Origin of the sequence: Rhodococcus sp. USK13, from assembly GCF_018343855.1 — a bacterium.
In the GTDB taxonomy this organism is placed as follows: domain Bacteria; phylum Actinomycetota; class Actinomycetes; order Mycobacteriales; family Mycobacteriaceae; genus Rhodococcus_F; species Rhodococcus_F oxybenzonivorans.
Genome location: NZ_CP069242.1, coordinates 115,344 through 225,095, shown reverse-complemented (window position 1 = coordinate 225,095; position 109,752 = coordinate 115,344). Strand labels below are relative to the sequence as shown.

The window sequence follows — 109,752 nt, the reverse complement described above, 5'->3', positions numbered from 1 at the left end:
CTTCGGTCCCGTAGGCGTTCAGGTAGTGCGGGACTATTCCCGAATGCACGCCCAGCTGAAGCGAATGGTCACCGGCCATGACCTGTTCATGGAACAGAACAGCGTCATGCGCGAAAGTGCCGCCGCCACCCCCGTATTCGGCGGGAATCGACATGCCTGACAGGCCCAGGTCACCAAGAGTGCGGTAGACCTCCCGGTCGGGAAAGCCTTGTTGTGCGAAGCGGGATTGGTGCGGAGTCACCTCCTTCGCGAAGAAGTTGCGTGCGAGTTCGGCTACGGCGCCGAGGTCGTCGTCGATCCAGGCGGAGTTCGTCAGTGTGGAAGCAGGAGAGATGGTCATCGTCTTCTTTCGACATCGGTGGAGAGTTGTGCCCTCAGCCTGCGACTGCGGGCTCGGCGTCCGCCCGGTGCAGCGCGGCTGTCTGGACGCCCTCAGGCACGGGCTGGGCATAGAGTTTTTCGATCTCGGGCGCGTATTTTGCGGCGATGGGCGTGCGTCGCAGCTTCATGGTGAGGGTCAATTCGTCACTGCCGGGCTCCCAGAACGAGGGCAGGACAATGAACTTCTTGATCTGCTCTACGCGTGAGAGGCGGCTGTTTCCTGCCGCGACCGCGTCGGCAACCACGGCAATGACGGCGGGGTGTGCTGCCAGAGTCGCGGCATCCGCCTCCACGTGAAGCTGTGCCGCGTATCCGGCTGCGCCGTCGGGGTCCAACGTGATCAGTGCGGTATTGTACGGCCGCGCGTCACCGATGGTGGACACGTTTCCGATGAGCGAGGATTGGGCCTTGATTGCATTCTCGATCCCGGCCGGTGACATGTTCTTGCCCGAAGAGTTGATGATCAACTCCTTCTTCCGGTCGATGATCGTGAGATACCCGTCGTCGTCGACGGTCACCACATCTCCCGTTGACAGCCAGCCGTCCGCGTCGACTGCCTCCGCTGTTTTCCCCGGCTCACCCCGGTAGCCCTTCATGACCAGCGGGCCTCGGACGAGGAGTTCGCCGTCGTCGGCGATCCGCATCTCCATGCCGGGGATGATTCTGCCGACCGTCCCCAGTCTGGTGGGGTCCGCCGCGGCGGCGCTCGCGATGCACGTCAGTTCCGACATGCCCCAGATTTCCGAGATGTTCAGACCGAGCGAGCCGAAGAATGCCAGGGTGTCAGCGGGGATGGGGGCCGCGCCCGATACGGCCCACCGGAGGGCGTCGAATCCGAGTTTCGCCCGCAGAGGCGCCAGCACTCGCGATTCTGCAGAAACGAATTCGGCCTCGAGTTCCTCGGGTACGGGTTGGCCGGCCCGCAGCATCGCAAACCGGCGGGCGCCCACCTCGAGGCCCCATTGCAATCCCTGGCGCCGGGTTTCGTCCGGCTCGCCGGCTACCGCCCGCTCCACTGCGACCTGGAGCTTTTCCCAGACGCGTGGGACTGCACCCCAGATGGTCGGCCGGCAATCGGGGAGGGCGGCGGCGATCTGTGAGATGTCCTCGACAACGGTGATTTCGGTGCCGAAGACCATCTGGAAGTAGAGACAGGTCATCCGGTCGGCGATGTGCGCGGATGGCATGAACGAGGTGATCCGGTCGCCGAATTCGATCGGCAGGATCTCGCGCACTGCGCTGGCCTCGAACAGTAATGCGGCGTGGGTCGATTCGACGCCCTTGGGATTTCCGGTCGTCCCCGAGGTGTAGATGAGCGTGGCAACGTCGTCCGGTTGCACGGCTCGCCAGGCGGAGTCGAAGTCGAAGTCTGCGGGATGAAGAGTTTTCATCTCGTCCAGCGAGAGGGTTCCGGCGGGTGCGCTCCCCGAGTCGACATCGACGACGACGATCCGCGAGGGCTGCACGCCGGATTCTCTGATCCGTTCGACGTACTGCGCTTCGCACACGACCACCTTCGCTCCCGCATTGCGGAGGACATGGGCGATGGCGTCCGGCGGTGAGGTGTTGTAGATCGAGAACGAGGTGGCACCGACGTGTTGGGCACCCACGTCCACCGGGTAGAAGTCGAGGCGGTTTCCCATCATGAGTGCCACGGTGTCCCCGCGCCCGACGCCGAGCCCGGCGAACCCGGCCGCGACGTCCCGTACTTGCTGGGCATAGTCCCGCCAGGTGAGTACTTCGTTGCCGCCCACGGTCCGGAGTGCGACCGAGTCGGGGGCGATTGCTGCGACGCGTTGGAAGGCCTCGCACAGGGTGATCGGAGCTCGAGTCGGGGTCATGGCATCTTCCTGCTGGCGGTGGGTGATCCGGGAGTGGTGGAGGTGGCGGGTCGGGCGTCGAGTTCACGGATGAGTTCGTGGCAGTCGCGGTCGGCGACGAGGTAACCGTCGGCGAGGACATTCACGAGTCCGCGTCCGAGCGCCCACGGTTGCCAGGCCGCGGGTGCCAGGGTGCGTCCGGCACGTCGGGCGATGGCGTCGGCGATGACGGTCGCGGCGTCCTCGGCGCTGATGCGGCGGCGCAACGGCCGCGGCAGGCGGGCGTCGAGTTTTCGGCCGAGCTCGTCGTCGTCCAGGGTTGCGCGTGCCAGTTGGGTGTCGACCATGCCGAAGTAGGCGACACCGGCGGAGGCACCGTAACCTGCGAGTTCGAGGCGCAGAGCCCGGCCGAGTTGCTCGACGGCAGCCTTGCTGATCATGTACGACGCACCGCCGAGGCCGGGCGCGAACGCGGCCGCGGACGACACCACGACGATGTGACCACGTCGTTCGATCACTTCGTCGACGGCCGGACGAATGGTGTTGAACACTCCGGTGAGGTTGATGTCGATGACCCGGTCGAAAGCGGCGGGGTCGATTCGGCGGAGAGTGCCCGGTGGCGGTGTCACCCCGGCGTTCGCGACGACGACGTCGAGCCGCCCGGTCTGTTCGATCACGTCCTGCACGGCTGCGTTCATGCCTGCCCGGTCGCGGACGTCGGCCATGAGAGTCAGGACCCGTTCCTGTCCCAGTGCGCAGTCGGCGGCGGTGTGGGCCGCCGGATTGTTATCGATCACTGCGACGGTTGCGCCGCGGGCGTGCAGCGCGCGCGCCGAGGCCAGTCCGATGCCGTCGCCCCCGCCGGTGATCAGGACGACCTTGCCGGCGACGTCGTACTCAGCCCCTTTTCCGGGTAACGGCAGGCCCAGGTCGCGCAACGTGCGAGCGTATGCCCTTCGTTTCTCGAAGATCGCCATCGTCAGTTCCTTCCGTGGAGCACGGTGATGAGGACGCGGACGAGAGAGTCCACCAGGCGTGTCCGCCGAAATGTCGTGAGCGGCAGTACGGACGGGAATCGCTGTCTGGTCATCGCCCGTGGGAAAGTGAATTCCCTCAGGCCGTCTGCGCCGTGGACCCGACCGAATCCGGAATCATCGACACCGCCCAGGGGCAGACTGGGAACGGCCGCGTAGAGAACGTAGGAATTGACGGAGACGGCGCCGGTGCGAATTCGCCGTGCGATGTCTTCGCCGTGCTTCCGGGAGAAAACGCTGACACCCAAGCCGTATCGGCTTGCGTTGGCCCGTTCCACAGCCTCGTCCATGTTTCGAACCCTCGACACGATCAAGGTGGGGCCGAAGGTTTCCTCGGTGACCGCGATGCTGTTTTCCGGCACGTCCACGAGAACGGTGGGTTGCACGAACCGCCCCTCGACGGCGTCGGGTCCGCCGAGAACCGCCCGCCCGCCCTTGTCGAGCGCATCGTCGATGTGGCGGCGGATCACGTCGACCTGCGAGGGCATCGTAATCGGGCCGATGTGCGCATCCGTGTCGGAACCGGCACGAATGGGGGAGGCGAGGGTGACGACCCGATCGATGAACTCGTCGAATACCCTGTCGTGCACGTATACCCGCTCGACCCCGAGGCAGGTTTGCCCGGCATTGGACAGCCCGCCCCACACAGCGGCGTCAGCGGCGGAATCGAGGTCTGCGTCGGCGTTGACGATCAGGGCGTCCTTGCCGCCGCATTCCATCAGGACGGGGGTGAGGGATTCGGCGCACGCGGCCATCACTTTCTTGCCGGTCGCAGTGGATCCGGTGAATCCGATCTTGTTCACCCCGGACCGGCACAGCGCGGCGCCGGTCGAGCCGTCTCCGGTAACGACCTGCAGCACTGGATGTTCCGGTACCGCTTCGGTGAAAGCCTCGATCAGCCACACGCCTACGCCCGGGGTGTACTCGCTGGGCTTGTACACCACCGTGTTTCCGGCTGCGAGGGCGAACGACAACGATCCCAGTGGAGTGAAGACGGGGTAGTTCCACGGCCCGATCACACCGACCACCCCGAGGGGAAGGTATTCGACGCTGGCCGATTGGTTGACGGTGAGCGCGCTGGTGCGTACCGAGCGACGCCCCAGTACCTTGCCGGAATTCTTCGCCGCCCACGCGAGGTGTTCCAGCGCCATCGCGATCTCGAGCATCGCGTCTGCGGGTGGCTTCCCCATCTCCCGGTGGACGAGGTCTGCGAGTTCTGTTGCCCGCCGGGCGATGATGCCACGCCAGGCATCGAGCCTGCGGGCCCGTTCAGCGAATCCCAGTGATGCCCACCAGTCGGCGGCGCCACGCGCACGGGCTACGGCGTCCTCGACGTCGCGGGTCGAGCCGAGGGGGTGAACGCCTACCACCTGTCCCGTGGCGGGACTGGTCACCTCGAATGTGGCAGGTGCGGGCGTGGTAGTGGTCATCGGGTCGCGCCCTTCGGGTGGTCGAGTGCCTTGTGGGCGAGGCCGCGCGCCCATCCGCGCGTCACTCGGCGCAGCAGTGGCAGGGACAGCGCGAGGAAGGGCGTGAGCCCGGGTGCGGCGTCCATCGCGAACGTCCAAGTGAGCCGGGTGCCGTCGGGGTGCGCGTCGAGGCTGATGTCTTCGGCGAACCGCCGGAATCCGGGCCTGGACGCGCTTTCGGCGGTGAACGTGATGCGTTTGCCCTCCTCCCAGCGGTAGAAGCGTTCTTTCAAGGCGGCGGCCCCGTGTCCGAGCGTCACGGTTCTGGTGGTGCCGATACCGAAGGGCCGATGCGAGGTCCAGTCGCTCGCCGTGATCAGCGGCGACCAGGACACCAGTGCGTCGTGGGCAGTGAGGACACTCCACACGTGCGCAGGGTCCGTCGACAGGTAGACGACGTGCACGATGCGGAATCTGGCGGTCTGCAGGAACTCGTCGTCGGCGGCGGCGAGTGGGTACCAGCGCGTCACAGGTCGATCACCAGAGGTCCACCGGCCGAGCGTGACAGGCAGATCAGCATCGAGTCCTGTCGCTCGGCGTCCGTCAGCGTGCGGTCGCGGTGCTCGACATCTCCGGCCAGAACCCGCACTCGACAGGTACCGCAGAAGCCCTGCTGACACGAGTAGGCGACACCCGGTACTTCCCGGCGGATCGCGGCCAGCGCGGTTTCGTCGGCGCCCACGGACACAGTCGTTCCCCGCTGGGCGAGGTGCACGTCGAACTTCTGCCCACCGACCACTGGCAGGGCCGAAAACCGTTCGGTGTGAAGGGAACCGGTGGGATTGAGTTGCCGCATCACGCGGCGTGCGGTGCTCGTCAGCGGCGGTGGTCCACACAGGTAGACGGCTGCGCCAGGGGCTGCGGTGGTGAGAATCTCGGTGATATCGGGTGGACCGTTCTCGTCGTCAGGCCGGACCTCCACACAACCGGCATACCGCGCGAGTTCGTCGAGAAAGGGCATGGTGTCGCGCGAGCGGCCCAGATATACAAGCCGCCACGGGCGTCCGCGCGCGTGGCACTTCTTCACCATCGGCAGGATGGGCGTGATGCCGATTCCGCCCGCGACGAACAGGTACGAGTCCGCAGCGACCAACGGAAAGGCGTTGCGCGGGCCGCGTACGGTGACGACATCCCCGGCCTCGAGCGAATCGTGGACCTCCGCCGAACCGCCCAGTCCGCCGTCGATGCGGCGGACGGCGATGCGGTACGACGACAGATCGTCGGGGTCACCGCACAAGGAGTACTGACGCTGCCGGCCAGACGGTAGGAAGAGGTCGAGGTGCGCGCCCGGAATCCAGGACGGCAACGCATGTCCTTCCGGCGACACCAAGGTCACGCCGACGACACCCTCCGCTTCGGCTCTCACCTGATCGATCACGAGACTCATGTCGAACCCTGTGTTGCGCACCGGCTTCGGACGCGACAGCCACGAGGCGGCGCGACTGGCCGCGAACACGGTCCGGTAGGCGACGGTTGCCCGAGCCGCCAACCGAAGTGCGCGGGTGGGCTCGAACTCGCGTGCGGGGGAGTCCGGCCCCGATACCCGTTCCGAGGTGGTCATCATGGTGAGTGGTCTTTCTCGCTAGGAGCGGTTGGCAGCAGGGGACTGCGCGAGGTAGCGCATCGCGACGTCCATGTCGCCGATCTGCGACGGGTGGAAGCTGGGGCGCAGGTACGGCGGTATCTCCGTCACCAGGAAGGTGAGGTTGGGTACCAATCCGCGTCTGATCGCGCTGATCAGCTGTAACGGCCAGAAACGGCCCTTGTCCGTCGACGGGTCGGCGCGGAACAGATAGTTCATCGAGGTCAGGAAGAGCAGGATCAGGGTGAAACTGGCAATCAGGGCGGTGCGCACCCGCCGGGCGTAACTGCCGTCCACGTACATGAAGGCGTCGAAGGCGACATTGCGATGCTCGACCTCTTCTGCTCCGTGCCACCGGACCATGTCCAGCATCACCGGGTGCATCCCGGCCCTCTCGAGCGCGGGGTCGGTCAGCAACCACTCACCGACGACGGCGGTGTAGTGCTCCATCGCGGCGAACAGGCCCAGTCGCTCGCACAACCATGCCCGCTTCGCTCGGCCGGACAAACCGCGGTCACCCAGGATTCGATCGACGAGCCAGTCCATTTTGCGCGCCATCGGTCCGATGTCCATGCCGAGTTCCGCGAGATGCTCGCGCGCGCCCTTGTGCGAGGTGGCGTGGGTAGCCTCCTGGCCGATGAAACCCACCACTTCCTCGTGGAGTCGTTCGTCCTTGATCAGCGGCAGTGCCTCGGCAAGGGTCGCGGACATCGCCCGCTCACCTTCGGGAAGGACCAGGTGCATGAAGTTGATGACGTGCGTGGCCATCGGCTCGCCGGGAACGTAGTGCAGAGGCACTCCCTCCCAGGTGAACTCGACGTCCCGGGCGGTGATCGCGTGAGACTCGTCCGTGTAGCGGCGCGCGCCCGCGGGGTCGACCACCGGTTTCCGCCCGATTCGGGGAAAAGTCATCATCCTGCTGTCCTCACGGTCGTGTGTGATGGGGTTCCTGCTCTTCGGGTGACGTACTGGGCGAGGTCGGCCCGCCGGGTGCGCGCCCGGAAGCTGTGGTTGAAGCCCGGATAGAAGGTGAAGTTGCGGCCCGCACCGCTCAGGTAGTAGCTGGTACAGCCGCCGACGTTCCACACCGACTTCTGCAAACGCCTGTCCACGTCGTCGACGAACGCCTGCTGCACCTCGGGGCGGATGTCGATGCTCGTCACGCCCTGCGAGTCCATCTGCCGGAGAGCGCTCAGGATGTACTCCACCTGGGCCTCGATCGTCACTACCTGCGAGGTGTATGTGACGGAATTGGGGCCGAGGAGCATGAAGAAGTTGGGGAAGCCGCTGATCGTCGTGCCGAGATATGCCCGGGCATTGCCGTTCCAGGCCTCGGCCAACGTGCGGCCGTCCCGCCCGCGGACCACGTCGAAGGCCGGGTTGTCGGTCAGCCTGAAGCCGGTGCCCATCACGATCGTGTCGAGTTCGTGCAGCGTGCCGTCGGCGGTCACGATTCCGCCCGGTCGCACTTCCCGTATTCCCGCGGTGACCACGTCGACGTTCGATTGTGCCAGTGCCGGGTAGTAGGCGTTGGAGAACGTCGGGCGTTTGCACCCGAAGGCATACGTAGGAGTGAGTGCGCGTCGCAGTTCCGGGTCTTGGACCTGACGATTCAAGTGCGCGCGACCGAGCGCAGCCAGACCTTTCAGCAGTGCGGGCCGGTACACGAACCCCGGAACCATCGCCTCCTGCACCAGATCGAGTCCAGTTCGTGCCAGTCGCTGGGAGAGCGGTATACGTTCGAAAAGTCTTCGCGGCCAACCGGTCATCGGCTGGTCGGGATGCGGGAGTATCCAGGTCGGAGTCCGCTGGAACACCGTCATCGACCGGGCGATCGGCTGAATACGGGGGACGATCTGCACTGCCGACGCGCCCGTTCCGACGACGGCAACTCTCTCGCCGGCCAGATCGTGCTCGTGATCCCAGGCTGCCGAGTGGAACACGGCGCCGTCGAAGCTGTCGAGTCCAGGCAGGTCCGGGACCGCCGGTTCACTGAAGGGTCCCATGGCCCCCACCAGAATGCGGGCCTCCCAGCGGCCGTGATTCGTCGTCACGTGCCAGACCTGTGCAGCATCGTCCCAGGTCGCCTCACGTACCTCGTGGTTCAGGCGCAGGTGCGGCACTATTCCGAAGTCCTCGGCGCAGGCACGCAGGTAGTCGTGGATCTCGGGCTGCAACGGGTAGAGCCTCGTCCAGTTCGGATTCGGCGCGAACGAGAACGAGTACAGGATCGACGGGATGTCGCACTGTGCGCCCGGGTAGGTGTTGACCTGCCAAGTTCCACCGATCTCGCTCGCTCGCTCGAGCACGACGAAATCGTCGATACCGGCTTGTTTCAGCTTCATCGCCGTTCCCAGGCCACCGAAGCCTGCGCCGATGACGAGTACGTGCACCTTCGCGCGAGCGTCGTCGTCGACCGGGCTGGAAATCGATTGTGCAGAGCTGACCATGTGGGGCGTCCTCCTCGTCGATGCCGCCGTGTGACTTGACAGTAGAAGTGACATCAACCAATGTCAACAGCAGCTGATGTCAACATTCTGTTCGAGCGATCCCGCCGGAAGGTCCCGGGTGCGCGGTAATGAGACGATGGAGGCATGACCGAGACCGAGACCGCTCGCGGCGCGCCCCGGAAATGGCGGGGCCGTGAGCCCGAGGATCGCCGAGCCGCACGTCACGAGCAGCTGATCGAGGCAGGTCTGGACATCATGGGCACGGAGGGTGCTGCCGCGACGACGATGCGCGCCACCTGCCGCCGCGCAGGTCTCACCGAGAGGTACTTCTACGAGAGCTTCAAGAACAGAGACGAACTGCTGGTCGCAGTCCTGGATCGGGTAGTCCTCGGTGCCCGGGACACCTTGATCGCCGCATTACACACGTCCCCGTCGGAACCCCGGGATCTCATCAGGCACGTCGTGCGGTCGTTCACCGATTACGTGGCCACCGATCGGCGTCGGGGACGGATCATGTTCGTCGAGTCCCAGAGCGTTCCGGAGCTCGCGCAGCGCGGCGAGCAACTGGTGAAGGAGTTCACCGCGCCGATCGCGGCGTCACTGGAAACGTTGTCCGGGGGCACCGAACACGACTCCACCACGATCGCCCTCAACTCGATCGCCATCTTCGGTGCTCTCGCATTTCTGTATCAGCACTGGCTCACCGGAAGTTCGCGTATTTCCAAGCGGCGCATAGTCGAGCACGTCTCGCTGGTGATCGAGGCGCAGGTCGGCGTCGACAGCACACCGGCAGGACGCCCGTAATTCAGGACTCGAGGTAGGCAACTATCGCGTCCGCGCCGGAAACGTCAGGAAAGCGCCTGAACGGTATGGCATCCTCACGGGGTGCGGCGGTGCAGAGGTGAGAGTGGGGCAGCCGGTACGCCGGCTGCGACCACGTCAGGGGTAACCCCTGGCTCGGCATTGTTCACCGGAGGCACCGTCCGACGCACGAACGCACGCTCCGCGTGCTTCGGCGCGCCGCAGACGACAGGTATCGGTCGCCTCTCACCGTCGCACGCATGACAGGGCGTCGCGCCCTGTCCCCGGCTGTGGCGCGTCGCCTCGCAGCGGTGGCGACGTCGGGTTCCTGGACGCGAGCCGCGATCGCCCAGCGGTTCGAGGAGATCGGCACCCCGGACGCCGACCGGATCGCAACACGATTGTTCGACCTGCTGCCCACTCCTCCGGTGGAGGGGGTCGACAGCGTGTACCGGTTGCTGTCGGAACTGCCGCACATCGACGAGCCGGCTCCGGTGGTAGAGCAACCTGACCACGAGTGGAGGTTCGACGTTCCGAAGTGGACCCACACGGTCGCGGTGGCGCAGGCGGTCGGTCTCACCCCGGCGGAATTGGACTGGTTCGCCGATCCGGGTGAGTGGCTGCGGCACAAGGCGCCTACCCTGCAGCACTACCGCTACCGAATCCGGTCGGATCACCGATTACTGGAAGCACCCAAGGAACGGCTCCGCGAGGTGCAGCGCCGAATCCTGCGGGGCCTGCTCGATCGAGTACCTCCGCATGTCGCCGCGCACGGCTTCGTGCCCGGGCGCAGCGTTCACACCTTCGCGGCCCCGCATGCGGGTCGAGATGTGGTGGTGCGGATCGATCTGCGCGCGTTCTTTCCGTCGATTTCCCAGGCTCGGGTGCGGGCGGTTTTCGACTCGCTCGGATATCCGCCACGGGTGTCGCGTGTGCTGACGGGACTCTGCACAACCTCCACTCCACCGGACGTTCTCGCGAGGCTGCCGTTCGACACGGCGAGCCGATTACGGGGGTCACACCTGCCGCAGGGGGCGCCGACGTCACCGGCCCTCGCGAATCTCGTCGCGTATCGGTTCGATCGACGGCTGACCGGACTGGCGCGGTCCTCGCGAGCCGAATACACGCGGTACGCCGACGATCTCGCGTTCTCCGGCGCCGACCTCGCGGCGGACCGCCTGATCTCCGCCGTCGGCCGGATCGCGGCGGACGAAGGATTCTCGGTACATCCGCGCAAGACGCGGATCATGCGAGCGCACCGACGGCAGCACCTGGCGGGACTCGTGATCAACTCACACGCGCAGGCCGCCCGCACGGAGTACGACCAACTGCGTGCGCTGCTCTTCAACTCCCTGCGCACCGGCCCGGATCTGCAGAACCGGGCCGGACGCCCGCACTTTCGTGAGTACGTCTACGGGCGCATCGCCTGGATCGGGGAATCGAACCCCAACCGCAAGCGTGCGCTGCTCGCCCTCGCCGACCGGATCGAGTGGACGGGGTGATCCCACCCTTGCGGCGACAACGCGGCGGTTGTTCGATGGAGGGAGGCGCACCATGTGTTCGGGCGTGCCGGCGAGGAGAACGCTGATGCTGTACGTCGCGCTGTTCGGATTCATCCTCTGGGTCCTCTGTTTCGCCGATGCGATCACCACCGACGAAAACGAGGTCCGGAATCTGTCGAAAGACGGCTGGCTGGTGGTGGTGTTGCTCTTGCCGATCGTCGGCTCGGTCCTCTGGCTGGTGGCGGGGCGGCCCGAGAAGTACCCCGGTGAGCGCCTGCCCGAAGACCCGGAGGAGGCGGAGTTCGTCCGCCGATGCCGTGAACGTGCCGAGGAGCAACGCCGAGAGAGCCGGCGGCGTCCGCAGGAGTAACCTCGCCACCCACCGGAACTCCGGCTACAGCGGCCGGGGCAACCCGGGTGCGACGGTGCGGGCGAGGATCCCCAAAGTGGCGCGCAGAGCAGTCTCGGAAATCACCGGGAAGATTCCGGCGTCCCGCCAGACGGGGTCGATGGACGACCAGTCGTAGAACGAGGTGACCATCGTGCCCTCCTCGATCGGCTCGAGACGGTAGCCGTATACGTGGCCGATCTGCGGGCGAATCCGGCCGAGGACCTTCCACGAAATCTCGCGGTCGGGAACGAAGGTCTCGATCGTCACGGTCACGTCGTACAGACCGAGATCCACGTCGTTCAGCGCATCACGGTCCATGTGGACGACGAAGCTGTCACCTGCCGCGGTCACGGGTTCGCCCTCGGCGGACATCAACATGCCGGAACTGTCGATGGCCACGTGCCCGTTCGGGTCGCACAGCACGCTGAAGATGTCCGCCGGCTTCGCCGCGATCGCCCGCTGAACTTCCAGTCGTTCGCGTACCGGGGCGGTCTCGTTCGTGTCGCTGGTCATCCAGGCATCTTCTCACCCCTGGTCGGTGCCGCGCTGCGCACGGTTGCCGTTCTGGCCCCTATCTCGGGAGGGTAAACCAGTGCCGATCCGGCTGCGGACCCGCCCTCAGGAGCTCACATAGACCGGCAAGACCCCGGCCTCGGCTGCCTGCGTCAGCGTCGGCGCGGCCGAGTCCTTGCCGGACAGCTGGAAGTTCAGCGGCGAGCCGTCACGTCCTAAGGCGGGCCAGTCGATGGCGAGTTCGGGGTCGAAGGGATGAACGTCGTGGTCGAGTTCGGGGGTGTACTCGAGGGAGCACAAGTACATCACCGTGGATGCGTCCTCGAGCGACAGAATTGCGTGGCCCAGACCCGCGGGGAGATACACGGCGCGACGGTCCACATCGTCGATCACCACGGAATCCCACTGCCCGAAGGTGGGGGAGCCCACGCGCACGTCGACGATGACGTCGAGGAATGCACCTGTGACGCAGGTAACGTATTTCGCCTGACCCGGTGGGGTGTCGGTGAAGTGGATGCCGCGCAGCACGCCGGCGGCGGACACCGAGCAGTTGGCCTGCGCGAGGTCGAGTCGGTGCCCGACAGCCGCCTCGAACTCGGAGCCCTTGAACCACTCCAGGAACACGCCGCGGTCGTCACCGAACTGTCGTGGCGTGATCTCCCACGCCCCGGGGATCGTCAGCTCCCGATATTCCACGTCACCAGTCCTTGCCGCGTTCGAGGATTTCGAGGAGGTAGTCGCCGTAGCCCGACTTGCCGAGAGTAGCTGCGCGCTCGGCCAATTCGGTGTCGGTGATGAATCCGCGCCGCCAGGCGACCTCCTCGGGAACGCCGATTTTCAGTCCTTGCCGGTGCTCGAGCGTGCGGACGAAGTTCGATGCCTCGAGGAGGGAGTCGACGGTGCCGGTGTCGAGCCAGGCGGTTCCGCGGGGCAGTACCTCCACCTGTAGCCGCCCGGCCTGCAGGTACGCCTGGTTGACGTCGGTGATCTCGTACTCGCCGCGATCCGACGGGGTGAGGCCTCGCGCGATGGCGACGACGTCGTTGTCGTAGAAGTACAGCCCGGGAATCGAGTAGTTCGACTTCGGTGTGGCCGGTTTCTCCTCGATGGAAGTTGCACTGCCGCGCTCGTCGAACTCCACCACACCGTACGAACTGGGGTCGGAGACCCAATAGGCGAACACTGCCCCGCCGTCGATGTTCTCGAACCGGTTCAAACGGGAACCGAGACCGGGTCCATAGAAGATATTGTCCCCGAGAATCAGGGAGACCGGTTGGTCACCGATGTGATCGGCACCGAGGACGAAGGCTTGGGCGAGGCCGTTCGGCTCCTTCTGAACAAGGTATGAGAGGTTGACGCCGAACTGGGAGCCGTCGCCCAGAAGCCTGCGGAACTGCTCTTCGTCGTGAGGGGTGGTGATGATCAGGATGTCCCGGATGTTGGCCAGCATCAGGGTGGAGAGCGGGTAGTAGATCATCGGCTTGTCGTAGACAGGTACCAGCTGCTTACTCACCCCGAGAGTGATGGGATGCAGCCGCGACCCCGTGCCACCGGCCAGAATGATTCCGCGCATGTGCGCAGTGTTCCAGTGTTCGCCGCGGATGAAAACTCGGCGCCGCCGCTACCCTTGGTGCCCATGAGGCTTCTCGTGACCGGCGGCGCGGGGTTCATCGGCGCCAATTTCGTACACCGGACGGTGGCCGAGCGGCCCGACGTGCAGGTGACCGTGCTCGACGCCCTGACGTACGCCGGCAACCGACGCTCACTCGACCCGGTCGCCGATCGGATCGAATTCGTCCACGGTGACATCGCCGACGGTGCGCTGGTGAACAGCCTGGTCGCGGCGTCGGACGCGGTGGTCCATTTCGCGGCCGAATCACACAACGACAACTCGCTGGCCGACCCCACGCCGTTCCTGCACACCAACGTGATGGGGACGTTTACCCTGCTCGAGGCGGTGCGTGCCCACGACGTCCGCTATCACCACATATCCACGGACGAGGTGTACGGCGACCTCGAGCTCGACGACCCACAGCGGTTCACCGAATCGACGGCCTACAACCCGTCGAGCCCGTACTCGGCCACCAAGGCGTCGAGCGACATGCTGGTGCGGGCCTGGACGCGGTCGTTCGGCGTGCGGGCCACGCTCTCGAACTGCTCGAACAATTACGGCCCGTACCAGCACGTCGAGAAGTTCATTCCGCGGCAGATCACCAACCTCATCGACGGGGTCCGGCCGCGTCTGTACGGCAGCGGCCGCAACGTGCGCGACTGGATTCACGTCGACGACCACAACTCGGCTGTGTGGACGATCCTCGAAAAGGGCAGCATCGGCCAGACGTACCTGATCGGTGCGGACGGTGAGGTAGACAACCGGACCGTCGTCGAAACGCTGCTCGAGCTGTTCGGCCGCGATATCGACGACCTCGACTTCGTCACCGACCGCCCCGGGCACGACCTCCGCTACGCAATCGACTCGACGCGGCTCCGCACCGAATTGGGGTGGACGCCTCAGTACGCGGATTTCCGCGGCGGACTCGAAGCCACCGTGCGCTGGTACCGCGACAACGAACCGTGGTGGCGGGCGCAGAAGGAATCTGCCGAAAAGGTCTATTCTGCAAAGGAATCCGTCATCGGCTGAGTGCGCGTGCCCCGGTGACCGAGCCTCGTATCCTGTTGCTCTTCGGCGAAACCGCAGGTAGTACCCGCGGTAGCAGTAAAGATCGCGTGCACATCGTGGTTGAGCGTCCATCAGGTGGGGTAGACCGGAAGGGCGCACCCCGATCGAGCGGTTCTGCAGGACGAGTCGAAGCCGACCACGAGGTGCCCGCGAATATTCGGACAAAGGGGTTCGACAATGAAGGCTAAAGGTCAGGTGGCGTTAGCTGTCGGCGCGGGATACATGCTCGGCCGCACCCACCGGATGAAGATGGCACTGATGCTCGCAGCCGCGGGCGCTACCGGACGCTTTCCGGGCGGACCGCGGGTGCTGCTCGAACGCGGCACCAAGATGCTCGCCAGCTCCCCGGAAGTCGCCAAAATCGGGGAATCGGTCCGAGGAGAACTGCTCAACGCCGCGAGGGCTGCGGCGGTCACCGCGGCCAGCCAGCGGATCGAATCGCTCAACAGCCGGCTCCAGTCCGGCGGTGAGGGCCTCACCGACACCGTGGGCGGCGTCGCGGACGTTGCCGGTGTGGGAGATGTCGTTCGCAAGAAGGGGCGGCGTTCGCGCAAGGACGACGTCGATGCAGCGACCGTCGATGCGGAGCCCGAGGACGAATACGCCGACGAGGAAGCTGAGATCGAGGACGAGCAGGACGAGGACGAGCCCGAGCCCGAGCCGGCCGTCCGCCGTCCGACAGCACGTCGCCGGGCGACAAGTGGAGCCGGCTCTCGAAACGGCGAGTCTCGTTCCGAGTCGGCCGCCGATGAGGGCGATGAGCCTGCGCCGCGCGTTCGTAAGACGAGGGCCCAGGCCCCCACCGATGCAGCGCCGGTGCGCCGCGGGCGGAGGTAAAGCGATGACTACGAATCTGACTGACAAGGTGAAGGACACGGCGTCGTCCGGCGGGAAGAAAGGCGCCTCTGCGTCGTCCCCACTGCAGGATGCGGTACAGAAGCTGGTCGGCACCGTCGCGGAACGGGCGCTGACGTCCGTGTCGAGCAAGGTTCTGTCCACCTCCGGGCGGCTCAATGAGTACGCCGAAGGCGGCGGTGGCGGGCTCCTCGCTGCGGTCACCGGCTCCGAGAAACTGGCCGAAGGCGAATCCCCGGTCAAGTCCGCTGCTGCGGGCGCCACACAGTTCGTCAAGGACAAGGCGTCCGACCTGAAGGAAGCGATCACGGGTGGTGGCGGTGGCGGCGGCAAAGGCAAGAAGCTCAAACTCACCAACATCATCGAAGAAATCGATGTGGGTGTTCCGGTGCAACTCGCCTACGACCAGTGGACTCAGTTCACCGACTTCCCGCAGTTCATGAAGAAGCTCGAACAAGTGGAGCAGGTATCGGACGAGAAGCTCGAGTGGAAGGCGAAAGTCTTCTGGTCGCGGCGGACGTGGGAATCGACGATCATCGAACAAGTCCCCGCTGAGCGCATCATCTGGCGCTCGAAGGGTGACAAGGGCTACATCGACGGTGCGGTGACTTTCCACGAGCTGACGCCGGACCTCACCCGCATCCTCGTTGTTCTCGAATACCACCCCAAGGGCCTGTTCGAGAAGACCGGGAACATCTGGCGTGCGCAGGGTCGGCGAGTGCGATTGGAACTCAAGCACTTCCGGCGTCACGTCATGACCCAGACGGTGCTGCACCCGGACGAAATCGAGGGCTGGCCCGGAGAGATCCGCGACAGCCAGGTGGTCGAGCCGGGGGAGTCCGAGGAAGAGGAACCGGACGACACCGGGCGAGACGAAGCGGAAGCCGACGAGTTCGACGAGGACGAGCTCGAAGCGGAGGAGCCGGACGCGGAGGAGCCGGAAGCGGAAGAGTCGGACGCGGACGACACCGAGCAGGACGAAGTCGAAGAAGAACCCGAACCGGAGCCCGAGGAAGAGGAGGCGCCGCCGCCCAAGCGGCGCGCCCGCAGGCGCTCGGCGGCCCCGGCCGGTAAGAAGCAAGGAGCGACCCGATGACCACGGCAGTGCAACCGGCCGGTGGTGGCGGCGGAGTGGGTGGTGGACCCAGTTCCAGCAGCCTCGCCGACGTCGTGGACACCATCCTGGACAAGGGTCTCGTGATCGACGCCTACGTCCGTGTGTCATTGGTCGGCATCGAGTTGCTGACCATCGACGCACGCGTCGTGGTCGCAAGCGTCGACACATATCTGCGGTTCGCCGAGGCGGTCAATCGGCTCGAGATCGGGGACAACGAGCCGAAAGGACTACCGGACCTCGTCCAGGACGTCACGGAGGGAGGCGCCAAGTCGAAGACCCGCGGCGCCCTCGAGGCCGCCGGCGAGAAACTCGGTGATCTCCTCGGAGGTGAACAGGAACAACCGGAAAGAGTTACACGAAAATCGAGCCGGGGAGACCGGTGATGTCTACTTCTGACCAAACTACCGATGCGCCGGAACGGGAAGGCACGAAAGGTTTCTACGTGTACGGGATCGTCCCGGCGGACGTGGAGCCGGAAGCCGATGCCGTCGGTATGTGCGACTCCAAGGTCGACGTCGTGAAGCAGGGGGATATCGCGGCGCTCGTCAGCGAGGTGTCGGTGGATCGGCCACTTGGCAAACCGGAAGATCTGCGGGTGCACGCACATATCCTCGACGGCACTTCCCGCGTGGCGCCGGTACTTCCGTTGAGGTTCGGCGCGGTCCTGACGGACGCCGACGCAGTGAAGGAGGAACTGCTCGGCGAGCACGCGGACGAGTTCGCGGCGGCGCTGCAGGAGCTCGAGGGCAAGGCGCAGTACGTGGTGAAGGGGCGTTACGTCGAGAAGGCGATCCTGCGTGAGGTTATCAGCGAGAACCAGCAGGCGAGCGACCTCCGCGACACCATCCGTGATCAGCCGGAGGACGCCACCCGCGACGCCCGGATGGCCCTCGGTGAAATCGTCAACAACTCCATCGCGGCCAAACGGGAGCAGGACACCCGCACGGTGGTGGATGCACTCACGCCGCTGGCCGACTCGGTCAACGTCCGGGAACCGACGCACGAGGAAGATGCCGCGCAAGTGGCGGTGCTCGTCGAAGTCGAGAGGCAGGGGGAATTGGAAGAGGCAGTCGGAGAACTCGCCAAACAGTGGGAAGGCCGGGTCGAGATGCGAGTGCTCGGCCCGCTCGCCCCCTACGACTTCGTGGTGACGCAGACACCGGAGGGCTGAGCGATGGGCCTGCTGTCGTTCGTGTTCACTCTGCCACTGGCGCCGGTGCGGGGAGTGATCTCGCTGGCCGAGGTGATTCAACGTCAGGTCGAACAGGAGGTGCACAACCCGGCGACGGCCCGCCGCGAACTCGAAGAGCTGGAGGAAGCCCGGGAACGCGGCGACATCACGGCCGAGGAAGAAGAACAGGCGCAACAGGCCATCCTCGATCGGATGACCTCCGGGGCCGCGACCAGCCCGCATAACCGGCAGAAGGAGTGACCGATCATGGCAGAGGATCAGCCACCACCGTTGCCGGCGCCCGAGATCGCCCAGGTCGCTCTGCGGGACATCACAAAGCTGACCGGGAAGCAGCCTCTCGGTGCCACCTCCGTCATGCCCAGCGACGACGGGTGGACCGTCGAGGTCGAGGTGGTCGAGGACCGGCGCATTCCGTCGTCTGCGGACATGCTTGCGCTGTACGAGGTGGTGTTGGATTTGGACGGACAACTGTTGTCCTACCGCCGGACTCGGCGCTACATGCGCGGCAGCACCGATAACGGGGGCGCAGCCTCATGACCGTCGCGGGGGGCGGTTCGGGGCCCATGTCGCAGGGCGGCGGCCTCGGCGGCGGTCATCAATCGACGAATCTGGGCGACATCCTCGAGCGAGTCCTCGACAAGGGTTTGGTGATCGCCGGCGACATCCAGGTGAATCTCCTCGATATCGAACTGCTGACCATCAAGGTGCGGTTGGTGATCGCCTCACTGGAAACAGCGAAGGAGGTGGGCATCGACTGGTGGGAACACGATCCCTGGCTGACGGGCTCGAAGAGCAGCATCGAGATCGAGAACGCCCGGCTGCGCGAACGAATCGCCGAACTCGAGTCCGACCGCTCCGTGTCGCCCGCATTGGGAGGTGCCGAGTCGATCGAAGTGGAGGGGCAACGTCAGGACACCGACGATGACACGCAGTGAAGGGGTTTGGCTCTACGGCATCACTTTCGACGGCGTCGGCGATGCCCAACTGGAGGGCGTTACCGGCGTGGCCGGTGAACCGGTGCGGGCGGTCGCCTCGGAGGGCCTGGTCGCGGTGGTGGGCTCGGTCAGTCTCAGCGAGTTCGGGGAGGACTCCTTGCAACGGAATCTCGAGGACCTCGATTGGCTGGCGGCCACGGCCAGGGCACACGACCGAGTGGTGGGCGCAGTACTGCGTTGCGGTCCCACCGTTCCGCTGCGACTCGCCACCCTGTATCTCGACGACGACCGGGTTCGTGGCCTGCTCGCTGATCGGCGGGAGGAATTCACTGCCGCACTCGAGCGAGTTACCGGTCGCAGCGAGTGGGGCGTCAAGGCGTACGGGGACGCCGCCGCGCTGGCTCAGGCGGCGACCGATGAGCGCGTTGCGCAGGGCGGTCCCGGCAAGGGAACGGCGTATCTGCTGCGCCGGCGTGCGGAACTGGCCGCGCGGCAGAACGTCGAACGGCAGGCGGCCGAGCATGCCGCGAAAATTCACGCCGCGCTCGTCGAAAACGCGGTCGACGGACGGCGACAGCGGGTCACCGATCCGGCGCTGACCGGGAAGCGCGCGTGGATGATCTTCAACGGCACCTACCTCGTCGACGACGAGCGGGCGCAGGACTTCGGTGCCCTCGTCACCCAACTCGACGCCGAACATCCCGGTATCACCCTGGAACTCACCGGTCCGTGGCCTCCGTACTCCTTCGCGACCATCGAGCAGGTGAACCCATGAGCGAAATGGTTCCTGCCGACGACACGCGGCAGATCGCCCTCGTCGACCTCCTCGATCGAGTGCTCGGTGGTGGGGTGGTGATTACCGGCGAGATCACGCTGTCGCTCGCCGACGTCGACATGGTCCGCATCTCGCTGCGCACGCTGATCGCCTCGGTGAGTGCCCTGGTGCCGGAAGTGCAGGAAGCCGGCGATGAGTGACACCCCACCCGGAAGCGACACCCCGCCGGCTGCCGAGCTCGACGCGCTGACGGGCCAGGGGCGTCGGGTCTTGCCGCAGCGTATCGACGCCGACCCGGAGTCGGTCGAACGCGGCCTCGTCACCCTCGTGCTCACTCTCGTGGAACTGCTCCGTCAGCTGATGGAACGCCAGGCACTGCGCCGGGTGGACAACGGTGACCTGAGCGACGAGCAGATCGAGCGGATCGGCACGACACTGATGCTCCTCGAGGAGCGGATGGCCGAACTGCGCGAGCACTTCGGCTTGACGCCCGAAGACCTGAATATCGATCTCGGACCACTGGGACCTTTGCTGTCCCACGAGTGACGGGTACGCCCGTCCGGCTACCGCCCGGCTCTCGCTGCGACGGCGAGGCGGGTGTCCTCCGCGATCAGATCGGCATTGAGGGCCGCCGCAGCATTGAGTCCCGCTGCAGCGGACGCGATTACCTGTCCTTTGAGGTCCGCCACGTTTCCCGCGACCCACACGCCCGGAATGGCCGTGGCGCCCATGGCATCCGAGGCGATATAGGTGCCCACCACGTGTCCGCCCATCTGCTGCTCCACGGGCACCAGCCCGAGTGTGGTCAGCACGTCGGCGCGCGCGGTGAAGACAGGCGCGACCACCACTGCGGCGCAGGCGAATTCTTCACCGGAGTGCAACCGGACACCGGTGAGGCGATCTTCGGCCACCGTCAGGCCCGACAGCTTTCCGTCGACCACGGAGATGTCCCGGGCGGCGAGCTGCTCGTACTCCTCACCGGTTGGCTCGATCGCGTCGTTGAGGAACAGCGTCACCTTGTCGGTCCATTGCCGCCACATCAGTGCCTGGTGAATCGAGAAGGGGCTGCTCGCCAGGATGCCGATCGGCTGGTCCCGGACTTCCCACCCGTGGCAGTACGGGCAGTGGAGCACATCGCGGCCCCATCGTTCGGACACGCCGGGAATGTCGGGCAGCTCGTCCAGCAATCCCGTGGTCACCAGCAGTCGCCGGGCCGAGGCCGAACGTCCGTCGGCAAGGGTGACCCGGAAGCCGTCGTCCTCGGCCGTCTTGGCGGAGATGACGGTGCCGGTCACCACCTCGCCTCCGTAGGAAGCGACCTCGCCGCGTCCGATGCCGAGCAATTCGGCCGGGGGAGTGCTCTCGCGGCCCAGGTAATTGTGGATGTGCCCCGCCGGGGCGTTGCGCGGGGCGCCGGCATCGATCACCAGCACCGACCGCCGTGCCCGGGACAGGGCCAGCGCACCACTCAGTCCTGCTGCGCCACCACCGACGATGACTACGTCGTAGTTGTCCTTCACTGCGTCCTCCTTCGTTCGGGCTTCGGAATCGAACTCTCCAGCACTTCGTGCAGCATTGACAAACTCTTTTGCCGGGATGGCAAGATGAGGGTATGAGCGACGACATTCCCGACCTCGGCGGTGTCCTCGACGCCGTGGGTCCACGCCTGAAGGCACTCCGTCAGCAGCGCGGCGCAACGCTGGCGCAACTGTCGGACGCCACCGGCATATCGGTGAGCACCCTGTCCCGCCTCGAGTCCGGTCAGCGCAAACCCACGCTCGAGCTGATGCTGCTCCTCGCCCGAGCGCACCAGCTTCCGCTCGACGAACTCGTCGACGCGCCCGCCACCGGTGACCCGAGGGTCCACCTTCGGCCGATCGAGCGTTTCGGCACGAAGATCATTCCCCTCACCCGCAGACCGGGAGGAATCCAGGCGTTCAAGCATGTCATCCCGGCGCGGGAGCCGTCGCCGAGCGAACCGCAGTTGCAAGTCCACGAGGGGTACGAATGGCTCTACGTCCTCTCCGGGCGGCTTCGCCTTCTGCTCGGAGAACACGATGTGATCCTCACCGCGGGTGAGGTGGCCGAGTTCGACACGCATGTACCGCACTGGTTCGGCAACCCTGGTCCCGAGCCGGTCGAAATACTGAGCCTTTTCGGGCCGCAGGGGGAGCGGGCCCACGTCCGGGCCCGGCCCGCCGGGGATGCAGCGCTCTGACCGGCACGACCGGGCGCACCACCCAGCCGGAAAGGCGGGCTGAGCCGCGGCGAAGGTCTCGATCGCGATACCCTGCCCGGGTGGATACAGCGAACGCCTCCGTTTCCGACGTCGAGCTGACCGAGCACCGGGCGGTGTCCGATCGACTCGTCGCGCAGCGAGGACCGTTCACGGGCACCTCACCGATCGTCAACGACGACCTGTACGCAGTGGTCAAGCGGGGCGGGTCCACCCGTACCCGCTTCGCACTACATCTGCACGCCGGCGCCACCGTCCACACCAACACCTTCTTCGGCCGGTTCCCGGCCAGCTACTGGCAGCGATGGACCACTGCGGCCGAGGTCACTGCCACAGCGCGGATCGACGCCGCAGACCACTGCCGGGCGCAGCTCCTGGCCTCCGACATCGGCGGGCACCGCCGCATCATCGCCGCCGAGGTGATCACCGGTTCCGGCACGGTCACCCTCACCGCGAAACTCGACAAGTTCGCCGACGGCGGCGCCTTGTGGCTGCAGTTCGATGCGCTCGAGGGCGGCGTCACCGTTGCCGACATCGAGTGGACGGTGGCCTCTCCCGAGACCGTCCGGCCGGTGGCCATCGCGATCTGTACGTTCAACCGGGCCGACGACTGCGCCAACACCGTCGCCGCCCTCGCGTCCGACGAGCGGGTGCTCTCTTCCCTCGACGCGGTGTACGTCGTCGACCAGGGCACCGATCCGGTGGAGACCCGCGAACTGTTCCAACAGGTCGCCCCGAAGTTCGGCGACCGGCTGCACTACCTCCGCCAGGCCAACCTCGGCGGCGCTGGCGGCTTCAGTCGTGGCCTCTACGAGGCATCCGCCGCGGGCCCGCATGCCGATGTCCTTCTGATGGACGACGACGTTTTGTGTGAGCCGGAGAGCGTGTTGCGACTGAGCGCCTTCGCGAACATGACCACCGACCCGGCCCTGATCGGCGCCCAGATGCTGTTCCTGTACAACCCCAACTACCTGTTGGCGTCCGGGGAACGCGCCGATCTGGCGACGCTGCGGCGCGGGCTACCGACCGACAAATACGGAGTCCGGAACAGCAACGTTTTGAAGAAACTGCCCGAGCGCCGCATCGATGCCGAGTACAACGGCTGGTGGTCGTGCCTCATCCCGGCCGAAGTGGTCCGGCAGATCGGGATGCCGCTGCCCGTCTTCTTCCAGTGGGACGACGTCGAATACAGCTTGCGGGCCGGCCGGGCGGGCATCCCGACGATCACCCTGCCGTCGACCGGGGTCTGGCACGCCGATTTCTATTGGAAGGATGTCGACGGCTTCGCGCATTACTTCAGCACCCGCAACGGGCTGATCACCGCTGCCCTCGACCCCGGTTTCGCGCCGACATCCCTGGCCAAGCAGCTCAGCCGGGAAATCAGTCATTCGATCGTGAGCTTGCAATACGGCCTCGCGCACACGCAGCTGCGGGCGATCGAGGGCTTCCTCGAAGGCCCGAATGCCCTCGCAGATGGTGGGCAGGCAGCTCTCGCCATGATCAACAAGGAGCGCACCCGGTTCCCGGAGACCATCGCCAGGCCGGTGTCCGAGCTGCCGGCGGGCGTCCGGTTCCGTCGAGCCGATCCGCCTCCGAAGGCGGGCTGGGACGATCTGGTGCTCGCGAAACGAGCCGCCGCCCACCTTCGCGGACGCCTCGAGCGCGGGCCCGTCGCGATCTCCTACGAGGACGCGCGGTGGTGGCATGTCGGACGGTTCGACCACGTGTATGTCACGGACGCGTCGCAAGCCGGTGTGCGCGAACGCAAATACGACAGGGAGCTCGCTGCCGAGATGGGTGGCCGCCTCGCCGGAGTGATGAAACGATTCCGGGCGGAGGCGCCAACCGTCGCGGAGGCGTTCCGTGCCGAGATGCCCACCCTCACCAGCCGTGAAAACTGGACCCGGCTCTACGAGCAGATGAACCAAGCGTCATCGTGATATCGGTTCGGTGATCCGCACGACCACCTGCTCGTGGTTGGCCGTGTAACCGAGGTACTCGAAACCGATTTCCGTGCGGTCGACGAATTCCCTCCACGCCCGGTATTCGTGTTCCTGCCAACCCGGATAGTTGAAGAATTCGTCGAAGACGATCACCGTTCCGGCGACAAGCCGGAGGCCGATCCGGTCCAGCACCGTCTTGGTCGACGAATACAGGTCGGCGTCGAGGTGCACGAAAGCCACCGGATCCGGATGTGTGTCGAGGAAATCGGCGAGCGTGTCCTCGAAGAGTCCCGGGACCAGTTGGGCGCCGCGCACCTGGGGCATCTTCTCCTGGGCGAACTCGCCCGCCGGGAAGCCGGTACGCCAGGTCTGCGGCAGTCCCGAGAACACGTCGAAGCCGAAAACCTCGTGCTGGGCATCCTTGAGCTGTTCGACGATGATCCGCAGGGTGGTACCCGACGCGACACCGAACTCGAGCGCCATTCCGGGAATCTGCACCTGGGACAATCCGTACCGCAGCGTGTCGTGGGGATTCCAGAACACGGGAGCTTTCGGCATGTGCTCGAGCACGAACGCCGCCGATTGGTTGGTGGCTCCGACATCGAGGGCCTGCGTGATGTCGCGACGAGCCTGCTGTTCGAGTTCGCCGAGCCTTTGCTGAACGTCGGATACCTCCATCCGGGCATCCGACAGTTCCGACAGGACGCGCGAGAGTTCCTTATTGGTGGCGGACAGCTCGGCCAGCGTCTGATCGTGCTGGTTCTCGTGCAACTCGCGAGAACGCCGATCCGATTCGGCCACCACCTCATACACGGCGCGCTGAAGCTTGAGTCTGGCCTTTCGCCGAAATCCCTCGAACATGTATCCATGCTGCCAGGTCGCATCCCGGCTCAGGGCCGAACCGGGATGCGAGTTGGGCAGGTGTCAGTGACCGCGCGTTCGATACATCCGGCGATGCCCGCGGGCGATGATCTTCCACTCCCGTTCCCGCTCGGCGCGTAGCCGGGCATCGGCCCGTGACGCGATCCAGCCGTTCTCGCGAATCAGCTTGCGGTAGCGACAATTCGTCGTTCGGGAAGATCGCCGCGCTCGACCGCGGCCAGCACCGCACAACCGGCTCCGTCTCGTGTGAACAATCCCGGAACCGGCACTGCGCGGCCCAGTCGTCGATCTCGGGGAACGCCTTGTCGATGCCGTCCGCCGCGTCCCACATGCCGACACCGCGCAGGCCCGGCGTATCGATCAGGGCGCCACCCTGCGGAAGCGGCAGCAGTTCTCGGTGCGAGGTCGTGTGCCTACCCTTGTGATCGCCCTCGCGAACACGGCCTGTGGCGAGCAGATCCGCGCCGAGCAACGCGTTGGCGAGCGTCGACTTGCCCGCACCGGACGGTCCGATCAGAGCGATGGTGCCGTCGATCAATGCGGTCAGAGCAGCGACGCCGTCGCCGGTCTCGGCGCTGACCGCCAGCACCACCGAACCGGGCGAGACTGCAGCTACGGCGGTGACTGCGGTGGAAACATCCTCGGCAGCATCGGCTTTGGTGAGAGCGACTACCGGCGTCGCACCGCTCTCCCAGGCCAGTGCCAGCAGTCGTTCGATGCGGCCGAGATCGAGGTCGGTGTCGAGAGCGGAGGCGATCACCACCGTGTCGACGTTCGCGGCGAGCACGTGGCCGTCGGATCTGCCGGAGGCGGCGGACCGGACTATGGCGCTGCGCCGCGGGAGCAGGTCGGCGACAACGATCGTGTCACCGCTCGTACGGACAGTGACCCAGTCGCCGGTGCAGAGCGCATGCTCGCCGTTCTCGGCACGAACGATGTCCGAAGACGTTGCGACGTCGCAACGTCCGCGGTCGACGCGGATCACGCGCCCGGGCTCGGAACCCTCGGTCGTGTAGTCGTCGAAGGGAAGGGTGTCGTTCCAGCCGTAAGCCAGGAGTTGTCCAGGGTTGAACATGATGAGTGGAATCCTCAGGTCGGTGAAGTGCCGACCGGACCACGATCAGGGTTCGGTCAGGCGAAGGAAGGGGGAGTGTGGACGCACGCGGCGTCGACCGACGAGACAATCATCGGACACTCACTCCTTCGCGACACTTTCCGGACCGTTCGAGAATCAGGATCCCACCCGACGGAACGTCGGACAACCGATTTTACGGCCGCTCGAAGCGCTCCCGGCGTCCCAGCTTCCGCAGTCGCATCCATTCACGCAATCCCTGCACGTCACGCCGTGTGACGAGGAAATACCACCCGAACCGCACCCATTCCTGGGGAAGCAGCTTCCGCATTCCCGGCTGCGACAGCAGGTATCCCCGATTGCGGTAGGTGAAGTAACGCTTGACCTCGTTGTCGGGGTACTGCGTATGCATCCGGCCGCCGAGGATCGGTTTGAACTCCTCAGCGCCGTTCGGGTGCACGTATGCCGTCTGCAGGCACGTTCCGAAGGGAAGACCGGACCGCACCAGCCGGCGATGCACCTCCACCTCGTCACCGCGCACGAACAGGCGCAGATCCGGAACCCCGACCGCGTCGATCGTGGACGCACGGAACAGTGCGCCGTTGAACAGGGAGGCGATGCCCGGCAGCAGATCGGCGGAGTCGTCACCGTCCTTGTGCAGTTCCGAACGAAGCCGCCGCCATTCCACCCCGCGTCTCAGCGGAAACGCCAGGCGGTCGGGATCGTCGATGTCGCAGACGACAGGCGACACCTCGGCCAGCCCGTGCCGGTTCGCGCAGTCGAGCAGGGTCTCGAGCACCTCGTCGCCCTCGGGACGGCCGTCGTCATCGGCCAGCCACACCCAGTCGGCGCCCAGCGACAGCGCATAGAGGATGCCGAGTGCGAAGCCTCCCGCACCACCGAGGTTGTGCCGCGACCCCAGGTAGCTGGTCGGAATACCCGCAGACTCGACGAGGGTCCGCACTTCGTCCTCGGCGGCATTGTCGACGACCACCAGATGATCGAGCGGCCGAGTCTGCGACGCCAGCACCTTCAGCGACTGCGCGAGCAGTTCCCGGCGCTTGTGCGTGACGACGACGCCGATGATCCGCTCGGCGGGAGCGCTCACGCGGACTCCGCCTCCGTGCCTGTGCCCGTACCGGTGCTCGTGCTCGTGTTCGCACTTGTCCCTGTACGAACGGGACGTTCGTTCGGTCCAGCGCCACCAGCGTCCCGTTCGTACGAACGCGAGGGAGCAGTCAAGCCGGCCTTCTCCCGTTCGAGCTCGTAGATCACGTGCCGGACGTGGTCGGCTGCGTCATCCCCCTCGTACGCCCGTACGACGTCCTCGATGCCACCCTGCTGGCGAATCCGGCCGTGATCGATCCACATCGCGGTGTCGCAGAGCTGGGCGAGGAACTCGTTGGAATGGCTGGCGAACACCAGAATCCCGGACCGTTCGACGAGCGCCTGCAACCGGACCCGGGCCTTCTTCATGAACTCCGCGTCGACGGCGCCGATGCCCTCGTCGAGGAGAAGGATTTCGGGGTCGATGCTGGTCACCACGCCCATCGCGACGCGCACGCGCATCCCGGTGGAGTAGGTGCGCAGCGGCATCGACAGATACTCGCCCAGCTCCGTGAACTCGGCGATTTCATCCATCTTCGCGAGCATCTGCTTACGGGTCTGACCGAGAAACAGTCCGCGGATGATGATGTTCTCGTAGCCGGAGATCTCGGGGTCCATGCCGACACCGAGGTCGAAGACCGGCGCCACACGGCCGCGGATGCTCGCGCTGCCGCGGGTGGGCTCGTAGATGCCCGACAGCAGTCGCAGAAGCGTCGACTTTCCGGCGCCGTTGTGGCCGACCAGCCCGATCCGGTCACCCTCCTTCAGCGACAAGGTGATGTCGCGCAGGGCCTCGACCACCACCACGTCGGAACTGTTCCGGCCGATGGAACCGCCGGCCTTGCCGAGGAAGGCCTTCTTCAGCGACCGCGACTTGGCGTCGAAAATGGGGAAGTCGACACAGGCATCCCGTGTCTCGATACTCACGTGCTCCGTCATCGCCCCTCGCTTCGCTCAACAGTTGTCATTGCCGCTCGCTTCGCTCAACCGTTGTCATTGCCCCTCGCTTCGCTCAACCGTTGTCATTGCTCGAAACCCCTAAACCCAGTAGGGCACGCGGGCCCGGTACTTGCGAAGCGCGAGGATGGCGGCGGCCCACCCGACAACGGTGATGGCCAGCACGATGTACCAGTGGTACGCCTGCTGGTCCTGTCCGATCATCGGCGCCCGGACGATGTCGAGATAGTGGAACAACGGGTTCAGCTCGGCGAGCTTGACCCGCTCGGCGGCTTGACCACCCTGCGCCTCGAGGCTCTGGGTGGTCCACATGATCGGGGTCAGCACGAACAGCAGCAGCGTCAGGCTGGAGAGGATCGGCGCGATGTCCCGGTAACGGGTGGAGAAGATGCCGAACATGATCGACACCCACGCCGCGTTGAGAACGATCAGCCCCAGGGCCGGGATCGCGGCCAGCGAAGTCCACGTCAAGTCGCGCCACACGCCGAATGCCACGAGCATGATCACGTAGATCAACAGGTTGTGGGCGAACAGCAGCAACTGTCGCCACACCAGCCGATACACGTGCACGCTCAGTGCCGACGGCAACTGCTTGATCAGGCCCTCATTGGCGATGAAGACCTCGGAGCCCTCGAGGATGCTGGCACTGATCAGGTTCCAGACGATCAGTCCCACCGTCACGTACGGAAGGAACTCCGGCAGTGGGATGTCCAGGAGCGCGGCGTACAGAATTCCGATGGCCGCAGCCTGCACGCCGGTGGCGATCGTGATCCAGAACGGGCCGATCACCGACCGGCGGTACCGCTGCTTGATGTCCTGCCAGCCGAGGCTCAGCCACAGCTCTCGCTGAGCGAAGCCGTCCCGGAGGTCCTTGAACGCACGACGGAAGGTCTGCGAGTCGGACACCGGGTGCGGAACGCCTGTGGCCTCGGATTCGATAGCGGATGCTGACACGGGCACCGAGCCTACCGGGAGTCGACTTCCACGCTGCGCCGCCCGTTGCTACAGGTACTGGCCGGTACCGCTCGATTGGTGTCCCTCGCCGTGGTTCTGCGGCGGGTGCGGGTTGCCGATGCTGATGCCCGGCGGGAGGGCGCCCTGGCGCATCATTTCCAGCTGCGAGCGTGCCGCCATCTGCTGGGCGAAGAGCGCGGTCTGGATTCCGTGGAACAAGCCTTCCAGCCAGCCGACCAGCTGCGCCTGCGCAATGCGGAGCTCCGCGTCCGACGGGACGGTGTCGTCGGTGAAGGGCAACGTGAGGCGCTCGAGCTCGTCCCGCAACTCGGGGGCGAGCCCCTGCTCGAGCTCGCTGATCGACGACTTGTGGATGTCTTTGAGCCGGGTGCGGCTGGCGTCGTCGAGAGGTGCCGCCCGCACCTCCTCGAGGAGCTGCTTGATCATCGTCCCGATCCGCATCACCTTGGCGGGCTGCTCGACCATGTCGGCCACCGACTCCGGTTTCGCGTTGTCTTCGGCGCCGGCTTCGGCGTCGGCGGATCGCTTCGCGGCCTCTTCGACGGGTACGGCCACAGGCTGACCGTCGGGGCCGATCACGAGGACGTGTTCATTCTCCGAGTTCGTCATGACTCCATCTTGTCTGTTCGCGCTCGGGCATGCGCGGGTGCGTCCGATTTCTCCACATTCAGGGTTTGTTGCACACCACAACAAGAGGCGGCTGGCTTCGACCGTATTGACTCAGGGTCCTAGAGTGTCGGGCATGGCTTACGACGTTGCCCGCGTACGGGGACTGATCCCGTCACTCGGCGACGGTTGGATCCATCTCGATCCTCAGGCCGGCATGCAGATCCCCGACGCGGTGTCGCGCACCGTTTCGACGGCGTTCCGGGCGTCCGCCTCCTCGTCGACCGGCCGTCACGTGTCCAGCCGGCGGAGCGCTGCAGTGCTCGACGCCGCCCGCGCCGCCGTCGCCGACCTGGTCGGTGGTGATCCTGCCGGGGTGGTCCTCGGACCCGACCGTGCCGTCCTGCTCGCCTGGCTGGCCGAGTCGTTGAGCACACGACTCGGACTCGGAACCGGGCTGGTTCTCTCCCGTCTCGACGAAGAAGCGAACGTAGCGCCCTGGCTCCGCGTGGCCGGCCGCTACGGCGCCCAGGTCCGCTGGGCCGAGGTCGAGATCGAGACCTGCGAACTCCCCAGCTGGCAGTTCCAGGACCTCATCACCACCACAACCCGGCTCGTCGCACTCACCGCGGCATCCCCGATCGTCGGCTCCGCGCCCGACGTCCGAGTTGCCGCAGATCGCGTCCACGAGGTGGGCGGTCTGATGGTCGTCGATGCCATCGGCGCCGCGCCCTACGCCCACGTCGACATCAACGAACTCGGAGCCGACGTCGTCGCTGTCGGAGCCACCTCCTGGGGTGGGCCGCAGGTCGGCGCCCTCGTCTTCCGCGACCCCACCCTCCTCGACCGCATCCCCGCCGTCTCGCTCAACCCCTATGCGCGGGGCGTCGAACGACTCGAGGTCGGGGGACACCAGTTCGCCCTGCTCGCCGGGCTCACCACCTCGATTGACTTTCTCGCCGGACTCGACGAATCCGCCACGGGATCACGCCGGGAAAAGCTCGAGACGTCCATCAGCTCGTTGCAGAACTATCAGGACACCCTCTTCGACCACCTCATGTCGTCGCTCAAGAGGCTCCCGCAGATCATGGTCATCGGCCGGTCACCGAGCCGGGTACCCACCCTCAGCTTCACCGTCGCCGGAGTCTCCGCCGACAAGGTGGCGTCCCATCTGGCCGACAAACGCATCGCCACAGTCAGCGGCGTCCACGGTGGATCCCGACTCCTCGACGCCCTCGGCGTCAACGACGAAGGCGGCGCGGTCACCATCGGCCTCGCCCCGTACACCACGCGGTACGAGATCGATCAGCTCGTCGGCGAACTCGCTTCACTGGGCTGACGTACGCACCGCCCCGCCGCTGACCCGATGGGGTACTCGGTCAGCGGGAGGCGGCGCGAGGGTGTCAGCGCCGCGGAATGGTGAGGATCACTTTGCCGACGGTCTCCGGGGAGTCGAGCAGCTCGTGGCCGCGCGGCGCCTCGGTGATCGGCAGTTCGGCCGACACCACGGGTTGTATCGCGCCCTCGGTGATAAGTGGCCACAGGCGGTTTCGGACGTCGGCGACGATTTCCGCCTTGCTCTCGCGTCCGTTCTCGGGACGGCCGCGTAGTCCGGTGGCAGTGATGTTGCCGCGCTTCGCGAACAGTCGGGTGAGATCGAGCTCGCCTTTGCGTCCGCCCTGGAACCCGATGATGACGAGCCGTCCGTCCGACGCCAGCGCGTCGATATTGCGGCCGAGGTACGAGCCGCCCATGTTGTCGAGAATCACATCGGCGCCGTGTCCGTCCGTCGCCTTCTTCACCTCTTCGGCGAAGTCGGCTTCGCGGTAGTTGACGAGGATGTCGGCACCCAGCTCGCGGCAGCGTTCCAGTTTTGCCTCGGATCCCGCCGTGACGGCCACCCGCGCGCCCAACGCGACACCCACCTGGATGGCATGGGTGCCGATGCCGCCGCCACCGCCGTGCACTAGCAGGACGTCACCGCGCGACAACCCGGCCCGCATCACCACGTTCGACCACACCGTGCAGGCAACCTCGGGCAGGGAAGCGGCGACGAGGAGATCGACGCCCTTCGGTACCGGTAGTAGCTGGGTCGCGGGGACGGCCACCCGTTCGGCGTAACCACCACCGGCGAGCAGGGCGCACACGTGATCGCCGACGGACCACTCCGAGACGCCGTCGCCGACCTCGGCGACGATGCCGGAACATTCGAGGCCGAGAATGTCGCTGGCACCGGGCGGCGGCGGGTAGAACCCCTGGCGTTGGGTCAGATCTGCGCGGTTGACGGCGGTAGCCGCCACATCGATGAGAACGTGGCCGGGTAGCAGTTCGGGTTCGGGCTGCTCCGCCCATCGCATGACTTCCGGACCACCCGGCTGATCGATCGTGATCGCATACATGAAGGACGACGTTAGCGAATCCAGGCGACACACGGTCCCTGCGAGCGATCCCGCTTGTCACATCGAGGGATTGGGGCCCCGACGCTACTGGAAAGTAACGTCAGGCTACTAGAATATGAACCTGTGACAGCAGAAACCTCCGACGCCGAAGTCGAGACCAATTGGTTGACCCCGGCCGAGATGCGCGCATGGCGCGGCTATATGGACGGCAACCAGCGGCTCATGGACGTCCTCAACAGGGATCTGCAAGAAAAGCACGATCTGTCGCTCGCCGATTACCGAATTCTCGTGCTGCTGTCCGAATCGCCCGACGGATCGCTACGGATGTCCGATCTCGCCGACGGGGTCCTGTCCTCGCGCAGTCGCCTCACGCATCAGATCCGGCGCATGGAGGCGCAAGGCATGGTCACCCGGGACACCTGCCTGGAGGACGGCCGGGGTGTTCTCGCCGTCATCACTGACGAAGGTCGCGCGCGACTGGCCGAGGCGGCACCCACCCACGTAGCCGGGGTCCGGCGCAACCTCGTCGATCAGCTCACCAAATCGCAGCTCAAAGTACTCGCCGAGGTGTTCGAGCGGGTAGACAAAGCCATCGGTGACCGCTGACCGGTTGCAGCCGCCGACACCGTTACCGATAGGATCGCGCACGGAAGCGTGGCAGAGCGGCCGAATGCACTCGCCTTGAAAGCGAGCGTGGCGTTAAACCCACCGGGGGTTCAAATCCCTCCGCTTCCGCCGAAGAAGCGGGCCCCCGGCCCGGCACCACACGTGCCGGGTCGGGGCCGCTTCTCATTCCTCTACCCGCGAGGGCGTGCAGACTTCCGGGCTTTGGGCGCCTTCGGCGGCAGTTCCGCTACCTCCGCGAGCGCGCGTTCGAGCCACCGCCTGGCCTGATCCGGGGTGTCGCGCCAGTGGTCCGGCAGGGCGAGGTATTCGCGCATCGGCTTTTCTCCGGGTCCGAACGGGCCGACTCCGTCCGCAGACGACAGCTCGTCGTTCGCCTGCTCGCTGAGGAGCCGGACCCCGACGCTCGGTCCGAGTAGTCCCGCGAACATGTTGCCGTTGACGAAGGCGCCGAGGTTGCCGAACATCGGCTTCACTTGGACACCGGGTCGGTCGGGAATCAGTGACCGGAAGAATTCCTTGTCCGCTTCGGTCGGCTTCGGCATCTCCATGAACAGTCCTTTCGCTGCGCTCGGATCTACTGTTCCGGGCGCTCTTCGGGGGTCATGATGCTGAAGACGGCGCCCTGGGGGTCGGCGACTCCGGCCATCCGTCCGACCGTCGGAATGTCCATGGCCTCTTCGACGATCGCGCCGCCGAGTTCGACCACTTTTGCGGCGCTGGCGTCGACGTCCTCCACTGCGAAATACACGCGCCAATGGTTCGGCGTATTCGGATGGAGCGGTGCACCGGCGCCGCCGACCTGATCGTCACCGACGTGGAACAGGGTGTAGGTGTAGTCGGGTCCCATGGACATCTGTGTGGTGGTGGTCCCGAGGATGCTGTTGTAGAAGCGGACCGCCGTGTCGACGTCGGTGGTGTTCAGTTCGTTCCAGAGGCAGGCCCCCGGGTCTCCGACGAGGCCGGCGCCGATGTGCTTGTTCGCCTGCCACAATCCGACTGCAGCCCCGGTGGGGTCGGTGACGAACGACATGCGGCCCGCTTCCCCCACGTCGAACGCCGGCATCAGAACCTGGCCGCCTGCGCCGGGGACCTTCGCGAGCGTCGCGTCGACGTCGTCGACGGCGATGTAGGTGTTCCAATTCGCCGGCGCCCCGGCCGCGGCCGCGTCGGGCTGTAGTGGCGCGATGGCGGCGACGTTCTCGCCGCGCACGGTGGCCATCGAGTAGACGGGGCCTTCGGGCATCGGCCGGTCGTCGTATTCCCAGCCGAGCAGTTCAGCATAGAACTTCTTGGCCGCGTCCTGATCACTGGTTTGGAGATCCACCCAGTTCGGGGTTCCTTGCGGGTATTTCGTTTTGATCGGCATGGCGGTTCCTTTCGGTGAGGAGATCAGGCCGTCGGGAGTGGGCGACCGGTGAAGGCGATCAAACGCTCGAAGGGGTCGGCGGTGTGTTCGGCAGGTACCGGGTCGGCGAATCCGACGGCACCCCGGGCTTCCGGCCGGATGATGGTGTGTGCCAGTCCGAGTACGTACTCGGAGAGTGCAGGATCGACGGTGACATTCCGGTCGACGGCTGCTGCGAAATCCCAGGCGTGCACCAAGAATTCGATGGACAATATTCCTACGGCGATAGGTGCCGGGACTGTGTTCCCCCCGATGATCACGGTCCCGTCAAGTCCGCGGCGCCGCCACGCTTCCAATGCCTGTTGGGCTTCGTCGGCGATCCTGGTTTCTACCGGCTTTCCCGGTTCGTCGTCGATCTTCGGACCGGCGGCGGAGCCGATGGTCGTGATCGATCCGGCGAGGTGGTCGGCGAGCTGCGCGACGGTGAACTCGGTACACACCGTCTGGGCGGACATGTCGTCGGCAGTGAGATCGCGTAGCGCCCGCTGCACGACCGCCAGAGTTGCCTCTGCGCTCGACAATTCGTCGAGAGGCTGCGGGAGCGCCGCCCATTCGTCGGGTCCGGCGTCGCCCACGACGGCGGCTGCGGCGAGGCGATCGAGATAGTGGGTCCAGCCCTCGGCGTGGCGGGCTGCCTGTTCGTCGCTCAGTCCTTCGTGAACCAGTCGCACCTCGGTTCCGCCTGCGGTAGGAGTGAGGGTCACGGTGACGGTCGAGGTGCCGGGCGGAAGGTCTTCGCTCTCTTCCCAACCCCACGTGAAGACAATTCGCCGGCCGGGGTCGACTTCCTGGAATGTTCCTGCGGCCGAGTGTCCGGGCACGACGGTCCAGCGGTATCCGCCGCCCGTTCGGAGATCGACCCGCGCCGCGACCGTCTGCCACCTGCGTAACCGTTCGGGCTCGGTGACGAGTGCGAAGGTGGCGTCCGGGTCGAGCGGAACGACAACGGTTTTGTCGAATGGCATCAGCGGTCTCCTTTGGAAGCTGCTTCCTCGGTGGCGTCCGCGACGAGCCGGTCGAGTTCGTCGATCCAGAACGAATCGAACAGCGTGCGGAGTTGGGCAAGGCCCTGTGGATCGAGCCGGTAGTACCTGAAACGTCCGTCTTTACGTGCGGTGACCAGCCCCGCGTCCATGAGCACCCGAAGATGCTGAGAAATGGCCGACCGGCTCGCGGAAAAGTGCGCCGCAAGCGTGTTGACGGTCTGTTCCCCAGATGTCAGCAGATGCATCAAGCGTCTCCGGGTTGGCTCGGCTGCAACTTCCAACTGGTCGAGCACGTCCAATACGTTAGTCGCGGCTAACGCGTTGTGCAATGGGTCACACGGTGCTGATGTCGCCACGAGTCGACCCGATCACCGGTCGGTCGCGGGCTCGTGCACCTCGATCCCGAACTCGCCGAACAGTGCGCTGGTGGCGCCGTCGGTGGCTCCCGTGATCAGTGAGTTCGTGAGCATGCCGACGTCTAATCCGTTTCGACCACCGGTCACGATCTGCAGTGCCTGGATTCCGCTGTCGACCGCGACGCTCTGTGCTGCAGCGACTGCGGCTTGTTCGAGAACCGCAATGATCAGATCCCGAATGATCATGCGGATGGTGACCTGCGTTGCGGCTTCCGCCGCCATTGCACCTGCAGCGCTCACGCCGAGCGTCGGTACCGCTGCGGCGGCCATCGCCACGAGCTCCGCCAGCAATATGGCCAGTGCCGCAATGATCGACAGTTTCGCGTATTCGACGTTGGTCGCCGTCGACTCGCACATCGCGGACAGGTTCTCGCACAGGGCCGCGAGATCGTGGAGGGCGCCAGCGTCTCCACCGTACTTCTGCCAGTGCTGCGACATGGCAGTGGCGACGTCGCCCTCGACGGCGGACAACGCGTCGCGCAGTGCGGCGTCACCGTCCGCCGCGAGGTTCTTCAGCCCCGTGGAGGCTGTGCACCAGGCGTCGGCGAGTCGGCGCAGTGACGTCTCGTCGGCCGCGGGCCAACGGGAACCGGACGCCAGCCAGGCCACCGGCTTCACGACTTCGGGGAGTTCGATGCCCATCAGAAGGCCTCGCCCAGTCGCCGGGAGAACCGCGTATCCGTTGCTTCGAAGGATTCGGCCGTCGCTCGCATCCCGTCACCGATCGCGGAGAAAAGCGCGACGAGAGACAAGGCGGCGTGGACCGCTGACTCCGCCCCGGGAACGTAGTGCCGGGCGAATGCCGTCCCACCCTCGTCGGAGCCCCACGCAGTTCCTTCGGCGTCGAGCGTGCTCGTCAACTCGGTCAGCAGGGCGTCGGCTGTGTCCGCGAGCGCATCGAAACGTGGCGCCACGGTCCGGAGATGGTGAGGGTCGACCCACAGTGCTCGACTCATCGGTCCGCTCCGCGCAGGATCGTGGCGTTCCATCCGGGTTCGTCGGCGGAAGGCGGCGGGTCACCCGGGCGCGGAGCATCCGGCATCAGTTCGGAGAGGGTAGGCAGGTCGGCGCGGGCGTCGAATACGGGTGCCAGGACCTGGGCAGTTCGCTCGCGTACGTCCGCCACGGCCAGACGTGCCGCTTCTGCCATCGAGGACGCCAGCGCCTCGGGGCTGGTGCGCTTGAACGCGTCCGGCGACAGTTCGACCGCCGTCACGTTTCCGCCGGCATCGACGCAGACCCGGACCACTCCGTTGCCCGAGGTACCCGAGCCCCTCGTGCGCTCGACCTCGGACTTGGCCCGGGCCAGGCTGTCGGCCTGCCGTCGCACAGCGTCGAGCATCGAATCGATCTGGTGGCGCAATTCTTCGTTGCGGGCACGCAGTTCGTGGCGTGCGGCCTGGTCGACCATCGAGTTCCTCCCCCATGCGGTCAGCTCGGCGTCAGTGCCTGCTCACGAGGTTGGACGCAGCGATCCCGCAATCGGTTCCCCTCACTCTCATATCGGTCTGGCCACAAGCGCACGCACCCGAATCACACAGCAATCACAAAACCTTTAAGCTCTGCTTGACCGGCCGCACTTTGTACTGTGCAATCGGGATTCACACGGTCCGGGAAGAGGGATTTCTTTATGCGTCGCCTAGCATTCGCTGCTGTCGGAGTGGCAGTGTCACTGACTCTGTCTGGGCCGGCGTTCACTGCTACGGCCGATCCGACGCCTTCTCCGGCGGCCCCCCGGGCGAGCAGTGCTGCGAGTGTCGACAAAATTGTGAAGATCACCCCTACCCGCAGTGCGATCTTCGTGAACTCGCCCGCCATGAACCGGGTGATTCAGGTGCAGGTGCTGCATCCGGCCGGTGGCGCTGCGCGCCCGTCGCTGTATCTGCTCGACGGGGTGAGCGCGGGCGCCGAGTCCGACTTCCGGGAAAGTACCTGGACGCAGAAGACGGACGTGGTCCAGTTCTTCGCCGACAAGAAGGTGAACGTGGTCCTGCCGGTGGGCGGCACCGCGAGCTACTACACCGACTGGCATCTGCCGGACCCCACCCTCGGCGTCAACAAGTGGGAAACCTTCCTCGCCGACGAACTGCCGCCGATCATCGATGCCCAGTTCAGCGGAAACGGAACCAACGCAGTTGCCGGCGTGTCCATGGGTGCCATGGGTGCGGCCAACCTCATGACCCGCCACCCGCACCTCTACCGTGGTCTCGCCGCCTACAGCGGCTGCCTCGACAACACTCAGCCCAGTTCACGTGATTCGGTCCGCGGCACGGTCGCTTTCAAGGGCGGAAATCCGGCCAACATGTGGGGACCGGACTTCGACCCGGCCTGGGCGGCCCACGACCCGACGGTCAATGCCGAAGCCCTGCGCGGCAAGCAGATTTACATCTCGACGGGCAACGGCCTTCCCGGACCGTACGAGATGGCGACAGGGGGAGACCTGGCCTCGACCATCGCGGTCGGCGGGCCCCTCGAAGCGGCGGCGAACCTCTGCACCCAGACGTTCCAGCAGCGGCTGAACGCGCTCGCCATTCCCGCCACCTTCGTCTACCGCAACTCGGGCACGCATTCGTGGCCGTACTGGCAGGACGAGCTCCGCACGTCGTGGCCCGTGCTCAGGGGCGCGCTCGGCATCTGATCAGGGGCGGCCGACCACCGCGATCCGATCGGTTCTCGGAGGTGACACGGGCGAGTCCGCGCCGAGGTAGGTGATGAAGGCGTCGAGATCGCAACCCGCGTGGACAGCCTCCGTGTGGGTGCGGAAGGCATCGAACCCGTCCCCGCCGTCGGCGAGGAACCTGTTGACCGCGACACGGTAGACACCCTCCGGCGACACCGGTTCTCCGTTCACGCGGATATCCGAGATGCGGTTGCCGACAGTCGCCGACCGGTCCATCGTGTACGTCAGCGAACTCGACGGCGACAGGATTCGCTCGGTGACGCTGCCATCTCCACGGGGCTGGAACTGTTGCTCGAGCACGCTGCGGAGGGTGGCGCCCGGAAGGGTCAGAACCTCGAGCGAGTTACCGAAGGGCTGGACGGCATACACCTGACCATAGGTGACGGCGTCTCCGACCAGGTCTGCGCGGAGACCGCCGGGATTGGTGAGTGCAACCTGAGCGCCGAACGCTGTTCCGGCGGCCAGCTGGGCATCGGCCACAGCGTTGCCCATCGCAGACTCGCCGCTGTCCGTCGTCTCCCGGGTGAGGTCGTGCTGCATCGACGCCACCCACGTTCGGCTGACCTCGCCCGCCCGTTCTCCCGCTCGGTCGACAAGCAGCCCAGTGTCGGGGTCGGGAGGTATGTCGTGCGTGACCACCTGATTGAACGAGGACGTGCGATCCCGCAGGAGGTCGCGGGTGGTGCGGTCGATCGCCACATCGACCACCGAGACGATACGGCCGTGCGAGGCGCCCTGCATCAGCACCCGCGGGTTTCCGGCCGGGTCGGGAAAGGTGCAGTTGTACTGCTGGTGCCCGTCGGCCGTGAAGATGACGTCCACCTTCGGGGAGGCGCGCAAGGCCACGTCGTGGGTGCGGCGGGATTCCACGTCGCACTCGTCCGGCCGATTGTCCTGGTCGACTTCGGTCTCTCGGTGCATGAGGAGGGCGACGGCCCGCACCCCGAAGAAGTCGAGTAAGTCTGCCGTCCGGTTCACGGCCGCGAGCTCGTCGGTGAACCGGAGCCCGTCCGCACCGCCCGACGTCACCATGTGTGCGGTATCGGCGGGCATCGTCGCGATCACCCCTATCGGGATGCCCTCGACGTAGTTCACCGCGAAAGGCAACGTCGCGGGTGCGCCGTCCTCGAACTGCAGGTTCGCAGCCAACAGCGGGAAATCGGCGCCCTCGAACGTGTCGTCGAAACGGCAACCGTCCATGGGGTGACAGCCGCCGCGCTGGAGTCGCAGGAACTCGGCGTACCCCTCGTCGAGCTCGTGATTGCCGATGGCGGAGGCGTCGACGCCCATCCGGTTGAGCAGTTGCACCGTCGGCTCGTCGTGAAAAGCAGCTGACTCGAGAGCTGACGATCCCCAGTTGTCGCCCACCGAGTACAGCAACGAGTGCGGGGATTGACCACGCAGTTGATCGACGTATGCCGCGAGATACGCGGCGCCGCCCGCGGGCACCCGTGACCCGTCCGCCTGCTTCACCTCACTACGAACGCCGAGGGGAGGTGTGAGACTGCCGTGCAGGTCGTTGAAGGCGAGGAAGCGCAACGACACCGGCGGCTCCTGCGCCTGCACGTCGGGAAGGCCGACGGTCACGGAGGTGGCGAGTGTCAACGACACCGCGGCGGCCACGACAGCGCTCCGTACCGCGACGCGATGGCGCATTGTGGGTGGCTCCCTTCGGCAAACCGCACTGAGTCTGCCAAGGGGGAATCACGGGAGCTATACCTGCAGGTAACGTTTACATCTCAGGACTTACGCGCGAACACCGACCTTCGCGATCGAGCGGGTCTCTGCGCTCGTCGCGAAGGCAAGGAATGCGTCGTTTTCCTGGGGGTCGCCGATAGTGATCCGTACCCCGTCGTCGCCGTAAGGCCGAAGCAGAACACCCGCTTCTGCGCTGGCAGCGCCGAACGGTCGGGATTCGGTTCCCAGCGGAAGATAGACGAAGTTGGCCGCAGACTCCGGCACGTCGTATCCGGCGTCGAGGAGGGCGTCGCGGACGCGGTTCCGTTCGGCGACGACGCTCTCGGTGCGGGCGAGCAATTCGTCGGCGGCGGCCAACGATGCGATGGCGGCGGCCTGGGCGACGGTGTTGACGGCGAAAGCGATGTGAACCTTGCCGAGCGCGGTGACGATCGTCGGATCGGCCACGGCGTAACCCACGCGGAGACCCGCCAGCCCGTAGGCCTTCGAGAAAGTGCGCAGCACGACGACGTTCGGCCGTCCACGAAACAGCTCGATGCCGTCCGCGTCGGACCTGTTGTACTCGAAGTAGGCCTCGTCGAGTGCCACGACGACACGATCGGGGACGGCGTCGAGGAACCGTTCGAGTTCGGCCTTCGTGAGGGCGTTACCCGTCGGGTTGTTCGGGTTGCAGACGAAGATCAGCCGCGTGCGGTCGGTGACGGCGGCCGCCATGGCGTCGAGGTCGTGACCGAAGTCGGCGGTCAGCGGAACCGTCACGGGAACGGCGCCGGCTACCTGGGTCACCACGGGGTACGCCTCGAAGGAGCGCCACGCGAAGATCACCTCGTCACCATCCTGGCAGGTGACCTGGACGAGTTCCTGGCACAGGCTGACCGAACCATTGCCTGCGGCGATGTTGTCGGTGGGGACGCCGAGGTGGCCTGCCAGCGCCTCGATCAAGGCCACGTGACCGTTGTCCGGATACCTGTTCGCGTTGCCCGCTGCTGCCGCGATGGCGTCCCGGACACTCGGCAGCGGACCGAGAGTGGTCTCGTTGCTCGCCAGCTTGATCGCACCCGGAAAGTTCTTGCCGGGTACGTAGGCCGGGATCGTGTCGAGGTCTGCCCTTGTTCGCGGAGTCACCAGGCGATTATGCGCCTCCGATCCGGTGCGTCGACGGCCAGTCCGTGCCAAGGTGGGGACATGTCGGGAATCTTCAGGGACACCGCGGTCCTGCAGGCGGTCGGCGGCGCACCGGCCGATCCGCAGGCGCGGGTTCCACTCACCGTGGCAGAGCCGGACGGCCCCGCACGTGGCGCGATTGTGGTGCTGCACGAGTCGCGTGTGTTCAGCGAGCCGCTCCTCGACTTGATGCGCTCACTGGCCGAGGAAGGGTGGGTGGCGGCGGCCCCGCACCTCTTCCACGGTCGTCCCGCGCACAGTGCAACCGAGGTCTTCGGCGAGTCGCTGTTCGCCGACTTCGACGCCACCGTGCACTGGCTGACGAGCCGCGGAGTCCTCTCCGATTGTGTCGGGGTTCTCGGTTTCGACGACGCCGGTACTGCCGCGCTGCTCGTCGCCACCAACCGCCCGATCGGAGCCGCTGTCAGTGTCTCCGCCCGCGGCATCGTCGAGCCGTTGTCTGACGATGCCCCTGCCCTCATCGACGCGGCGCCGTTGCTGCAGGCTCCGTGGCTCGGTCTGTATGGCGAGGACGATCCGTCCACCCCGCCGGAGCACGTCGAGCAGCTGCGGGACGCGACGGGAAAGGCATCGGTCGCGGCCCTCGTCGTCAGCTACGCCGGACTCGCGCACCGGGCGGACGAACCACTCCAGGTGCCTGACGGGCAGGACGACGCCCCCGGCGTCGAGAACATCGTCGACGCTCAACGCAGAATCTTCGACTGGTTCGACAGCAACCTGAGATAGCCCGTCCGCCGCTCTGACCAGCCGTTTTGTCTTGTCGTGGAAAGGTGTGTAATCTTTCGCTCCGGCGGTCCGAAGGGATCGGAACCACCCCAGGGAGGCGTGCCAGAGCGGCCGAATGGGACTCACTGCTAATGAGTTGTCCCTTTTACGAGGGACCGGAGGTTCAAATCCTCTCGCCTCCGCCACGCCGGTGCTAGTTGGCCGGTACAGCTATAACTGAAGACTTGCGCCCGTAGCTCAACGGATAGAGCACTTGACTACGGATCAAGAGGTTAGGGGTTCGAATCCCTTCGGGCGCACAACAGAAACCCCCTCACCACAGTGGTGAGGGGGTTTCTCGTGTCTGCGGTCGCACTCGAGGCGGCGTCAGGCGGTCGGCGGCACGAACTCCGGCTGGTCGAGCAGGCGAAGCCACGACCCGTCGGGCTGGCGACGCACTACTTGGGCGCGCGCCCCCGAACCATCTTTGGGTGGGGTGGCGGTGAGAGCGATGTCCTCGCTGATGAGGGTGGGTAGGGGAGTTTCCGGCTCGAAGTGCGGCGCATGGGCGAGGACGGATTCCCACAACTGCCGGATCGCCTCGCGGCCGACGGTCCGACTTCCGGGTGGATAGGCCATGACGGCGTTCTCCTCGTACAGTGCCGCGACTCCGGCTGCGTCGCCGACGTTGCTCCGCTCGACGAACAGGCGGGTCAGGTCCTCGGGTTTCATGGCCTTCTCGTACACAGCAGTCCTCTTGTTCGGATCGTTCGAAGTAATCCCAGCGTCGTTCCCGAGGGAGCGGAAGTCCAACAGATAGTTCTGCTCACTTCTAGAATCAGAGGTTATGGAACTGCGTCAGCTCGAGTACTTCGTAGCCGTGGCGGAAGAGGCCAATTTCACGCGGGCCGCGTTGCGTGTGCACATCAGTCAGTCGGGTATCAGCGCGCAGATCCGCCAACTCGAGCACGACCTCGGGACCACGCTCATCGACCGCTCGACTCGGACGGCCACGTTGACGGCGTCGGGAGAGGCCGCGCTCATCCATGCGAGGGAGGCACTGGCCGCCGCCGCTGCGGTGCGCGACGCCGTCGACGCCGTGAACCAGCTGGTTCGTGGACGCCTGGTGGTCGGCATGGTCACCGCCTGTACCGTCACCGGTCTGTTCGACGCGTTGGCGACGTTCCACGACGCGCATCCCGGCGTCGAGATCACCCTTCTCGAAGAGAGCTCCGATCAGCTTGTCGACCGAGTCCGTGGCGGCGACATCGACCTGGCACTCGTCGGCACGGCCACCGCACCGCCCGACGGGCTCGAGGCGTTCCCGATCATTTGCGAACGGTTGGTGGCGGCCGTGCCGCCGAATCACCCACTCGCGGGTCGAACCAGCGTGGCCCTGGCCGAACTCTGCGACCATGCGATCGTATGTATGGCCGCCGGAACAGGAATCCGGACCGTGTTCGACCAGGCGTGTGCCGCGTCGGATATCCGGCCCGGTATCGCATTGCAGGCCAGTGCCCCGGACACCGTCGCGGATCTCGCGCTCCGCGGACTCGGGGTCGCGATCCTCAGCGAATCGATGGCCGCCGCCTTCGATGGGCTGACGGCGCTCGTCCTCGACGACGTCGAGATCCCGGCGGTGCTGGCACTGGTGTGGAAAAGCGCTGCGAGTCCTGCAGTTCGCGAACTGGTCAGGCACACCCGACGTGCGTTCGCCGAGGCAGAAGCGCCGAAGATTCCCGTGCCGCGGTAGCGGCCGGGCTCACGAGCCCAGTAATTTCGCCTTCGCTGCGGCGAACTCTTCATCGGTGAGAACGCAGGCATCCTTCAAGCGCGCGAGTTCCTGAATACGCGACACGAGGTCGTCGCCGCTGATGAGCGCCTTAGCTTCGATGGACAATGCGGCGAGTCCGACGTTGTCGAGCTCTTCGCCCACCTCCACCTGCCGCAGCGTCCCGTCCTGCGACTTGGCGAGGAAGACGAGGTCGAGGATGGTGACGGTGCCCTGCTCGACGAGCTCTCGGAACGACTCGATCACCGCGGGGTCGGCGCGGTCACCAGGGAACGTGAGGAACAGGAACGCGACCGGTCCGACGTCAGCAGCTGTATTCGTTATGTCTTTCCCTGTGCCGGGGATGTTCTGATGTCGATGCTCGCGGCAGGCGGCAGGGTGCGCATCATCCACGACGGGTGATGTCGGCAGGCCCGGCCTCTGCGAGGCTCGTCGAGAGCGTGTCGGATGAAATGCAGGAAGAGACGGGGTGGTGCATGCCTTCACTCGGTGCCTCGCTTTTCTGGATAATTGGTTGCGCGGTGGTGGCCCCGCTGTTCGCCGGGTTGGTGCCTCGCAAGCTGGTGCCCGAGGTGGTGCTGCTGCTCGGTGCCACCGGCGTCGTACATGCGCAGACCGCGGTGGCGTCCGAACCCGGTGTCCTCGTAGCGTTCGTGGCGCTGATCGCCGGCACCGGGCTGCCCGTGATCGTGGCCGTCACCGGGGTAGCCGTCGAATCGGGTGACATGACCGCGGCGAATGCGTCGGTGCTCGTCGCTGCGGGTGCCATCACGGTTCTCCTCTTCCCACTCGGTGCCTCTCTGATTGATAGATCTGCGCCCGGGACCGGGCCGCTCGGGCCCGCCGAGGCGACCGACTGTACAACGACGAGTGAAGACAACCGAGGAGCTGACCGGTGACCAGAACCGCATCGACACGGGCCCCGGCCCGGGCAACGCTTATCCTGGCGACACTGATACTCGTTGCCGCCGTGGCGAACTTGAATCTTTCGGTGGCCAATGTCGCGTTGCCCGACATCGGTCGCGCCTTCGATGCGAGCCAAACCCAGCTGAACCTGGTCGCGGTGGCGTACTCCTTGGGTCTGGCGGCCTCGGTGCTCTATCTCGGTGCGCTCGGCGACCGATACGGGCGCAAGCAGATGCTGGTGCTCGGAATGGCGCTGTCGTTGCCGGCGTCGGCGATTGCCGGGTTCGCGGGCAGTGTCGAAATACTGTTTCTCGCACGCGTTCTCGGAGGGATCTCCGCGGGCCTCGCCTTCCCCACCACGCTGGCCATCATCACGGCCCTGTGGTCGGGTCCACCGCGCACCAAGGCCATCGCACTGTGGTCGGCTCTCGGCGGGGCGATCTCGTCGCTCGGGCCGATCGTGTCGGGCGCGCTCCTCGAGCACTTTCACTGGGGCTCGGTGTTTTTCGTGACGCTGCCTCTCGCCGGTCTCGCTCTCGTCTGCGCCGCCGTCTGGGTGCCCGCTCACGTCAACGAGACCACCGACCCGGTCGACAACCTCGGCGGTGTCATTTCGGTGGTCTTCATCGCTGCACTCATCCTCGCGATCAACTTTGCCCCGGTCGACGGTGCCGGGGCGACGGCCATCGGGCTGGGCGTGATCGCCTTGGCGGCCGGTGCGGCGTTCTTCCTGCAGCAGCGCCGCGCGGCGCACCCGTTGTTCGACCTCCATGTGGCCGCGAGGCCCACATTCTGGGTCGCCGCCGTGGGCGGGGTGATCGTGTTCGGTGCGCTGATGGGGGCCATGTTCATCGGGCAGCAGTTCCTGCAGAATGTGCTCGGGTACTCCACGCTGGCTGCGGGATCTGCGATCATTCCGGCGGCGGTCGCGATGGTGATCGTCGCGCCTCGTTCGGCGAAACTCGTCGAATCGCGTGGTGCGCGCTTCACCCTCCTGCTCGGATACCTGTTCGTGGTCCTCGGGTTACTCGTCGCGCTGCTGTTGTGGAACGAGAACGCCCATTACCTCGAGGTGGGGGTGGCGTACGCGTTCGTCGGAATCGGAGTCGGGTTCGCGGGCACACCGGCGTCGCGTTCGCTCACCGGATCGGTACCGGTGTCGCGCGCGGGGATGGCGTCCGGCACCTCCGACCTTCAGCGTGACCTCGGCGGTGCGATCATGCAGTCGATCCTCGGCGCGGTACTCACCGCCGGGTACGCCAAGTCGCTGTCGTCGGCGATCGCGGCATCGCCTGATGCGAGTCAGGTGACGCCCGAAACGCAAGCGGCGCTCACGAAATCGTATTCCAGTGCAGAAGTGCTAGCCGAACGGTATCCCCAATACGCGGACCAGATCATCGCTGCCGCGCGCAACGCCTTTCTCGACGGGGACACCAAGGCGTACCTCGCCGCAATCCTGGTGGTGGGCGCGGGCGCTGTGGTGGTGTTCTTCTTCTATCCGCACCGGGAGGAGGAGAAGCGATTGATGGCGGAGTACGCGGAACAGCGCGGCACATAGGACGCATGTACCTTTCGGCGCGGTGGAAGCGCCGAAAGGTACATTCGCCCGGTGTCAGCGGGGTAAATTCCCGACAATCGGCACATCGACGAGGGGACCAGCACGATGACAGCTCGGGTCGTGACCAAGGCGAATCGTAAGCGAGGGCTGGTCGCGGCCGCAGCGGCTGTGCTGCTGGTCGTCACGGCAGCGTGTTCGGAGGACTCCTCCACCGGATCGGCCACGTCGGTGACGCAGACGACGCAGGCGGGCACGTCGGCGGCTGGGGATGGCACGCAGATCGATTCCGCTGTCGCGCAGCGTCTCGACGAGGCCATCGAGAATACGATGGCGAGGGCCTCGATTCCCGGGGTGATGGTGGGAGTGTGGGGCGCCGACGGTAACTACGTGAAAGCGTTCGGTGTTGCCGACAAGTCATCGGGCGCCCCGATGGAAACTGACTTCTACAGCAGGATCGGCAGTGTGACAAAGACTTTCACCGTCACCGGCGTGCTGCAGTTGGTCGACGAGGGAAGGGTCGGCCTCGACGACCCCATCGGGAAATACATCGACGGTGTTCCCCTGGGTGATCAAATCACGATCCGCCAGCTGGCGCGGATGCAGAGCGGATTGGCCAACTACTCGGCCAGCGAGGACTTCCAGAAGGCCCTGATAGCCGACCCGAAAGCGAACTTCACCCCCCAGCAGCTGCTCGGCTACGCATACGCACAGCCCGCGACCTTCCCGCCGGGGCAGGGATTCGAGTACTCCAATACCAACACGACATTGCTGGGACTGGTCGTCGAAAAGGTCAGCGGAATGTCGCTTGCCGACTATGTGACGCAGAAGATCATCGACCCGCTCGAGATGGCCGACACGAGCTTCCCGAACTCGAACGCCATCCCCGAACCGCATCCGCAGGGCTACACCGAGCAAACGGCGGACGGCAAGGAAGCAACGGCCACCGACTGGAACCCGTCCTGGGGGTGGGCCGCGGGTGCCATGATCTCCACCCTCGAGGACCTGCACATCTGGGCCCCGGCGTTGGCCACGGGAACGCTGCTGCAACCGGCAACCCAGGAGCAGCGACTGCAGACGGTGACCGCGCCGGGTCTGTCGACCGATGTCGGGTACGGCCTGGGCATCTTCGACATCGCCGGCTGGATCGGGCACAACGGCAGCATCCCCGGCTACCAGACGGTCAGCGTGTATCTGCCGGAGAAGGAAATGACGCTCGTGATCATGATCAACACCGACGTTCCCTACGAGGGCAGCGAGCCGAGTACAGCGCTGGCTACTGCCATTACGGAGATCATCTCTCCCGATCACGTCTACCGGTTGCGCGCCGACGTGCAGGATCCCAGTGCCACGTCTACGCCCTCGACTACGCCGGGGACGACGCAGCCGTCGACGTCCTCCCCGGCTCCCACCAGCTGATCGCAACCACGACACCGCGATCTCCGGAACCCACGCCTGCCGGCGCGTACGGTGGTGCCGTGACGATTCTGGTGACCGGGGCTACCGGGAATATCGGCAGGATGCTCGTCGATCATCTTCTCGCGCGGGGTGCGACCGACGTCCGGGCACTCACCAACCATCCAGAGAAGGCGCACCTGCCCGCGGGAGTCGAGGTCGCGCACGGCTATCTCCGTAGGCTCGACACCCTTCCGGCCGCATTCGACGGCGTCGAGTCCGTGTATCTGGCGCCGACACCAGACACGGTCGAGGATGTGCTCGCCGTGGCGACGCGTGCCGGAGTCCGTCACGTCGTCGACTTGTCCGGTCCGCACGACGGACATTGGGGTGACGTGGCGCGGGCGGTCGAGGCGTCCGGCATACCGTGGACCCATCTGTGGCCCGGTGAATTCATGGAAAACGCAGGAATACTCGCGCCGCAGATCATGGACGCCGGGGTGGTTCGCGAGCCGTTCCCGACGGCAGGCAATGCGCCCATCGCCATGGACGACATTGCCGAGGTGGCGGCGGTGACGCTGCTCGAGGACGGACACGTCGGCAAGTCGTACGAGCTGACGGGTCCGGAGACATTACTTCGTGCGGAGCTGGTTCGCCGGCTGGGGGAGGCCCTCGGCCGCAACATCGAATACCGGCAGGTCTCGTTCGAGGAGGGAGTCGAGGTCCTCACCCCCGCGATGGGCGAGTACGCGCGGTGGTATCTCGAAGGCATGGCGACCCTCGTCGATCCCCAGCAGGCCAATTCTGTATTCGAGGACATCGTCGGCCGACCGGCCACCACCTTCACCCGGTGGGCGGCGGAGCACGTCCACGAGTTCGGCGGATAAGTATCTGGGATCCCGATCGGTGTCCCGTAACCGGATCAGCGCGAGGGGGTAAGAGTCACAACGGGTATGGGCGCGTCGTCTTCTTCTGATAGTCGCTGTCGCGGCCCGAATTGATGTCGTTCATGGTGGCCCACATGCGGTCGTAGTCGGGATCGCCGGGCCGATAGTCGTCACCGTCGCGGCCGTAGGTCAATGCAGACGTTCGGGGTGCACCCGACTTGCGACCTACCGTGTGCAACAACAGAGTCGGCACACCGAACAGCAGGCGATGGCCGAGCCATCCGCCGCTGCGCTCGTAGACGAACGGGTGCAGTCGGAGCGCATTGACGAACAGCTCGGCCATCGTTCCTCGTTCCGGGGCAAGGGAGCTACGTATCACGCCACAGTAGAGGGACGGCGGTCAGTGACTCCGGACCGCGTGCAGAACCGCATCCTTGATGGTGGCCAGGTTTCCGTCCGGGTCGGTGATCTCTCGCGCCGGGGCCGCGCACGCGAGAATCTCCCAGTTCTCGGGGTCCAGCACGGCCGCCGCCTGTTCGGCGGTGAACATGATGTCCGGCACATCGGGCCTGCCCACCGAGGCGTGCATATCGGTGGGGTGATGACCCACGATCAGCAGGTGTCCGCCTGGCCGCACGGCCGCGGCCAGGCGACGGTGCAGCTCGCCGCGGGCCGGCTCCGGCAGTTGCATGAATTGCGCGGATACCAGATCGAACTGTCCGGTTGGCGGCTCCCACGATCGAATGTCGACCTGCTGCCAAGTGGTGTGGTCCGCGATCGCAGCGCCGGCCTCTGCTGCCTGTGCGGCGGCGCGCTCGAGCGCCACCGTCGACACGTCGACTCCGGTGGCGTCCCAGCCGTTCGAGGCCAGCCAGATGACGTCCGCCCCCTCGCCGCAGCCGACGTCCAGAGCGCGGCCCGGGGTCAGCGTCGCTGTCTGTTCCACCAGGCGCTGGTTGGGGTTCCCGCTCCACACCGCGCCGGTCGAGCTGTACCGCTCGTCCCAGAACTCTTGGCTGTAGAAATCGCTGGGGTCGTGCTCATGTACGTGCGTCATGGCTCCACTGTGCGGGGCACCCGGCGCCAGATGAAAGTTCTGTTGCCGAACCGGCAATGTGCGGCGACTACGAGGCTTGGAACGTGAAGATGCGGCAACCGCTCATGTTCGCCGAAGAGGCGACCCCGTCGGCCCGCGCGTAGTCGCCCTTGGCCGACAGATTGTTGGCGAGTGCTGCCTGATCGTCACAGAAAGCCTGATCCGCCGGGTCGGTCACGGGATTGCTGATGTAGGTGTCGCCCGGTGCGGCCGCCGCGGACGGACCGACACCGAACAGAGGTACGGCAGCCGCTGCGAGCGCAATGGAGGCCGCCGCGAAGAACTGGCGGATCATGATGCTCCTCCGGGAGTAAGGCGTGGGATTTTTCCGATGACCCCATCCTGCACCGAACTTTCCCGGGCAGCCATACCCCCAAGGGTGCAAAAATTCGCATCGAGCGGTTCAGGGCAGTTCGACGGTGCCCAAAGCCTCTTGCACGCGGTCGGCGGCCTCGATGGGGTCCTCGTGCTCCCAGATGCGCACCACCGTCCAGCCGGACTCGATGAGTCGAGCGTCGGTATCTCGGTCGCGGGTGACGTTCCCCGCGAGTTTGTCGGCCCACCACTGGGCGTTGTTCTTCGGGAAAGTGGCGTGCTTCGGGCAGCTGTGCCAGAAACAGCCGTCCACGTACACCGCCACCTTGCGGCGTGGAAACACCAGATCGGCGCGTCGCCTGATGCCCTTCATCGGGGCCCGGTCCACGAAGTACCGGACCCCGCGGCGGTGCAGCTCCCGCCGCAACCCCAATTCGGGAGCGGTATCTCGCCGCCGCTGCGCCCGCATCCGGGCGCTGGTGGCGGGATCGGTGGAGGGCATCGCGATCGCTTGGTGTCCGTCAGGCCGCAGCCTGCGGAAACCCGCCCATACGGTCGAGATGACTTTCGACGTCGTCGATGAAGCCCGGAATGAAACGCAGGTTGCCCATCCGCGCCCGTTTGAGGAAACCTGCAGTCGCGCGGGCGGACAACAGCCGGGTGTCCTCGAGAAACCCGCTGAGATCCTCGTAGGGTTCTTGGACCGGCCACGTCGACATGTGCACCCGAAATGCCTGCCGGTTCATCCCCCACGCCGCAGCGGGCCACGCGTCGCCGGGATTCAGGGGAGTCTCGACGCTGCGCTCGTAGGCGTCCGGCGCCACCAGACGTCCACCCACCCACGACGCCATCCGCACGCTCACGGCGTTGCCGACGAGTTTCCACCTATGGCTGTTGCGCAGGCCCGGGACGAGCGCGGCCGGAGCGGTCCAGTCGGGATCGAATCCCTGGAGCCGTTCGGCGTCGATCAGCCCTGGAGTGACGATTTCGCCCGACGGTAACCGCACGGCCGGTGGACTGGCGATCCCGACGGAAGAGCCACCTTTGAGCGTCGGGACCGCATTGACCGCCCAGCCGAGTCCACGGGTGCCCTCGGTCCAGTAGAAGCCGCAGGGATAGTCGGCCGGATCACCCACCGGGCGCTCCCCGGCATCCTCACCGAACAGCACCGGACGAGGGTCGTCGGTACGCGAAGCGAGCATCAAGACCCGCTGACGTCGCTGCGGAAGTCCGAAGGCTCGGGCATCGACCACCCGGTACGCCCACATGTAGCCGAGGTCCTCGAGGGCGTCGGTGATATGCCTCATAGCGGCGCCCCGACCGAGCTGCAACATGAACGGCACGTTCTCGATGAGCAGCCAGCGGGGACCCTTGCGGCGTTTGACCAGTCGGAACACCTCGTCCACCAGACTCGATCGCGAGCCGGTAATCCCGGCCGTCCGCCCCGCCTGGGACAGGTCCTGGCAGGGGAAACCGGCGGCGACCAACTCGATGTCCTGGGGGAGCGACCGCAGCTTCGTGACGTCGGAATGCACCGGCACGTCCTGGAATCGGGTACGCAGAACCGCCTGGGCGCCCGGATCGATCTCACAGAGCAGTTCGGTGTTCCAGCCGTGCTCTCGGAGACCCAACTCGAGCCCGCCGATACCGGCGAACAGGCCCACCATGCTCCCGGTTGACGTCACGGCACCCTTCCTCACGAACCAGTCACCCGAGAACGTTACTCGAGATCTGCACCGACTTTGACCAACGACCCGTGAGTACTTGTTAAAAGCGGGGCGTTAACAAGCACTCACGGGTGGCTGAGCGACCTAGACTTCGGGTGGGTGGGTACGCAGGGAGGCGCGATGATTCCCGGGTTTCGCGAGAGGTCGCTGTTTTTGCGCGACGCCCAGGGCAGCGGTCTCGTCGAGGCGTTCGTCATCATCGGCATCCTCACGATCCTGCTCACCCGCGCCTACCTGCACCTGACGGGCTATCCCCAGGTCGGCGGGTCCTCTCTGCACATCGCGCATGTGCTCTGGGGCGGGCTCGGCATGATCGTGGCTCTGGTGACGGTGTTCTCGTTCCTCGGCCGGAAACCGCGCATCGTTGCCGTCGTCGTGGGCGGCATCGGGTTCGGCTTGTTCCTCGACGAGATCGGCAAGTTCGTCACCAAGACCAACGACTACTTCTACCGCCCGTCCGTCGCCATCATGTACGTGGTGATCGTGGTGTTGCTGCTGCTCAATCGGTGGCTGCACGACGTGCGCCCGCCCACCGTCACCGAGGACGTCGCCAACGCGGCCGCCATTGCCCTGGGCGGCCTCGACCGCGGGCTGGACCGGGTGCGGCGAGAGCAGGCCCTCGCTCAGCTCCGTCGCGCGGGCGAGGCGGGGGCGGATGCGTCGACCGTCGCGTGCGTTGCCGATCTGCTCGATCGCTGTCCCGATCGGCAAGGCCGGGTGGTGCCGTCGGTGCGCGAACTCGCGCGACGTGCGACACCCGAGTTCGCGAAGGGCCCTGGAATGCTGTGGACGGCTGCCGTCGGTCTGACCGTTTTCTCCACGCTCGGTCTGATCAGCGCGGTCATCACCCTCGACGACGACCTGCGCGGCGCAGGAGCGGACATCACCACCATCGGTCAGCTCGTCGGTTCGGCCATCGCATTCGTGCTGTGCTGGAGCGCGACGGTGCGGCTGCGCAACGGCAAGATGTGGCCGTTGCAGTTCCTGCGGTCCGCGGCGCTCGTCACCGTGCTGCTTACAGAGGTCTTCGATTTCGTGGCCCAGGAATTCGGCGCGCTGCTCAACGTGGCCGTCGGCCTGGGCGCCCTGATCGTGTTCTCCGCGCGCATCGCGGCGATGGATCGGGCCCGGGCAGCCGATCTCGGCAACTCTGCTGCAACGAAACTCGGCCCATTGCCACCCCGCGAGCCGTCGTCGATTACCGTAGACAGGTGAGCATCCAAGACTCCGGTGCCCCGTCCTGGCCTGCAGTACTGACGTGGCGGGCGGAAAACGCACCCCGTATGGAATCTGTGCGTGTCCAGCTCAGCGGTGACCGCATCAAGGCTGCCGGCCGCATCATCGGCGGCACATGTCCCGAGCACCCCGCGTTCAGCGCCTCCTACGACCTCGTCACCGACGAAAGCGGCGTCACCCGCCGGCTGTCGCTGCGCACCTCTGTCGCCGCAGGTGAGCGGCAGATGTCGATCAGCCGCGACGAGGAAGGTACGTGGATGGTGCAGCACGGTGCCCACCATCAGCGCTCCACATTCGACGGTGCCCTCGACGTGGACATGGTGCTCAGCCCCTTCTTCAACACTCTGCCGATCCGGCGGTACGGGATGCATCTCGGCTCCGAGGACATTCAGGTGCCCGTCGTCTACGTCAACCTCCTCGACCTCCGGGTCGAGGGCGCCATCCTCACCTACAGCAGCGGTCCGGACGGGATTCACGTCCTTTCTCCGGTGTCCAGCTCGTCGGTCACCGTCGACGCCGAAGGGTTCATCCTCAACTACCCGGGGCTGGCGGAACGGATTTAGGCGCTCCGCGCCCGTGAGCGGTTAACGAGTCTCTGCACTCGTCGAGCACTCACAGGCGGCGGAGCCGCCCACCGCGGCGGCCCGCGTCGCGCATCGCCTCGATCCAGCCGTCGTCGCCCGGCACGATGCCGGTGATGTCCCAGGTTTCCTGGTTGTCGTATCGGGTGCGGGCGGCATGTCCGGCGTCGACGAGCGTTGCCGTGGACGACTCCTCGGCGAGTTCGGTCCGAGCGCTCTGCAGCAGTTCAAGCGCCTCGTCGAGGGCGATGAGCAGCGCACTCCGGTTTCCCTCGCACATGGCCCGGACCAGACCGGGTGCGCTTCCGGCGACGCGAGTGCCGTCCCGGAACGACCCCGCCGCCAGCCCCAGCGCCAGCGGCCCACCCGCCGCACCGGTCACGGCCAGGGTTTCGGCGAGCAGGTGCGGGAGGTGCGAAATCCGGGCCACCGCCCGATCGTGTTCGGCGGATTCGGCGGGCACGACGACGGAACCGCAGTCCAAGGCGAGCTGCGCCACCTGCATCCAGATTCGGGGGTCGACGCCGTCGTCGGTGCCGACCACCCACACCGCCTCTCGGAACAGGTCGGCGCTGCCGACGCTCCACCCCGACGCCGACGTTCCGGCCATCGGGTGCCCGCCCACGTACCGGTCTGCGAGTCCTTGACGGGCCGCCGCGGCCGCGACTTCCGCTTTGACACTGACCACATCGGTGATCGGGCAGTTCGGGGCGTAGAGGGCGATCGCGGTCAGGGTGGCTGCCACGGCGGGGACCGGTACGGCGATCACGATGAGCGCCGATTCCGCCGACGCCCTCTGAAGCACCGCGACCAGATCGGTGTCCGCGTCGAATCCGTCTGCCCGCGCGGCCTCGACGGACTGCGCGGAGCGATTGTGGCCCCACGCGTCGCGGCCCGCCCGTACTGCGGCACGGAGGAGGGATCCGCCGATCAAACCGAGGCCCAGGACGCACACCGGAGGTGCGGAAGCGGTATCTGACACCTGCTCAGGTTGGCACATTCGTGTACGGACTTCATTTACCGGCACCCCGCGGGCTACCGTTGCGCTCATGGGTGCACAGCGCGCGGGAAACAACAGCGCCTCGTCGGATCGGGCTGAGGATCTGGAGGGCTTCGGTGTCGCGGTAGTACACGAGGACGGCCGATGGAAGGTCAAGGCCCTCAGCTCGGCTGCTCTGACTAGTTTGAGCGCCGCGGAGGAGGAGTTACGGTCCCTCCGCAGCGCGGGCGCGTTCTTCGGTCTGCTGGACGTGGATGACGAATTCTTCATCATTCTGCGGCCGGCGCCGTCGGGCACGCGACTGCTGCTGTCCGACGCCACCGCGGCCATCGATTACGACATCGCCGCGGATGTCCTGGATGCGCTGAACATCGAGGTGCCGGACATCGACCCGGACGACCTCGACGACGTCGAGCCGTGGGAGGAGGGTGATCTCTCGCTCCTCGCCGACCTCGGGCTCCCCGAACCGGTGCTGGCCGTGATCACCGCCGAAACAGACCTGTACCCGGACGAGCAGCTGGGCATGATCGCTCAGCGCCTCGGCTTCACCACGGAGCTGTCGGGGGTTCTCGACAAACTTCCGCGATAGTTCTCGTCCGGTGACACTCCAGGACGACGAGCGGATGATCCGCGTGGCGATCGAGGCTGCGCGCGCCGCCACCGACGCCGATGTACCAGTGGGTGCCGTGGTGTTCGACGCCGACGGGGTCGAGGTGTCGCGTGCGGTCAACTCACGCGAGGCGATGTCGGACCCGACAGCACATGCGGAGATCATGGCGCTCCGGGAGGCGGCCAGGGTCTACGGCGACGGGTGGCGCCTCGAGGGCACGACGCTGGCTGTGACCCTCGAGCCGTGCACGATGTGCGCAGGAGCGCTGGTGCTCGCGCGGGTGTCGCGTGTCGTCTTCGGCGCGTGGGAACCGAAAACGGGAGCAGTCGGCTCCCTCTGGGACGTCGTCCGCGACCGCCGACTCACCCATCGGCCGCAGGTCCGCGGGGGTGTTCTCGAAGACGAGTGTGCTGGGATCCTCGAGGATTTCTTCCGAGAACGGCGCTGACCGGTTTCAAACGTTTTCGTGGGGTACTCGACAGTGTGTAGCCGGGTCGGCACGATCCGTGCTTCTCTGGAGACAGGCACCGAACGAGGCGCCGCCGGGCCCGCACCGGGTCCGAAACGGATTCACGGAGGTATCTCATGGGAATCGCAGACAAAGCATCGAACAAGGCCGAAGACCTCAAGGGTCAGGCGAAGGAAACCACCGGCAAGGCCACCAACGACAAGGACCTTCGCGACGAGGGCAAGGCCGATCAGGCATCGTCCGCGGTCAAGGACGCCGGCGAGAAGGTCAAGGACGCCGCGTCGAACCTCAAGGACAAGCTCACGTAAAGCGGCTCCACCTGGCGATTTCAGGCTCGGGCGTCACATCCGGTAAAGTCACCGGCGGTGGCGTGTCCGAGCGGCCTAAGGAGCACGCCTCGAAAGCGTGTGACGGGTAACCCCCGTCCGAGGGTTCAAATCCCTCCGCCACCGCCAAGGGTAAAACCCCTGATCCGGTCCTCGAGACCGGGTCAGGGGTTTTCTCGCGTTTACGGGCCTGTTGTTGCGGGTGCTTCGGCGGAAGCAATGTCGCTGCCTGCGGTGTTTCTCCGCGGCACGGTGAAGGTGGCGACGACGCACAGGACCGCGACCGCGAAGCAGGCGAGTGTGTACCAGAGGTTGCCCACCGGGTCGCCGTTGTCCGTGACGCCGTCGACCGCCCCGAAGTAGTCGGGCAACGCCGTGGCCCAGAGCAGCGCCATCACGCTCAGGTACACCACGCCGTAGCGCTGGACGAAGTGGTTGGTGTACGTTGGTCCATCCTTCTCCCCGCGCAGCCGCATCCATTGGCGGACGAGAATCCAGATCGCGACGACGGTGACGACGAGAAGTTCCGCTGCGTAGAGAACGGCGCGGGCGGTGATGCTGCCCATTCCGAATACCGTCGCCGGGAGCGGCAGGATGAACGTGCCCAGCGACGCCAGGACACCGATGACGACTGTGCGCCACACCAGTTCGGGACCGGAGAAGCGCCGGCCCTCGTCGACGTGACGGCCGACGAAGAATTGTACGCAGAACGCCAGCGACATCGGCCACAGCGCAGCGAACACGACGACACTCGGCAGTGGCACGGAATCGAACAGCGGTTGATTGATCGGATTCTCGGTCGACCACTCCCACCACCGCAGTTGCGGTCCGAGATGGTCGAAGATCTCGTAGAAGGCGTGGTGGACGAAGCCCACGCAGACCGCGCCGGCGAGCACTCCGTACCGGCGGAGGACACCGAGCGTTCTGACGATCTCGAAGGCCATCGTGGCCATCAGCGGGTAGATCGCGATGATGTACAGCGGGAGTCGGCCCCAGAGGAACTCCACGGTGAACACGTTGTGCGCGAACATCGTGTCCACGTGGTCCTCGATGCCGAAGGCGGCGGGGAAGTACAGCGGCGGCTCGATGATGAACAGGTACGCGGTTGCGCCGAACCAGAGCACCAGGTTGGTGGGATCGCCCATCCGTCGCATGCGCACGATCGCGACCACGAGCGCGAGCACAGAGCCGAGAACGACGGTGAGCTCGAGGACAGGCAGTGTCCAGTTTTCCAACGCCAGTGGGTTGCGGATCTCGACGAGCCCACCGGCTTCCTGGCACGAGAAGCCGAGCGCCGACGCGAGTTGGTCGAATGTGGGTGAGCAATGATCGGCCATCAGCGCGCCTCGGAAGACGCAACTGTGTCGGCGGAATACCAGTGCGTGACATCGTAGCCGGCCTCGTAACGCTCGAACCACACGTCGGCGAGTGCGGGCAGCTTCTCGTGATCCGGGTTGTGCCGCGGCAGCTGGCTGCGGATGATGCCCACCAACGCGGTGAGTTGCTTGCCGAGCGGGAGATCGTCGAACGCGCGCATCATCGGGCCGTTGTCCTCGACGCGCAGCAGGGGCAACCGCTTGCGCAGGTTCTGCTGACGCCGGTACGAGGCGAACATCGACAGCGCATCGACCTTGCGATCCTCGAGCGGGACGTGCCGATTGAAGCCTTCGCAGGCGATCCGGATCACTTTCAGCACGTGCCGGAAGATCGACGGGGCCATCCGCATCCGGTACATGTCACTCCCGACAACGGAATCGAAGATGATGAGCGCAGAACTTCGGTGTTCTACTTCCTCGACGAAGTGCCAGATGAACAGGGACGCGACCCGGTCGTCTCCGGGCCGGAACAGAGTGGAATCGTTGTCGAGCATCAGCTTGAACACCGGAGTGAAGGTCGCTTCCAAATCGGCGGTGTACGCCAGTCGATAGTTGAGCGAGGTCTGGGCGGTGAGCCGGTCGAATTCTCCGATCACCTCGTCCAGGGTCTCCTGAAGTCCCGGGTATCGATCGATCAGTGCCTTGACGTGCTGGCGGTGAGCCGTCGAGTGCTGCCCTTCCTGCCGCATGAATGCGTCCGCCTCCTCGGCAACGGCAGGATCGGTGATCAGCGGCTTGGTTTGGAGAATCATCTTCACGATCATCTTCTCGAAGCCGATCGCCAGGAACGAGACCGCGTTGGCCATGCTCGAGAAGGCCGGATTCTCCTCGTTCCACACGAACGGCACGTCGTAATCCGCGAACGCGAAGCGCATCTTTCGGACTTGTAGATCGGTCACTGTGCGATACCTCGTCTTTCGAAACGGGCTGGGTGGCTGGTGGCCCCGCTCGATGCGTCGAAGCCTTAGTGGCGACAATCATACATACAGCCGCGTATCTGTATGATTACTTTCGAGGCTCAGGTTCGAAATGGCGGCGGGGGGCTCTGTGGTAGCGTCGCCGTTCATCTGGATGGGCGCGCTCCCGCCGTGGTTCCGCGCGCCCGACGGACAGAACTCGACCCGAGGAAGCGGCAGTGGCACGAAGGCGCGGCTGGGGCGGTAGTCCACCCGGCGACGATGACGAAGCGTCCCGCCGAATCGTTGCCGCCGCAGTCGAATTGATCGGACAAACGGGTTCGGCGATCAGCATCGCCGATGTGGCGGAGTCGCTCGGCGTCATCCGCCAGACGGTCTACCGATACTTTCCCAGCGCCGACGCACTGATGAGGGCGGCCGCCATCGCGTCCGTCGACGGATTTCTCGATCGACTGACCCGGCAGGTGAAAGGTATCGAGGATCCGGTCGACGCGATGATCGAGGCAGTGGTGTACACATTGGCCGAGGTGCGTCGGACCCCCCACCTCGGCATACTGCTGTCGAGCTCGTACTCGAACGTCGATCCCGAGGGCATCACCTCGCACGAGGCGCGCACCTTCGGGATGACGATGATCAAGCGCTTCGACGTCGACTGGGAGGGCTGCGGGTACGACGACCCCGATCTCGCGGATCTCGTCGAGTACGTCCTTCGAACCATGCAGTCGTTCTTCGTTTCCCCGGGAAACCCGCCGAGGAGCGACGATGAGATGCGTCGATATCTCCGACGCTGGATGGGGCCTGCGATCGCCCCGCAGCAGCCCGCCGCACCGACTCGACGTGCTGCCGACAGCACTGCCCGCGGCGGCTCTCAGTTCCTGCGGTAGCAGAGCTGGCTACTTCTTAGTGCGCGTTGCCGAGTTCGGCGCCGCATGATCTCACCTTCCGCCGGTGAATTCTTTGTACGCCGACATATTTCCCGAGATCCTGGATCGATGTGCCGCTGCCTGTTTCGGGTCGAGGGCGTGGGGTAACTGCAACAACACGTCCGCTTCGTACGGACCGACGCGTACACACGTTCACGCAGGAGGCAGGGCCAACACATGACTATTCCCGGTGGTAACCCCACACAAGACCAAGCGGGTGCGTGGGCCGATCCCACAACGCACACGCCCACAACGCGCACACAGGACGAGTCGGCGACGGACGTCGCGAAGCAGCAGGCGAGTGAGGTCGCGAGTGATGCGGCCGGGGCGGGCAAGCACGTCGCCGGTGTCGCAGGTGAACAAGCACAGAATGTCGCCGGCGAGGCGACGCAGCAGGCTAAAGACCTTCTGCAGCAAACACGGAGCGAATTGACTGATCAGGCAGCTACGCAACAGAAGCGAGTGGCGTCGGGCCTTCGGGCCCTCGGTGACGAGTTCGGATCGATGGCGAGAAACTCCGAGCAGCCCGGAATGGCGACCGATCTGACGAAGCAGGTCGCCGAAAAAACACACGCCATCGCCTCGTGGCTGGACGACCGCGAACCCGGGCACGTTCTCGATGAAGTGACGCGATTCGCGCGGCGCAAACCAGGCACCTTCCTCGCTCTGGCCGCCGGCGCCGGGTTGCTCGCCGGTCGACTCGGCCGCTCGTTGATGGCGGCGAACGACGACAGCGGTGCCGCCGCGCCGAACCGTGTCCGCGCAGGTCAGGGTGAACAGTGGCCGCCGGAGGTTCCGGATGCGGGAGCACTCCCTCCGGAGCCGGAGCGGCTGTACGACGCGCCGCCGCAGTACCCGCCCTCCCAATATCCACCTTCGCCACAGCCCGGCTATACCCAGCCCGGCTACACCCAGCCCGGGTACTCGCAGCAGCCCGGATACACGGAACCGGGGTACGCCCAACCCGGATACACCGGGCAGCCCGGCTACACCCAGCAGCCGGGGTACTCGCAGCAACCCGGGTACACGCAGGAATCCGGCTACCCCGAGACCGGGTACCCGCCGGCCGGCCCGGACGTGACGCGATGAGCGCACCCTACGGACCTCACACCGAAGGAAACGGCACAGAGCCGCCTTCCATCGGCGAGTTGCTGTCGAACGTCAGCGAAGATCTCACCGTCCTGATGCGTCAAGAAGTGGCGCTTGCGAAAGCCGAAGCGACGCAGACCGCCAATCGCGTCGGTAAGGGCGCGGGCATGCTGGCCGGCGCCGCGGTAGCCGCGCACTTTGCGGTGCTCTTCCTGTCCGTTGCCGCATGGTGGAGCCTCGGCAATGCGATCGGACGCGGCTGGTCCGCGCTGGTCGTCATGCTCGTGTGGGCGATCATCGCCGCCGTTCTGGCCGTACTCGGCCGGGCGGCACTGAAGAAGGCGCGTGGCCTCCCGCAGACCACCGACACCGCCAAGAAAATTCCCGACGCGCTCACCCCTCACCCCCAGGAGTCGCCATGACCACCAGCCAGGACCCCGACCGTATCCGCGCCGACATCGAACGCACCCGCCGTAATCTCAGCGCCGACGTGGACACCCTCGCTCGGGAAGCGAACCCCACCACCATTGCGAAGAGAAAGGTGGGCAGGATGACCAGCGCGGTCGGCGGCGTGCGCGACCGCGTGATGGGGTCCGCTCAGGACGCCGGCTCCAGCCTCGCCGACGCGCAGAGTTCCGCCGCCGACGCCGCTCAGTCAGCTCCGCGCGCGGTGCGCCAGCACACGCAGGGCAACCCGTTGGCGGCCGGACTGATCGCCTTCGGTGCCGGGTTGCTGGTGGCGTCGATGCTTCCCGCGAGTGAGCGCGAACAGGAGGCCGCTCTCGCGGTGAAGGAGAAGGCCGAGCCCCTCACGCAGGAACTGACCGATGTCGCGAAGGACGCGGCCCAGAACCTGAAGGAGCCCGCCCAGAACGCCACCCAGGCGGTCAAAGAGACGGTGACCGAGGCCGCGGACACCGTGAAGGCGGAGGGAACGTCCGCCGCTCAGGACGTGCAGGGCCGTGCGGCCGATGCGAAGGACACGGTCCGAGAACAGCAACGCTGACCCGGAATACCGACGCCCCGTTCGGTTCCCACCCGAGCGGGGCACACGTATGCCTCGGTGGGTTCGACGATGCACCAGCGACGACCCCATCGCGCGAACCGAGTGACAGCCATTGAAGCTGCAACTACCCTGTCTGCATGAAGAAGCTGTGGTGGGCCATCGGCGGAGTCGTTGCCGTTCTCGTGCTCGCGGTCCTGGTCGGCCCGTGGGCATACGGTCAGTTCATCGCCGAGGACGATGCCCCGGCGGCGTCGGTGTCGACCGAGGGCGCCGAGGCGGCTTCCGGGTCGGTCGACGGGCAGTGGACGGTCGTACCCGGTGAGGCGCCGAACCAGACCGCCGCGGGATACACCGTCCACGAAATCCTCAACGGCGCGAGCGTGACAGTGGTCGGTTCCACAGGTGAAGTCGCCGGTTCGGCCACCGTCGAGGGCGAGAAGCTGACCGCCGGCGAGGTGAGCGTGCAGGTCGCCGGCATCACCACCGATCAGCCGCGTCGAGACGCTCAGTTCCGCGGCAATGTGATGGACACCGACACCCATCCGACAGCCACATTCACCGTCGACGAGCCGGTCGACCTGTCCGGTCTTCCCGACGACGGTTCGGTGGGGACGGTGACCGCCCAGGGCAGCCTGACGCTCGAGGGGCAGTCGCGTCCGGTCACGGTGGACATCGAGGTTCTGCGTTCCGGCGACGACCTGATCGCCTCGGGCAGCATCCCGGTCACCTGGACCGACTTCGGAGTGCAGCCACCGTCACTGGGCTTCGTGACCGTGGACGGCCGCGGCACCGTGGACTTCCTGATCAGCCTGGCGCGCTCCTGACGGCGCCCATCCGGGTGGCCCGAACACGTAGCCGAGTTTGTCTCGCCACGACCGCGCGTCGCGCCAGTCCCGCCCGATCGCGGCGTACTCATGGGTCTGCAGCTTCCAGATGTTGTACGTCCCGACCGGTTTGGTGAGCCCATAAGTGGGGCGGTGGGTTTCGGCCCGGAAGGTCCCGAACATTCTGTCCCACACGATGAGGATTCCGGCGTAGTTGCGGTCGAGATACTGCGGAATCGCAGCCGTGGTGAACCCGGTGATGAGAGGGAGTGTTGAGCACGAATTCGATCGGCCGGGGAAGCTTGTCGACTCGCTCGGTATGCACGAAGAACTGGTAGACGAGGTTCACGGAGAAGCCGATGAAGACCATCCACGGTGGAATACCGATGAGCGGCAGTGGAATCCACATCACGATCTCGCCGCTGTTGTTCCACTTCTGCCGCAACGCGGTGGCGAAGTTGAAGTACTCACTGGAGTGATGCGCCTGATGGGTGGCCCAGATCAGCCGGATGCGATGGGCCATCCGATGGTAGGCGTAGAAGAGGAGGTCCACTCCGACCAGCAGGATCACCCAGGTGTACCAGGCGTCCGCCGGTAAATGCCACGGTGCGAGATACACCCAGATCGCGGAGTAACCGACGAGTGCCAGCAGCTTCCATGCCGCCGTCGTCGCGATGGAGACCGCGCCCATCGACACGCTTGCACGGGCGTCGCGGCGCTCGTATCCACCGGGTGCCGGACGGGACCTGCCGTCGGGCCCGATCGCCGCGTCCTCGAGGTGGCGGGCCGCCAGCCACTCGATGGCGAGGAACACCACGAACGCGGGAACGGCGAGCGTCACAGGTTCGTGAAGTGGCTCGAACAGGGCCGAACTCCACGCCGACATCACGGTGTCCCACATGCGTCCTCCGCACAATACGATCGTCCAGTTCACGGTACGTGATGGCGATCACTCACGGACCCTCGGCGCACGTTTGCTCCTTTTCATACTCAGGTGATAGGAATTTGGTGTGCACATCACCGCCAAGGTGGACTACGCCGTGCGGACGCTCATCGAATTGGCCGCTGCCGGGCCGTCACCGTCCAAAGCCGAGTTCCTCGCGCATGCGCAGACCATTCCGCACAAATTCCTCGAAGCCGTGCTCGCCGACCTCCGTCGTGGGGGACTGGTGAACAGCAGGCGCGGCCCCGACGGCGGATACTGGCTGGCCCGTCCGGCGTCGGACATCTCCATCGCCGACGTGATTCGTACCGTCGAGGGGCCGCTTGCCTCGGTGCGCGGCGAGAGGCCCGAGGACGTGGAGTACGGCGGGCCGGCGGCCAAGCTGCAAGACGTGTGGATCGCCGTGCGAGTGAACCTGCGTGCGGTACTCGAGAACGTGAGTGTGGCCGACATCGCGGAGCAGCGGCTCCCAGACTTCCTCACCGCACTCACCGCGGATCCCGGTGCGTGGGAGCGCCGCCCCCGTGCGGCTGCACCGGCGGCCGAGGACGCACAGCGCGGCTGATCGTGCGGGCCGCCGCTCAGGGCTTGCGCGCGAGGTATCCGAACATCGTCACGGACATGTGAAAGTCGCCGGTGTGGGCGCCGGACTCCAGCTGCTCGAGAAGGGCTCTCCGCTCGGCGGGGGAGATCGCGCCTTCGGCCACCGCCGCATCCATCATCATTGTGACCAGCGGACCCGTGGCGTCGCCGGGTTCCTGCATCAGTGCCTGCGAACCTGTGTCCTCGACGACGAGTCCGGCCCGCGTCAACTGACCCGGCAGAAGCCGGCCCGAATACGGATTGGCGGTGTTCGTCAGCATCACGTCGGTGATGCGCGCGAGAACGTCGGGATCACCCGGGTGCAGTATCGCCGTTCCCCAGTCGCTGTCGAGGATCACGGCTCTTCCGCCCGGTTTCACGACGCGCGCCACTTCCGCTGCCGCTCGTTCCGGCTCGGTCAAATGCTGGAAGACTCGCTCGCAGCGCACGGCGTCCAGACTGCCCGTCGCGAAGGGTAGGGAGTAGGCGGTGCCGACGACGAACTGCGCCGTCGACCGCGCGGCCTCCGTCCGTTCGCGCGCGAGGAGCACCATTCCGGGATTCGGGTCCAGCCCGATCGCTCGCCCCGCCGCGCCGACGGCACGAGCCATTGTCCGGGTCTCCGATCCGGTTCCCGAGCCGATGTCGAGCGTGTGTTCGCCCGGTTCGAGGTGGAGGGCGTCGTGGGACCAGGCGCGCAGACGTCGGATTCCCGGCCGCTCGGCCTGGATGTCGAGGACGGAGGCGAGTTGTTCGAGGGCGTCTCGGTCTATCTCGTCGGACCGAAACGACAGCGGCACGGCCGAATCTGCCATGAATCCACGGTAGTTCAGCGGTGACGGCGAGCACAGCCGAACGGTCGAGTGGTCAACGTCATAGAAATTGCACTCCTCTGCAAAATTGCAGAGTTCTGCAAGTTCTGTACGGTGGATGGAGTGATTTCGGAAATGGGACTGCGGGACCGTAAGAAAGCCGCCACTCGCGCGGCTCTCAGCGGTGCCGCCGCGCGCCTGGCCCGGGCGCTGGGCATCGAATGCGTCACCGCCGACGCCATCGCGTCCGAGGCGGGTGTGTCGACTCGGACGTTCCACAACTACTTCTCCAGCAAGGAAGAGGCGGTTCTGGCGCATTTCGAGGAGTCCGTTCACGACTGGGTGAACCTGCTCCGCGCTCGTCCGGAAGACGAGCCGATCTGGGATTCCCTCGAACATGTGGTGGTCCAGATCGTCACCGATCCCGCGAAACCCCTCGAAGAGACCGTCGTGATGATGGAGCTCGTCGAGACCAGCCCCGCGCTGCTCGCGAAGAAGCTCGAGGTGCACCTTCGGGTGACCCGCCTGGTCGGTGAGGTGATCGCCGAACGGACGGGCACGAATATCGACACCGACCTCTACCCCAACCTGCTGCACATGGCAGTCGGCTCGGCATGCAAGGTGTCGCTCGATCTGTGGATGAGCGGCAAATCGGGTGCTAGCGGACCCGAAGAACTGGTCCGCGACGCCATGCGTCAACTCCGTCAGGGAATCCCGCAGCCGTAACCGGTTGCGCCCGACCCCTCGTTCCACCGACTCAGAAGGAGCCTCCAGTGGCCACCTATCTCTATCGGATCGGCAGATTCGCCTACCGGCGAAAAGGTGCGGTCATCAGCGTCTGGTTGGTGATCCTCGTCCTTATGGGTGTCGGTGCGGCAACCCTGTCGGGTCCCACCAAGGACTCGTTTTCCATTCCCGGCACCCCGGCGCAGCAGGCGCAGGACTTGATGGCCGAGCGCTTCCCCGAAGCGGCCGGCAACAACCCCATGGAAGCGGTGAGCGCCAGGTTCGTCTTCGCCGCACCCGAGGGGCAGACCCTGGAGAGTGAACAGAGCCGGCAGGCGATGGACGCCGTGCTCGCCAAGGTGCGGGGAATCGAACAGGTCCAGGATGCGGCCAAGGTCGATCCCGCGGTTGCTTCGGGAGCCGACGCCGCGCAGGCACTGGTCAACCCGGTCGAGGCGAACACGCAGCTCCTCGACATGGCGAAGTCCTCCGCCGCGGACAAGGGGATCAGCGAAGAGACGGCCGTCGCAAACGCACAGGCGCTGTCACCGCTGAACGCGGACAAGACCGTCGGCTACGTCGAGGTGCCCTTCAAGGGCGACATGGGCGACGTGGACAAGGCTCTGCGCGAACAGATCTCGTCGGCGGCCGACGCCGGCCGCAACGCCGGCCTGACCGTCGAGATCAGTGGATCGGCCGCCAACGATGCCGAACCGCCGGGCGGCGCCACCGAGCTCGTCGGAATCGGTGTGGCGGCCGTGGTTCTGGCCTTGACCTTCGGCTCGCTCGTCGCAGCCGGCCTCCCCTTGATCACCGCGATCATCGGAATCATGATCGGCAGCCTGGGAATCACCGTGGCCACCGGGTTCACCGACCTGAGTTCGATGACGCCCACCCTGGCCATCATGATCGGCCTCGCGGTCGCCATCGACTACTCACTGTTCATCGTGTCGCGTTTCCGACACGAACTCTCCCTCACGTCGGACCGCTCGGAAGCGGCGGGACGTGCCGTCGGCACCGCCGGTTCCGCCGTGGTGTTCGCCGGTCTCACGGTCATCATCGCGCTGATCGCGCTGCGCGTCGTCGGAATCCCGTTCCTCACGGACATGGGTGCGGCCGCCGCGTTCACGGTGCTCATCGCCGTCATGATCGCGCTCACACTGCTGCCGGCCATCCTCGGGTTGTTCGGGCGCAAGGCATTTGCCGGAAAGATCCCTTTTCTGCAGAGTCGTGACCTCGAAGACGACGAGGGCAAGCCGAGCTTCGCGCTGCGCTACATCAGCGCAGTGGTGCGCAGACCCGCCATTCCGTTGATCGCCGGTGTCGTGCTGCTGGGCGCACTCGCCATTCCCGCGACGGGACTCAGCCTTGCTCTTCCGAGTGAGGGCACAGGCGACCCCGCCACCAGCTCGCGGCAGGCCTACGACCTGGTGGGCGAAGGATTCGGTCCCGGCAAGAACGGTCCACTGCTCGTCGTCGTCGACGCCAAGGACCTCACCTCCGGCACACCGGCTGCCGCGTTCGACGAAGTGGTGAACACCATCTCGGCGCAGGACGACGTGTCGAACGCTCAGGTCGTCGGCGTGAACAAAGCCGGTGACACCGCGCAAATCCTGGTGACGCCGTCCAGCGCACCCAGTGACCCGGCAACGATGGACCTGGTCGACAACATTCGCGGTGCGGAAACCGCACTGCACGATTCGATCGGCGTCAACTACGGCGTCACCGGGCAGACCGCGCTCGAAGGTGACGTGTCCGAGACGCTGCAGGATGCGCTGATTCCGTACCTCGCCGTGGTCGTGGGTCTCGCCTTCCTCCTCCTGCTGCTGGTGTTCCGCTCGATACTGGTGCCGCTGACGGCAACGCTCGGCTTCCTGCTCAGCGTCGCCGCAACCTTCGGTGCCACGGTCGCCGTGTTCCAGGAAGGCTGGGGAGGCCTCATCGCCAACCCGCAGCCGATCGTGAGCTTCATGCCGATCTTCCTGATCGGAGTGGTGTTCGGGCTCGCGATGGACTACCAGGTGTTCCTGGTGACGCGGATGCGTGAGGAGTACGTCCACGGTGCGACCGCGAAGCAGGCAGTCACCGTCGGCTTCAACCACGGCGCCCGCGTCGTCAGCGCAGCGGCCGTCATCATGATGTCGGTGTTCGCCGCCTTCATCGCCGAACCCAACTCGTTCATCAAGTCGATCGGCTTTGCTCTGGCGGTGGCCGTGTTCTTCGACGCCTTCGTGGTCAGGATGGTGATCATCCCGTCGGTCATGGCGCTGCTCGGCGACAAGGCCTGGTGGCTGCCCAAGTGGCTCGACAAGATCCTGCCCAACGTCGACATCGAGGGCGAGAAGCTACGCCAGGCGCTCCCCGAGTCGGACGACGCGCTAGTAGGCGCTCCGCGCCCGTGAGTGGTTGAGGAGTCTCTGGACTCCTCAACCACTCACGGGCCGCAGGCCCGGTAACCTTCGAAGATCATGATGACGCGTCAGGATCGCAGCCCATGCTGAACCGCTTGCTCTCCACCTACCTTCGCCCGTACAAGCGGGAATTGATGCTGGTGGTCCTGTTCCAACTGGTCGCGACGGCGGCCGCGCTCTACCTCCCCAGCCTCAATGCCGACCTCATCGACAACGGGGTCACGAAGGGCGACACCGGCTACATCCTGTCGACGGGTGGCGTGATGTTGCTCGTCACCCTCGTCCAGATTGTGTGTTCCATCGGTTCCGTGTACTTCGGCGCGCGCGCGGCCATGGGCTTCGGGCGTGACGTGCGCCGGGCGGTGATGCATCAGGTCGGTAGCTTCTCGTCCCGCGAATTCGGCCGGTTCGGTGCACCGTCGCTGATCACCCGCAACACCAACGACGTGCAGCAGGTGCAGATGCTCGTCGTGATGAGCTGCACCATTCTGGTGATGGCGCCGATCATGTGCATCGGCGGCATCGCGATGTCGATACGCGAGGATGTCGGGCTCGCCTGGATCCTCGCCGTCACCGTGCCGGTCCTCGGATTGTCCATGGGGTTCGTGATCTCGCGGATGGTGCCCGCCTTCCGCGAGATGCAGACCCGGATCGACGGTGTCAACCGCGTCCTGCGCGAGCAGATCACCGGCATCCGCGTGGTCCGGGCGTTCGTCCGTGAACGCTCCGAGATCGAGCGTTTCGAGACGGCCAACGAACAACTCACCCAGACCGCCCTGCGCGTCGGCCGCCTCACCGCGATCATGTTTCCCCTGGTCATGGTGATCGCCAATATCACCAGCGTGGCCGTCATCTGGTTCGGCGGGCACGAAATCGACAGCGGCAGTATGCAGATCGGTTCGCTGACGGCGATGCTCAGCTACATCATGCAGATCCTGATGTCGGTGATGATGGCCTCGTTCATCGCGATGATGGCACCGCGGGCGACGGTGTGTGCAGAACGCATCGGTGAGGTTCTGGCCACCGAGTCGACCGTGGTCCCGCCGGCCGAACCTGTCACCCGGATCGAGCATCCGGGGGTGGTGGAACTGCGTGACGCGCAATTCAAGTTCCCCGGCGCCGACGAACCGGTGCTCCGCGACATCAGCTTCCGGGCAGAACCGGGCAAAATCACCGCCATCATCGGTGGCACCGGATCCGGTAAGACCACGCTGCTCTCGCTGATCCCCCGCCTCATCGACGCCACGGCCGGCACCGTCACCGTCTCCGATGTCGACGTACGGCGCCTCGACCTCGACGTTCTGCGGTCGGGGATCGGTTTGGTTCCGCAACGGCCGTATCTGTTCTCGGGCACCGTCGCCACCAATCTGCGGTACGGCAAGCCCGACGCGAGCGAAGAGGAGTTGTGGCACGCGCTGGAGATCGCGCAGGCCGCCGATTTCGTCCGGGCGATGCCGGAGGGCCTGGACACCCCCATCGCGCAGGGGGGCACGACCGTGTCGGGTGGGCAGCGACAGCGCCTGGCCATCGCACGGGCTCTGGTGCGCCGCCCGTCGATCTACCTCTTCGACGATTCGTTCTCCGCTCTCGACCTCACCACCGACGCGCGACTGCGCGCCGCGCTCGAACCGGAAACGGCGGACGCCTGCGTGATCCTTGTGGCGCAACGGGTGTCGACCATCGTGGAGGCCGACCAGATCGTGGTGCTCGAGGACGGCGCCATCGTCGGAATCGGTACCCACGACCACCTGCTCGACACCTGCCCCTGTTACGTCGAAATCGTCGAATCCCAACGATCGATTCAGGAAGCCCTATGAGCGATCGCACGAGCACCGCCACCGCCGAGAAGCCGGCGGGCCCCCGTATCCCGGGGCCGGTCGCGCCGGGAGCGCCCGGCTCCAAGCCGCACGCCCTGTGGCCGTCCACCAAGAGGTTGCTGGGGCGGATGCGGCCACATCGCATCGCCGTGAGCACCGTCATCCTGGTCGCCGGGGTGGCGGTGGTCCTCACCTCCATCGCGCCGCGCCTTCTCGGTCAGGGCACCAACATCATTTTCGACGGCATCGTCGGCAAGCAGTTGCCGGCGGGAATGTCGAAGGACCAGGCCGTCGCCGCTCTGCGGGCCGACGGACAGGGCACGTTCGCGGACATGGTGTCCGGCATAGCCGTGATACCCGGAGTCGGTATCGACTTCGGGGCACTCGGTCGTGTTCTCGCGATCGTCCTCGCGTTGTACGTCGGGTCGTCGGTATTCATGTGGCTGTCCGGGTACCTCCTCAACATCGTCGTGCAGGGAGTGGTGAAGAACCTGCGCGCCGAGGTGGAACGGAAGATCCACCGGCTTCCGCTGCGCTACTTCGATTCCCATTCTCGCGGTGACCTGCTCAGTCGCGTCACCAACGACATCGACAACGTGTCGCAGTCGTTGCAGCAGACGATGAGCCAGCTGATCGTGTCGGCCATGACCGTGATCGGCATCCTGGTGATGATGATCGTGATCTCGCCGTTGCTCGCACTCATCGCCGTACTGACCGTCCCGCTGTCGGTGCTGGTGACAGCGCAGATCGCGAAACGCTCCAAGACGCATTTCGTTGCGCAGTGGAAATCGACCGGGGCGCTCAACGCCGAGGTGGAAGAGGCCTTCACCGGCCATGAACTGGTCACCGTGTTCGGCCGCAGCCGTGAGGTGGAGGCCCGGTTCGAGGAACAGAACGAAAACCTGTACCAAGCGAGTTACCGGGCGCAGTTCATCTCGGGCCTCATCATGCCCGCGATCATGTTCCTCGGAAACCTCAACTTCGTGGCCATCGCCGTCCTCGGCGGCATGCGGGTGGCGTCCGGCACGATGAGTCTCGGTGACGTGCAGGCGTTCATCCAGTACTCCCGCCAGTTCACGCAACCGCTCACCCAGATCGGCGCCATGGTCAACCTCATGCAGTCGGGTGTGGCCTCCGCGGAGCGGGTGTTCGCGATCCTCGACGAGGACGAGGAAGAGCCGGATCTGCTCGACGCCCGGACCCCCGAGCTGGCGAAGGGACACGTCGAGTTCTCGAACGTCTCCTTCAGTTACTCGCCGGAGAAGCCGCTGATCGAAAACCTGTCACTGGTGGCCGAGCCGGGACAGATGGTCGCGATCGTGGGGCCGACCGGCGCGGGAAAGACCACGCTGGTCAACCTCATTCTGCGGTTCTACGACCTCGACGGCGGCAGGATCCTCCTCGACGGTGTCGACATCGCCGAGATGTCTCGGGACGACCTGCGGTCCCGGATCGGCATGGTGTTGCAGGACGCCTGGTTGTTCGGGGGCACCATCCGCGACAACATCGCGTACGGCCGGCCCGACGCCACGGAGGAGGAGATCCTCGCGGCGGCACGGATCACCTACGTCGACCGGTTCGTCCACTCGCTGCCCGACGGCTACGACACCGTCATCGACGAGGAAGGCAGCAACATCAGCGCCGGTGAGAAGCAGCTGATCACGATTGCGCGCGCCTTCATCTCGCAGCCGTCGATCCTGATCCTCGACGAGGCGACGAGTTCGGTGGACACCCGTACCGAACTGCTGGTGCAGCACGCCACGGCGGTCCTGCGCAGCGACCGCACCAGCTTCGTGATCGCACACCGGCTGTCGACGATTCGCGACGCCGATCTGATCGTCGTCATGGAGGACGGGCGGATCGTCGAGCAAGGCAGCCATGAAGATCTGCTGATCGCCCGCGGTGCGTACTACCGGCTGTACAACAGCCAGTTCGTGGGTGCCGACGTCTGACCGGTCTCCCTATTTGACGAGGGTGAACTGCATGACGTCGATGTGCCCGGACCGGAAATGGGCGGCGCAACCGAGAAGATACTTCATGAACCGTTCATACATTTCCGATGAGGACAGCTCGATCGCCTCGGCGCGGCGTGCCGTCAGAGCGTCGGCCCAGTGCTCGAGCGTCCGCACGTAGTGCTGCTGCAAGGATTGAATCCGCTCGATCCGGAAGTTCGCCTTGTCGACGGCTTCTTCGATCCACTGCGGTTGGGGCAGTTGGCCACCCGGGAAGATTTGCCGCTTGATGAAGATGTGGAAGAGGGCGTTCTCGCGAGTCACCGGGATGCCCATCTCCTTCAGGGCCGACAGGGGGTGGCCGATGATCGTGTGCAGGAGCATCCGGCCGTCGTCCGGCAGCATGTCGTAGCAGTTGGAGAAGAAGGTGTCGTACCGTTCGCGCCGGAAGTGTTCGAAGGCGCCGATGCTGACGATGCGGTCCACCTTGTCGTGGTATTCCTCCCATCCCCGGAGATGGACTCGGCCCGTCCGGGGACCGGGATGGTCCGCCAGCAGCCTGCTCACGTGGTCGTACTGATTACGGCTGAGCGTGAGGCCTTCGACGTTGACGTCGTACTTCTCCATCGCCCGCAACATCGCCGCGCCCCAGCCGCACCCGATGTCGAGAAGGGTCATTCCGGGGTGCAGATCGCACTTGCCCAGTGACAGATCGATCTTCGCGCGCTGAGCCTCCTCCAGGGTCATGTCCTCGCGTTCGAAGTACGCGCAGCTGTACGTCATGGTCGGGTCGAGGAACAGTGCGAAAAAGTCGTCCGAAAGGTCGTAGTGCGACTGCACCTGCCGATAGAAGGGTTTCAACGCTGTGTGCGACATACCTGACCCCTTGTCTCCTCGGGCCGGCCGCCTCCCGGGCGATCCGGAGGACTCCTCGCGCCGACTCTGCCGAGGGGATACCCAAACTTTCCCGGCTGACTCACCCGCGCATACCGGAGGTGAGGAAGTACGCACGGCCGGCCGTGATTGGATACACCAGTGAATGCTGTAGTCCCCACCCCGCCCGATCCGTTCTTCACCGTAGGCACGCGACTCGAGGGCCGGCTGGGCCGGACTGGGACCATTCACACGCCGCACGGGGACATCGCGACACCCTCGTTCGTGGCCGTCGGCACCAAGGCCACGGTGAAGGCGGTGCTGCCCGAGAGCATGAAGGACCTCGGCGCGCAGTCCGTGCTCGCCAATGCCTATCACCTGTACCTGCAGCCCGGGCCGGACATCGTCGACGAGGCCGGGGGCTTGGGCAAGTTCATGAACTGGGACGGCCCCACCTTCACCGACAGCGGTGGCTTCCAGGTGATGTCGCTGGGGGTGGGTTTCAAGAAAGTCCTCGCCATGGAGGCCGTCGGCGTGCGATCCGACGACGTGATCGCGAAGGGAAAGGAACGTCTGGCCACCGTCGACGACGACGGCGTCACCTTCAAATCGCACCTGGACGGGTCGCGGCATCGGTTCACGCCCGAGGTGTCGATGCAGATCCAGCATCAGCTCGGCGCCGACATCATGTTCGCGTTCGACGAGCTCACCACCCTGCTGAACACCCGCGGCTATCAGGAGAGGTCCGTGGAGCGGACCCAGGCGTGGGCGGTGCGGTGCATCGCCGAACACGAGAAGCTCACGGCCGAGCGGGCGCACCGTCCCTATCAGGCCCTCTTCGGTGTGGTTCAGGGCGCTCAGTATGAGGATCTACGCAGGCAGGCCTGCCGCGGACTCGAGTCGATTCGCGGGGAGAGCGGACGCGGATTCGACGGGTACGGCATCGGCGGCGCTTTGGAGAAGCAGAACCTCGGCACCATCGTCCGCTGGTGCAACGAGGAGCTGCCCGAGCACAAGCCCCGGCACATGCTCGGCATCAGCGAGCCGGACGATTTCTTCGTGGCCATCGAGAACGGCGCCGACACCTTCGACTGCGTCAACCCGTCACGCGTGGCGCGCAACGCGGCGATCTATCACCCGGACGGCCGCTTCAATATCAACACCAGCAAGAACCGTCGGGACTTCACGCCGATCGACGAGAACTGCGACTGCTACACCTGCGCCAACTACACGCGGGCGTACCTCCATCACCTGTTCAAGGCCAAGGAGATGCTGGCGTCGACCCTCTGCACCATCCACAACGAACGGTTCACCGTGCGGCTGGTCGACCAGATCCGGGGAAGCATCGAGGGCGGCTACTTCGACGAGTTCAAGGTCGACACCCTGGGCCGCTTCTACGCCGCGAGAACGTAGGTCGGTTCGCGCTTCTTCACGTAGGCGATGACCCGATAAGTGATGGGCATGACCAGCACCTCCACCAGCGTCTTCCACAGGAAACCGACGATCACGTAGTTGACGAAATCGGTCCACGTCGAGATACCGATGGCGCCGGCGGCGATGGAGCAGAAGATCAGCGTGTCGGCGAATTCCCCGACGACGGTGGAGCCGATCAGCCGCGCCCACAGATGCTTTTCCTTGGTGCGCTCCTTGATGAGGACCAGCGTCGCCGAGTTCAGCATCTGGCCCACCAGATAACCGGCCAGTCCGGCGAGCAACAGTCGGGGATAGACACCGACGACGGCGCTGAGGGCGTCCTGGTTTTCGTAGAAATCGGCGGAGGGGAGTGCGATGAGGAGCCAGAAGCAGAACGCGGCGAGAATCAGGGCGCCGAATCCCAGATAGATGGCCCGACGCGTCGACTTGAACCCGTACACCTCGCTGAGGACGTCGCCGACGATGTAGGCGAGCGGGAAGAGGAAGAAGCCGCCGTCGGTGATGACGGGCAGGATCTGCAGCGGCCCGAGGGTCAGCGAAGAATCACTGAAGAATGCGACCCCCTTGGTCGCGCAGATATTCGAGATCAGCAGCGTCGCGGTGAACAATGCGACGAACGTGGGGTAGTACCCGCGACTGACGTGCGCGAACGTGGCATGGTCGGCTTGCTCTACGTGCTGATCTGAGGCTGTCACGCCGCAATCCAAGCACTTGCGGGTGGAGTGGCGCGAATCAGGAACGGGTGAACGTACCTTTTGTCCGATCTGAAGCGACGAAAGGTACGTTCACCCGTAGGTGCAGCGCCAGTGGCAGCGGTCAGCCCTGAACGACGCGCGTACCGCCGGCGAGCTCGTCGTGCTTGCCCTGTTTCGTGGGGCTGCTGTTGATCGTCACACCGATGACGATCGCCGCGACCGTGCCGAGGAGCCCGAACACGAGCCCGATCAGCGGCAGCCCGCCGAGCGCCGAAAGGACGTAGAAGCTGTTCCGGATCAGCGACTGCTGCTGTGTGGGCAGTACACCGTTCGGTCCTACCACCCGAAGGCCGAAGAGCTGCTTTCCCGGGGTCTGCCCGCGCGTGGTCTCCAGCAGCACGAAGTACCCGACCACTGCAGCCGCGGTGAGAAGGGCACCGACGACGCTACCGAGAACCGAACCGAGTGCCAGCGAGATGATCGTCGTGACGATGGCGGTGGGAATCCCCACGATCAGGCCGTCGATTACGCGCGCACCCAGGCGTGGAAGCAGCTCGCCCGGGCGGGACGTGTCGAACCCGAAATCGGGCTGGGCGAACGGTGCAGTACCGAAAGCCTGCCCCGAATTGAACTGTTGCCCACTGGATTGCTGCCCGTACCGGTGTTCCCCCTGCGGCTGGGCACCGAACGGTTGGTGCCCTTGGTTCGGATCGAATCCGCCAGTAGTCATATTTCCCCCTCGAATCTCGAGTCTGTGTGTCTCGGATGACGCCGAGCACATTACGCGTGGGGAGAGTGGGGTTCATGTGACGGATAGCGAAACGGGTGAGCGTGCTTGCCGTCCGTGTGGACGGGAAGCACGCTCACCCGCGGTGAGTTCAGGCCGTCAGGCCGAAACGTAACGACCGGTGAGCACGCGGTATGCGTACGTCGAGGCGATGATCGTGAGGGGAATCGTGACGAACAGACCGAGCCCACACGGAATCGCGCCGAGAATATTGATACCGACCAAAGCGAGAGCCAGCAGGAGAAGCGGTCCCACGTTCTGGGAAATGATTCCGAAGCTGGACTTGATACCGGTGACGGCGTCCTGATTCTGGTCGATCACGAACTGCAGCGTCCACCATGTCAGGAAGACGACGATCAGACCCGGAATGACGAGCAGGATGAAACCGATGGTGGACAGCACACCGACGATCAAGCTCGCGATGATGATTGCACCGACATTCGTGAACTGGAAGAACGATCCGAAGGCAGGCTTGTTGCCGTCCACCTCGTGGAGCGCTCCCCGCACAAGGGCGGCATTGATCAGATAACCGACCACCGTGGTGACGAGCGTTCCGATGATTCGCCACACCGTAAAGGTGTCGGAGAAGTCGGAGGACGTGCTGAAACCGCCGAAGATCAGGTTCAAGACGACCTGGATGACCGCCGCGACCAGCATGATCCCGATCCAGATGAGCGCGTTGTCCTTGAACTTGTTCCAGCCGTAGCTGATCGCGTTGCCCACCGACAGCTGTCCCGGTGTCTGGCCGGGGGCGCCGTAACCCGTTACGGGCGGAGGCGGCGGATATCCACCCGGCGGCGGACCCTGCGGCGGCGGTGGGTAATTACCCTGCGGCGGGTAATTTCCACCCTGTTGGGGTGGATAATTCCCGCCCTGCTGCGGAGGCGGGTAATTCCCGGGAGGCGGCGGGTAGTTTCCGCCGGGGGGCGGCGGATATCCGCCGGGAGGTGGTCCCTGCGGCGGCGGTGGGTAATTCCCGGGGGCGGCGGATATCCGCCGGGAGGTGGTGGGGGATTGCCCTGCGGAGGGTATCCGCCCTGATCACCGCCCTCTGGTTTGTCGTTCGGGTCGTATCCACCAGTCGTCATGTGTTCCCCTCAGCAAGAATTGAGTGCTTGCGTATGACAGTGCGAATAGACACTACGTGGACGAACCTTTACTTGCCCACCTTTGGACCGCTTCTTCTCGAGGCGATTTCATGCCTTACGCTGGTAAACGTGACTAATTCTGGGGGATCGGACAACTCGAATCCGGACGGCGGCCAATACCCGCCCGGCTACGGCGAGGTACCGGGTTTGCCGCGGGACGGATACGGGGTCGACGCCTCCGGCAACCCCACGTATTCGGCGCCCACCGAGAAGTATCCCGACTATCAGCAGCCGGGCGCCTACGGAACGTCGCCGGCGCCGGAGAGCCAGGGGCAGTACGGAAGCCCCAATCCCCCTGCCACGCCGAACCAGTACGGTGGCACCGATCAGTACGGCGGTTCGCCTCAGCCCTACGGGACACGAAACCCGTACGCGGCACCGAACCAGTACGGCGGCCAGGCCCAGTACGGCGGGCAGAATCAGTATGCCGCCCCGAACCAGTACGGTGCCCCGACTCCGGGGTACGGGCCCCCGAATGCGTATGGCGCGCCGTACGCGCAGCAGCCTGGAACCAACGGGCTGGCGATCGCCGCACTGGTCGTCTCGATCGTCGGCGGCTGCGTCTACGGTGTCGGCGCCATCGTCGGCATCATTCTCGGGGTCGTTGCACTCGGTCAGATCAAGCGGTCCGGGGAACAGGGCCGGGGACTCGCGATCGCCGGCATCGCCCTCGGCGCGGCGTACATCCTCGGGTGGATTCTGTTCTTCCTCGTCATGGTGATTGCGGCGGCGTCGTCGGGAGTGTGATCACCCACGGCTCGCGCGGCAGCCGAGCCGGTTCGAAGCGGTCGAGCAGTCCGGCCAGGTCCACTTCCTCGTCCGGCGCGGTGAGTCGCAACGAGGTGGCCAGCATGGCGAGTACCTGACGAGGTGTGCGCCCCAGAGCCTTTTGGTCGCCGAGCGTGACGGCACCGGCGCGCTTGGCCAGCCTCCGGCCTTCCTGGTCGAGGGCCAGGGGGACGTGGGCGTACTGGGGCGCCGTCAGTCCGAGTAGTCCGGCCAGGTAGGCCTGACGGGGCGCCGACGACAGCAGATCGTCGCCGCGCACCACCTGGTCGACGCCCTGGGCTGCGTCGTCGACCACCACCGCGAGGTTGTACGCGGGTGTGCCGTCACCGCGCCGCAGCACGAGGTCGTCGACCATCCCGGAATAGCTGCCGTGCAGCAGATCGTCGATCGTGAACGACCCGACCTCGGCGCGCAGGCGCAGGGCGGGGGGACGGCCACCGGCCCGCCGGGCGTCGTGTTCTTCCGGTGTCAGGTTTCGGCAGATGCCGGGATACGCACCGTGCGGTGCGTGGGGTGCGGACGGGGCCTTCAGTATTTCCCTTCTCGTGCAGAAGCACTCGTAGGTGAGGCCGGCCGACTCGAGGCGGGTGACCGCGTCCCGGTAGTGCTCGAGCCGGTCCGACTGCACCATGATGTCCTCGTCCCAGTCGAGGCCGAGTTCGCGGAGATCCGCCAGTTGCTGCTCGCGGGCGCCCGGGCGGACGCGGTCGAGGTCTTCGACACGCATCAGGAAACGACGGCCGGTCGACCGCGCGAACAGCCACGCCAACAGGGCAGTGCGGAGGTTCCCTAGGTGCAGGTCTCCCGACGGGCTGGGCGCGAATCGGCCCGCACCGACGGTGGCGTTGTTCGGCTCCGCCTGGGAGGGCGGCGTTATCGGGTGCGGTGACTGGGACATCGGCGAGGCGGTGGGGTCAGCTGGCCAGTTCGATCGACGACGTCGTCGGCACGACCTCGGCGCCTTGCAGAACCATGGCAATCTGGATGTCGAGGGCGTGCTCGAGGTACTCCGGCGGATACAGGCCGGGGCTGCCGAGCGCATGGAGCGCGAGGCCGTCGACGGCGGCGAGCAGCAACGCCGCGCGTGTTTCGGCCTCGTGGACGCCCATGCCGATCAATACCGCGGACAGCTTGGTACGGATGGTGAAGAGGGTCGTGCGGCGAATCTCGGCGAGCGAGGCCGACGTGGCCGCCCGGACGGCGAACCCGGCCATGACGTGGGCCTCGCGGGACCTGGCCTCGTCGAGCGGAAGTAGCTGCGACAAGGCCGAGAACAGGCCGCGGGCGGGGTCGCCGCCCTGATCCACGTCCGCCAAACGGGTGAGCAATTTGTCGACGAGAGTCCGCAGGGCGAAGGCGAACATCTCGTCCTTGGTGGAGAAGTGATGTTGCACGGCGCCGATGGACACGCCCGCCCGCTTGGCCACCTCCCGAACGCTGGCACCCTCGAGGCCTGCCTGGGCCGCGACATCGAACAGGGCTGCCGCCAGGTGCTCTGGACTGGTCGAGGAGTATCGGCGTTCGCGCATGGATAGAACATTACTTGCGTATTGAATCAATACACGTGTCAGGTGCCCCTGTGTCGCAAAGTGTCGCGTGTGACCAGAGTGAGTGCGGCGGTCAGCTGCACGCCGAGCTGGTGTGCGAGCAGCGCGGCGAGACTGTTTCCGCCACCGAACTGGAACTGCCGCCGGGGCCCGGACTACGAACAGACCCCCTTGCTGCCGGTTAGCTCGCGCGCAATGGGGTAGGAGAGGGACGCCGATGATCGATGTGCGCCTCGAGTCCGACGTGCAGGTCAGGTGGCCGGAATGACGGCGCGGGGCATGTCGGCCCGCAACTCCACATCGGTGACGAAATCACCGTCACCGGGCTCGTAGCGTCGCTGCGGGTCGAAATTTTCCACGCGGAAACTGTTCAACGCGGGGGAGTGCGTGGTCACCGCGAGGGTGCCGCCGTCGAGGTCGAATTGGAGCAGCCGCTGGAAACCGGTCTCCCGGCGGTTGTCGACCCGGAAGTTCTGGTAGTCGGCGAGCAATTCCACCACGGTGCGGTCGGTGTGCCCGACCTTTCTGTCGGTGACCGTCGTCTGCCCGTCGACATGTCCGGCGAGGACGAGAAACACCGTGTCGAACGGCACGACGAGCCGGTTCCAGATCTGCTGTCCAGCGCTTCCGCCGATGTCACCGAAGCCGCTCATCCGTAGGGAGCCGTCCTCGTCGAGGTAGTAGTGGCTGCCGATCATCACATTGCGATCCGGGTGCGCGGCGAGAACGTCCTCCGCCCACTGCAGTACCCGCTCGGGCGGGTTGTAGCCGATGTACAGCATCAAGAACTTCGCCCCTGCGAGGTCGAGCAGGTCGTAATGGGCCGAATTGTCGGTGTCCGTCACCGACCCGCCCCAATACGGCCTGTCCCGGTATCGCCACGGGCCGAAGAACTCGTTGTAGAGGGCGTGGTTCTTCTCATGCTCGCCCGGGATCAGGCGGCCGCCGACATTCCACAGATTGTCGTGATTGCCGGGCAGGACGCCGTGCGGGATGCCGGCGTCTTCCAGAGTCGACATCGCCTTGTCCGCCACTTCGAATTCGGGGCGGGCGCGAGTGTCAGGTGCACCCGGCCGAATCCAGCTCTGGACCAGGTCGCCGGTGTGCATCGAGTACGCGATCTTCCGGTCCGCGGCATTGTCAGCCGTCCAGCGGGTCATGCTGTCGAACACCGCGGGATTGTCTCGGGACACATACTGGGTGTCGGTGATGTGCTGAATTGCGAAGTCGTAGGACGCCGGATCTGCGAATTGCTGGTCGGCCTCGGAGTTGGCATCGCGGAAGGAACGGTCTCGGCGTGGACTGTCGATCACGAGGATCTGGGCCGAACCGGCACCCTCGATGCGGGTGCTCAACCTCACCGGACCGCCCGGAACGTCGGGTCGCGCGGTGGCCACCGGCTCACCCCAGCTGTCCGCCTGCTCATCCCAGACGTGCAGTGCCACGTCGTCGAGGTTGACCGAACGGCCCTCCCAGACCACCTCGTTGGCAAGAGTGCCCGGTGCGAACGTGACCTCATATCGCATGTACGGATACTCGTCGAAGCGGTGGGTGGTGGCCGATGTGCGGTCCGATTCGTCACCGGGCACACGACCGGACGGCGTGAGATCGTCGGTGATGCCGGCGAACATGACCGCGGAGTGCAGTGGAGTCGAACTGAGCAGCCCGCGCGACGCCAGGCCCTTGGCGCCGCGGGGCTCCGGTTCTGCGCCGGCAAACCCGTCGCCGCTGAGCACGCCGGCAACCAGCGACACGGCCATCAACGTGGCTAACCGGCCCGGCACACTCATGACCTGAGGTTACAAGTGTGGCCGGGACGGCGCCGATCGTCAGGCCTTGCGACCGAGGAAGCCCAGAAGTCGGGTCTGCTCGTCCGCGTCCGCGGGCACTTCGACAGCCGGCCCGCACACGCCTGCCATGCGAATGTTGTCGCCCAGTTGCTCGGCGACGGTGCGTACCCACGCGAGGTCATCGGCGGGGATCGTCTCGTCGAGCCCGGTGGCCCGCGCGAGGTCCCATCCGTGGACCACCAGGTCGAAGCAGTAGAAGCTGCCGACCGTGTCGGCGAGGGTGGTGCGGCCGAAGTGTCCTTCGTATTCGCGGCTTCCGCGCTCGGGGTCGTCGAGGATTTCCTGCATGCCGTCGCGGGTGGCCGCCCACGCGGCGGCCGGATCCTCGTCGACGGAAGGTCCGGCGGGCAGCTCGAGGTCGACCACGGTGACGATGTACCGCTGGGTGTCGATTACGTGGCGCAGGAGGTCTCGGGCGGTCCAGCCCTCGCACGGCGACACATTGTTCCAGCGGTCGGCGGGCACGGATTCGACGCGAGCGGTGAACTTCTCGGCCAGATCTCGGTAATGGGCGGCGGGGGTGTCCGTTGTCGAAGTCATGCTGCCGATTCTTCCCCTCCGAATCGGTCGAGGGCTTGAACATTCCCGACATCGACGACGGAGGCGCTGCCGTGCCAGCCGGGTGCCTCGCTCGCGAGCAGGTCGGACGGGGTCATTGAGGAGATCCGGCGGCACTCGCGGGACAGATGTGCCTGATCGCTGTAACCCGAGGTGGCGGCGAGTTCGGCCAGGCTCCGTCGCTTTCCGGACTGGGCCAGCGCCATGAACCGCTGAAGCCGCAGGATTCCGCGCAGGGTCGCCGGGCCGTATCCGAAGGCGTCATTGCACCGCCGCTGTAGTTGCCGTTCGGTGACTGACGTGGCGTCGGCGAGCGCGCCCACGTTCCAGGAGTGACGAGCCAGCGCCCGGCGCACGTGGCCGATCAGCGGATCCGCTTCGCGTCGATTGCCACGCAAGGACCGCACGGCGTTCTCGAACAACGTGATTCGCTCGTCGCTTCCCGCCGCGTTGTCCAGCCGGTCGGTGAGTGTTCGTTCCCAGCTCGAGCCGAGGACGTCGCCCAGCCCGACTCGGATGTTGCGTACTTCGGACGCCGGGGTTCGAAACAGCGGCGAAGCGGCGCCCGGCCGGAAACGCACGCCCACCGATTCGGTGCCCGGCGGCAGGGTGAACGACCAGGCCGATGTTTCGGGACCGCAGAGCCGGATGCCGATCCCGCGAATCCACAGAATGTCCATGCAACCGTCCGGCACCAGCAGGTGCTCGCCCTCGGTGCGCGCCGACCAACCGCACACCAGGGTGTCGGTGAGATCGGACGACGGTGAGGTCGGCGTGTACCAGCCCATGACAGGGAGCGTAGTCACGCGCACCGACATCTGCCGCTGTCGCGGCATCACGCGAAACTGCCCGCACCGGCGGACAACTCGAGGTGAACTGTAGGCACGGGTCCGTCGAGGTTCCCCGGAGGCCCGCCATACCGCCGTCACAGAGAACGAGGACTCCATGAGACGAACATGGGCGCTGGCCGCAATCGCCGCCGTCAGCCTGGCTTTCTCGAGTTGCGCGTACGACAGCACCGACTCCGGCGATACGGGCGGAAACGCACCCGTGTCACCGACTCCGACGTCGCCACCTGCGTCCCCCGGTGAACCCGTGCTCCAGATGGGCCCGACGACCATCGGTGAAGTGGTCGTCGATTCCGGCGGGATGACGGTCTATGTGTACGACAACGACGAGGTCGGGTCCGGTGCGAGTTCGTGCCGTGGCCCCTGCCTCGAATCGTGGCCGCCGGTCACCAGCGTCACCGAGAATCCCGTCGTCCAGGGTTTGCAGGAAGTCGTCGTCGACACGATCCCGGCGGCGAACGGTACCCACCAGTTGACCGTCAACGGGCGGCCGGTGTACCGCTACAAGGACGACAACGAGCCCGGTGACGCGTTCGGACAAGCCGTGGGCAGTGTCTGGTGGACCCTCGATTCCTCGGGTAACCCCGTCACGACGACTGCCGGCGGCGAGTAGCGCGGTCCACCGTCCGGTGGACGACGACGGTCAGCGCAGTGGCCGGCACCGCCGCGAACCACAGGGCGTCCAATCCGACCCAGCGGTGGGCGAGGGTGCCCGTCACCGCGCCCACCACCAGCCCGATCCACAGCGCGAAGTGACGTAGCCACGCCGAGCGGGAGCCGCCGAACATGGCGGCCGCGAGTCGGTGCCCCATCTTCACGAGGGCACCGGTCATGTACGTGAGTCCGACGGTCACCTCGCCGTCGCGCTGGAAGAAGGAGTTCTCGGCCCCCATCGCGAGCAGCATGGCGCCGACAGCCACCGTGCTCGCATCGAGGCTCGCGGCGAGAGACCCTGCGAGGAGCAGGCCCGACACCGCCGCGAGCACGGTGCTCTTCACCGGCAGGTTCCGCCGGTCGGCGAGGTGGACGATCGTTGCACCCAGCACGGTCCCCAGGACGAACACGCCGATCACGGCTGCGGCCGTCAGCGCATGCGCCCAGGTTCCTTCGGCGAATCCGACGCTGAAGCGGGTGAGATTGCCGCTCATGAACGCGACGAAGAACCCACCGAGGGTGATGAATCCGAGAGCGTCGACGTATCCGGCCAGGACGGACAGAACGACGGCGAGGGTGAGCATCCGCCTGCTGTCGTCGATCGGCACAGCACTATCCAACACGGTGCAGAAACACCGTGGCGGAGAAACACCGTGACCTGAAAAACACAGTGGCCCCCGATCCGAGATCGGGGGCCACTGTGGTGGAAGGTCAGGCGAGTGGAACGCTCGGCTCAGGAGGTGCCGAGGGCGGGCGCGATCGTGCCGGCCCAGGACTCGTGCAGCCGGTCCTGCCAGTAGTTCCAGGTATGGAGGCCTTCATCGGTGATGCGCGTCTGCACCTTGGCGCCGGCTCGCTGCGCGGCGGGGACGAAGGTCCTGCTGCTCAGGCCGGCGGCGGTCTCGAGGGGAACGGTCTGCGAGAACTTCACCGGGTCGAAGTGATCGCTGTCCGGGTCGACGGTGGGATCGCTCGCCGCGCCTGCACCGGAGGAGATGTAGACGGACTTGCCGCGGAGGGCGCCGACGTTGAGCAGCGGGTCGTTGCGAATCCACGCCGGTGACGGCCAGAAGCCCCACATGTTCGATGCGTTGCCGCCCATCTGGGCGACGGAAACCTGAATGCCCTGGGCGAAGCCGGGGGAGCTGGCCGTCGGGTATCCACTGTAGGAGGCGACCGCTTTGTAGAAGTCAGGACGATGGATGGCGAGGTTCAGCGCGGAGGTGCCGCTCATCGACAGACCGGCCACGGCGTTGTTCACCCCGTCGCTGCCGAACTGCGACGCCATCACCGGGGGCAGCTCGTTGGTGAGGAAGGTCTCCCACTTGACGCGGCCGAGCTTGGGATCGTCGCGCTGCCAATCCGAGTAGAAGGTGCCGCCGCCGCCGAACGGAATGACCACGTTGACGTGCTTGCCGGCGAAGAAGCTCTCCACGTCGGTCTCGATCAGCCAGCCGTTGTTGTCGTCCGGTGCCCGCAGCCCGTCGAGCAGGTACAGGGTAGGGGCAGGACCACCGCCCGCGGCCTTCAGCACCTTCACGGGAATGTGCTTGTCCATAGAGGGTGAATACACCGAGATCAGGGCCGAGTCGGCATGGGCGATGCCGGCTCCGGTCAGAGCGGATGCGAGGCCCGACGCCAACACTGCGACGAGGCCCACGATCAACGCGCGGGTGCGACGAATCGCCATGGAATTGTCCCTTTATCTCGTACCGACACACACTGCGCCACGAACGATAACAGGAAGATAACTACTCTGCGTATTCAAGAAGGCCTGGATGTGAAGCGAAAAGAACCCCTGTGAACCGCTTTTCAGCAGTTCACAGGGGTTCCTGTGGCGGAGGATAGGGGATTTGAACCCCTGAGGGCGTTAACCCAACCCGCGTTCCAGGCGAGCGCCATAGGCCACTAGGCGAATCCTCCGTGGAGGAGCATACCCAACGACCCCGCCTCGGTGTTAAACGGCCAGGTGAAAGCGCGGTTCTACGCCCAATGCAGCAGGGTCAGCGAGTGTTCGGCCAGCGGCACCGACCGGTTGCACGAGGTGTCCGGGTCCGCGACAGCGTCCAGGCCGAAAGTCGTGTCGATCAGTAGGGTGCCAGAGTCGGTGGTGAACTCGAGGATGCACTGGTACTTGCTCTCGGCGAGGGCGCGACCTTCGTTTCCGAGCACCTCGATGATGCGCAGGGGCTTGTCGGGGGCGGCGGAATCTGTGGTGGTGACGGTCACGGTGTTCAGCGTCTCGGGCCGGCCCCACGTGCAGCTGCGACGCTCGTCGGCCTCGACCGGCGTGCCGTTGCCGACGTCGGCCGTCAGCAACGGGTCCAGCGTTGCCTCGTCGGCCAACGTGCACGGGTCCACCGCATCCCAGCGCACTGCGTCGTCCGAGGTCGGCTCGTCGTCGCCCCCTCCGCACGCCGACAGTGCCGCCACGACGCTGCCGAGTGCCACCGCCCGCGCGGCCCTTCTCCGATACATCCCTCAAATCCCATCGGTCTTTCGGCCCGAGGTGGCCGAATGCGGTGGCGACCGTAGCACCGGGCCCCGGTTCCGGGGTGGATCCCTGCGGCGGTTCGGGGCCGTCTACACTCTGTGGTGGATCCCGCGCGGCGCGCATCCTGTGAACTCCCCCAGGGCCGGAAGGCAGCAAGGGTCAACGGGCTCTGCCGGGTGCGCGGGGTCCCCTATCTTTCGCATACCCGACTCATCACGTCGGTGAAAGGCCGCTCCTGATGCCCAACCAGACCCAGATCGGGTTGATGAGCCATGAGGAACTACTTTCCGAGCACGAGCGTCAAACTGCGAATTATGCGCAGTTGAAGACCGAGAAGCTCACGCTCGATCTCACCCGTGGCAAACCCTCTCCCGAACAGCTGGACCTGTCGGCGGAGCTTCTGACGCTGCCGGGTGACGGCGACTTCCGGGACGGCAACGGCACCGACTGCCGCAACTACGGCGGCCTCACCGGGCTGCCCGAACTGCGGGCCATCTTCGGCGAGTTGCTCGGCATTCCCGTCGAAAATCTCCTCGCCGGAAACAACGCGAGCCTCGAGATCATGCACGACGCCGTGGTGTTCTCGCTGCTGCACGGAAATCCCGATTCCCCGCGCCCGTGGTCGCAGGAGCCCAAGGTCCGGTTCCTCTGCCCTGCGCCCGGATACGATCGCCACTTTGCGATCACCGAGTCCTACGGCATCGAGATGATTCCGGTGCCGATGCGACCGGACGGCCCCGATGCGGACCTCGTCGCCAAGCTTGTGGCAGGAGACCCGCAGATCAAGGGCTTGTGGGCGGTCCCCAACTATTCCAACCCGACGGGTGTCGTGTACTCGGAGGAAGTGGCGCGGACGTTGGCCACGATGCCCACCGCGGCCCCGGATTTCCGGTTGTTCTGGGACAACGCCTATGCGGTGCATCCGTTGTTCGGGGAGACGGCGCCGTCGCTGGACATCCTGGGCATGGCCGCCGAGGCCGGCCACCCGAACCGTCCGCTGGTGTTCGCGTCGACGTCGAAGATCACGTTCGCGGGCGCCGGTGTCAGCTTCTTCGGTGCCTCTACCGAGAACCTGGCGTGGTATCAGAAGTACTTCGGCAAGAAGAGTATCGGTCCCGACAAGCTCAACCAGCTTCGTCACCTGCGATTCTTCGGCAACGCGGACGGTGTCCGGGCGCACATGGAGAAGCACCGTGAGCTCCTGGCACCGAAGTTCGCGTTGGTGCTGAAGATCCTCGAGGACCGTCTCGGGGCGTCGAAGGTGGCGTCGTGGACGGAGCCGAAGGGTGGTTACTTCGTGAGCCTCGACGTCGTGGAGGGCACGGCCAAGCGGGTGATCGCCTTGGCGAAGGAAGCGGGTATCGCGCTCACCGCTGCCGGATCCGCGTTTCCGTACGGCATCGACCCCGAGGACAAGAACATTCGGCTCGCGCCGAGCTTCCCGTCCACCGAGGAGTTGGGCAAGGCGATGAACGGCGTCGCGACCTGCGTTCTCCTCGCGGCCACCGAGGCGCGCCTGGACGGATCGCACTCCTAGTCGTCGCAGTACTAGGAGTGCGCTCGGCTACATCCGGGCGTTGCGCGCCATCACGAAGCTGTACACACCGTAGGCGGCGATGCCCAGTCCGGCGAGGACCAGAAGCACCTGACCGTACGGCGCCGATCCGAGTGTTTTAACTGCGCCGTCGAGCCCCGTGGCCTTGGAAGGGTCGGACTTCAGCACGGCCACGATCACGAGGACGCCCGCACCGGCGATCACCAGCCCCTTCGCGACGTATCCGATGACGCCGAGCGGCTCCACGAGCTTCGAGGGCTGACCTTTCAGATCGTCGCAGAAATTCTTCGACGCTCCCTTGTAGATGTGATACCCGCCGATCGCGATGGCCACGAGAGCCACCACGATGAGAAGGGCCTTGCCTCCCCCGGACTCCATGAGCCGAGCGCTCAGTCCCGCATTCTGCTGACCGCTCGACTTCCCGGCGCCGCGGGCGAACTGGACCGCAGAGAAGGCGAAAGCGAAGTAGACCAAGGCCAGGCCGAACGCCTTCGCGCGGTCCATCAGCGACGGACCTTCCGGATCACCCTGCGATCCCTCGGTGACATGCGGTCCGAGCACGGTCTCGGCCAGCCGCCAGAGAGCCATTGCGACGAACGCCACCGCGGCTACCCACAGGACGAAACGGCCACCCGGTTTGGAAGCGAGCGTGCCCAGTGCCCCGGACTGGTCGGCGTCGCCACCGCTTCCGAACGCAAGCTGAATGATGATGTATGCAACCAGGAGATGGACGAATCCGCTCATCACGTGGCCGGCGCGGGCAACCCGTTCGAAGGTGGTGCTGTCTGTCGCACGATCCACGGCTCCACTGAATCCGCTGGCTCGGTTGGCTTCGTTCGGGGCCATCGGGTGTCCTTCGGGTCGCGCGAATGGACCGCAGTCCCTGGAACCTAGAGGTACCCGGCTACGGCCGCGCCGACACGCGGTGTGGTCAGCGGCGCGGAGGCTGCGTCCCGGATTGGGGAGCGCCGGGATCGATGGTGAGGTCGTCGGTGTCGGCGAAAACCAGGCGTCCGTCGTCGAGGGCGATGGCCCATCGATGCGCGGGAGCCCACTCGTGCCCACGTTCGGCGTCGGTCAACGCGGCGTAGTCCTCGATGACATGACCGGTCTGTGCCTCCTCGGACTGCCGGCGTACCAGCACCCGCACACCCACAGCGACGTTTGCGGGCGCCGGTTTCTTCTCGCTCGTGTTGTCGGGCATTGCTCTCACCCTCTCGCTCGGCGGATACCTCGGATCATATGCACATTTCCGCATGACCGACGAACGATAAGGGCTGCTTTCGTATACACATCCCCGCCACCGTGACCACGACCCTTCGTAGAAGGCAGGGCCGGACGGGCGCTGTGACGGGACCGGTATCGAACCTTACGCGCGAGTAATGCAGTGCTGTGGACAACTCTGTGGACAACTCATGTATCGAACCTGTTGACTCCCGGCCGGATGGGCGTGGTGGCAGGATCGACCCCATGGCACGCACGTTGAATCTCGTCGGTGATCCGGAGGCGGACGCTCTTCTGGCGAGTGACCCCCTTGCCCTGCTGATCGGAATGCTGCTCGATCAGCAGGTTCCGATGGAGACGGCGTTCGCGGGCCCGAAGAAGCTTGCGGATCGTCTCGGCGGGCTCGAGGTGCATCGCGTCGCGGAGATGGATCCGGAAGAATTCGCCGCCGTCTGTGCACAGACTCCCGCGGTGCATCGGTTCCCCGGTTCCATGGCCACGCGCATCCAGTCGCTGTGCGCGTTTCTCGTCGAGAACTACGACGGCAGCGTCGAAGCGCTGTGGACCGACGGCGATCCCGACGGCAAAGAGGTTCTGAAACGGTTGAAGGCGCTGCCCGGCTACGGCGACCAGAAGGCGCGGATCTTCCTGGCACTGCTCGGCAAGCAGATCGGGGTGGAGCCTCAGGGCTGGCGGGAAGCCGCCGGCGACTACGGTACGGACGGTTCCCGCCGGTCGATCGCAGACGTCGTCGACGAGAAGAGCCTGCACGAGGTCCGCGAGTTCAAGAAGGCCGCCAAGGCCGAGGCGAAGAAGGAAGCCGCAGCGAAGAAGAAGTAGCCGCCGCTACTCGGAGTCCTTCCGTTCCTCGTCGAGGTGGCGACGGCGTTCGCTCTCGTGCATCCACGGGAACACGCTGTTGCCCTGACCGCCGCCTCCAGGTCCGTGGCCGAGGCCGCCGCCTCCAGGCCCGTGGCCGAGGCCGCCGCCTCCAGGTCCGTGGCCGAGGACGCCGTGCTCATAGGCCGATTCGGCGTGCAGGGCCAGGTCGATTCCCGAGGATTCGTCCTCCGCGCTCACCCGGAACCCGAAGGCGCGGTCGATGAGCTTGCCCAGCACGTAGGTGACACCGAAGGCGTAGAGGGCGACGACGACCACGGCCACTACCTGCTTGCCGAGTTGCGCGAACCCGCCGCCGTACAAGAGGCCCTCCGCACCGCCCGTCATCACTTCGGTGGCGAGCAGACCGATCAGGATCGTGCCGACGATACCGCCGACCAAGTGGACGCCCACCACGTCGAGCGAGTCGTCGTAGCCGAGGCGGAACTTCCATCCGACGGCGAACGAACAGACCACACCGGCGACCGCCCCGACGACGGACGCGCCGAGCATGCTCACCGTTCCGCACGAGGGCGTGATCGCGACCAGGCCGGCGACGACACCGGACGCAGCGCCGAATGTGGTGGGGTGTCCGTCTCGCTTCTGCTCCACGAGGAGCCAGCCGAGCAGGCCGGTGCAGCCGGCGACGAGGGTGTTGAGGAAGATTGCGGCCGCGGTGCCGTCGGCGGCGAGGGCGGAGCCTGCGTTGAAGCCGAACCAGCCGAACCACAGCAGCCCGACACCCAGCAGCACCAGGGGCAGGTTGTGCGGGCGCATCGACTCCAAACGGAAGCCGAGGCGCGGGCCCAGAACAAGGGCCAACGCGAGGCCGGACGCACCGGAGACGATCTCGACGACCAGCCCGCCGGCGTAGTCGAGGGCGCCGAACTGTGCGATCCAGCCCTCCGGGTTCCACACCCAGTGGGCGACGGGCGCGTACACGAGAAGGGCCCAGATCGGGACGAAAACCATCCATGCCGAGAACTTGGCGCGGTCGGCGATCGCTCCGCTGATCAGCGCGGCGGTGATGATGGCGAACGTCAGCTGGAACGTCGCGAACAGGATCTCGGGAACCTGCCCGTGAACCGTGGTGGGGTCGATGCCCACCATCCCCAGATGCTCGAAGCCGCCGATCAGGCCGCCGCCGATGTCGTCACCGAAGATCAGGGAGTACCCCGCCACCAGCCATGCCACGGTGACCAGGGCGATCGACACGAAACTCATCATGATCATGTTCAGGACACCGGTGGATCTCACCATCCCGCCGTAGAACAGGGCGAGACCCGGGGTCATCAACAGGACCAGCGCGGTACTGATCAGCAGCCAGGCGGTTGCTCCGGCGTCGATTGCAGGCACGACATTCTCCTCACACGCTCGGACGGAACCGTGCGCGGAAAGTCACGATGACCGTGACCCGTTTCAGGTGTGCTGCCGACGCGTTGCGAACGTGTTACGCAATTCACTCATTCGACGAGTGTCGGGTGTGAAGTGACGGGTGTGACGACGACCGATCGTGCGTGGCTGTGGACCCGACCACCCGCACCTGGCCTGTCGGGGTCCGCCGGTAGTCTTTCCGCGTGGCCCTGTACCGGAAGTACCGACCCGCATCCTTCGCCGAGGTGGTGGGGCAGGAGCACGTCACCGAACCACTGAGCACCGCACTCGATGCCGGACGGATCAACCACGCCTATCTGTTCTCCGGTCCTCGTGGCTGCGGCAAGACGTCCTCTGCCCGCATCCTCGCGCGCTCGCTCAACTGCGTCGAAGGCCCGACGTCCACCCCGTGTGGTCAGTGCCCCTCGTGCGTGGCTCTGGGACCGGGCGGTTCCGGCAACCTCGACGTCACCGAACTCGACGCCGCCAGCCACGGTGGTGTCGACGACACGCGTGAGCTGCGCGACCGCGCGTTCTACGCACCCGCGGAGTCGCGATACCGAGTGTTCATCGTGGACGAGGCCCACATGGTCACGACGGCCGGATTCAATGCCCTCCTCAAGATCGTCGAGGAACCGCCGGAGCACCTCATCTTCATCTTCGCCACCACCGAGCCGGACAAGGTGCTGCCGACCATTCGTTCGCGTACCCACCACTACCCGTTCCGGCTGCTGGCGCCGTCGACCATGCGTGGACTGCTCGAGAAGATCTGCCTGCAGGAGAACGTTCCGGTGGCGGATCCCGTATATCCGCTGGTCATCCGTGCGGGCGGCGGTTCCCCGCGAGACTCGCTGAGCATCCTCGACCAGTTGCTGGCCGGTGCGGGCGATGACGGGGTGACCTACCCGCGTGCGCTTGCGCTCCTCGGTGTCACCGACGTGGCACTCATCGACGACGCAGTCGACGCACTGGCCACCGGTGACGGCGCTGCGCTGTTCGGAACCGTGGATCGTGTCATCGACGCAGGCCACGATCCGCGGCGTTTCGCCGTCGATCTGCTCGAGCGTCTGCGTGATCTGATCCTCATGCAGGCGGTGCCGGACGCCGCCGAGCGCGGCCTGGTCGACGCACCCGGCGACGTGCTCGAGCACATGCGCGCACAGGTGAAGCGGATCGGACCGGCAACGCTCACCCGATACGCGGAGGTGATCCACGCCGGACTCGGCGAGATGCGCGGCGCCACTGCCCCGCGTCTGTTGCTCGAAGTGATGTGCGCCCGCATGCTTCTGCCGTCGGCGTCCGACGCGGAGTCCGCGGTATTGCAGCGACTAGAGCGAGTCGAACGGGGACTGCCCCCGGCCGGTACGGCGCCGGCGACTGCGGCGGCCGGACGTCCGGCCCCGGCGCCCGCGGCGCAGAACACTTCCACGGCAGATCCTGCGGCGCAGGCCAATTCGTCCCCGCAGCCCGAACTCAAGTTCCAGCGGCCCTCGATGAGGGCGGCCGAGACAGTGCCTGCGCCACCCGAACCCGAACCGGCGCCACACCCCGTTCCGAAGCCCGAGCCGACACCCGAGCCTGCCCCCGTTCCGGAGCCGACGCCGGAGCCCGCCCCGGTTCCGGCGCCCGAGCCCGCTCCCGTTCCGGAGCCGACGCCGGAGCCCGCCCCGGTTCCGGCGCCCGAGCCCGCTCCCGTTCCGGAGCCGGAGCCGACGCCGGAACCGGTAACCGAACCTGATGCGACCCCGGCTCCCGAGGTCGCGGCGCAACCGGACGCGCCCGGCGGTCCGGACGCCGCTGCGTTGAGAGAGGCATGGAACAGCCTGCGCGAGAAGGTGAGCCAGCGGAACAAGATTCTTCCGGCGATGCTGTCGGCGGCGACGGTGCACGACGTGCAGGGCAATCGCTTGATCCTCGCGCATCCCGTTCCCAATCTGGGCGCACGCATCGCCTCACCCCACAACGCCCAGGTCATCGCGGAGGTGCTCGCCGAGATGTTCGGCGGCGACTGGGAAGTGGAGTATCAGGCGGGCGCCCCGGCACCCCCGCCGCCGCCGGTCACGAAGGTCGCCTCGGCACCTACCCGGCCGGCCGGCACACCGCGATTCTCGCGGCCCAGCCAGGACAAGACCGCGCAGCGTGCAACTCCACCATCGTCGGAGCCGCGAGCTGCAGGCGCAGAAACCGCACGGCCGCAGCCTCGTTCGTCGTCCGAACCGGACGACGACATCCCGCCGCCGGAGGCACCCGACTATCCCGACGATCCTGCACCCCCGGTCGACTACGAATCCGCGACCCCTCCTGTCACCACCCCGGAAGACGAAGAGGAGATGTTCGCCGAGGCGGCGGAACCCGCTGATCCGTCCACACGTCGTGACCCGGAGGTCGTGGCGTTCGAATTGCTCAAGGACATGCTCGGGGCGAAGAAACTCGAGGGCTGATCGTCCCGCCGGTTCGGGACACAGGCCCCTGGTGCCCGGGACGCCGGGTAGCCGATTCTCGTTCCATGAACACAGTGAATGTTCCTGAAGGCGTGCAGAACGAGGTCCCGGCGGCTGCACGACGTGGCCGGTGGTGGGCGTATGTCGGGATTCTGGCCGGGGCGGCCGGCATTCTCGGCATCCAGGCGAGCATGTCGATCGACGCGGTCTATGCGGAGTCGTCGGCAGGTGACGCGGTAGCGATCATGAACCACCTCGCCGGACAGCGAACCAGCATCCTCGTGATGCACGTGTCCATCATGGCCACGGCGCTGCTCCTGCTCGTCTTCGCAGCCGGGTTGGCACAACGGCTGCGGGCGGCGCTACCGACGGACAGCATCCTTCCGTCGGTTGCGGCGTTCGGTCTGGTCCTGACGTCGGCGGCGTGCCTGCTGGGGACCGGTCTGACGACGGAGCTGGTGTTCGGCCTCGGTGAGACGGATCAGCTGGTGCCGGAGTTCGCGGTGATCGGAGCTCACTGGATGGGGACGATCCCGTGGTTGTGGGCGGGGGCGGGCGTCAGCGCGCTGGCGGTGGCTGCCGCGTTGCTACGCGGACACGCCGGGCCCCGGTGGATCGGCTGGGTCGGCCTGGTCCTCGGTCTGGTGACGGCCCTCATCGGCGTGTCACCCCTGCAGTACATGGCCGGGTTCACCGGACCGCTGTGGGTGTTGGTCAGTGCGGTGGGATTCGCATTCGCACCCTCCCTGCGTGAGTGATACTCGTTCGCAACGATGAGCGAGACGAGGGCATGTCGAATGATCGAGGGGTCGGCGGGTACCGGCGGTGCGCCGGTACCCGCCGCAGTCATGGCGGTGTCGTCGTGGGTGCTGGTGGTTCTGTCCGTTGTGGCGTTCGTCGGCGCAGACCCGGGCATCGATTCCAACCAGCTGTTCTTCTTGGTCGATGTCGTCGGTGCTGCGGTGTACGGGACCGTGGGCGGGGTCGTCCTCGCTCGGCGTGTGCACCCGGTACCGATCCTCCTCGGCCTCACCGCGATCGGAGTGGGTGTCGCCGCGCTGAGCTACAGCTACTCGCAGCTCGCGCTGGTCCGTCCCGGGCTTCCGGGAGTCGGTGTGCTGGAACCGCTGCAGAACACGGCGTGGATTCCGGGCACACTCAGCCTCTTCCTCATCGTCCCGTGGCTGATCCGCGACCATCCGCTGGGGCCGATCGCGAAGGCAGGAGTCGCGGCGGGTATCGGCGCGACCGCGTGGTACTTCTGGTCGCGGACCTTCACCGACATTCCACCGATCTGGGTGCTTCTGCCCGTCCTCGTCGTCGGGGCGCTTGCGTCGGCGGATTGTGGTTGGCGGTGGAGGCACGGTCCGCAGGCCGAGCGGGTGGGTCTGGGATGGATGTGTCTGGGCACCGGTCTGATGACGGCCGCGTACATTCCTCTCGCGCTGCCGGCGTCGCTTCCCGGGCTGTGGGTGCTCAATCCACTGGTGCACCTCGCCGTGCAGGCGTTCTACCCGGTCGCGATCCTGGTGTGCGTTCTGCGGCAGCGCATGTGGGGGCTGAACCTGGCGGTCAGCCGTGCGACTGTGGCCGGGACGCTCACCGTCCTGCTGCTGGTGTTGTACGTCGTGGTGGCGACGCTCGTGTCGGCGCTGCTCCCCGCGGGTGAATCGGTGGGTGCGCAGGTGGTGGCGGCGGGAGTCGTCGCTGTCGCTGTGCAGCCCGCGCGGTTGTGGCTCCAGCGGCGAGTGCACCACCTGGTGTACGGCGAGGGCGCAGATCCGGCCCGAGCGGTCCGCGCACTGGGGCGGCGATTCGGCAGTGCCGAGTCACCAGAGGAACTACTCGCGGAACTCGCCGCCGGTGTGGGCGTCGCGTTGCGCCTCGAATCGGTATCCATTCGCCGTGGCAGCGGTGTTGCCGCAGTGTGGGGTCACGCGACGGGACCCGCAGAGTCGGTGGAGTTGGTACATCGTGGAGCGGTCTTCGGCACGATGATCGTCACTGCACCTCCCGGGGAGACGCTCGGTTCGCGGACGCGCAGATCGCTCACCGAGCTGTCTGCAGTGGTCACGGCGGGCCTCGTGGTGATGCAGTCGGCCGACGATCTACGGGAGGCGCGGCGGCAGCTGGCGTCGGTTCGCCTCGAGGAGCGCCAGATGATCCGCCGTGAACTGCACGACGGCCTGGGGCCGTCGCTGGCAGGCATCCGACTCGGCCTGCAAGGGGCACGGAACCTGCTCACCAGCGACCCCGATTCGGCAGCGGCGCTCATCGATTCGCTGCAGGCGGAACTCGACCACCAGGTCGAGGGTGTCCGGCAGCTGTCCCGCAGCATGTTTCCGCCGGTGCTCGACGAACTCGGCCTCCTCCCCGCCCTGCAAGAATTGGCGGAAACACACTCTCGCAGTGGTTTCACGCTGCACATTCGAGCAGACCCGCCAGCCGGCCTCGGTACGCAGATCAGCGCCGCTGCGTACGGGATCATCGTCGAGGCCGTGACCAACGCACGACGGCACAGCGGCGCCGACGGTTGCCGTGTCGACGCCACACTCGGTCAGGATCCGGGCGCAGGCGACGTCCTCGAAGTGATGATCCGGGACGACGGCTGTGGGTTCGATCCCACGGGAGGTGCCGGGGTGGGGACCCGGTCGATGCGTGAGCGCGCCCGCGAACTCGGCGGCACCCTCGACATCGAATCGGGGAGTCCGACAGGCACAGTGGTCACAGCCCGGCTACCGTTGTCATCACTATGAGCGCGAGTATTGCCAGTCCTTCACCCTCGCCCATCCGGGTGGTCGTCGTCGACGATCATCCGGTGTTCCGGCTCGGAATGGTGGCGCTGCTCTCGACACTCGACGGCATGGAGGTGGCTGCTCAGGCCAGCTCCGTCGCCGAAGCGCTCGACGTCGTCGACGCCGAAGTCGATGTGGTGCTCATGGACCTCGAACTCGGTGACGGTTCGGGTGTGGACGCCACCCGCCAATTGGTCCAGACATATCCGGCGCTGCGGGTGCTCGTGGTCACGATGCACGAGGACGACGAGTCGCTCGTCGCTTCGGTGCGTGCCGGGGCGAGGGGTTATCTCGTCAAGGGCGCCGATCCCGCCGAAGTGGAACGTGCTGTGCGAGCCGTCGCGAACGGCGAAATGATCCTGGGCGCCGCGGTAGCCGCCCGGGCGATGACCTTCATGGCGGCCTCACACCGGGTGCGCTCGACGGTGTTTCCCGAGTTGACCGACCGGGAACGTGAGATTTTGGACCTCGTGGCTCGCGGACACGACAACGCGAGCATCTCCCGGCGACTGGTACTGAGTCCGAAGACCGTGCGCAACCATGTGTCCAACGTGCTGGCCAAGCTCGGTGTGCCCGACCGTTCCGCCGCCATCGTGCGCGCGCGGGACGCCGGGCTCGGACTCGATCCGTGAGTGTGGCAGCTAGACGGCCGCGGTGGACGTCGTCGGCACGAATCTGAACCCGGGGCCGGAGTCGTCCGTGTTCGTGGGGCTCGGGCCCGGCCCGGGGCGGGTGGCGCGGACGTCGGGAATCCGGCGGGGAGACGAGGCGAGTGGCGGGGTGTCGCGCCACACCGGATCCGCTTCCTGCAGTTCGAGTGCCGTCGAGATCAGCGCCTCCTCGGCCCACGGGAGACCACCGAGTTGCACGCCGAACGGGATACCGGTGGCGGTGGACCGGCCGGCGGGAACGCAGATCACGGGTGCCCCGGTGTAATTGGCCCAGAAATAGTTTTCCCTGGCGCCGGCGAACACGCTCGTATCAGCCAGTGTGTCGCGGCGGATTCCGTCCGTCAGGGCCCCGGGTCGCAGAACCACGTCCAAGGCGTGCTCGGCGAACATGCGGTTGTACTCGTGCTGGTAACGCCGTCGTTCGCGTTCGAGCGAAAAGTAGTCTGCCACGGGCACGCCGAGACTCGCGACAGCCGCAGTCGCGGCAACAGCCGATTCCGGCCTGTACGACGGGAGCCGATCGACGAACTGCTGGTGATACAAACCGAATTCCGCCAGGTCGCCGGTGAGAAGTCCGGTGGGAACCGCCGGCATTGGGACGTCGACGATCACCCCGCCGAGACGACGGATCAGGTCGAGAAATGCCGAGAACAACACCCCCACGGTTTCGGGCAGGTCCTCGGTTGCCGTGCTCGGCAGGCCGAAGCGTATGCCGGACAACGGCTGTGGGCCGCCCACGGCGGAGAGCGGGTACCCGTTTGCGGGTACGTCGGGTCCTACCGACGTGCTGGGGTCGTCGACGTCGACGCCCGCCATGTAGCTGAGCAGCAGGGACGCGTCGGCGACACTGCGCCCCATCGGTCCGGTGTGATCACGCGTCCACGTCAGCGGGATCACGCCGCTGGTGCTGCATCGGCCGAACGTCGGCTTGATGGCGGTGATCCCGCACGCGCTCGCGGGGATGCGCAGTGATCCGCCGGTGTCCGTCCCGACAGCGCACGGAGTGAACCGGGCGGCGAGTGCGGCGGCACTGCCGCCCGAGGAACCGCCCGGTGAGTACTCGGTGCCCCAGGGGTTGCCGACCTGGGGTGTGGCGGTCCCGATAGCGAACTCGTGCGTGTGCAGGTGTCCCATGAGGACCATGCCCGCATCGCGGAGCCGCCGCCACACGCCCGAATCGCCCGCGGCGATGTTGCCGGCAAGGGCGCCGCTCGACGCCGTCAGGGGCAACCCGGCCACGGCGAAGACATCTTTCAGGGCGATCGGCAATCCGCAGACAAGTGGTGCCGATCCGGTAGCCAGTCGCTGCGCTGCCAGGTCAGCCGCGGCGTATGCCTGCTCCGAGTAGATCCGGATCCACGCCTCGACCGAGCCGTCGTGTTCCGCGCTGCGAGCGAGGCACGCGTCGAGCAGATCCCGTGGGTGCAGGGCACGCGACTGCAAAAGAGTCGCCGCCTCGATCGCACTCAACAGAGCGGGGTCGGTCTCCGTGACGGACGTCGGCGGCGGAAGACGCCGACGGGCCGAGGCGGTTCGGCCACCGAATCCGGCTGCGGTCACGGCACCCACTGCCGCCGCCCCGAGGAGACGTCGCCGGGACAGCGGGTTCGGCACGAGGGGTCTCTTCTCTTGTCGCGGGAGTGCGGGCGCGCGTCATTAGAGCACGAAAATGCTGCCTCGGCGCGATGAGAGAAGGGGAGCCGTGATCGCCTGGGTCACGATCCAGGATCGCTTCGGTCCTTCCACCGGTTTTGCAACAGGTTCTAAGGTAAAGGTGACGGGGTATGCCCCGCGCAGAGCGCCGTGTGCACTGTCGGCGTCGACGCAGATAAGGAAGGAACACCCGAAGTGACCACAGAGGCATTCATTTATGAAGCCATCCGCACCCCGCGTGGCCGCGGAAAGAAGACCGGTTCGCTCCATTCGGTCAAGCCGATCTCGCTGGTCACCGGCCTGATCGACGAGCTCCGCGTCCGCTTCCCCGACCTCGACGAGGACCGCATCTCGGATCTGATCCTCGGTGTCGTCACCCCGGTGGGCGACCAGGGCATGGACATTGCACGCATCGCCGTCAACGACGCCGGGCTGCCCGACACCGTAGGTGGTGTCCAGCTCAACCGGTTCTGCGCGTCGGGCCTCGAGGCCGTCAACACCGCCGCCCAGAAGGTGCGGTCGGGCTGGGACGAACTGGTGATTGCCGGTGGCGTCGAATCGATGTCCCGCGTGCCGATGGGCTCCGACGGCGGACCGTGGGCACTCGACCCGGCCACCAACTACGACAACTACTTCGTGCCGCAGGGTGTGGGCGCCGACCTGATCGCCACCATCGAAGGCTTCTCCCGCGAAGACGTCGACGCGTACGCCGTCCGCTCGCAGGATCTCGCCGCGAAGGCGTGGGCGGGCGGGTACTTCACCAAGTCCGTCGTCCCGGTGAAGGACATCAACGGCATCACCGTCCTCGACCACGACGAGCACATGCGTCCCGGCACCACCGTGGAGAATCTCGCAGGCCTCAACCCGTCGTTCGCCGGTGTCGGTGAAATGGGCGGCTTCGACGCGGTGTCGCTGCAGAAGTACCACTGGGTCGAGAAGATCAACCACGTCCACCACGGTGGTAACAGCTCCGGCATCGTCGACGGCGCCGCACTGGTGCTCGTCGGGACGGAGCAGGCCGGCAAGGACATGGGCCTGCGGCCGCGTGCCCGCGTCGTCGCCACCGCCACCTCCGGCGCCGACTCCACGATCATGCTCACCGGTCCGACCCCGGCGTCGAAGAAGGTCCTCGCCGCAGCCGGACTGACCGTCGACGACATCGACCTGTTCGAGATCAACGAGGCGTTCGCATCGGTGGTGCTCAAGTTCCAGAAGGACCTGAAGATTCCCGACGAGAAGCTCAACGTCAACGGTGGTGCCATCGCGATGGGTCACCCGCTGGGCGCTACGGGGGCCATGATCACCGGCACCATGCTCGACGAACTCGAGCGGCGGAACGCCCGGTACGCCCTCATCACCTTGTGCATCGGCGGCGGTATGGGTGTCGCCACCATCATCGAGCGCGTCTGACGCCCGGATCAACAGGAGACTTGAAGCAGTGAGCGAGCAGAACATCATCAACTGGGAGCAGGACGCCGACGGCATCGTCGTGCTCACCATCGACGATCCCAACCAGGGCGCGAACACCATGAACGACGCCTACATCTCCTCGATGAAGGCGACCGTCGACCGCCTCGTCGACGAGAAGGATTCCATCACGGGCGTCGTCATCACGTCCGGCAAGAAGACCTTCTTCGCCGGCGGCGACCTGAAGAACATGATCAAGGTCGGGCCCGAGAACGCCCAGGAAGTCTACGACCACAGCGTCGCGCTCAAGTCGGATCTGCGTCGCCTCGAAACCCTCGGGAAGCCCGTCGTCGCCGCAATCAACGGTGCCGCACTCGGCGGCGGACTCGAAATCGCCCTCGCCACCCACCACCGCATCGCCGCGGACGTGAAGGGTGTCAAGATCGGCCTCCCCGAGGTGACCCTCGGCCTGCTGCCCGGTGGTGGCGGAGTCGTGCGCACGGTCCGGATGCTCGGTCTGCAGAACGCGCTCATGCAGGTACTGCTGCAGGGTCAGCAGCGTGGACCGGTCCAGGCCAAGGAGGTCGGACTGATCGACGAGGTCGTGTCCTCCGTCGAGGAACTGGTACCCGCTGCGAAGGCGTGGATCAAGGCCAACCCAGAGGGCGGCGTGCAGCCGTGGGACAAGAAGGGCTACCGGATTCCGGGCGGAACCCCGTCCACCCCCGCGTTCGCCGCCAACCTGCCTGCCTTCCCCGCGAACCTGCGCAAGCAGCTCAAGGGCGCCCCCATGCCCGCGCCGCGCGCGATCATGGCGGCCGCTGTCGAGGGCTCGCAGGTCGACGTCGACAACGCGCTGCTCATCGAGGCGCGGTACTTCACGTCGCTGGTCACCGGCCAGGTCGCGAAGAACATGATCCAGGCCTTCTTCTTCGACCTGCAGGCCATCAACTCCGGGGCCTCCCGCCCCGAAGGCATCGAGAAGACCCCGATCACCAAGGTCGGTGTGCTCGGCGCCGGAATGATGGGCGCTGGCATCGCCTACGTGTCCGCGAAGGCCGGCTTCGACGTCGTCCTCAAGGACGTCACCATCGAGGCCGCGAACAAGGGCAAGGCGTACTCCGAGGGCATCGAGGCCAAGGCGCTGGCGCGTGGCAAAACCACCGAGGAGAAGTCGAAGGCGTTGCTCGACCGGATCAAGCCGACCGCCGACCCGGCCGACTTCGCCGGTGTCGACTTCGTCGTCGAGGCCGTGTTCGAGAGCCAGGAACTCAAGCACAAGGTGTTCCAGGAGATCGAAGACATCGTCGACCCGAAGGCGCTGCTCGGTTCCAACACTTCGACCCTGCCGATCACCGGCCTGGCCACGGGTGTGAAGCGGCAGGAAGACTTCATCGGCATCCACTTCTTCTCACCCGTCGACAAGATGCCGCTCGTGGAGATCATCCGCGGCGAGAAGACGTCCGACGAGGCCCTCGCCCGAGTCTTCGACTATGTGCAGGCCATCCGCAAGACACCGATCGTCGTCAACGACTCGCGGGGCTTCTTCACCTCACGCGTTATCGGCACGTTCATCAACGAGGCCATCGCCATGCTCGCCGAGGGCATCGAACCGGCCACGATCGAGCAGGCAGGTCTGCAGGCCGGCTACCCCGCCGCGCCGCTCCAGCTGTCGGACGAGCTGAACCTCACGCTGATGCAGAAGATCCGTAAGGAAACCGCGGAAGCTGCAAAGGCCGAAGGCAAGGAACTGCCCGCCGATCCGGCAGGCGACGTCATCAACACGATGGTCGACAAATTCGACCGCAAGGGCAAGCTCGGCGGCGCCGGCTTCTACGACTACACCGACGGCAAGCGCACAGGCCTGTGGCCCGGCCTGCGGGAGAACTTCGGTTCCAAGGAACTCGACGTCCCGTTCCAGGACCTCATCGAACGCATGCTGTTCATCGAGGCCATCGAAACCCAGAAGTGCTTCGACGAGGGTGTTCTCATGACCACCGCCGACGCCAACATCGGCTCCATCATGGGTATCGGCTTCCCCGCCTGGACCGGCGGTGTGTCGCAGTACATCCAGGGCTACACAGGCGGCCAGGCCGGCTTCGTCAAGCGCGCTGAGGAACTCGCCGCCAAGTACGGTGAGCGGTTCACCCCGCCGGCGTCGCTGAAGTAGGCGGCTCCGCCGCCCGTGAGTGGTTAAGGAGTCTCTGGACTCGTTAACCACTCACGGGGCTGAGTTATCCCCAACCTGTGGGTTATCCACAGGGAGATTTATTTCCCCAGGTGCGACACCGAGACCCGTCGGAGGTCTCGGTGATCGTGCCCGGTATGACCGCTACGAAATTCGCCGCCCTGAAAGGCGTCGCCGAGAAGCAGTTCGGCCTGATCACCCACACGCAGCTCCACGCCCTCGGGTTTCCCCGCAGCAGAGTCCGGCACCGCGTCGAATCCGGTCGATGGCAAGCAGTACTCCACGGTGTCTACTCGGTGAGCAACGGACCGATCACTCGTGAGATGTCGCTGGAAGCGGCGCTGCTCTTCGGAGGCAAAGGCGCAGTCCTCAGCCACCACACCGCCGCCGAGGAATGGCACATGATTCGTGTCGAGCCCGCGCGGCCCGTGCACATCACCGTTCCCTATAAAAGGTCGGCCATCTCCCAGCCGCCGACCGTTGTCGGCGCGGGCCTCGCGTCGGTCAGTTTGTGCCACCGCGAAGGAACCGTCGTCCATTCGGGAGTCGTCGTGCACCGGTCGAGGGCGCACGATTACATCGCCATCGACACGGACCAACCCCGGACGGCAAGGGCGGACACGGCTCTGGATGTTGCGATCGCCGAACCCACGGCCCGGGACGCCTACACCCGGCTCATCGCTCTCGTGACCAACGGCCGGATCCCTCTGCGCGACATCCGACGACGCATGGAGGAGCGACGGCCACGCCGATACCGCAAGGCACTCGCGGACGCGGTGCGACTCCTGGCCGACGGCGTCCAGTCGATCCTCGAGTACCGCTACGCCACCGACGTCGAGGATGCGCACGGTTTGCCGCGCGCCCGACGGCAGTCGCCGGTGGTCGTGGACGGACGCACCCTGTTCGAGGACTGCGACTACTCCGATCACGGTGTGCCGCTCATCGTCCGACTCGACGGTCGCCGTGCGCACGCCATGGCGGAGGTTCGCCTTCCGGGATCGTCGACGCGACAATGCAGCAGAACTACAGGGAAGGCCGCGGCTTGTCTACGGGTTCGACGAGGTGACGAAGAGTGCGTGCGTTGTGGCCCGCGAAGTGGAGACCGTCCTGGTGCGGGAGGGGTGGGTGAGGTCCGGTGAGAGGCCCTGCCGGGCTTGTGAGTGGTTAAGGAGTGCAGAGACTCCTTAACCACTCACGGGCGGCGGAGCCGCCTAGGACCACCACGGGCGGAGCGGGACATGCGCTTCACCCTTCGGCCCGAGCTTGACGGCGAGGACCTGGTGCAGCTGCACGACGTTGCGTTCGAACCCGAGACGCGACCCGGCCATGTAGAGGCCCCACACGCGTGCGGTTCCTTCACCCACGTCGGCGACGCAGGCGTCCCAGTTGTCGACGAGGTTCTGGCACCACCCGGCGAGGGTGAGTGCGTAGTGTTCGCGCAGGTTCTCCTCGTGCCGGACTTCGAGGCCCACGTTCTGGATCTCGGAGATGATGCGTCCGGAGCCCGTGAGTTCGCCGTCGGGAAAGACGTACCGGTCGATGAAGCCACCGGCGCGCGCCTGACTGCGATTGTCGGGGCGGGTGATGCAGTGGTTCAGCAGTCGCCCGCCTTCCCGCAGTTTGTCTTTCAGCAGGGTGAAGTAGGCGGGGTAGTTGCCGACGCCGATGTGCTCGGTGAGACCGATCGACGAGATGGCGTCGAAGCCGGTTTCGGGCACGTCGCGGTAGTCGGAGAACCGGACTTCGGCGAGGTCGGACAGGCCCTCTTCGGCGATGGCCTTCTGCGCCCACTCGGCTTGCTCGCGCGACAGGGTGGCGCCGATGACCTTGACGCCGCGCCGGGCCGCGTACCGAACCATCGAACCCCAGCCGCACCCGATGTCGAGCAGCCGGTCACCGGGCTGGAGGCCGAGCTTCTCGAACACCAGCCGGTACTTGTTGTCCTGCGCTTCTTCCAGGGTCTGCTCGGTGTTCTCGTAGCACGCGCACGTGTACGTCATGGAGGGACCGAGGACGTACTCGTAAAAGGTGTTCGAGACGTCATAGTGGTGGTGGATCACTTCGGCGTCGCGCGCCTTGGAGTGCCGCAGGCCTTCGGCGACGCGACGCCACCGCGGGAGATGCTCCTGCGGGGGAGGGGCGATGGGCCGTAGGAGGTCCCACCCGAGCGAACGGGTGATGGCCGCGAGCGTCAGCGCCGACGGACGACGGAAATGCAGTTCGTCACCCATTACCCGGAGAATCTCGTAGGGGTCGCCGGGGTGGACGCCGCGTGCTTCGAGGTCGCCGGACACGTAGGCCCGGGCCATCCCGAGATCGCCGGGGGCGGTTGCCAGGTAGGTGGTTCCGCGGGTGGACTTGAGGTGCAGGCCGTAGGGCGCATCCTCGGGTCCGGCGGCACTGCCGTCGTATGCGGTGAACCGCAACGGGAGCATGCCGTCGGAGAGAGTCTCGAGAATCTCCGCGATGGTCAGCTTCCGGTCTTGTGTGCGGGGAGCTTTCAGAGTTGTCATCGACGTTGCACCGCCTTGGAGAAGAGGTCCAGTAACCGGGAATCGGGATCGTAGTGCTTTTTCAGTTCGGTGTATCGATCGCCGCCGTAGTAGAGGCGCTCGAAATCCGCTCGTGAGTAATAGGAATCAGAGTAGAGGGACTTGTGTCCGTCGAAGTCGCTGACCTTGTCCTCGATGAGCCGGTTGGCCGCCCCCTCGGGCTCTCCGGGCCGGATGGGCACCGACGACCAGAAGCCGATGTTCACATAGGTGCGTTTCGGTTCGAGAGGATAGAGAGGCCACGGTCGCTGCGACGACGCTCCGGCGGGCGCAGGTTCACGCAAGCGCAACGGGCACAACCACAACGGTTCGATGGGGATCTCGTCGAGAAACCATCGAACGAAGTCGGCGGTGCGCTCGATGGGTACTTCCACGTCCTGCACGACCCGCTCACGTGGGGGATTGCCCTTCCGCTTCTCGAGACGGTCACCGATGTCGTACTTGTGGTCGAGCGCGATGAGCTTCCAGTAGAAGCTGCTACGGAGAAGCTTCTTGGGCCACAACCTGCGGATCGTCGGATTTTGCGCGCCGAACGCACGCGAGCACCAGAACCAGTCGGTGTCCCACCGCCACAAGTAATCTCGGGTGGTCAATTTGTCCGTTTTGGGATGGTTCACCGAAGCGTGCTGAATGGACCGGTAGAAGATGTTGCGACCGGTGTAGTCGCTGACCGCACCGCCCTCGTCGGTCTGGTTGCCCAGCGTCAGATAGCTTTCGGAGGCGGTGAACACCACGCCGTCCACGTAGTCGACGGGAATTCCGTCGTAGGTCCGGTCGCCGACGATCCGGTCCATCGTCGACTGCAGCTCGTCGAGTGAGTCGAAACGCAGGTGTCGCAGTGCCACATACCGTTTGACGGGCTCGAGCTGGATCCGCAGGCGGGTCGAATATCCCAGTGTGCCGTACGAATTGGGGAAACCCCAGAACAGATCGGAATGCCGGCCCTCCGGCGTGGCGGTGATGATGTCGCCGCTGCCGGTCAGAACATCGATCTCGAGCACGGACTCGTGGGGCAGACCGTTGCGGAACGACGTCGACTCGATCCCGAGGCCGGTTACCGCGCCCCCCAGTGTGATTGTCTTGAGCTGCGGAACCACCAGCGGTGCCAGCCCGTACGGCAGGGTGGCGTCCACGAGGTCCTCGTACGTGCACATCCCGGCGACATCTGCTGTCTGCGCCTGCGGATCGACGGAGATGACCCCGCCGAGGCCGGAGACGTCGAGTCCTGGGGCGGTGGTGTGTGCGCGAGCCCGAAACAGATTGGACGTCTTCTTGGCGAGTCGTACGTCGGCGTCCGAAGGGATCGCGCGATACGACGCGAGTAACCGTTCGACACCGGCGCGGTGAGCATCGATCCCGGTCAGGGGCGATGTGCGATGCGCACGGGAGGGGCGTCCACCCTCCCGCATGCTTTTCAGTAGTTCAACCGAAGAGGCAGCCACACCCTGACGCTATCCCTCTCCGCGGATTGAAGCCACGCATATCGCCGCGGTGGGCCGAAGATTCACACAAATGTCTCACCAACGCGCGGGTCGTGACAGCGATCCGGTGACCTAGCTCACAATCGATTGCTGCGCCGTCACCGATGTCCGCATTCGAGAGGCAGGATGGTGAGGGAAGATGCCGTACGAACCGTACTAGAGGAGTCAGAACAGTGGGCCAGGTCAGCGCGAGCAGTTCGATTACCGTCGCAGCCACGCCGGAGAAGGTGCTCGCGGCCTTGTCGGACTACGAGACGGTGCGTCCACGCATCCTGTCGGAGCAGTACCGGGACTACCGCGTTCTCGAGGGCGGGCAGGGCACCGGCACCGTGGCGCAGTGGACGTTGAAGGCCACCGAGAAGCGGTCGCGTGACATCAAGGCGACCGTCACCGTGGCCGGCGACACGATCACGGAGACGGATGCCAATTCTTCGCTCGTCACCACCTGGGTGGTCGCACCGAGCGGGTCCGGCTCGACCGTCACGACCACCACGCAATGGAAGGGCGCGGGCGGAATCGGCGGCTTCTTCGAGAAGACCTTCGCCCCGCTTGGCCTGAAGAAGATCCAGGCAACGGTGCTCGCCAACCTGGAGCGTGAACTCGCCTGACCGTCCCTTCCTGCCCGGCGCCTGCCGGGCAGGGGGATGAGGTCGCTCACGACTGCCCGTGAGGTGGTGCGTGCTGCCTGGTTCGTCGGCGTGGGGCCACCCCGACGGCGACCGTCTACGCTGGCAGGGTAACCGCAGAAAGGACCACGTCAGTGCAACCAGGTGGACAGCCCGACATGTCGCAGCTTCTGGCGCAGGCACAGCAGATGCAGCAGCAGCTGATGGCCGCGCAACAGGAGATGGCCGAAGCCGAGGTCACCGGGCAGGCCGGTGGTGGACTCGTCACTGCGACCGTCAAAGGCACAGGTGAAGTAGTCGGTCTGAAGATCGACCCCAAGGTCGTCGACCCCGACGACGTCGAAACGTTGCAGGACCTGGTGATCGGCGCCATCGAGGACGCGTCGAACAAGGCGCAGCAGATCGCGGCGGAGAAGCTCGGTCCGCTGGCGGGCGGATTGGGTGGAGGCCTGCCCGGTCTTCCCGGCTTCTAGAGGTCCGGCGTGTACGAGGGCCCGGTCCAGGACCTGATCGACGAACTCGGCAAGCTGCCCGGTGTCGGGCCGAAGAGTGCCCAACGCATCGCGTTTCACCTGCTCAGCGTCGAACCTTCCGAGATTCAGCGGCTCGAGAACGCCTTGGAGCGGGTCCGTGACGGCGTTCAGTTCTGCGTGGTGTGCGGCACCGTATCCGACAAGGAGTACTGCCGGATCTGCGCCGACCCCCGCCGGGACCGCACGGTGATCTGTGTGGTGGAGGAACCGAAGGACGTGCAGGCGGTGGAGCGGACCCGTGAGTTCAAGGGTCGCTATCACGTGCTCGGGGGTGCCCTCGACCCGCTGTCGGGTATCGGCCCCGACCAGCTTCGCATTCGAGAGTTGCTGGGGCGCATCGCGAATCAGGAGGACGGCGTCGACGTCTCCGAGGTCATCATCGCCACCGATCCCAACACCGAGGGTGAGGCCACCGCCACGTATCTGGTGCGCATGCTTCGGGACTTTCCGGGGCTGACGGTCAGCCGGCTCGCATCGGGGCTGCCGATGGGCGGCGACCTCGAGTTCGCCGACGAACTGACCCTGGGCCGAGCGTTGTCCGGAAGACGCACACTGTGACGTCGGAGCCGACCGCGATGCCCGAACGCACCGCGACCGCACCTGCGAAACGCACAGCCGAGCAGTCGAGGTCGCTCATCGTTGATGCGGCGGGGCGGGCATTCGCCACCAGACCCTATCGGGAGATCACTCTCAAGGACATTGCCGACGATGCGGGGGTCAGCGCCCCGCTCATCATCAAATACTTCGGGTCCAAAGAGCAGTTGTTCGACACCCTCGTCGATTTCCGGGGGGCCGCCGACATGATATTCAATGGCCCACTGGACGGGCTGGGCGAGCGGATGGTGTCGATGTTTGCGCGCCCGATGGAATCGTACAAACCGCTGTCGTTGAACATTCTGTTCATGAGCGGGGCCAGCGAGGAGCGGGGCCGCAAGCTGCGCGCCAACTACTCCTCGCAGATGATCGATGCGCTGGCGACACGCTTGACCGGTCCGGATGCGCGGCTGCGCGCGGAACTGGTGATGTCGATGCTGACCGGTCTCGCGGTTATGCGCCGCAAAATGATGCAGGAGTATGCCTCCGGTTCGCCGGAGGAGGTGGTGGCGCACTACGCCCCCCTGGTGCAGCAGCTGCTCGACCCCTGACAGTTCGGCTTGCGTGGTAAATGACTGTTCACCTAAAGTGGTGAACAGCCATTTACCAACAGTGCGGGGGTGACGCGTGACGATTTCGTTGCCACGGCCGTTGTCTTCGATGCCGCGGGCGTCGTCGGCACGAACGGCGGCTGAGCCGCAGTCCCTCCCAGTTGGATCCCGATTCGTTCTGCCCATTCTCGCCTTCGCCGGAGTGTTCCAAGCTGTACTGCAGACGGTCATGGTGCCGCTGCTCCCGAGCATGCCGGCATTCACCGGCGCCGGGACGACGTCAGTGTCCTGGCTGATCACGGCGACTCTGCTCGTCGGCGCGGTGGTCACTCCGATTTTCGGGCGCCTCGCGGACATGTATGGGAAAAAGCGAATGCTGATGGTGGCGTTCGTCATCATGACGCTGGGCGCAGTGCTGTGCGCGGTGACCTCCGACATCGGACTGCTGATATTCGCGCGCGGACTGCAGGGTGTCGGCGGCGCGGTTATCCCGATCGGTATTTCGATCCTCCGCGACGAACTGCCGCCGGAGAAGGTGCACCGCGCAATCGCGATGATGAGTTCCACCCTCGGCATCGGCACGGCCTTGGGTCTTCCGTTCGCGGCTGCCATCGCCGAGTACTCCCATTGGCACGTTCTCTTCTGGGTGATCGCTGCGATCGGGTTGGCGGTCACCACGTCGGCGGCGTTGTTCATCCGCGAATCGGCGGTGCGCTCCGGCGGACGCTTCGACGGGGTCGGCGCGGTCGGGCTGACGGCCGCACTGGTCAGCTTGCTGGTACCGATCACACAGGGCAGTTCGTGGGGCTGGTCGAGTCCCGCGGTGCTGGGCATGTTCGCGTCTTCGGTGTTTCTGTTCGCGTTGTGGGGCTACCAGCAGTTGCGTAACCGGAATCCGCTGATAGACCTGCGAGTCTCTGCGCGCCGGTCGGTTCTCCTGCCGCACGGAACCGCACTTCTCGTCGGGTTCGCCTTCTATGGCAACGCGCTCATCACGACGCAGCTGCTACAAGCGCCGCGGAGTGGAGCCGGATACGGGCTGACGATCCTGCAGGCTGCGGTGTGCCAGCTGCCCACCAGTCTGTCGATGATCGTCTTCGCCCAGGTCGGAGCGAGTGTGACCGCGCGGTTCGGGTCCAAGGTGACGATCCTCGCCGGCGCCGTGTGTCTCGTTGCCGGTTACTCGCTACATGCTGTGCCGGGTAAGGAGTTGTGGTTGGTGATCACGGCGTTGGGTGTCGCGGCCATCGGCACGGCACTGGTCTACAGCACGCTGCCGATGCTGATCGTGCGCGCCGCGCCCGCGACGCAGATGGCCGCGGCCAATGGTGTGAACGTCCTGCTGCGGACGATGGGCACCACCATGTGCAGCGCAGTGGTCGCGACGGTTCTCGCGGCCGGCGTGGTGGGCGGGTCCGCCACTTCGGGGTCATTCTCGCTGGCGTACGGCGTGTGCGCGGTGTTGGCCGTCTTGGTGTTCGCCGTCTCGCTCGCGTTGCCAGGTCATGACAGGTCGCAAAAAAATGCGATGGAACCTCTTGTGACGTAGATCACTCGGGGGTATCGTAAGCAGTGCGGATCGAGGAAATGTACCTGTGAGCAGAGAAAACTCGTGAAGCAGAGATCCGGCCGAGAATGCAGAAGCATTCCCGGCCGAACCCCTGTCTGGGGTCCTTACATCGTTTCTGCGATGTTCTTGATGGCTGCCAGCCGTCGGTCCCACTCGGCACCGATTCGCTCCAGCGCCCGGGCTGTCTTGCCGAGTTCGGCGCCGAGCGCCCGATAGCGGACCTCCCGACCCACCTTCACCGATTCGACCAACCCACAGGCCTGCAGGGCGGTGAGATGCTTGGCGATCGCCTGCCTCGACACCGGCAGTCGGGTGGCGAGGGACGACGCGGAATGATCTGCCCGTCCGAGCTCGGTCAGGATCTCCCAGCGGGTTTCGTCGGACAGGGCCGCGAACACCGAAGCGAGTTCGGTATAGGTGCCCACGGTCATGCCTTGACGCCATGCAGGTAGGCGACCAGTTCGTCGAGTTCGGCGTGCCAGCCCTGGATGTTGCCTTCGCGCTGCTGGTTCCGTGCGTCCGCGTCGCGGTCGAGGGTGTCGAATCCAGTCTCGGTCACCGTCAGCTCGGTTCCCGACTCGTGCTCGGTGAGGGTGAACCGGACCAGTGTCGAATTGCCTTCCACGGGATCGGTGTCTCTGTCGGCCGCCCAGCGGAAACCGAAGCAGTTCGGCTCGTCGACCTCGGTCACGATCGCACGGGACGTTCCGTGCCCGTCCCAGGTGAACTCTGCTCTGCCGCCCACGGCGAGGTCGATCTCGGCCTGCTGTCCGAACCACTGGGCGACCTTGTCGGCGTCGGTTATGGCAGCCCAGACTGTCGATCGCGGGGCGCTGATCACAACGCTTCGGGTGATGCTCGTCGAATCCATGTCGATTACCTTCCTTCGCGCGGCTTCTGCAACTCAATGGTTGCACGCACATTCGACTTCTGCAACCCTGAGGTTGCATCAAGTGGCATCACTGACGGTTATCCACAGCCTGTGGAGAGGCTGTGTGTGATTTCTGCCGCCCGAGCGTGCCCGAGAGATCCGGGATCGTCGCAGTGCAGAACGATGAATGGACGGCATTGTCGGCACAGGAAACCGCCCTCGGACCCGTCCCGGGTCAGAGGGTTCGATCGGCATAGCGTGGGACTACTCCCGCTGGATTACACGCGCAGGCGTTCCCGGCGCAGCTGCTCGACTTCGGGGAGGTCGAGGGTGGGGAGTTCGTCGACTCCGAGGGCTCGCTTCAAGATGAGGTCGGCGAGTTCGGGATTGCGGGCCAGCGCCGGTCCGTGCATGTACGTGCCGATCACGGAACCCTGGACGACGCCCTCTTGTCCATCTCC

115 protein-coding genes, 5 tRNA genes, 1 other RNA gene and 3 pseudogenes (2 of these 124 running past the window's edge) are annotated in these 109,752 nt (G+C 65.9%); 62 read left to right on the top strand and 62 right to left on the bottom strand.

From position 1 onward, the window contains the following. The 8 genes in view from JQT59_RS03850 to JQT59_RS03815 are tightly spaced (at most 34 nt apart) and all read right to left on the bottom strand, a layout consistent with a single transcriptional unit that may run on beyond the window. On the bottom strand, positions 1-340 hold the beginning of the coding sequence (locus JQT59_RS03850) for an acyl-CoA dehydrogenase family protein (RefSeq protein ID WP_213574683.1). It extends 830 nt beyond the left edge of the window; 340 of the gene's 1,170 nt are visible here — the first part of the coding sequence; its start codon is at positions 338-340; its stop codon lies off the left edge, out of view. Positions 341-374: 34 nt separating this feature from the next. Further along, positions 375-2,222: a fatty acid--CoA ligase FadD11 gene (fadD11, locus tag JQT59_RS03845; RefSeq protein ID WP_213574681.1), complete on the bottom strand. Its 1,848-nt coding sequence runs from the start codon at positions 2,220-2,222 to the stop codon at positions 375-377. Then, positions 2,219-3,178: an SDR family oxidoreductase gene (locus JQT59_RS03840; protein ID WP_213574679.1), complete on the bottom strand. Its 960-nt coding sequence runs from the start codon at positions 3,176-3,178 to the stop codon at positions 2,219-2,221. The genes fadD11 and JQT59_RS03840 overlap by 4 nt, the downstream gene beginning before the upstream one ends. Positions 3,179-3,180: 2 nt before the next feature. Continuing rightward, entirely contained in the window at positions 3,181-4,665 is a 1,485-nt protein-coding gene (locus JQT59_RS03835) for an aldehyde dehydrogenase family protein (RefSeq protein ID WP_213574677.1), read from the bottom strand. Continuing rightward, positions 4,662-5,174 carry an SRPBCC family protein gene (locus JQT59_RS03830; protein ID WP_213574675.1) on the bottom strand — a complete coding sequence of 171 codons (513 nt, stop codon included), beginning with the start codon at positions 5,172-5,174 and terminating at the stop codon, positions 4,662-4,664. Before JQT59_RS03830 ends, JQT59_RS03835 begins: the two co-directional genes overlap by 4 nt. Next, positions 5,171-6,265: a PDR/VanB family oxidoreductase gene (locus JQT59_RS03825; protein ID WP_213577404.1), complete on the bottom strand. Its 1,095-nt coding sequence runs from the start codon at positions 6,263-6,265 to the stop codon at positions 5,171-5,173. The genes JQT59_RS03830 and JQT59_RS03825 overlap by 4 nt, the downstream gene beginning before the upstream one ends. 21 nt (positions 6,266-6,286) lie before the next feature. Beyond that, positions 6,287-7,201 carry a metal-dependent hydrolase gene (locus JQT59_RS03820; protein WP_213574673.1) on the bottom strand — a complete coding sequence of 305 codons (915 nt, stop codon included), beginning with the start codon at positions 7,199-7,201 and terminating at the stop codon, positions 6,287-6,289. Further along, the gene (locus tag JQT59_RS03815) at positions 7,198-8,736 is read right to left on the bottom strand and encodes a flavin-containing monooxygenase (RefSeq protein ID WP_213574671.1); all 1,539 of its coding nucleotides are present in this window, start codon (positions 8,734-8,736) and stop codon (positions 7,198-7,200) included. The genes JQT59_RS03820 and JQT59_RS03815 overlap by 4 nt, the downstream gene beginning before the upstream one ends. A 144-nt stretch (positions 8,737-8,880) precedes the next feature. On the opposite strand from JQT59_RS03815, the gene JQT59_RS03810 reads away from it, so the two are divergent. From JQT59_RS03810 to JQT59_RS03800, 3 genes are all read left to right on the top strand, one after another. Then, positions 8,881-9,540, top strand: coding sequence for a TetR/AcrR family transcriptional regulator (locus JQT59_RS03810; protein WP_213574669.1), 660 nt, complete (start codon positions 8,881-8,883; stop codon positions 9,538-9,540). Between the two features lie 257 nt (positions 9,541-9,797). Next, on the top strand, positions 9,798-11,039 hold the full coding sequence (locus tag JQT59_RS03805) for a reverse transcriptase family protein (RefSeq protein WP_213574667.1): 1,242 nt from the start codon (positions 9,798-9,800) through the stop codon (positions 11,037-11,039). A gap of 85 nt (positions 11,040-11,124) precedes the next feature. Further along, on the top strand, positions 11,125-11,409 hold the full coding sequence (locus JQT59_RS03800) for a PLDc N-terminal domain-containing protein (protein ID WP_213574665.1): 285 nt from the start codon (positions 11,125-11,127) through the stop codon (positions 11,407-11,409). A gap of 24 nt (positions 11,410-11,433) precedes the next feature. On the opposite strand, the gene JQT59_RS03795 is transcribed toward JQT59_RS03800, so the two are convergent. The 3 genes from JQT59_RS03795 to rfbA all read right to left on the bottom strand — a co-directional run bounded on the left by JQT59_RS03795 (position 11,434) and on the right by rfbA (position 13,516). Continuing rightward, positions 11,434-11,943, bottom strand: a complete 510-nt coding sequence (locus tag JQT59_RS03795; protein WP_159918833.1) for an SRPBCC family protein — start codon at positions 11,941-11,943, stop codon at positions 11,434-11,436. A gap of 105 nt (positions 11,944-12,048) precedes the next feature. After that, complete coding sequence (locus tag JQT59_RS03790) at positions 12,049-12,639, bottom strand: dTDP-4-dehydrorhamnose 3,5-epimerase family protein (RefSeq protein WP_213574663.1); 591 nt, start codon at positions 12,637-12,639, stop codon at positions 12,049-12,051. 1 nt (position 12,640) lies between these two features. Continuing rightward, entirely contained in the window at positions 12,641-13,516 is an 876-nt protein-coding gene (gene rfbA, locus JQT59_RS03785) for a glucose-1-phosphate thymidylyltransferase RfbA (protein ID WP_159918836.1), read from the bottom strand. A 63-nt stretch (positions 13,517-13,579) separates the two neighbouring features. Between rfbA and rfbB the strand changes: the two genes are divergently transcribed. The 11 genes from rfbB (at position 13,580) to JQT59_RS03730 (ending at position 20,043) form a co-directional block, all read left to right on the top strand. Then, a complete protein-coding gene (gene rfbB / locus JQT59_RS03780; protein ID WP_213574661.1) occupies positions 13,580-14,584 on the top strand; it encodes a dTDP-glucose 4,6-dehydratase in 1,005 nt (334 codons plus the stop codon). A 216-nt stretch (positions 14,585-14,800) separates the two neighbouring features. After that, entirely contained in the window at positions 14,801-15,460 is a 660-nt protein-coding gene (locus tag JQT59_RS03775) for a hypothetical protein (RefSeq protein ID WP_213574659.1), read from the top strand. Between the two features lie 4 nt (positions 15,461-15,464). After that, the gene (locus tag JQT59_RS03770; protein ID WP_213574657.1) at positions 15,465-16,574 is read left to right on the top strand and encodes an SRPBCC family protein; all 1,110 of its coding nucleotides are present in this window, start codon (positions 15,465-15,467) and stop codon (positions 16,572-16,574) included. Next, a complete protein-coding gene (gvpJ, locus tag JQT59_RS03765; protein ID WP_213574655.1) occupies positions 16,571-16,978 on the top strand; it encodes a gas vesicle protein GvpJ in 408 nt (135 codons plus the stop codon). Before JQT59_RS03770 ends, gvpJ begins: the two co-directional genes overlap by 4 nt. Then, the gene (locus tag JQT59_RS03760) at positions 16,978-17,766 is read left to right on the top strand and encodes a GvpL/GvpF family gas vesicle protein (RefSeq protein WP_213574653.1); all 789 of its coding nucleotides are present in this window, start codon (positions 16,978-16,980) and stop codon (positions 17,764-17,766) included. The genes gvpJ and JQT59_RS03760 overlap by 1 nt, the downstream gene beginning before the upstream one ends. A 3-nt stretch (positions 17,767-17,769) precedes the next feature. Next, positions 17,770-18,027 (top strand): gas vesicle protein GvpG, encoded by a 258-nt coding sequence (locus tag JQT59_RS03755; RefSeq protein ID WP_213574651.1) that lies wholly within the window; start codon positions 17,770-17,772, stop codon positions 18,025-18,027. A 6-nt stretch (positions 18,028-18,033) separates the two neighbouring features. After that, the gene (locus JQT59_RS03750; RefSeq protein WP_213574649.1) at positions 18,034-18,324 is read left to right on the top strand and encodes a gas vesicle protein GvpO; all 291 of its coding nucleotides are present in this window, start codon (positions 18,034-18,036) and stop codon (positions 18,322-18,324) included. Next, positions 18,321-18,722: a gas vesicle protein gene (locus JQT59_RS03745; RefSeq protein ID WP_213574647.1), complete on the top strand. Its 402-nt coding sequence runs from the start codon at positions 18,321-18,323 to the stop codon at positions 18,720-18,722. Before JQT59_RS03750 ends, JQT59_RS03745 begins: the two co-directional genes overlap by 4 nt. Beyond that, positions 18,709-19,497, top strand: coding sequence for a GvpL/GvpF family gas vesicle protein (locus tag JQT59_RS03740; protein ID WP_213574645.1), 789 nt, complete (start codon positions 18,709-18,711; stop codon positions 19,495-19,497). Before JQT59_RS03745 ends, JQT59_RS03740 begins: the two co-directional genes overlap by 14 nt. After that, positions 19,494-19,697 (top strand): gas vesicle protein, encoded by a 204-nt coding sequence (locus JQT59_RS03735; protein ID WP_159918846.1) that lies wholly within the window; start codon positions 19,494-19,496, stop codon positions 19,695-19,697. Before JQT59_RS03740 ends, JQT59_RS03735 begins: the two co-directional genes overlap by 4 nt. Further along, on the top strand, positions 19,690-20,043 hold the full coding sequence (locus tag JQT59_RS03730) for a gas vesicle protein K (RefSeq protein ID WP_249354096.1): 354 nt from the start codon (positions 19,690-19,692) through the stop codon (positions 20,041-20,043). The genes JQT59_RS03735 and JQT59_RS03730 overlap by 8 nt, the downstream gene beginning before the upstream one ends. Positions 20,044-20,060: 17 nt before the next feature. Here the strand turns inward: JQT59_RS03730 and JQT59_RS03725 are convergent, their stop codons facing one another. After that, positions 20,061-21,017: an NAD(P)/FAD-dependent oxidoreductase gene (locus JQT59_RS03725; RefSeq protein WP_213574644.1), complete on the bottom strand. Its 957-nt coding sequence runs from the start codon at positions 21,015-21,017 to the stop codon at positions 20,061-20,063. A 92-nt stretch (positions 21,018-21,109) separates the two neighbouring features. Here JQT59_RS03725 and JQT59_RS03720 point away from each other — a divergent pair, with 92 nt between their 5' ends. Further along, complete coding sequence (locus JQT59_RS03720) at positions 21,110-21,715, top strand: helix-turn-helix domain-containing protein (protein WP_109326108.1); 606 nt, start codon at positions 21,110-21,112, stop codon at positions 21,713-21,715. Positions 21,716-21,795: 80 nt separating this feature from the next. After that, a complete protein-coding gene (locus tag JQT59_RS03715; RefSeq protein ID WP_213574642.1) occupies positions 21,796-23,673 on the top strand; it encodes a glycosyltransferase in 1,878 nt (625 codons plus the stop codon). On the opposite strand, the gene JQT59_RS03710 is transcribed toward JQT59_RS03715, so the two are convergent. The 6 genes and pseudogenes from JQT59_RS03710 to JQT59_RS03685 form a co-directional block, all read right to left on the bottom strand. After that, complete coding sequence (locus tag JQT59_RS03710) at positions 23,665-24,537, bottom strand: TylF/MycF/NovP-related O-methyltransferase (protein WP_213574640.1); 873 nt, start codon at positions 24,535-24,537, stop codon at positions 23,665-23,667. The genes JQT59_RS03715 and JQT59_RS03710 overlap by 9 nt on opposite strands. A gap of 63 nt (positions 24,538-24,600) precedes the next feature. Beyond that, positions 24,601-25,633: pseudogene (rsgA, locus tag JQT59_RS03705) on the bottom strand (ribosome small subunit-dependent GTPase A). A 193-nt stretch (positions 25,634-25,826) separates the two neighbouring features. Further along, positions 25,827-26,738 carry a galactofuranosyltransferase GlfT1 gene (gene glfT1, locus JQT59_RS03700; RefSeq protein ID WP_213574638.1) on the bottom strand — a complete coding sequence of 304 codons (912 nt, stop codon included), beginning with the start codon at positions 26,736-26,738 and terminating at the stop codon, positions 25,827-25,829. Further along, positions 26,735-27,676, bottom strand: coding sequence for a galactan export ABC transporter ATP-binding subunit Wzt/RfbE (gene wzt / locus JQT59_RS03695; RefSeq protein ID WP_249354095.1), 942 nt, complete (start codon positions 27,674-27,676; stop codon positions 26,735-26,737). The genes glfT1 and wzt overlap by 4 nt, the downstream gene beginning before the upstream one ends. Before the next feature lie 99 nt (positions 27,677-27,775). Further along, positions 27,776-28,648 carry a galactan export ABC transporter permease subunit Wzm/RfbD gene (wzm, locus tag JQT59_RS03690; RefSeq protein WP_213574636.1) on the bottom strand — a complete coding sequence of 291 codons (873 nt, stop codon included), beginning with the start codon at positions 28,646-28,648 and terminating at the stop codon, positions 27,776-27,778. A 48-nt stretch (positions 28,649-28,696) separates the two neighbouring features. Beyond that, positions 28,697-29,278 (bottom strand): bacterial proteasome activator family protein, encoded by a 582-nt coding sequence (locus tag JQT59_RS03685; protein ID WP_213574634.1) that lies wholly within the window; start codon positions 29,276-29,278, stop codon positions 28,697-28,699. 133 nt (positions 29,279-29,411) lie between these two features. Between JQT59_RS03685 and JQT59_RS03680 the strand changes: the two genes are divergently transcribed. Continuing rightward, positions 29,412-30,614: a cysteine desulfurase-like protein gene (locus JQT59_RS03680; RefSeq protein WP_109326121.1), complete on the top strand. Its 1,203-nt coding sequence runs from the start codon at positions 29,412-29,414 to the stop codon at positions 30,612-30,614. 64 nt (positions 30,615-30,678) lie between these two features. Here the strand turns inward: JQT59_RS03680 and JQT59_RS03675 are convergent, their stop codons facing one another. After that, entirely contained in the window at positions 30,679-31,674 is a 996-nt protein-coding gene (locus JQT59_RS03675; RefSeq protein WP_213574632.1) for an NAD(P)H-quinone oxidoreductase, read from the bottom strand. A 123-nt stretch (positions 31,675-31,797) separates the two neighbouring features. Between JQT59_RS03675 and JQT59_RS03670 the strand changes: the two genes are divergently transcribed. Both JQT59_RS03670 and JQT59_RS03665 read left to right on the top strand, forming a co-directional pair. Next, entirely contained in the window at positions 31,798-32,280 is a 483-nt protein-coding gene (locus JQT59_RS03670; protein ID WP_109326123.1) for a MarR family winged helix-turn-helix transcriptional regulator, read from the top strand. Between the two features lie 42 nt (positions 32,281-32,322). Beyond that, positions 32,323-32,409: transfer RNA gene (locus tag JQT59_RS03665), tRNA-Ser, on the top strand. 62 nt (positions 32,410-32,471) lie between these two features. On the opposite strand, the gene JQT59_RS03660 is transcribed toward JQT59_RS03665, so the two are convergent. The 7 genes from JQT59_RS03660 to JQT59_RS03630 form a co-directional block, all read right to left on the bottom strand. Beyond that, positions 32,472-32,849, bottom strand: a complete 378-nt coding sequence (locus JQT59_RS03660; protein WP_213574630.1) for a TfoX/Sxy family protein — start codon at positions 32,847-32,849, stop codon at positions 32,472-32,474. A 26-nt stretch (positions 32,850-32,875) separates the two neighbouring features. Continuing rightward, positions 32,876-33,667, bottom strand: coding sequence for a VOC family protein (locus JQT59_RS03655; RefSeq protein WP_213574628.1), 792 nt, complete (start codon positions 33,665-33,667; stop codon positions 32,876-32,878). Between the two features lie 23 nt (positions 33,668-33,690). Then, positions 33,691-34,671 (bottom strand): TIGR03086 family metal-binding protein, encoded by a 981-nt coding sequence (locus JQT59_RS03650; RefSeq protein WP_213574626.1) that lies wholly within the window; start codon positions 34,669-34,671, stop codon positions 33,691-33,693. Further along, entirely contained in the window at positions 34,671-34,985 is a 315-nt protein-coding gene (locus tag JQT59_RS38280) for an ArsR/SmtB family transcription factor (RefSeq protein WP_236603354.1), read from the bottom strand. The genes JQT59_RS03650 and JQT59_RS38280 overlap by 1 nt, the downstream gene beginning before the upstream one ends. A 75-nt stretch (positions 34,986-35,060) precedes the next feature. Continuing rightward, the gene (locus JQT59_RS03640; RefSeq protein WP_213574624.1) at positions 35,061-35,750 is read right to left on the bottom strand and encodes a WXG100-like domain-containing protein; all 690 of its coding nucleotides are present in this window, start codon (positions 35,748-35,750) and stop codon (positions 35,061-35,063) included. After that, positions 35,750-36,064, bottom strand: a complete 315-nt coding sequence (locus tag JQT59_RS03635) for a WXG100 family type VII secretion target (RefSeq protein WP_213574623.1) — start codon at positions 36,062-36,064, stop codon at positions 35,750-35,752. Before JQT59_RS03635 ends, JQT59_RS03640 begins: the two co-directional genes overlap by 1 nt. Then, positions 36,061-36,519 (bottom strand): YbaB/EbfC family nucleoid-associated protein, encoded by a 459-nt coding sequence (locus JQT59_RS03630; protein ID WP_213574621.1) that lies wholly within the window; start codon positions 36,517-36,519, stop codon positions 36,061-36,063. The genes JQT59_RS03635 and JQT59_RS03630 overlap by 4 nt, the downstream gene beginning before the upstream one ends. A 219-nt stretch (positions 36,520-36,738) precedes the next feature. Between JQT59_RS03630 and JQT59_RS03625 the strand changes: the two genes are divergently transcribed. Next, on the top strand, positions 36,739-37,746 hold the full coding sequence (locus JQT59_RS03625) for an alpha/beta hydrolase (protein ID WP_213574618.1): 1,008 nt from the start codon (positions 36,739-36,741) through the stop codon (positions 37,744-37,746). Here JQT59_RS03625 and JQT59_RS03620 read toward each other — a convergent pair whose 3' ends face one another. Then, a complete protein-coding gene (locus JQT59_RS03620) occupies positions 37,747-39,444 on the bottom strand; it encodes a bifunctional metallophosphatase/5'-nucleotidase (protein WP_213574616.1) in 1,698 nt (565 codons plus the stop codon). Positions 39,445-39,534: 90 nt separating this feature from the next. Next, positions 39,535-40,611 (bottom strand): histidinol-phosphate transaminase, encoded by a 1,077-nt coding sequence (gene hisC, locus JQT59_RS03615; protein ID WP_213574614.1) that lies wholly within the window; start codon positions 40,609-40,611, stop codon positions 39,535-39,537. Positions 40,612-40,671: 60 nt separating this feature from the next. On the opposite strand from hisC, the gene JQT59_RS03610 reads away from it, so the two are divergent. The 3 genes from JQT59_RS03610 (at position 40,672) to JQT59_RS03600 (ending at position 41,696) form a co-directional block, all read left to right on the top strand. Continuing rightward, positions 40,672-41,397, top strand: a complete 726-nt coding sequence (locus tag JQT59_RS03610) for a dienelactone hydrolase family protein (protein ID WP_213574612.1) — start codon at positions 40,672-40,674, stop codon at positions 41,395-41,397. Positions 41,398-41,490: 93 nt separating this feature from the next. After that, positions 41,491-41,582, top strand: a tRNA-Ser gene (locus tag JQT59_RS03605). A gap of 41 nt (positions 41,583-41,623) precedes the next feature. After that, positions 41,624-41,696 (top strand) — tRNA-Arg (locus JQT59_RS03600). A 67-nt stretch (positions 41,697-41,763) separates the two neighbouring features. On the opposite strand, the gene JQT59_RS03595 is transcribed toward JQT59_RS03600, so the two are convergent. Further along, positions 41,764-42,108 carry a YybH family protein gene (locus JQT59_RS03595; protein WP_213574610.1) on the bottom strand — a complete coding sequence of 115 codons (345 nt, stop codon included), beginning with the start codon at positions 42,106-42,108 and terminating at the stop codon, positions 41,764-41,766. 115 nt (positions 42,109-42,223) lie between these two features. Here JQT59_RS03595 and JQT59_RS03590 point away from each other — a divergent pair, with 115 nt between their 5' ends. Then, complete coding sequence (locus JQT59_RS03590) at positions 42,224-43,129, top strand: LysR family transcriptional regulator (RefSeq protein ID WP_213574608.1); 906 nt, start codon at positions 42,224-42,226, stop codon at positions 43,127-43,129. Positions 43,130-43,138: 9 nt separating this feature from the next. Here the strand turns inward: JQT59_RS03590 and JQT59_RS03585 are convergent, their stop codons facing one another. After that, entirely contained in the window at positions 43,139-43,561 is a 423-nt protein-coding gene (locus JQT59_RS03585; protein ID WP_213574606.1) for an SHOCT domain-containing protein, read from the bottom strand. Positions 43,562-43,644: 83 nt separating this feature from the next. Between JQT59_RS03585 and JQT59_RS38275 the strand changes: the two genes are divergently transcribed. The 4 genes from JQT59_RS38275 to JQT59_RS03565 all read left to right on the top strand — a co-directional run bounded on the left by JQT59_RS38275 (position 43,645) and on the right by JQT59_RS03565 (position 47,911). Further along, positions 43,645-44,067, top strand: a complete 423-nt coding sequence (locus JQT59_RS38275) for a hypothetical protein (RefSeq protein ID WP_502939776.1) — start codon at positions 43,645-43,647, stop codon at positions 44,065-44,067. Further along, the gene (locus JQT59_RS03575) at positions 44,064-45,632 is read left to right on the top strand and encodes an MFS transporter (RefSeq protein ID WP_213574604.1); all 1,569 of its coding nucleotides are present in this window, start codon (positions 44,064-44,066) and stop codon (positions 45,630-45,632) included. The genes JQT59_RS38275 and JQT59_RS03575 overlap by 4 nt, the downstream gene beginning before the upstream one ends. 105 nt (positions 45,633-45,737) lie before the next feature. Beyond that, positions 45,738-47,048: a serine hydrolase domain-containing protein gene (locus tag JQT59_RS03570; RefSeq protein ID WP_213574602.1), complete on the top strand. Its 1,311-nt coding sequence runs from the start codon at positions 45,738-45,740 to the stop codon at positions 47,046-47,048. Positions 47,049-47,107: 59 nt separating this feature from the next. Continuing rightward, complete coding sequence (locus JQT59_RS03565) at positions 47,108-47,911, top strand: NmrA family NAD(P)-binding protein (RefSeq protein WP_213574600.1); 804 nt, start codon at positions 47,108-47,110, stop codon at positions 47,909-47,911. 55 nt (positions 47,912-47,966) lie between these two features. Here JQT59_RS03565 and JQT59_RS03560 read toward each other — a convergent pair whose 3' ends face one another. From JQT59_RS03560 to JQT59_RS03540, 5 genes are all read right to left on the bottom strand, one after another. Then, positions 47,967-48,254 carry a nitroreductase/quinone reductase family protein gene (locus JQT59_RS03560; protein WP_213574598.1) on the bottom strand — a complete coding sequence of 96 codons (288 nt, stop codon included), beginning with the start codon at positions 48,252-48,254 and terminating at the stop codon, positions 47,967-47,969. Between the two features lie 57 nt (positions 48,255-48,311). Further along, on the bottom strand, positions 48,312-48,968 hold the full coding sequence (locus JQT59_RS03555) for a class I SAM-dependent methyltransferase (RefSeq protein WP_213574596.1): 657 nt from the start codon (positions 48,966-48,968) through the stop codon (positions 48,312-48,314). 67 nt (positions 48,969-49,035) lie between these two features. After that, positions 49,036-49,302: a hypothetical protein gene (locus tag JQT59_RS03550; protein ID WP_249354093.1), complete on the bottom strand. Its 267-nt coding sequence runs from the start codon at positions 49,300-49,302 to the stop codon at positions 49,036-49,038. Positions 49,303-49,410: 108 nt separating this feature from the next. After that, positions 49,411-49,824 (bottom strand): very short patch repair endonuclease, encoded by a 414-nt coding sequence (locus JQT59_RS03545; protein ID WP_208962884.1) that lies wholly within the window; start codon positions 49,822-49,824, stop codon positions 49,411-49,413. A gap of 19 nt (positions 49,825-49,843) precedes the next feature. Continuing rightward, complete coding sequence (locus JQT59_RS03540; RefSeq protein ID WP_213577398.1) at positions 49,844-50,989, bottom strand: DNA cytosine methyltransferase; 1,146 nt, start codon at positions 50,987-50,989, stop codon at positions 49,844-49,846. A gap of 180 nt (positions 50,990-51,169) precedes the next feature. Between JQT59_RS03540 and JQT59_RS03535 the strand changes: the two genes are divergently transcribed. Beyond that, on the top strand, positions 51,170-52,264 hold the full coding sequence (locus JQT59_RS03535) for a hypothetical protein (protein ID WP_213577396.1): 1,095 nt from the start codon (positions 51,170-51,172) through the stop codon (positions 52,262-52,264). Beyond that, the gene (locus JQT59_RS03530; protein WP_159918876.1) at positions 52,261-52,848 is read left to right on the top strand and encodes a putative glycolipid-binding domain-containing protein; all 588 of its coding nucleotides are present in this window, start codon (positions 52,261-52,263) and stop codon (positions 52,846-52,848) included. The genes JQT59_RS03535 and JQT59_RS03530 overlap by 4 nt, the downstream gene beginning before the upstream one ends. Positions 52,849-52,897: 49 nt before the next feature. On the opposite strand, the gene JQT59_RS03525 is transcribed toward JQT59_RS03530, so the two are convergent. Next, a complete protein-coding gene (locus tag JQT59_RS03525; RefSeq protein WP_213577394.1) occupies positions 52,898-53,866 on the bottom strand; it encodes a prephenate dehydrogenase in 969 nt (322 codons plus the stop codon). A 49-nt stretch (positions 53,867-53,915) separates the two neighbouring features. On the opposite strand from JQT59_RS03525, the gene JQT59_RS03520 reads away from it, so the two are divergent. The 4 genes from JQT59_RS03520 (at position 53,916) to JQT59_RS03505 (ending at position 55,400) form a co-directional block, all read left to right on the top strand. After that, on the top strand, positions 53,916-54,455 hold the full coding sequence (locus JQT59_RS03520; RefSeq protein WP_159918877.1) for a tRNA adenosine deaminase-associated protein: 540 nt from the start codon (positions 53,916-53,918) through the stop codon (positions 54,453-54,455). A gap of 10 nt (positions 54,456-54,465) precedes the next feature. Next, positions 54,466-54,924, top strand: coding sequence for a nucleoside deaminase (locus JQT59_RS03515; RefSeq protein WP_109326169.1), 459 nt, complete (start codon positions 54,466-54,468; stop codon positions 54,922-54,924). A 137-nt stretch (positions 54,925-55,061) separates the two neighbouring features. Then, positions 55,062-55,253: a CsbD family protein gene (locus tag JQT59_RS03510; protein WP_159918878.1), complete on the top strand. Its 192-nt coding sequence runs from the start codon at positions 55,062-55,064 to the stop codon at positions 55,251-55,253. Positions 55,254-55,309: 56 nt separating this feature from the next. Continuing rightward, positions 55,310-55,400: transfer RNA gene (locus JQT59_RS03505), tRNA-Ser, on the top strand. A 53-nt stretch (positions 55,401-55,453) separates the two neighbouring features. Here the strand turns inward: JQT59_RS03505 and JQT59_RS03500 are convergent. Both JQT59_RS03500 and JQT59_RS03495 read right to left on the bottom strand, forming a co-directional pair. Further along, complete coding sequence (locus tag JQT59_RS03500) at positions 55,454-56,608, bottom strand: hypothetical protein (protein ID WP_213574594.1); 1,155 nt, start codon at positions 56,606-56,608, stop codon at positions 55,454-55,456. After that, positions 56,608-57,546 carry a metal-dependent hydrolase gene (locus JQT59_RS03495; protein ID WP_213574592.1) on the bottom strand — a complete coding sequence of 313 codons (939 nt, stop codon included), beginning with the start codon at positions 57,544-57,546 and terminating at the stop codon, positions 56,608-56,610. The genes JQT59_RS03500 and JQT59_RS03495 overlap by 1 nt, the downstream gene beginning before the upstream one ends. Before the next feature lie 236 nt (positions 57,547-57,782). Between JQT59_RS03495 and JQT59_RS03490 the strand changes: the two genes are divergently transcribed. The 5 genes from JQT59_RS03490 to JQT59_RS03470 all read left to right on the top strand — a co-directional run bounded on the left by JQT59_RS03490 (position 57,783) and on the right by JQT59_RS03470 (position 61,406). Beyond that, positions 57,783-58,448, top strand: coding sequence for a TetR/AcrR family transcriptional regulator (locus tag JQT59_RS03490; protein WP_213574590.1), 666 nt, complete (start codon positions 57,783-57,785; stop codon positions 58,446-58,448). Between the two features lie 216 nt (positions 58,449-58,664). Then, a complete protein-coding gene (locus tag JQT59_RS03485) occupies positions 58,665-59,576 on the top strand; it encodes a hypothetical protein (RefSeq protein ID WP_213578376.1) in 912 nt (303 codons plus the stop codon). Then, positions 59,573-59,998, top strand: a complete 426-nt coding sequence (locus JQT59_RS03480; RefSeq protein ID WP_213574588.1) for a phage holin family protein — start codon at positions 59,573-59,575, stop codon at positions 59,996-59,998. Before JQT59_RS03485 ends, JQT59_RS03480 begins: the two co-directional genes overlap by 4 nt. After that, positions 59,995-60,582, top strand: coding sequence for a DUF3618 domain-containing protein (locus tag JQT59_RS03475; RefSeq protein WP_159918883.1), 588 nt, complete (start codon positions 59,995-59,997; stop codon positions 60,580-60,582). The genes JQT59_RS03480 and JQT59_RS03475 overlap by 4 nt, the downstream gene beginning before the upstream one ends. A gap of 137 nt (positions 60,583-60,719) precedes the next feature. Next, entirely contained in the window at positions 60,720-61,406 is a 687-nt protein-coding gene (locus JQT59_RS03470) for a YceI family protein (RefSeq protein ID WP_213574586.1), read from the top strand. On the opposite strand, the pseudogene JQT59_RS03465 reads toward JQT59_RS03470, so the two are convergent. Continuing rightward, positions 61,338-62,307: pseudogene (locus JQT59_RS03465) on the bottom strand (sterol desaturase family protein). The gene JQT59_RS03470 and the pseudogene JQT59_RS03465 sit on opposite strands and share 69 nt — an antisense overlap. Positions 62,308-62,416: 109 nt before the next feature. Between JQT59_RS03465 and JQT59_RS03460 the strand changes: the two are divergent. Further along, entirely contained in the window at positions 62,417-62,914 is a 498-nt protein-coding gene (locus JQT59_RS03460) for an RrF2 family transcriptional regulator (RefSeq protein WP_213574584.1), read from the top strand. Between the two features lie 16 nt (positions 62,915-62,930). Here the strand turns inward: JQT59_RS03460 and JQT59_RS03455 are convergent, their stop codons facing one another. Continuing rightward, positions 62,931-63,746 carry a methyltransferase domain-containing protein gene (locus JQT59_RS03455; RefSeq protein WP_213574582.1) on the bottom strand — a complete coding sequence of 272 codons (816 nt, stop codon included), beginning with the start codon at positions 63,744-63,746 and terminating at the stop codon, positions 62,931-62,933. Between the two features lie 120 nt (positions 63,747-63,866). Here JQT59_RS03455 and JQT59_RS03450 point away from each other — a divergent pair, with 120 nt between their 5' ends. The 4 genes from JQT59_RS03450 (at position 63,867) to JQT59_RS03435 (ending at position 70,649) form a co-directional block, all read left to right on the top strand. Continuing rightward, complete coding sequence (locus tag JQT59_RS03450) at positions 63,867-64,469, top strand: TetR/AcrR family transcriptional regulator (RefSeq protein WP_109326193.1); 603 nt, start codon at positions 63,867-63,869, stop codon at positions 64,467-64,469. 47 nt (positions 64,470-64,516) lie between these two features. Beyond that, positions 64,517-66,871 (top strand): MMPL family transporter, encoded by a 2,355-nt coding sequence (locus JQT59_RS03445; RefSeq protein WP_213574580.1) that lies wholly within the window; start codon positions 64,517-64,519, stop codon positions 66,869-66,871. Between the two features lie 92 nt (positions 66,872-66,963). Then, entirely contained in the window at positions 66,964-68,697 is a 1,734-nt protein-coding gene (locus JQT59_RS03440; protein ID WP_213574578.1) for an ABC transporter ATP-binding protein, read from the top strand. Next, entirely contained in the window at positions 68,694-70,649 is a 1,956-nt protein-coding gene (locus tag JQT59_RS03435) for an ABC transporter ATP-binding protein (RefSeq protein ID WP_213574576.1), read from the top strand. Before JQT59_RS03440 ends, JQT59_RS03435 begins: the two co-directional genes overlap by 4 nt. A gap of 9 nt (positions 70,650-70,658) precedes the next feature. On the opposite strand, the gene JQT59_RS03430 is transcribed toward JQT59_RS03435, so the two are convergent. Next, entirely contained in the window at positions 70,659-71,525 is an 867-nt protein-coding gene (locus JQT59_RS03430) for a cyclopropane mycolic acid synthase family methyltransferase (RefSeq protein ID WP_213574574.1), read from the bottom strand. Between the two features lie 159 nt (positions 71,526-71,684). On the opposite strand from JQT59_RS03430, the gene tgt reads away from it, so the two are divergent. After that, positions 71,685-72,935 carry a tRNA guanosine(34) transglycosylase Tgt gene (gene tgt / locus JQT59_RS03425; RefSeq protein WP_213574572.1) on the top strand — a complete coding sequence of 417 codons (1,251 nt, stop codon included), beginning with the start codon at positions 71,685-71,687 and terminating at the stop codon, positions 72,933-72,935. On the opposite strand, the gene JQT59_RS03420 is transcribed toward tgt, so the two are convergent. The 3 genes from JQT59_RS03420 to JQT59_RS03410 form a co-directional block, all read right to left on the bottom strand. Further along, a complete protein-coding gene (locus JQT59_RS03420; RefSeq protein ID WP_213574570.1) occupies positions 72,917-73,651 on the bottom strand; it encodes a queuosine precursor transporter in 735 nt (244 codons plus the stop codon). The genes tgt and JQT59_RS03420 overlap by 19 nt on opposite strands. Positions 73,652-73,772: 121 nt before the next feature. Beyond that, on the bottom strand, positions 73,773-74,381 hold the full coding sequence (locus tag JQT59_RS03415; protein WP_213574568.1) for an RDD family protein: 609 nt from the start codon (positions 74,379-74,381) through the stop codon (positions 73,773-73,775). 156 nt (positions 74,382-74,537) lie between these two features. Continuing rightward, positions 74,538-75,167 (bottom strand): DUF2189 domain-containing protein, encoded by a 630-nt coding sequence (locus JQT59_RS03410; RefSeq protein WP_213577391.1) that lies wholly within the window; start codon positions 75,165-75,167, stop codon positions 74,538-74,540. 566 nt (positions 75,168-75,733) lie between these two features. Between JQT59_RS03410 and JQT59_RS03405 the strand changes: the two genes are divergently transcribed. Then, entirely contained in the window at positions 75,734-76,333 is a 600-nt protein-coding gene (locus JQT59_RS03405; protein ID WP_213577389.1) for a DUF4190 domain-containing protein, read from the top strand. Here JQT59_RS03405 and gluQRS read toward each other — a convergent pair. The 5 genes from gluQRS to JQT59_RS03380 form a co-directional block, all read right to left on the bottom strand. After that, the gene (gene gluQRS, locus JQT59_RS03400; RefSeq protein WP_502939774.1) at positions 76,299-77,273 is read right to left on the bottom strand and encodes a tRNA glutamyl-Q(34) synthetase GluQRS; all 975 of its coding nucleotides are present in this window, start codon (positions 77,271-77,273) and stop codon (positions 76,299-76,301) included. The two genes, JQT59_RS03405 and gluQRS, sit on opposite strands and share 35 nt — an antisense overlap. A 16-nt stretch (positions 77,274-77,289) precedes the next feature. Next, entirely contained in the window at positions 77,290-77,904 is a 615-nt protein-coding gene (locus tag JQT59_RS03395; protein ID WP_213574566.1) for a TetR/AcrR family transcriptional regulator, read from the bottom strand. Between the two features lie 269 nt (positions 77,905-78,173). Continuing rightward, positions 78,174-79,712 (bottom strand): metallophosphoesterase, encoded by a 1,539-nt coding sequence (locus JQT59_RS03390; protein WP_213574564.1) that lies wholly within the window; start codon positions 79,710-79,712, stop codon positions 78,174-78,176. A gap of 39 nt (positions 79,713-79,751) precedes the next feature. Beyond that, positions 79,752-80,312 (bottom strand): TIGR03086 family metal-binding protein, encoded by a 561-nt coding sequence (locus tag JQT59_RS03385; RefSeq protein ID WP_159918897.1) that lies wholly within the window; start codon positions 80,310-80,312, stop codon positions 79,752-79,754. Next, entirely contained in the window at positions 80,309-81,118 is an 810-nt protein-coding gene (locus JQT59_RS03380; protein ID WP_213574558.1) for a helix-turn-helix domain-containing protein, read from the bottom strand. Before JQT59_RS03380 ends, JQT59_RS03385 begins: the two co-directional genes overlap by 4 nt. A gap of 157 nt (positions 81,119-81,275) precedes the next feature. Here JQT59_RS03380 and JQT59_RS03375 point away from each other — a divergent pair, with 157 nt between their 5' ends. Next, positions 81,276-81,791, top strand: coding sequence for a COG4315 family predicted lipoprotein (locus JQT59_RS03375; RefSeq protein ID WP_213574556.1), 516 nt, complete (start codon positions 81,276-81,278; stop codon positions 81,789-81,791). Here the strand turns inward: JQT59_RS03375 and JQT59_RS03370 are convergent. The 4 genes from JQT59_RS03370 to JQT59_RS03355 all read right to left on the bottom strand — a co-directional run bounded on the left by JQT59_RS03370 (position 81,766) and on the right by JQT59_RS03355 (position 84,310). Beyond that, the gene (locus tag JQT59_RS03370; protein ID WP_213577385.1) at positions 81,766-82,416 is read right to left on the bottom strand and encodes a YoaK family protein; all 651 of its coding nucleotides are present in this window, start codon (positions 82,414-82,416) and stop codon (positions 81,766-81,768) included. The two genes, JQT59_RS03375 and JQT59_RS03370, sit on opposite strands and share 26 nt — an antisense overlap. A gap of 149 nt (positions 82,417-82,565) precedes the next feature. Next, positions 82,566-83,522: an alpha/beta hydrolase gene (locus JQT59_RS03365; protein ID WP_109326209.1), complete on the bottom strand. Its 957-nt coding sequence runs from the start codon at positions 83,520-83,522 to the stop codon at positions 82,566-82,568. 145 nt (positions 83,523-83,667) lie between these two features. Further along, a tRNA-Ser gene (locus tag JQT59_RS03360) sits at positions 83,668-83,755 on the bottom strand. Positions 83,756-83,815: 60 nt separating this feature from the next. Beyond that, positions 83,816-84,310, bottom strand: a complete 495-nt coding sequence (locus JQT59_RS03355; protein WP_213574554.1) for a hypothetical protein — start codon at positions 84,308-84,310, stop codon at positions 83,816-83,818. A 116-nt stretch (positions 84,311-84,426) separates the two neighbouring features. Between JQT59_RS03355 and ffs the strand changes: the two genes are divergently transcribed. Continuing rightward, an RNA gene (gene ffs, locus JQT59_RS03350) (signal recognition particle sRNA small type) lies at positions 84,427-84,521 on the top strand. A gap of 43 nt (positions 84,522-84,564) precedes the next feature. Continuing rightward, on the top strand, positions 84,565-85,863 hold the full coding sequence (locus JQT59_RS03345; RefSeq protein WP_213574552.1) for an aspartate aminotransferase type Ic: 1,299 nt from the start codon (positions 84,565-84,567) through the stop codon (positions 85,861-85,863). Positions 85,864-85,890: 27 nt separating this feature from the next. On the opposite strand, the gene JQT59_RS03340 is transcribed toward JQT59_RS03345, so the two are convergent. Next, complete coding sequence (locus JQT59_RS03340; protein ID WP_213574550.1) at positions 85,891-86,727, bottom strand: DUF1206 domain-containing protein; 837 nt, start codon at positions 86,725-86,727, stop codon at positions 85,891-85,893. Positions 86,728-86,812: 85 nt separating this feature from the next. After that, on the bottom strand, positions 86,813-87,085 hold the full coding sequence (locus tag JQT59_RS03335; protein WP_208962864.1) for a hypothetical protein: 273 nt from the start codon (positions 87,083-87,085) through the stop codon (positions 86,813-86,815). 266 nt (positions 87,086-87,351) lie between these two features. Here JQT59_RS03335 and JQT59_RS03330 point away from each other — a divergent pair, with 266 nt between their 5' ends. Then, complete coding sequence (locus JQT59_RS03330) at positions 87,352-87,945, top strand: HhH-GPD-type base excision DNA repair protein (protein ID WP_213574548.1); 594 nt, start codon at positions 87,352-87,354, stop codon at positions 87,943-87,945. A 6-nt stretch (positions 87,946-87,951) separates the two neighbouring features. Here the strand turns inward: JQT59_RS03330 and JQT59_RS03325 are convergent, their stop codons facing one another. Beyond that, the gene (locus JQT59_RS03325) at positions 87,952-89,340 is read right to left on the bottom strand and encodes an ammonium transporter (protein WP_213574546.1); all 1,389 of its coding nucleotides are present in this window, start codon (positions 89,338-89,340) and stop codon (positions 87,952-87,954) included. A gap of 221 nt (positions 89,341-89,561) precedes the next feature. On the opposite strand from JQT59_RS03325, the gene JQT59_RS03320 reads away from it, so the two are divergent. From JQT59_RS03320 to JQT59_RS03305, 4 genes are all read left to right on the top strand, one after another. Then, a complete protein-coding gene (locus JQT59_RS03320; protein ID WP_213574544.1) occupies positions 89,562-91,799 on the top strand; it encodes a DNA polymerase III subunit gamma and tau in 2,238 nt (745 codons plus the stop codon). Between the two features lie 65 nt (positions 91,800-91,864). Continuing rightward, on the top strand, positions 91,865-92,557 hold the full coding sequence (locus JQT59_RS03315; protein WP_213574542.1) for a hypothetical protein: 693 nt from the start codon (positions 91,865-91,867) through the stop codon (positions 92,555-92,557). A 39-nt stretch (positions 92,558-92,596) separates the two neighbouring features. Further along, entirely contained in the window at positions 92,597-94,555 is a 1,959-nt protein-coding gene (locus tag JQT59_RS03310) for a sensor histidine kinase (protein WP_213574540.1), read from the top strand. Then, a complete protein-coding gene (locus JQT59_RS03305; RefSeq protein WP_213574538.1) occupies positions 94,552-95,226 on the top strand; it encodes a response regulator in 675 nt (224 codons plus the stop codon). Before JQT59_RS03310 ends, JQT59_RS03305 begins: the two co-directional genes overlap by 4 nt. 9 nt (positions 95,227-95,235) lie before the next feature. Here JQT59_RS03305 and JQT59_RS03300 read toward each other — a convergent pair whose 3' ends face one another. After that, positions 95,236-96,879 carry an amidase gene (locus JQT59_RS03300; protein WP_213574536.1) on the bottom strand — a complete coding sequence of 548 codons (1,644 nt, stop codon included), beginning with the start codon at positions 96,877-96,879 and terminating at the stop codon, positions 95,236-95,238. Positions 96,880-97,113: 234 nt separating this feature from the next. Between JQT59_RS03300 and JQT59_RS03295 the strand changes: the two genes are divergently transcribed. The 3 genes and pseudogenes from JQT59_RS03295 to JQT59_RS03285 all read left to right on the top strand — a co-directional run bounded on the left by JQT59_RS03295 (position 97,114) and on the right by JQT59_RS03285 (position 101,701). Next, on the top strand, positions 97,114-98,328 hold the full coding sequence (locus JQT59_RS03295) for an acetyl-CoA C-acetyltransferase (RefSeq protein ID WP_213574534.1): 1,215 nt from the start codon (positions 97,114-97,116) through the stop codon (positions 98,326-98,328). Between the two features lie 28 nt (positions 98,329-98,356). Then, positions 98,357-100,495 (top strand): 3-hydroxyacyl-CoA dehydrogenase NAD-binding domain-containing protein, encoded by a 2,139-nt coding sequence (locus JQT59_RS03290; RefSeq protein ID WP_213574532.1) that lies wholly within the window; start codon positions 98,357-98,359, stop codon positions 100,493-100,495. 155 nt (positions 100,496-100,650) lie between these two features. Next, positions 100,651-101,701 (top strand): annotated as a pseudogene (locus JQT59_RS03285) (type IV toxin-antitoxin system AbiEi family antitoxin domain-containing protein). Between the two features lie 23 nt (positions 101,702-101,724). Here JQT59_RS03285 and JQT59_RS03280 read toward each other — a convergent pair. Both JQT59_RS03280 and JQT59_RS03275 read right to left on the bottom strand, forming a co-directional pair. Further along, positions 101,725-103,026, bottom strand: a complete 1,302-nt coding sequence (locus JQT59_RS03280) for a class I SAM-dependent methyltransferase (protein ID WP_109326246.1) — start codon at positions 103,024-103,026, stop codon at positions 101,725-101,727. Further along, complete coding sequence (locus tag JQT59_RS03275) at positions 103,023-104,474, bottom strand: FAD-binding oxidoreductase (protein WP_159926819.1); 1,452 nt, start codon at positions 104,472-104,474, stop codon at positions 103,023-103,025. The genes JQT59_RS03280 and JQT59_RS03275 overlap by 4 nt, the downstream gene beginning before the upstream one ends. A 245-nt stretch (positions 104,475-104,719) precedes the next feature. Here JQT59_RS03275 and JQT59_RS03270 point away from each other — a divergent pair, with 245 nt between their 5' ends. The 5 genes from JQT59_RS03270 (at position 104,720) to JQT59_RS03250 (ending at position 108,399) form a co-directional block, all read left to right on the top strand. After that, a complete protein-coding gene (locus tag JQT59_RS03270) occupies positions 104,720-105,154 on the top strand; it encodes an SRPBCC family protein (protein ID WP_213574530.1) in 435 nt (144 codons plus the stop codon). A gap of 152 nt (positions 105,155-105,306) precedes the next feature. Beyond that, entirely contained in the window at positions 105,307-105,645 is a 339-nt protein-coding gene (locus JQT59_RS03265; protein WP_109326260.1) for a YbaB/EbfC family nucleoid-associated protein, read from the top strand. Positions 105,646-105,654: 9 nt separating this feature from the next. Further along, positions 105,655-106,263 (top strand): recombination mediator RecR, encoded by a 609-nt coding sequence (recR, locus tag JQT59_RS03260; RefSeq protein WP_109326261.1) that lies wholly within the window; start codon positions 105,655-105,657, stop codon positions 106,261-106,263. A gap of 17 nt (positions 106,264-106,280) precedes the next feature. Beyond that, positions 106,281-106,850: a TetR/AcrR family transcriptional regulator gene (locus JQT59_RS03255; RefSeq protein ID WP_109334819.1), complete on the top strand. Its 570-nt coding sequence runs from the start codon at positions 106,281-106,283 to the stop codon at positions 106,848-106,850. A 76-nt stretch (positions 106,851-106,926) separates the two neighbouring features. After that, positions 106,927-108,399 carry an MFS transporter gene (locus JQT59_RS03250; protein ID WP_213574528.1) on the top strand — a complete coding sequence of 491 codons (1,473 nt, stop codon included), beginning with the start codon at positions 106,927-106,929 and terminating at the stop codon, positions 108,397-108,399. A 125-nt stretch (positions 108,400-108,524) separates the two neighbouring features. On the opposite strand, the gene JQT59_RS03245 is transcribed toward JQT59_RS03250, so the two are convergent. The 3 genes from JQT59_RS03245 to JQT59_RS03235 all read right to left on the bottom strand — a co-directional run. After that, the gene (locus JQT59_RS03245; protein ID WP_213574526.1) at positions 108,525-108,851 is read right to left on the bottom strand and encodes an ArsR/SmtB family transcription factor; all 327 of its coding nucleotides are present in this window, start codon (positions 108,849-108,851) and stop codon (positions 108,525-108,527) included. After that, on the bottom strand, positions 108,848-109,291 hold the full coding sequence (locus JQT59_RS03240; protein ID WP_213574524.1) for an SRPBCC family protein: 444 nt from the start codon (positions 109,289-109,291) through the stop codon (positions 108,848-108,850). The genes JQT59_RS03245 and JQT59_RS03240 overlap by 4 nt, the downstream gene beginning before the upstream one ends. 278 nt (positions 109,292-109,569) lie before the next feature. After that, positions 109,570-109,752: the final stretch of a type 1 glutamine amidotransferase gene (locus JQT59_RS03235; protein ID WP_213574523.1), read on the bottom strand. The gene runs 528 nt beyond the window's last position; the window shows 183 of its 711 coding nt (coding positions 529-711); its start codon lies beyond the right edge, outside the window — the gene reads right to left on this strand; it ends in the stop codon at positions 109,570-109,572.

Excerpts from the sequence above, each read along its gene's own strand:
- fadD11 (WP_213574681.1), bottom strand. The coding sequence starts at position 2,222 with ATGACCCCGACTCGAGCTCCGATCACCCTGTGCGAGGCCTTCCAACGC.
- JQT59_RS03840 (WP_213574679.1), bottom strand. The coding sequence starts at position 3,178 with ATGGCGATCTTCGAGAAACGAAGGGCATACGCTCGCACGTTGCGCGAC.
- JQT59_RS03835 (WP_213574677.1), bottom strand. The coding sequence starts at position 4,665 with ATGACCACTACCACGCCCGCACCTGCCACATTCGAGGTGACCAGTCCC.
- JQT59_RS03825 (WP_213577404.1), bottom strand. The coding sequence starts at position 6,265 with ATGACCACCTCGGAACGGGTATCGGGGCCGGACTCCCCCGCACGCGAG.
- JQT59_RS03820 (WP_213574673.1), bottom strand. The coding sequence starts at position 7,201 with ATGATGACTTTTCCCCGAATCGGGCGGAAACCGGTGGTCGACCCCGCG.
- JQT59_RS03815 (WP_213574671.1), bottom strand. The coding sequence starts at position 8,736 with ATGGTCAGCTCTGCACAATCGATTTCCAGCCCGGTCGACGACGACGCT.
- JQT59_RS03810 (WP_213574669.1), top strand. The coding sequence starts at position 8,881 with ATGACCGAGACCGAGACCGCTCGCGGCGCGCCCCGGAAATGGCGGGGC.
- JQT59_RS03805 (WP_213574667.1), top strand. The coding sequence starts at position 9,798 with ATGACAGGGCGTCGCGCCCTGTCCCCGGCTGTGGCGCGTCGCCTCGCA.
- JQT59_RS03800 (WP_213574665.1), top strand. The coding sequence starts at position 11,125 with ATGCTGTACGTCGCGCTGTTCGGATTCATCCTCTGGGTCCTCTGTTTC.
- JQT59_RS03795 (WP_159918833.1), bottom strand. The coding sequence starts at position 11,943 with ATGACCAGCGACACGAACGAGACCGCCCCGGTACGCGAACGACTGGAA.
- rfbA (WP_159918836.1), bottom strand. The coding sequence starts at position 13,516 with ATGCGCGGAATCATTCTGGCCGGTGGCACGGGGTCGCGGCTGCATCCC.
- rfbB (WP_213574661.1), top strand. The coding sequence starts at position 13,580 with ATGAGGCTTCTCGTGACCGGCGGCGCGGGGTTCATCGGCGCCAATTTC.
- JQT59_RS03775 (WP_213574659.1), top strand. The coding sequence starts at position 14,801 with ATGAAGGCTAAAGGTCAGGTGGCGTTAGCTGTCGGCGCGGGATACATG.
- JQT59_RS03770 (WP_213574657.1), top strand. The coding sequence starts at position 15,465 with ATGACTACGAATCTGACTGACAAGGTGAAGGACACGGCGTCGTCCGGC.
- gvpJ (WP_213574655.1), top strand. The coding sequence starts at position 16,571 with ATGACCACGGCAGTGCAACCGGCCGGTGGTGGCGGCGGAGTGGGTGGT.
- JQT59_RS03760 (WP_213574653.1), top strand. The coding sequence starts at position 16,978 with ATGTCTACTTCTGACCAAACTACCGATGCGCCGGAACGGGAAGGCACG.
- JQT59_RS03755 (WP_213574651.1), top strand. The coding sequence starts at position 17,770 with ATGGGCCTGCTGTCGTTCGTGTTCACTCTGCCACTGGCGCCGGTGCGG.
- JQT59_RS03750 (WP_213574649.1), top strand. The coding sequence starts at position 18,034 with ATGGCAGAGGATCAGCCACCACCGTTGCCGGCGCCCGAGATCGCCCAG.
- JQT59_RS03745 (WP_213574647.1), top strand. The coding sequence starts at position 18,321 with ATGACCGTCGCGGGGGGCGGTTCGGGGCCCATGTCGCAGGGCGGCGGC.
- JQT59_RS03740 (WP_213574645.1), top strand. The coding sequence starts at position 18,709 with ATGACACGCAGTGAAGGGGTTTGGCTCTACGGCATCACTTTCGACGGC.
- JQT59_RS03735 (WP_159918846.1), top strand. The coding sequence starts at position 19,494 with ATGAGCGAAATGGTTCCTGCCGACGACACGCGGCAGATCGCCCTCGTC.
- JQT59_RS03730 (WP_249354096.1), top strand. The coding sequence starts at position 19,690 with ATGAGTGACACCCCACCCGGAAGCGACACCCCGCCGGCTGCCGAGCTC.
- JQT59_RS03720 (WP_109326108.1), top strand. The coding sequence starts at position 21,110 with ATGAGCGACGACATTCCCGACCTCGGCGGTGTCCTCGACGCCGTGGGT.
- JQT59_RS03710 (WP_213574640.1), bottom strand. The coding sequence starts at position 24,537 with ATGTTCGAGGGATTTCGGCGAAAGGCCAGACTCAAGCTTCAGCGCGCC.
- wzt (WP_249354095.1), bottom strand. The coding sequence starts at position 27,676 with ATGACGGAGCACGTGAGTATCGAGACACGGGATGCCTGTGTCGACTTC.
- JQT59_RS03685 (WP_213574634.1), bottom strand. The coding sequence starts at position 29,278 with ATGACGAACTCGGAGAATGAACACGTCCTCGTGATCGGCCCCGACGGT.
- JQT59_RS03680 (WP_109326121.1), top strand. The coding sequence starts at position 29,412 with ATGGCTTACGACGTTGCCCGCGTACGGGGACTGATCCCGTCACTCGGC.
- JQT59_RS03675 (WP_213574632.1), bottom strand. The coding sequence starts at position 31,674 with ATGTATGCGATCACGATCGATCAGCCGGGTGGTCCGGAAGTCATGCGA.
- JQT59_RS03660 (WP_213574630.1), bottom strand. The coding sequence starts at position 32,849 with ATGGAGATGCCGAAGCCGACCGAAGCGGACAAGGAATTCTTCCGGTCA.
- JQT59_RS03655 (WP_213574628.1), bottom strand. The coding sequence starts at position 33,667 with ATGCCGATCAAAACGAAATACCCGCAAGGAACCCCGAACTGGGTGGAT.
- JQT59_RS03650 (WP_213574626.1), bottom strand. The coding sequence starts at position 34,671 with ATGCCATTCGACAAAACCGTTGTCGTTCCGCTCGACCCGGACGCCACC.
- JQT59_RS03640 (WP_213574624.1), bottom strand. The coding sequence starts at position 35,750 with ATGGGCATCGAACTCCCCGAAGTCGTGAAGCCGGTGGCCTGGCTGGCG.
- JQT59_RS03635 (WP_213574623.1), bottom strand. The coding sequence starts at position 36,064 with ATGAGTCGAGCACTGTGGGTCGACCCTCACCATCTCCGGACCGTGGCG.
- JQT59_RS03630 (WP_213574621.1), bottom strand. The coding sequence starts at position 36,519 with ATGGTCGACCAGGCCGCACGCCACGAACTGCGTGCCCGCAACGAAGAA.
- JQT59_RS03625 (WP_213574618.1), top strand. The coding sequence starts at position 36,739 with ATGCGTCGCCTAGCATTCGCTGCTGTCGGAGTGGCAGTGTCACTGACT.
- JQT59_RS03620 (WP_213574616.1), bottom strand. The coding sequence starts at position 39,444 with ATGCGCCATCGCGTCGCGGTACGGAGCGCTGTCGTGGCCGCCGCGGTG.
- JQT59_RS03610 (WP_213574612.1), top strand. The coding sequence starts at position 40,672 with ATGTCGGGAATCTTCAGGGACACCGCGGTCCTGCAGGCGGTCGGCGGC.
- JQT59_RS03595 (WP_213574610.1), bottom strand. The coding sequence starts at position 42,108 with ATGAAACCCGAGGACCTGACCCGCCTGTTCGTCGAGCGGAGCAACGTC.
- JQT59_RS03590 (WP_213574608.1), top strand. The coding sequence starts at position 42,224 with ATGGAACTGCGTCAGCTCGAGTACTTCGTAGCCGTGGCGGAAGAGGCC.
- JQT59_RS38275 (WP_502939776.1), top strand. The coding sequence starts at position 43,645 with ATGCCTTCACTCGGTGCCTCGCTTTTCTGGATAATTGGTTGCGCGGTG.
- JQT59_RS03570 (WP_213574602.1), top strand. The coding sequence starts at position 45,738 with ATGACAGCTCGGGTCGTGACCAAGGCGAATCGTAAGCGAGGGCTGGTC.
- JQT59_RS03560 (WP_213574598.1), bottom strand. The coding sequence starts at position 48,254 with ATGGCCGAGCTGTTCGTCAATGCGCTCCGACTGCACCCGTTCGTCTAC.
- JQT59_RS03555 (WP_213574596.1), bottom strand. The coding sequence starts at position 48,968 with ATGACGCACGTACATGAGCACGACCCCAGCGATTTCTACAGCCAAGAG.
- JQT59_RS03550 (WP_249354093.1), bottom strand. The coding sequence starts at position 49,302 with ATGATCCGCCAGTTCTTCGCGGCGGCCTCCATTGCGCTCGCAGCGGCT.
- JQT59_RS03545 (WP_208962884.1), bottom strand. The coding sequence starts at position 49,824 with ATGCCCTCCACCGATCCCGCCACCAGCGCCCGGATGCGGGCGCAGCGG.
- JQT59_RS03540 (WP_213577398.1), bottom strand. The coding sequence starts at position 50,989 with ATGGTGGGCCTGTTCGCCGGTATCGGCGGGCTCGAGTTGGGTCTCCGA.
- JQT59_RS03535 (WP_213577396.1), top strand. The coding sequence starts at position 51,170 with ATGATTCCCGGGTTTCGCGAGAGGTCGCTGTTTTTGCGCGACGCCCAG.
- JQT59_RS03525 (WP_213577394.1), bottom strand. The coding sequence starts at position 53,866 with ATGTGCCAACCTGAGCAGGTGTCAGATACCGCTTCCGCACCTCCGGTG.
- JQT59_RS03520 (WP_159918877.1), top strand. The coding sequence starts at position 53,916 with ATGGGTGCACAGCGCGCGGGAAACAACAGCGCCTCGTCGGATCGGGCT.
- JQT59_RS03510 (WP_159918878.1), top strand. The coding sequence starts at position 55,062 with ATGGGAATCGCAGACAAAGCATCGAACAAGGCCGAAGACCTCAAGGGT.
- JQT59_RS03500 (WP_213574594.1), bottom strand. The coding sequence starts at position 56,608 with ATGGCCGATCATTGCTCACCCACATTCGACCAACTCGCGTCGGCGCTC.
- JQT59_RS03485 (WP_213578376.1), top strand. The coding sequence starts at position 58,665 with ATGACTATTCCCGGTGGTAACCCCACACAAGACCAAGCGGGTGCGTGG.
- JQT59_RS03480 (WP_213574588.1), top strand. The coding sequence starts at position 59,573 with ATGAGCGCACCCTACGGACCTCACACCGAAGGAAACGGCACAGAGCCG.
- JQT59_RS03475 (WP_159918883.1), top strand. The coding sequence starts at position 59,995 with ATGACCACCAGCCAGGACCCCGACCGTATCCGCGCCGACATCGAACGC.
- JQT59_RS03470 (WP_213574586.1), top strand. The coding sequence starts at position 60,720 with ATGAAGAAGCTGTGGTGGGCCATCGGCGGAGTCGTTGCCGTTCTCGTG.
- JQT59_RS03455 (WP_213574582.1), bottom strand. The coding sequence starts at position 63,746 with ATGGCAGATTCGGCCGTGCCGCTGTCGTTTCGGTCCGACGAGATAGAC.
- JQT59_RS03440 (WP_213574578.1), top strand. The coding sequence starts at position 66,964 with ATGCTGAACCGCTTGCTCTCCACCTACCTTCGCCCGTACAAGCGGGAA.
- JQT59_RS03435 (WP_213574576.1), top strand. The coding sequence starts at position 68,694 with ATGAGCGATCGCACGAGCACCGCCACCGCCGAGAAGCCGGCGGGCCCC.
- JQT59_RS03430 (WP_213574574.1), bottom strand. The coding sequence starts at position 71,525 with ATGTCGCACACAGCGTTGAAACCCTTCTATCGGCAGGTGCAGTCGCAC.
- JQT59_RS03415 (WP_213574568.1), bottom strand. The coding sequence starts at position 74,381 with ATGACTACTGGCGGATTCGATCCGAACCAAGGGCACCAACCGTTCGGT.
- gluQRS (WP_502939774.1), bottom strand. The coding sequence starts at position 77,273 with ATGTCCCAGTCACCGCACCCGATAACGCCGCCCTCCCAGGCGGAGCCG.
- JQT59_RS03395 (WP_213574566.1), bottom strand. The coding sequence starts at position 77,904 with ATGCGCGAACGCCGATACTCCTCGACCAGTCCAGAGCACCTGGCGGCA.
- JQT59_RS03390 (WP_213574564.1), bottom strand. The coding sequence starts at position 79,712 with ATGAGTGTGCCGGGCCGGTTAGCCACGTTGATGGCCGTGTCGCTGGTT.
- JQT59_RS03385 (WP_159918897.1), bottom strand. The coding sequence starts at position 80,312 with ATGACTTCGACAACGGACACCCCCGCCGCCCATTACCGAGATCTGGCC.
- JQT59_RS03380 (WP_213574558.1), bottom strand. The coding sequence starts at position 81,118 with ATGGGCTGGTACACGCCGACCTCACCGTCGTCCGATCTCACCGACACC.
- JQT59_RS03375 (WP_213574556.1), top strand. The coding sequence starts at position 81,276 with ATGAGACGAACATGGGCGCTGGCCGCAATCGCCGCCGTCAGCCTGGCT.
- JQT59_RS03370 (WP_213577385.1), bottom strand. The coding sequence starts at position 82,416 with ATGCTCACCCTCGCCGTCGTTCTGTCCGTCCTGGCCGGATACGTCGAC.
- JQT59_RS03365 (WP_109326209.1), bottom strand. The coding sequence starts at position 83,522 with ATGGCGATTCGTCGCACCCGCGCGTTGATCGTGGGCCTCGTCGCAGTG.
- JQT59_RS03355 (WP_213574554.1), bottom strand. The coding sequence starts at position 84,310 with ATGTATCGGAGAAGGGCCGCGCGGGCGGTGGCACTCGGCAGCGTCGTG.
- JQT59_RS03345 (WP_213574552.1), top strand. The coding sequence starts at position 84,565 with ATGCCCAACCAGACCCAGATCGGGTTGATGAGCCATGAGGAACTACTT.
- JQT59_RS03340 (WP_213574550.1), bottom strand. The coding sequence starts at position 86,727 with ATGGCCCCGAACGAAGCCAACCGAGCCAGCGGATTCAGTGGAGCCGTG.
- JQT59_RS03335 (WP_208962864.1), bottom strand. The coding sequence starts at position 87,085 with ATGCCCGACAACACGAGCGAGAAGAAACCGGCGCCCGCAAACGTCGCT.
- JQT59_RS03330 (WP_213574548.1), top strand. The coding sequence starts at position 87,352 with ATGGCACGCACGTTGAATCTCGTCGGTGATCCGGAGGCGGACGCTCTT.
- JQT59_RS03315 (WP_213574542.1), top strand. The coding sequence starts at position 91,865 with ATGAACACAGTGAATGTTCCTGAAGGCGTGCAGAACGAGGTCCCGGCG.
- JQT59_RS03310 (WP_213574540.1), top strand. The coding sequence starts at position 92,597 with ATGATCGAGGGGTCGGCGGGTACCGGCGGTGCGCCGGTACCCGCCGCA.
- JQT59_RS03305 (WP_213574538.1), top strand. The coding sequence starts at position 94,552 with ATGAGCGCGAGTATTGCCAGTCCTTCACCCTCGCCCATCCGGGTGGTC.
- JQT59_RS03280 (WP_109326246.1), bottom strand. The coding sequence starts at position 103,026 with ATGACAACTCTGAAAGCTCCCCGCACACAAGACCGGAAGCTGACCATC.
- JQT59_RS03275 (WP_159926819.1), bottom strand. The coding sequence starts at position 104,474 with ATGCGGGAGGGTGGACGCCCCTCCCGTGCGCATCGCACATCGCCCCTG.
- JQT59_RS03255 (WP_109334819.1), top strand. The coding sequence starts at position 106,281 with ATGCCCGAACGCACCGCGACCGCACCTGCGAAACGCACAGCCGAGCAG.
- JQT59_RS03245 (WP_213574526.1), bottom strand. The coding sequence starts at position 108,851 with ATGACCGTGGGCACCTATACCGAACTCGCTTCGGTGTTCGCGGCCCTG.
- JQT59_RS03240 (WP_213574524.1), bottom strand. The coding sequence starts at position 109,291 with ATGGATTCGACGAGCATCACCCGAAGCGTTGTGATCAGCGCCCCGCGA.